Below are 112,859 nucleotides of genomic sequence, written 5' to 3'. Positions count from 1 at the left end.
GTAAAGCCGGCAGCGCGCATGCGCTGCAGCAGGGAGGGTGCCACACTGGCCGCCTGCGGCCGGCGATCATCGTCCAGCACCAGATCCCAGTAGATGCTGTGGTAATCCAGCGGGCGGGCGGCCATGCCGTCGCGGATGGCCAGAATTTCACGATAATGCTGCTGATAGACAGGGTCGCCAGTCACCACATAGGTGCGCACCATGCGGGTAAGGTCGTCGGAAGACTGGCGTAATTCACCTGCCAGCAAAATCGATTCATGCCGTGCATCATTGGCGTGGTCGATGGCTTTCTCTGCCCGTACATACAGCACAAAGCTGACGATAAAGGCGGTGAATACCAACAGGATCAACCAGTAGTAACGGGAGAGCAGCAGCAGCTTGCTCTTGACGGTCAGCATGGCTTCATAGCCCTTTTTATCGTAATGGCCCCGATTGCGATCGAAAACAGGTGTGGCTGCCTGATTATGGCGCAAAACCGCCACCATCGCAGTCAAAATGCCCTCAGCCAAGAGGCAAAAACAGCCCGGGACTGGCCAACGCTAGCGCTCGCTGAGCAGCAGGCCGCAAGCGTGAACACGCCCCGGCCGTACTCGCCGTGCCACTCAAGCAGCATGTTCAAGCCGGGCTGGCTGGCCTATGCTGCTGTTTCTACCCACCCCGACTAGGACAGAACATGACGCTGGCGCAATGGCTGGACATTCCTTTTTCCATCATCCAGGCCCCGATGGCTGGCGTGCAGGGTAGCCGGCTGGCCATGGCAGTCAGCCAGGCCGGTGGCGTGGGTTCGCTGCCGGCCGCCATGCTTTCCAGCAGCCAGTTGCGGCAAGAACTGGAAACACTGCAGCAACTGGGCCCGCAGCCGTACAACCTCAACTTTTTCTGCCATCAGCCCCCGGCAGACGACCCGGCCGCCCTGGCCGGCTGGCAGGCGCTGCTGGCGCCCTTCTATCAGGAACTGGGCATCCATCTGGCGGCGGCTGGTGGCGCAGGGCGCTTGCCCTTCAATCAGGAAATGGCGGATATGGTCAGCCACTACCGCCCTGCGCTGGTGAGTTTTCACTTTGGCCTGCCGGCCCCGGCCTTGCTGCAACAGGTCAAGGCCACTGGTGCCAAAGTATTGTCCAGCGCCACCACGGTGGCCGAAGCCCGCTGGCTGGAGGCCCATGGTGCCGATGCCGTGATTGCGCAGGGTCTGGAAGCCGGTGGCCATCGCGGCATGTTTCTGCATGAGGATCTGGACGACCAGCTGGGCAGCTTTGCCCTGCTGCCGCAGATTGTGCAGGCGGTGAACATTCCGGTGATCGCCGCAGGCGGGATTGCCGATGCCACCGGGGTGGCGGCTGCCATGCGGCTGGGGGCGGCGGGCGTGCAAGTGGGCACGGCCTATCTGCTGTGTCCGGAAGCCGACACCAGCGCCCTGCACCGTGCGGCACTGCGCAGCCCGGCGGCGGCGCACACCGCCCTGACCACGCTCTACAGCGGCCGGCCGGCACGCGGCATCGTCAACCGCCTGATGCGTGAACTGGGCCCGCGTCATCCGGCAGCACCGGCCTTTCCGCTGGCCTCCGCCGCGCTGGCTCCCTTGCGCGCCGCAGCAGAAGCACTGGGCCGCGACGACTTCAGCCCCTTGTGGTGCGGCCAGAATGCAAGCGGCTGCCAGGCGATTGCGGCGGGTGAACTGACCCGCCAGCTGGCTGCCGGTCTGGTTTGCTAAACCGCGTCGGCAAAGCCGGCGGCAATGCGCGCGCACTCCGCCAGCCAGTGCGCCTTGTCCGCTGGCGACAGCCAGCTGGCCTCGAAACCGTTCTGGCATAGCTGAACAATTTCAGCCTTGCTCAGGCCCAGTTCGCGTGCGCAGCCCAGATAGTTTTCCTGCACATAGCCGCCAAAATAGGCCGGATCGTCCGAATTCACCGTGGCGCACAGCCCGGCCTGCAGCAACTGGCGCAGATTGTGGTCCTTGAGCTGATCGAACACCCGCAGCTTGATATTGGAATACGGACACACCGTCAGCGGCATGCGCTCGGCCACCAGCCGTGCCACCAGTGCCGCGTCTTCCAGCGCCCGCACACCGTGGTCGATGCGGCAGACCTTGAGCAGGTCCAGCGCCTCCCACACATAAGACGGCGGGCCTTCTTCGCCGGCATGCGCCACGCAAGGCAGGCCCAGCGCATGGCAGGCAGCAAACAGCCGGGCAAACTTGGACGGCGGGTGGCCCACTTCACTGGAGTCCAGGCCAAAACCGTCAATTCCGGCGAGGAAGGGCCGCGCGTCCTCCAGCACGGCAAAACCGTCTTCTTCGCTCAGATGGCGCAAAAACGACATGATCAGCCGCGAACTGATGCCCAACTGCGTCCGGGCATCGTCCAGCGCACGCCGTATACCCTGATAAGCCGTGGCAAAGGCAATGCCGCGCGCGGTATGGGTTTGCGGATCGAAGAAAATTTCGGTGTGAACGACATGGTCGTCACGGCAGCGCAAGAGATAGGCCCAGGTCAGCTCGTAGAAATCCTGCTCGGTCTGCAATACCCCGGCACCGGCGTAGTAGAGGTCGAGAAAGGATTGCAGATTGTCAAAATCATAGGCCGCCCGCAGCGCCTCTACCGTGGGATAGGGCAGCTGTATGCCGTTGCGCGCGGCCAGGCGGAACATCAGTTCCGGTTCCAGGCTGCCCTCGATATGCAGGTGCAGTTCGGCCTTGGGCAGGGCGTGGATCAGTGCTTGGTGTGCAGTACTCATGGGGTGTCCTGGCAGTGGCTCGCAGCGCGACCAGGTGGGCCGGTCGTTTCAGGTCGAGCAAAAGCAGCATGATAGCGATTGCCGTGCCGACACAGAAGCCCGCTTTTTGCGTCTTTGCCACCATTTGCCCTGGCATGGCCGGCGGCAATGCCAATGGTTTGGGGTAAAATCAGCCACAGTGCCGCGCAGCAAGCCGGCACACGACAAGTTATTTGCTGTCAGCCGGGTGGCCATGACACCGGCTGCAGGACCACACCATGACCGCGCCCAATTTCCAGCAAGCCTTGCAACAAAGCTCGCAAGCCTTTGCCATCCTCGACCCCCAGGGCCACATTGATTATGCCAATCCGGCGTTTTGCCGGCTGTTCGGTCATGACAGTGCCGCCCTCAACGGGCAATCCATCAATATCATCATTCCTGCAGATGCACCGGACGGGCTGCACGATGGCGGCTTTGGCTGTGGACCGAATGTCGCGCTGCCGTTTCAGGGCGAGGTGCGGCGCATCGCCAGCGATGGCCGCAGCGTCATCGCCATGCTGCACTGCAATGCGCTGTACGACTCGGCCGGTGCCGTGCAGGGCTTTGTGGTGTCCTACACCGATATTGCCGATCGCAAGGCCATGGAACTGGCTTTGCAGCAGGCCAACGAACAGCTGTCGCTGGCGCTGGACGCCTCGCGGCTATCGCTGTGGGACATGGACATCCTGCAGGATCAGGTCAGTATCGATGCCCGCTGGGCACGCATGCTGGGCTATCCCGAACAGGCGCTACAGCGCAGGGCCACCACCATGTTCGCCAACGTGCATCCGGACGATTTGCCAAAGGTTTACCAGTCCTGCACGGCCGTGTTGCGTGGCAGCGAGGCGCGCTTCCAGCAGGAATTCCGCTATCGCAACGCCAGTGGCGGCTGGACCTGGATCCGCTGTACCGGCAAGGTGGTGGCGCGCAACGCAGAGGGCCAGGCCCTGCGCGCCATCGGCACCAATCAGGACATTACCGAGCGCAAGCACAATGAAGAGCTGATCATCAATGCCGCCCATCACGACTGGCTGACTGCATTGCCCAACCGCTTTGCCCTCACCCGCCACCTGGCCGCCGCGCTGGCGCGCGCCCAGCGCAGCGAGAAGCTGGTGGCGGTGTGCATGATCGATCTGGATGACTTCAAACCGGTCAACGATACCTGGGGGCATGAGGCGGGCGACCTTTTGCTCAAGGAACTGGCGCATCGCCTGCAGGCCCTGCTGCGCAAAACCGACTTTGTCGCCCGCCTGGGCGGCGATGAGTTCGTGGTCATCATGGAAGACCTGCAGGAAGAAGCCGCCCTGCAACAACTGGAAACCGCCTTGCAGCGGCTGCACCAGGCAGTGGAAGCGCCATTTGTGCTGGATGCCGGCATCGAGGCGGAAGTCGGCATGACGGTGGGCATCGCGCTCTATCCGCACGACGGCATCGAACCGGATGCCCTGATGCGCCAGGCCGATGCCGCCATGTATCAGGCCAAGCAGCACAAACCCACCCGCCAGCGCTGGTGGCGCATGGTGGCGGACGAGGCCGGCTATCACGCCGAGGAGAGCAGCCATTTCGAACTCTATGGCGCAGAGGCCAGCCAGCTGCTGCACAAGTCCGCCGGCCTGATCAGCCGCGCCACCGAGCTGTACATCAGCCGCTTTTACCAGCAGAACCGGCCGGCCCACGAAGCACTGGCCATCCTCGCCAGCCTGCAGGCGGCGGAGCTGGAACAGCTGCAGCGTGCCCATCGCGACTTTCTGCTACAGGTGCTGTCACCGGAGCGCCAAGCGGCACAGATCCGTCACGACAGCCGGCAACTGGGCCGCATCCACAGCCTGGTCGGCGTCACCCCGGCCTTGCTGGTACAAAGCGTGGAGCTGTTCCGCAGCCATTTCAGCGAGCAGCTGAACATCACCCTGCTGCCGATACGCCAGCGCTACCGGCTGCTGGAAATCATCGACAGCCGGCTGCAGGAACAACTGCACGCCCAGCTGGAAGCCGCCGCACAGGTACAAAGCGCGTATCTGGAAAGCCTGTCGCTGCCCATGCCGCACCAGGGCACGCTGTGGACCGATGCCGTCGGCAGCGAGCTGGAGCAACTGGGCAAACTGCCCGGCGTGCAGGCGGTATTGCTGATGCGCCTGATGTCCGATGGCGTTTTCGTGCCGGAAAACAGCCGTGGCCCGCTAGGCCAGTTCGTGGCCGATCTGTTGCAGCGGCCGGGTTCGGAAGCCGTGGTCGACCCCAATTCGCCACGCGGCCAGGGACTGAGCGCGGTCGCCTGGCGCAGCGGCCGCATCTGTAGCTCGGCCTCCTATGGCAATGACCCGCGCTACGCCAGCTGGCACCAGCAGGCCGGCGCGGTACAGATACGCTCCAGCATGAGCATTCCGGTGCGCAACCAGGACGGGCTGACCGTGGCCGTCATCAGCCTGTTCGGTGCCTACCCCAACCAGTTTGAATCAGCCACCATGCAGCAGTTTGCCCTGGGCCTGCAACACCGCTGGGAGCTGATCCTGGCCGCCTGCACCAAACCGGCGGCCGCCATCCAGCAAAACCTGGCCATCGCCCTGCGCGAACGGCTGTTTGCCGGCGGCCTCACCCTGTATCTGCAGCCGCTGGTCGACCTCAAGCTGGGCAAGGTCGTGAAAGTGGAAGCGCTGGCCAGGCTGATCAGGGAAGACGGGCAGATTGTCAGCCCCGGCGTCTTCCTGCCCCTGCTGGGCGATGCCGACCTCGACCATCTGTTCCGCCTGGGGCTGGACAAGGCGCTGACCCAGCTGGCCGAACTGGATGGCCACGGCCTGGACATCGACATCTCGCTGAACATCGCCCCCTGCACCCTGCAGGATGAGGACTGCCCGCGCTGGGTGGCCGAGGCCCTGGCCCGCCATGGCGTGGCCGCCGAGCGGCTGAGCCTGGAATTGCTGGAAACCGCCGACATCGCCCCGCACGAGCAGGACCGTGCCATCGAGCGGCTGCGCCAGACTGGCGTCAAGCTGGTGATGGATGATCTGGGTTCCGGCTATAGCAGTCTGCAAAGGCTGAGCGCCCTGCCCTTTGACACGGTCAAGATCGACCAGAGCCTGACGCTGAACCTGCGCAAGACCCCGCTGACCAGCCTGGCGCTGATACGCGCCATCCTGCAACTGGGGCAAGACCTGGAACGGCAGGTGGTGGTGGAAGGACTGGAGGACATCGGCATGCTGGAAGCAGCCTGCATCCTGGGGGCCACGCTGGGACAGGGCTACTGCCTGGCCCGGCCGATGGCGCAAGCCAGCTTCATCCACTGGCAAGCGCAGTTCCAGCTACCCACCGTAGCCGGCCATATCAGCAGCTATCTGGGCGCACTGGCCCAGCACTGGCTGTATGCCCAGCCCTCGCAAGCCGCCGCCCGGCCAGCACTGGCCGACTGTCCGCTACACCATTTCCTGCAGCGCCAGCGCGATGTGCCCGAGCAGGTGCGGCAATGGCATGCGGCCTGTCATGAGGCCTGTCATGATGCCCACCATGCCGGGCAGGCCAGCCAGCAACTCAGCCAGTGGTTGATCGAGCAAGTGCAGCGCGAACAACTGCCGACGGCTGCTTAAGACCCGCTAACCAAAACCCCGCTCCGGCCTTGCGGCTCCTTGCCGTACTCCTTGCACTGCCAGCGTCGGCAAACCTTGGGACGGGTCCTCGGCGCGGTGTTGTCAGTGGCTCTAAAAATCATGTCGTCGCTCTCACCAGAGCGACGATACTGACCCGGTCATTTGCACACTCATCATGACAATCGCAATTGAAAACCCTGTATTTTCAAAAATAAAATGAAACTGCTTGCCACGCCTGCTGCTTATTCGCGGCGGGCGCTTGCTTGATAATGGCGAACATCAACACACACCCTCACCTGCCAAGCAAGGAGTCATGATGAATATTGCCGACCTGGCCCAGACCCGCTACACCACCAAGGCCTTCGACCCCAGCCGCCAGCTGAGCGCACAACAGGTCGAACAGATCGAAACCCTGCTGCGCTTCAGCCCCTCGTCCACCAACTCGCAACCGTGGCACTTTTTCATTGCCGGCAGCCCGGAAGGCAAAGCCCGCGTGGCCAAGGCTACCAGCGGCGCCTACGCCTTCAATGAAGCCAAGGTACTAAACGCCTCGCACGTGGTGGTACTGTGCAGCCGCGCCAGCATCGATGATGCCTATCTGGAAACCCTGCTGCAGCAGGAAGAAGCCGACGGCCGTTTTGCCAATGCCGAAGCCCGCGCCGGCCAGCATCGTGGCCGTTCGCACTTCGTCAACATGCACCGCTTCGAATTGCGCGATGCCCACCACTGGATGGAAAAACAGGTTTATCTAGCGGCAGGCACCCTGCTGCTGGGCGCAGCCGCCCTGCAAATCGACGCCTGCCCGATCGAAGGCTTCGACCAGAAAGTGCTGGATGAAGAACTGGGCCTGCGTGCCATGGGCTATACCAGCGCCGTCATCGTGGCCCTGGGCTATCGCAGCGGCAGCGACTTCAATGCGCAGCTGCCGAAGTCACGCCTGCCGGCCGACCGCGTGATCAGCCGCATCTGAGCAGCCACCCGCTGGCAGCGCACACGGCAGGGACAAGCCACCCAGCCGGAACCAGCGGGCCAGATTATTGAAGTCGCGCTGTTCCAGCGGGCTCAGGTCGCGATAGGCGGCCGCCGCCCGCTGAGCCAGCGCGGCATCAACACTGCGACGGGGGTGCGAGCGCAACAGCACCAGGAACGGCGCGACGGCGGTCTGATGGCAGTCCAGCGCCTCGCCTAGCAGGGTAGCGCCCTGGCGTAACTCGTCCAGGCTGAAGGCTGCGCGCATGGAATTGAGAAAATCTGCAGTGAACTGCGCCGACTGCTGTGCTGCCCGGTCGTAAGCAAAGAAACGCTGGGTAGCCGCGCGCTTGAGACGGCCAAAATCGGCCAGGTAAACCCCGCCATCCGGGCGCAGGATGCGCCGCAGCTGCTGCATGGTCTGTGCCAATTGTCCGGTATCCGCCAGATGGTGCAGCGACATGGTGCACAGCACGCAATCCGCTGCTGCACTGTCAACACCATCCAGCTGGCTGATGTCCGCTTGTTGCAAGCGGATATTGTGCATGCCGGCCGCCGCGATATTCGCCGCGGCCTGCTGCAGCATCGGTAGCGAGGCATCGATGCCGACAAAGCTGGCGTCGGGATGCAGCGCCGCCATTTTCAGCAACTGATTGGCCGGTCCGCAGGCCAGATCAAACACCACATCACCCGGCCGGATCAGCGGCAGCGCCATCACCGCATGAAACAGATAAAGATAGTTCAGCATGCCGTCGGCCCGGCCGCTGTTCATGAAGGAAGCCACCTGGCCGGATTCCACCATCAGCGCCTGCGGTTCCGGCTGGCGCGGCAGCACTGCGGGCGTGAAGCGCTCCAGCAGCAGATGGGTAAGCATCAAGGGAAGGGACATGGCTCAGGATGATTGATCTGTCGGGAAACCCAGCCGCCGCTTGCCTGGCAAGACGAAGCCATGCACGACAGCCGGGCCAATGGCCGCAGCCCTGCCGGCCGAAGGACAGCCGCGCAGCATCAAGATGGCCGACGCAGGCGTTGTAACAGCAACACCGGCAAGCGCAGGGCAAAACCGAACATCAGCCGGATATGCATCCAGGTCAGCAAGCGGTTGTCACGCCAGTAATTGAAATGCGACACGCCGCCCTCCCCTGCCTGGAAATATTTCACCGGCGCCGGCAGATTCACCGGCGCGACGCCAGCCCAGCACAGCCGCACCACGGCTTCGGGATCGAAATCAAAACGCCGCATCCAGTGCTGGCGCTGCATGATGCGGCGCAAGGGAGCCACCGGATAGACCCGGAAGCCAAACAGCGAGTCGCCAATCCCCATCCACAGTGTTTCCAGATTGGCCCACCAGTTGGATATCTTGCGCCCCTTTACCCGCAAGCTGGGTGCGCTGGCGTCGAATACCGGCACGCCCAGCACCATGGCCCCGGGCTGCTGCTGCGACGCTGCCATGAAGGCGGGAATCTGCTCCACCGGGTGCTGGCCATCCGAGTCCATGCACAGCACATGGCTAAAACCCAGCCGACTGGCCTCTTCCAGGCCGTGCAGCACCGCAGCCCCCTTGCCGCTGTTCTGCGGCAGGACAAAGACCCGCAAGCCGTCATCCTGCGCGGCCATCGCCCGCAGCCCCTGCTCCGAGCCATCATCACTGCCATCGACGATCACCCACACCGGCGACCATTGCCGGCGCGCAGCGCGCACGGTGTCGAACACCTTGGGGCCGGGGTTATAACTGGGGATCAGCACCACATGGGTGGTCGAAGGTATGGGCATGGCGGGCTATTCGGGCTGCTCATCGCCCGGATAACAGCGATGATGTTTGAATTGGGCAGGACCATAGCCGATTGCCACCGGCCAGGTCAAGAATGCGCGGAGGGTGCTACAAACGCAGCGAGGCATCAATGGAGCCATTTTGCAAACAGGATTCGAAATACTGCTGCAGCCGCCGCGCCGTTTCATCACGGCGGCCATATGCCTCGAATTGCTGGCCGGGCACAGCGCGGTAAATCAGTGGAAAAGCGGGCGGCTTCCATATTTTCCAGCCCTTGCTCAAATAGGCTGAATTGGTAGTAAGCAGGATGGTCTGCAAAGGGGCGGCCGCTTTTTTGGCAATCAGGGCAACGGCACCGCCAATATCATTAACGGGCTGGCGTGTGGTGCGTGTTCCTTCCGGGAAAATCATCAACACACCGCCTTGCTGAATGGTTTGAATTGCCTGGCGAAACATCTGTTCTGGATAACGATTCGAAACATATCCGGCCAGATAAGCCCCACACCCCAGAAACAGATTGGAACTGATACTGGCTTTCATCAGGCAAACCGCATGCGGCACGCGCGACAGCACCAGAAAGGCATCGATCATGCTCGGATGATTGGGCACCAGCAGCATGCGCCCGCGGTGATTAAGCTGGTCCAGCGCGTGCAAATCCAGCTGCATCAGGCGACAGGCCTGCGCACCAGCCAGAAAGCAGCGGCAAATGCGGCTGATGACCCATTGCACCAGCGGCTGGCGCCAGCGCCCGGGTAACAGCAACAATGGCAGGGCAGCGATATTACCCAATAGCAGCATGGAGCCCAACCACGACAACATGAGATAAAAAAGTATTACCTGACCCAGGCGTAAACAGCGGGACGACATGATTAAACTTTACTTTCAATTTGCAGTAACACACCGCCCGGATTGGTCATGGTGATAATACGGATTCATACTCTTGCCAGGATAATAAAGGCGATGGTATTAACATCGCCACAGCCGCCATACAGCAGGGATTGACCGCGAATAAGAGCGCAGTAAAACCGCCGGATCAGCCGACCCGGATGCCATGATTTTACTATATAATCAGCCCCCTTTGGTGCACGCAACGCTCTGGACTGGATGCTTATGCTAGAAGAAATCATCAAGAACTATCTGATCAATACCAAGGCCAAGGATCCGGCTTTGTTCAGTGACCCCGCCTTGCAAGTATCTGCACTGGGGCTGGATTCGCTGGACATGGTGGAGATGTTGTTCGAAATCGAAGATCGCTGCGGTTTCCAGCTGCCCGACCCCAGCCGTTATCCGAAAATGGCTTTCCGCGAAATGCTGGACGATATCGAAAAAGCCATTCGCGAGCACAATAATGGCGAACTGCCTGAGTTCAGTCTTGAGGCGGGCAAGTAATTGAGCAAGGTCCTGATTACCGGCATGGGTGCCATCAGCCCACTGGGTGCCGACCTGCCCGGCAGCTTTGCCCGTGCGCTGGCTGGCGATTGCGCCATCGGCCCGGCGTCGGCCGACATCGCCAAGTGGCTGCCCAACGTGCTGCTGGCCCGCGCCGCCGCCGAGCCGCACACCTTGCTGGAGGCCAAACATGCCGCGCTGGACCGGGCCAGCCAGTTTGCCCTGGTGGCAGCGGGCGAGGCGATGAACACAGCAGGCATCACGCCACGGCCGAGCGATGCGCGCCGCTTCGGCGTGTTTGTCGGCATCGGCTTTGGTGGAGCCCATACGGTAGATGGCCTGTACGAGCGCTTTCAGTCGGCAGTCCAGAGCGAGGGCAAGCGCAATCCGACCGTGGTCCATCCGCTGTCGGTGCCACGCATGATGGCCAATGCCGCCGCCGCCGCCATTTCGATGACTTACGGCCTGAACGGCCCCAGCAATACCTATTCCGTTGCCTGTGCGTCCTCCGCCATCGCCATTGGCGAGGCTTTCCACGCCATCCGGGATGGCTATCTGGATGCCGCCATCGTGGTGGGATGCGAAGCCATGCTGACGCCTGGCTCACTGCTGGCCTGGAATGCCTTGCGCGTGATGGCCAAGCCGCATGCGACCAACCCGGCGCGTAGCTGCCGCCCCTTCTCACAGGACCGCAGTGGTTTCGTGCTGGGCGAAGGTGGCGCGGCCATCGTGCTGGAAAGTGCCGAACGCGCCCAAGCCCGGCAACAGCCGGCGCTGGCCGAGTTGTGCGGTTATGGCCGCAGCAGTGACGCCGCCCACCTGACTGCCCCCTCCAGTGCGGAACAGGTCTTTGCCATGCAACAGGCGCTGGCAGATGCGGGCTTGCAACCACAGCACATCCAGTACCTGAATGCCCACGGCACCGCCACCGAGGCTGGTGATGTGGTGGAAACAGAATCCATCCGCAGCGTGTTTGGTGATGCGCTGCAGCAGCTGGCCATCAGCTCGACCAAGTCCATGCATGGTCACCTGATCGGTGCCAGCGGCATTCTGGAATTCGCCCTGGCGGTGATGGCGATGAACAGCGGTTCGCTGCCGCCCACCGCCACGCTGGAAACGCCTGATCCACGCTGCGACCTTGACTTCATCCCGCTGACCGCACGGCATGGCTGCCAGGTGGAGGCCATCATGTCCAATTCCTTTGCCTTCGGCGGCAGCAATGCCTCGCTGGTGGCACGACGTCTCCCGGCATGACGCAGGATTACCACTACCCGATGTTGCTGCAACGCGACGATATCCAGCAGATATTGCCGCATCGCGGGGCCATTTTCGTGTGTGAGCAGCTGTGCATCGAAGGGCCGCACCAGTTTCATGGCACGGCCTGCTGGCCACGCGACAATGCAGTGATCCAGGGACATTTCCCCGGCCTGCCCATCGTGCCGGGTGTGATGCTGATCGAGTCGATGGCGCAATTTGCCGGAGCCGGCCTGCTGGCCGGCGACCCATACGTCAAGACGCTGCCGCAGGATTCAATCGGCGTACTGGCTGCCGTGCGCAATTGCTGGTTCAAGCAAGCAGTGCTGCCGGATTGCGCAGTGGAGTTTTTCATCCAGTGCCGCCAGGTGGCCCCCTTGCTGGTGCAGGTGAATGCCCAGGTCAAGGTGGCGGATAGCGAAGTAGCCAAGCTGGAGATCGCGCTGGCTTATACGCCGCGCACGCAATTGCAACTCAACGGCCAGCCATAGGGCGCAGTGCGCTTGCCGCTGGCTACAGCATGCCGCCATTGATGGAAATGACCTGGCCGCTGATATAGGCGGCCTGTTCCGATGCCAGAAACGCCACCAGGCTGGCCACTTCTTCCGGTTTTCCTACCCGTTTCATCGGCACCATCCGTGCCACCATGTCCTTGTCGAACACATCTTGGCTCATCGCCGACTCGATAATCCCCGGCGCCACCGCATTGACGGTAATGCCACGGCTGGCCAGCTCCAGTGCCAGCGACTTGGTCGCGCCGTGCAGCGCACTCTTGGCTGCCGCATAGTTGGTCTGACCGCGATTGCCGGCCAGCGCCGCCACCGAGGTGATATTGATGATGCGCCCCCAGCGGGTGCGGATCATCGGCATGGTCAGGGGCTGGGTGACATTAAAGAAACCATGCAGCGAGACATCGATTACCCGGTGCCATTGCGCCGCCTGCATGCCGGGGAACACGGCGTCGTCATGTATGCCGGCATTGTTCACCAGCACTTGCACCGGGCCTTGCTCAAGCAGCCCTTCCAGCGCGGCCAGACTGGCAGCGGCATCAGCCACATCAAATTGCACCGCCTCGGCACTGTAGCCCTCGGCCAGCAGCGACTGGCACAGGCTTTGTGCGGCAGCCAGATTGCTGTTGGCGTGGATGATGACATGGAAGCCATCGCAGGCCAGACGCTGGCAGATGGCTGCGCCGATGGCACCGCTACCGCCGGTAATAAGGGCTCGTTTCATGACAGGACTCAGGAAGAAGTAAGGCGGGGGGCCAGCGCTGCGGCATCCAGCACCACGCTGAGACGGCCGCTTGCCAGCACAGCGCCGGCAGCCGCCAGTTCGAATTGATACATGGCGGTGATTGCATTGCCGGACAGGCGCTGCACGTGGATGGACAAGGCCGCGTCCTGGGTGTCCAGCTGCTGGCAGTGCCAGCGCAACTCGCGCACACTCGCCAGGTAACCGGCACGGGCAGGTGCGGCATCGCCAGCCAGCAGCGCGCCATGCAAGGCCATGGCCTGGGCGGCATATTCGATGGCATTGGCAATACCAAGCCGGCCAGCCGCACGCAGGGGGTTGTCTGCCAGCCGATGACTGTGGCTGAAACAGACGATTTGCTCATCATCCCAGCGCTCTACCCCATCCAGCAGGCACATGCTGCCCTGGTGCGGAATACGGGCCGCAATGGCCGTGCGGTCCATCATGCCGCCACCTCGATGGCCAGGCGGCAGTCATCCAGATAATCGATCACCACCCGTCCGGGCTGCCCACTAGCCAGCAGCTGCAACAAGGGCAGGCTGCGGGCGGAGGGAATGCTCAGGCGTAATTGCTCCAGGCCGGCATCCGGCATGGTGGTCGCCGGCTCGTGGCTGAAAGACAGCTGCAGCCTGGCCTTGCTGCTGGCACTGCCTTGTGCGCTGAGCAGCATGCCCACGCCCATCGGATAGGGAATCGGCCGTTGCGCATACAGCGGCTCTGGATACGCCGTATCAAAAGACACCAGCAGACAGGGCTGAGGACTGCTCAGTGCCTGGGTGGCGCACTCCAGCAAACCGGCGGCAAAGGTGGCGTCATAGGCGCACAGGCTGGTGGACGCTGCAGTACAGCCGGTGGCAATGCCCCAGTAACCGGCCGGCGCATTGTGTACCGAATTATGAAAGCGGGTGGGCGAAATCAGCCGCTCGTCCGAAGCCAGCACGTCCAGCAGGGTGTGGCAATTTTCACAATCACCACCGGTGGAGCTGAAGATATTGGGCAATTGCGCGGCATCGGCCGCCGCATCCGCCACAGCCGCCAGGCCCACCGCCATCGACAATTTGACCGCCGCACCCACTCTTCTGCGTTCGGTCGCCGGCAGGGCCTGGGCCGGCGGCAAGACCACCTCGGCTGCCGCATAGGCTTGCTGCCCCTGCAGACAGGGCTGCGCCGCGCTCCAGTCAGGCATGCCCGGGCCAAGAACGCTCAGTCCATCCAGAAAAACCGTTACCGTACTCATGCACCCACCCGCGAAAATACCAGGCTGCAGTTGCTGCCGCCAAAGCCGAAAGAATTGCTCAAGACATGCTGCAAAGGCTGCTCCAGCGTCTGCAGCAGGTAGTTGCACGGCAACTGCGCATCCACCTGCCGGGTGCCGACACCGCCAGGCAGCAAGCCTTCGCGCAGCGCCAGTACGCTGAACACCGCCTCGATGCCACCAGCTGCGCCCAGGGTATGGCCGGTATGGCCCTTGGTGGAGCTGCAAGGCGTTTCCCGGCCGAACAGCGACAGCACCGCCGCTCCTTCAGCCGCGTCATTGCTGGGCGTGGCCGTGCCATGCAGATTGATATAGCCGATATCCGCGGCATGCAGGCCGGCCATGCTCAGGGCCTGCTCCATCGCCGCCCGTGCACCCAAACCTTGCGGATGGGGCGAGGACATATGATAGGCATCACTGCTTTCACCGATGCCGGTAAACAGGATGTCGCCAGGCTGCGCCAGCTCGGCACGCTCCAGCAAGGCGTAGGCCGCGCCCTCGCCCACTGAGATACCGTCACGCTCGCCGTCAAAAGGACGACAAGGGTTGGGCGACACCAGTTGCAGCGAGGAAAAGCCATAAATCGTCGTCAGGCACAGGGTGTCCACGCCGCCGACAATGGCCGCATCGATCAGCCCGGCAGCCAGCATGCGCTGGGCGGTACCGAATACCTTGGCGCTGGAGGAACAGGCAGTGGATACCACACAGGCCGGGCCGCTCAGGCCGAAAAAATGCCGGACAAAATCCGCCACGGAATAGGCATTATGGGTTTCGCGATAGCGATGCCCGGGCGGCAAGGCCCCCGTTTGCGCATCGCGCTGCCGGTAAGCCTGCTCCGAACTGAGAATGCCCGAGGTGCTGGAACCCAGGAAAACGCCGATACGACCAGCACCATGGCGCGCCACGGCTGCCTGCACGCTGGCGACAAAGCCATCCTGCTCCAGTGCCAGCTGGGCCAGGCGGTTGTTGCGGCAGTCGTAGTGCTGCAGCGCGGGCGGTAGCCGCACATCATCCAGACCGGCCACTTCGCCGATACAGACATCGAAATCCACCGTTTCCCAGCGTTTTTTCACGATGCCGCCACGTTGCTGACGCAGGGCGGCAAGATGGGCGTCCAACCCGCTGCCCAGGGCAGAGGTCAGGGTATAGGCACTAAGTCTGATTGCTTGCATAAACGACAGGACGAGTCAGCTTGGGTTAGCGAAAAGGCAGGCAGCAGCAACCGGTCAGTCGGGTTGGCATGCCTGTGGCAGTGTGACCGCCTGCAACTTGCGTCTGGCCAGCTCCTCCAGCACGCGCGGCAGTACGGCCAGAATCAGCGGCTGGCCATCCGCGGTGCGGGCGGCGTTGCCATCGTGCAGCAGCAGTATATCGCCTGCCGCCAGATTGCGAAGGAGCCTGGTGTATACCAGCTCGGGGTCCTGGACGCGCGTATCATAGCCACGCCGGGTCCAGCTCGCAAGAAACAAGCCCTCTCGCTGCAACACCGGGTCGAGCAAGGGATTGCGCAAGCCGGCAATCGGTCGGAAAAAACGGGGTGACTGGCCGGTAATGGCCTGCAAGGTGGCCCGGCCCTCTCCGACCTCGCGCCGCCATCCGGCCAGACCAAACAGCGATGTATGCTTGCGATGGCGCTGGCCGTGATTCTCCACCGCATGGCCATCCAGCGCGGCCTGACGGCATAGCGCAGGATACTGTGCTGCCCGTTCGCCAATACAGAAAAAAGTGGCCTTCACCCCGTACTGGCGCAGGATATCCAGCACCGCCGGCGTCACCGCCGGGTCCGGACCATCGTCGATGGTGATGGCCACCTCGCCACGGCGAATGGCCGCAGCTGGCAGCCGGCTCAGATTGGCCCCCAGCAGGCTGCAGCGCGGCAACAAGCCGGCCACGGCGATAACGCCATGCAGCAAGACCAGCAACAGCAATAACACCAGCCAGTGCTGTGGCATGACACACAGCGCCAGCAGCGCCACGCCATGCAAGGCCAGGCAACACTTCAGAAAGGGTGAAAGGCGCAGCGGCATCATCGGCACTCCATGGTGGCGGGTCGCTTGCCGGACAAAGGCCCGTGCAGCAGCCAGTGCTGCCACTGCTCGCGCCACACCGGCCAGCTGTGATCACCAGCGGTGCGCCGGACCTGTGCGGGCGGCAGCAGGCTGGCCAGCATGTCCTGTCCGGCGGCAAAGCGGTCCTCTGCGGCCAGGCTGAGCCATAGCGGGCAGCCAGCCCGCTCGCCCGACATGGCCAGCCAGTGCCACCAGCGGCGCTCATCCTGCATGGAACAATCCGGATCAGCCGCCCAGCGTTGCGGGCCACCTGCCGCGCGGATTTCCTGCAAGATATCCGCGGTGCCGGGATAGGGTGCCAGCAGCTTGATGCCTGCCAGCTGCGCGCCATGCACGGCAGCGTAATGCAGGGCATTGAAGGCACCCAGCGAAATACCGGCCAGCCAGATGGCAGCATAGCCCTGCTGCCGCGCCGGCAGGATGACTTCCTGCTGCAGCGTGCTGGCTACCGTGCCTGCCATCACCTGCTGATAACCCACATCGGCCAGCATGATGTCCAGCGGCAGGCCCAGCTCGCGCACTGCGGCTACCATGCCCTGTGCCAGCAGGTCTTCCAGGCTGGCTTTGGCTGGCGGCAACAGCACCAGCAGGGTGTCGGCGCGGCTATCCGCGCGGTAGGCATCAGCGAGGCAGCGCACGGGGACCTATCCTGGCCATCATGGCAGCAAACACCAGCGCCAGCAGCGCGCCAATCGCCACCGTGCTGCCAATGAAGGACAGCACCGGCACGCTGGAGCTGCCCAGCAAGCCGAAGCTGGTGACAGTGGCCAGATTGGCCACCACCAGCGATATCTCGACCTGCCGCTGCTCGGCATCGCTGCCCAGTTGCTGCTTGTTGGCAAAGAACAGCGCGTAGTTGGAGCCGATGGCCACCACCAGCAGCAGGCCCACCAGATGCAGTATGGTCAGCTGGATGCCGCAGGCGTCCAGAATGGCCACCGTGCACAGCACGGCGCAGCCCAGCGGAATGGTGACGCGCACCGCCTGCCGCCAGCCGCAGCTCACCCACAGCAACAGCAGGATGGCCAGGCTGCCCAGCGAGGAGAACAACAGCGCCTCGTGCGTGTAGCTATCAAAAATGGCGGTGGTTTCTTCCAGCAGATCAATCACCGTCACCTGGCCCAGCTGCTGGGCCGCCAGCGCCGCCCTGACCTTGTTCAGGGCAATCGTTTCCCCGCTGGCGGGCTTCAGCGGCAGCAGCACCAGATAGCTGTCAGCCCGGCGGATCAGCATGGAGTCCAGCAACACGCTGGCCGCACTGCCCTGCAGGCTTTGCCGCTGCAGCAGCGGCTGGGTGCGGGCACGCTCAAGGTCAGCCAGGAAACCCGATAACTGATCAGCGTCCAGCGGCATGCCCTGCAAGGCCAGGCGCAGACGTCGCTCGGCCTCGGCCGGCGTGGGCAGGCTGGCCTGACGAGCGTGCTGTGTGGCGATGCTGGGCAGCAGTTCGTCCGGGCTATGGAAGCCGCCAATGATGTTTTGCCGGCTCAGTTGCTGCAGTACCACGCGGCTACGCTCGGCCAGCTGCAGCGCAGTTTGCTGATCCGGCGCACTGAAACTGGCGACATAGCGCATGTCGTTGCCCCCCAGGTCGCCACGCAGTTCGGCATCCAGCTTGTTCTGTGCGGCCGAGGTAGAGCTAAGGGCATTGAGCTGGCGGTTCCAGATATCCTGCTGATGCAAGACCAGCACCGCCACCGCCGCCAGCAAGGCCACGGCCATCAGCCAGCGCAGCCGGGTCAGGCCATCCAGAATCTTTTGCAACAGCAGGCCCGGACGCTGCAAGTCGCGCAGATTCAGTTGCTGCGGCATCAAACCGGGCAGGATGTAACGGGTGACCAGCGCCGCCGTCAGCAGGCCGCTGATGGAGTACAGGCCCAGCTGCGACAAGCCGGGAAAGCTGGAGCACATCAAGGCGGCAAAACCGGTGGCCGAAGTCAGCACACCCAGCCGCATGGTGCGCCAGAAATGGGAAGGGTTCTTGCCGCCGGCACGCTGGATGAACAGGTAGATCGAATAGTCCACCGCCTCGCCGATCAGGGTGGTGCCAAAGCCCAGGGTCAGGCCATGCACATGACCAAAACCCAGGCTGACACTGGCAATGCCCACCAGCGCCCCGGATACCACCGGAATCAGCCCCAGCAGCAGCAGCGGCAGCGAGCGATACACCAGCAGCAACAAGACCACCACCAGCAGGCTGCCCATGATGGCCAGCCGCTCCACCTCGCTCTGGATGATGTTGCGCGAGGCCACCGAAATGACACTGGTGCCACTCATCACCAGCCGGCTGTCAGCATGGCGGCCGGGCAGGCTGGCAAAGGCCTGTTTCACGTCCTCCAGCGCGGCCGCCTGGGCATCGGTATTCAAGCCCGATTCGCTCAGTTGCAGCAGCAGCACCGCCCGCTTGCCATCACGCGACACCCAGATGTCGTCGCTGCTGGCAGGCTGGCTTTCGCCAATGAACTGGTCGAGGATTTGCAGGGTTTCGCCCGTGGGGTCGCGGGGCAGGATTTTCTTGACGATCAGCCCTGCATCGCCAGACATGGCATCCAGCGTGCCCTGAATGGCCTCGTGCAAACCGGGTGCGGTAAAGCGCTGCGGCGTGACTGCGGGGCTGAGCAGGTAGCGGTTGTCAAAGAAATAGCGTTGATCGCGCTGCTGGGTCTGGCGGTCGCCGTTCTGTACCGAGGTAAAGCGCGGATTGTGCGCCAGCTTGCCTACCAGCAAGCGGGACAGCCGGCCGCGCTCGGCCTCGTCCGCACCCTCGATGCCCACCAGCACGATGCGGGCGATGGCGCCGTCGCGCAGTTGGTCGATCAGCATCTGCTGGCGTGCGCTGGGCAGCTTGGGCATGAAGGCGGACAGGTCGGCGACAAAGCGGGTCTGGCTGATTACCAGCACCGAGCCAAGCATCACCGCCAGCCACAAGCACAGCGCCAGTTTATGGAGGCGAATCTTCATTATTTGCCGCTGGTGCTGGTAATGGTCATTTCCGAGCGGTCGCCATCGGCCTGCAGGAATTCAATGGTCCGCACCTGGGCATGGCCACCGGCGATGCGGATCTGGCTGATCACCTTCTGCATGCGTGGCTGCAGCGGCGTCAGGTTGAGCTGCCACTGCTCACTGCCACCAGACAGGGCGGCACTGTAATAGCGCTCCAGCGCACTGCGGTCGCCAGACAGGGTGGCGCGCACGCTTTCGACAAAGGCGGAGACTTCGGGACGATCCGCCAGATTAACGCTCATCTTACGGCCATCGCTGCGCTCCAGCGTCAGCTTGTTGCCTTCCAGCACCACCCCTTCCGGCTTGGGCTTGAGCGTGCGCTTTTCCAGCCGGTCGGGCGCGGTAAAGGCCAGCTCGCCCGAGGACTCCAGCGGCTGCTTCAGCATGGCGATGTATTTCTTTTCGACAAAGGTGGCCGTGCCGGCTTTTTTCTGGCCCAGTTGCTGCATCAGATCTGCCAGCGACCAATCCGCCGCCTGGCTGCAAGTAGCAGCCAACAGCAACAGCAGTCCGCCCAGGGTCTTGCTCATGATGGTTACACGCATGGTCTGTCTAGCTTTCATCCCAAAAATCGTAAAAATTGAACCAGTTGAACGGGTAGGCGCGGCAATGCCGCTCCAGCGCCGCAACATACTTGTCCAGCAATGCCTCGCTCGCCGCCGCGCGCTGTTGCCGCGTCACGCCGGAGAAATCCTCCAGCAACTCGAAATGCACACGGTAGCGGTTGCCACCCAGATAGATGCCGGCCATGAAATACACCGGATGGCGCAGCATCGCAGCCATGCGGAAAGGTCCGCTGGGAAAACGGGCCGGCGCACCCAGCAGCTGGCGACTGAGATAGTGGTCCGGGCCGGCTGCGCGGTCGGCCAGAATGCCCACCAGCGCACCTTCCTCCAGCCGCTGATGCACCTTGAGCATGGCGTCCATGGTGCCCAGCGCAATGATGTCGGGGGCGGCTGCCGGGTTGATGGCCTGCAGCGCCTGATTGATCTGCCGGGCGTTTTCCGGATACATCGCCATGCTCATCTGCAGTTCGGGCCGGCTGCGCGCCATGGCACGCAAGACTTCAAAGCTGCCCAGATGCGCGCCGAACAACAGCACACCCTGCCCGCCATCACAGTGATGATGCAGCGCATCCACGCCGGACAGGTCGATCTGGAAGTCATCAAAACGGTCACGCAGCAGATAAATCCGGTCGTGTATGGTGCTGGCGAAACTCAGCACATGTTGGTACATCTCGCGCCAGCGCGGTGGCCGCCCCAGGCTGCGGCTCAGGTAGCTGCGCGAGGCCTGGCGCGCCTTGCTGGCAAACAGCAGAAAATAAAGCGCAATGCCATACAGCACCAGCCGCGAACAGCGCCGCCCCAGCAAACAGGACAAGCTGGACATGACGCGCAGCCAGAAGCGGTTGCCACGCTCCTGCTGCCGCATCCACTGCGGCCTGTCCGGCGATGGCGTGGCGGCAGGCTCACTCACGCGGGGGACTCCGGCGTGATGATGAACTTGCCATCGGCCACTTTGCGTTCGCCATGCAGGATGGTGAACACCACCATGGCCGCATCCTGGCGGTATGCGATGCGCAGGCCCTCACCCGGCGTCACCGGGCTGTGGAACTTGGCCAGCGACAGCCCGCCCAGCAGCACGCCGCAGGCTTTTTCAATCACCAGTTGGGCCTGATCCAGCAGCACCACGCCGGGCAGGATGGGACGACCGGGGAAATGCCCGGCATAGGCAGGATGATCAGTTGGAATACTGAGCGTGGCGTATTGCATGACTAGCTTCGTCCAGGAAGATGTTGTGCAAGCAATGCCTGCAGCGTGCGTGCCAGTATCTTGCCATTACCATCACGCGGCAGTGCATCGACAAACACGATATGGCGCGGCAGGAAGACCGAATCCACATGCAGGCGCAAACCGGCCAGAATGGTGGCGCGATCCAGCGCAGGGGCCACCACAAAGGCTACTAGCCGTTCGACCTCTTCCCCTTCCAGGCGTTCGGGCAGGCAGAACACACCATCCACCACCCCGGGCAGGCCGGTGAGTGCGGCATTGAGAAAGGACAGCGAGCTGCGCTTGCCAGCCACGTTGATCATATTGGCCTTGCGGTCCAGCAAGCGGAAGGCGCAGGGGCCATACAGCTCGACCGTATCGTTAAGCATCTGCGGCGTTTCATAGACCTCCCCCACCGCCCACACCTCATCCTCACGCTGCTCCAGCGTAATGCCCTGCAAGGTCTGCCAGTCGCTCTCCAGATCGGGCTGGCGAGTGGCGACCTGGCCGGTCTCGGTCGAACCATAGATTTCCAGCACCGGACAGCCCAGCTGACGACGGGTTTGTGCCGCCAGTTCGGCCGACAGCGGGGCCGTGGCCGACAACACCACGGCGATGTCCGGCAGCGCGATGTCCGCTTCCAGCAATTTGCGCAGATGAAACGGGGTAATCACCAGCAGCCGTGGTGCCGGCAGCTCGGCCAGCGCGCTGGCGATATCGGCAGGGAAAAACGGAATTCGCGTCGACATCTGCCCGCCAGCCAGAATGGGCAGCAAGACACTGGATTCCAGCCCATACATATGCCGGATCGGCACCGTCCCCACCACCGAACAAGCCGCGCCGGCCACGCCCCACACCCGCTCAGCGCCAGCCAGGATCGCCAATTGCAGGCGGCCGAAGGTTTTGAAGTGCGGCATCGGCGCACCGGTAGAGCCCGAGGTGTACATGCAGGCCACACGCTGATCAAAAGGAATCTGCGGCATGGCGGCGGCATCCATGGCGGGGTCTGCCGGCACGCTATCCACCCGGAAATAAGACAGGGCCTCCAGCGGGTTCTGCGGCTGATCGACCAGCACCAACAGGCCCGGCTGCACCGCAGCGACCGCAGCAATATGCTCCGGCGCTGCAGAGTTGGGCAGCACAGTCAGCATGCCGCGGGCGATGGCCGCGAACAGCGTCACCGCAAACCAGTAGCGGTCGGTACACATATTCAGTACCCGCTCGCGCTCGGGCAGCGCTGCGGCCAGTGTCAGCACCTGGCGGTAAAAGGTAGCCCGGTCGATGCTGGCGCCATCGTGGAAGGCAAAAGGCGCGGTGCGATCGATAGCGGGAAGAAGCGGTATCAGGGTCATGGACAGATCAGTATGGACTGCAACAACGTGGTTTTATTCAGCGGCATTGCGGCACTGCGTGTATTTTCGGTAGGACTGGATGGTCTGGGCAATGCTGAAGGGCGGACTATCCGGCAGCACCAGCTGGCGCACCAGATACTCGCCACCAAACATCAGCCCCAGCGACAGCGGCGTCAGCACCGCGGCAAACAGCGCCCAGTAGGCCAGCGGGGCCAGCGCGAACAAAGACAGCGACAACAGCGCCGACACGGCGAAATAGATGGTCCAGGCCAGGGTCACTTTCCAGGTGTAATGGAAGTAAGCGGCATCCAGCGGCGCGGCGATGGCGATTTTGGCAATGCGCGAGCACAGGGCCGATTCATGCGAACCCAGCGTGCGCCCGAACATGATACCCAGCGCGCTCATGATTCCCGCATGCTGCAGCAGGTAGAACCAGGCAGCATGGGCCAGCAACTGCTGCAGATTGAGCGCAATCGCCAGCAGGCCACCCAGACACAGCAGCATGGCAGGCAGACGAAAGGAGGAATTCCAGCTGGCGCCCAGCAGGGCGATGGTCAGCGGCGCTGCGCCAATCACCACGGCGTAGGCCGGCGGATGCGGCGAAGAAGAAGCCAGATAATCCAGTACCACATACACCAGTCCGACGACAGCCAGCAAAGCCAGGCGCACATTGCGCCACAGCCCGGTCATTTGCTGCGATGCTCGCGAATATAGGCAGCCAGTTTGCGCAGCGATGCAAAAATGGTGGAATTATCTTCGTTATCCGCCTTCATCTGTACGCCATATTGCTTGGACATAACCAGCGCTATTTCCAGGATGTCGATTGAATCAATACCTAATTCATCGCCATACAAAGGCGCGTCAGGAACAATGTCAGCCGGTGCGATGTCAAGATTCAGCGCGGAAACAATCAATCCGGCGATTTCGCTTTCAAGCGCCAGATCCGGCTCGTTATGTGCGGAGGGTTGTTGTTCCATGATTTGCAATAATCGTGTCAGGTTTATAGGGAATTGCCGGTAATCGCCAATGTCACACAGTTTCGGTATCATCGCCGCTCAAATTAAGCAGCACACGCGAGATGTTGATGGCGCCACAGTTTAACCGGGGCGCAACACACATTACCGGCAGCAAAAATAATGAAGCGCGAGTATAACAATATGCCTGCCTGCTTGCCACACGGCAAAAGCAGGTAATTCCAGCGATATCAAGGAGGTGTTTTGAACGAGGCCGCGACAAACAGCCGCAGCAAAGCCGGCATTCTGCATACGGTATTGACCCGTTTCTGGTTCAAGATGTTCGGCACCATGGGTTTTACCCTGGTATTTTTTGTCGCCTACGTTTATCTGCTACGGCATCCGGCCGCGCCGGTGACCATTGTCCCGGCAAGCAGACTCGATGCACTCGTCGGTTTCCAGCCCTGGGCCTTGCCGGTCTATCTGTCGCTGTGGTGCTATGTTTCACTGCCACCGGTCTTGATGAACTCGCGGCGGGAAATCCTTGCCTATGGCTGGCGGGTGGCACTGCCCTGCCTGCTCGGCCTGACGATTTTTTACTGCTGGCCCAATGCCATTGCCCCGCCGGATATCGACTGGAAGCACTATCCCGCGGTGGCTTTCCTGAAAAACGTCGACACGGCCGGCAATGCCTTTCCCTCGCTGCATGTCGCCACCGCCGTGTTCTCTGCCGTGTGGCTGCACTGGCGGCTGCGCCTGTTGCAGTGGCCGCCCGCCTGGCAATGGCTCAATCTTGGCTGGTGCCTGGCCATTGCCTACTCCACCATGGCGGTCAAACAACATGTCGCGCTCGACGTGCTGGGCGGCACTCTGCTGGGCCTGATCTCGGCCTGGGCCTGCGGGCTGCGCGCGCATGCCAGCCGCCACTGGCCGGCCGACAAAACATAACACGGCAATGGCACCGCCCGATGCGCGGCCCGCTTGCCCTTCCACCATTCCGCCCTTACCGCGACAAGCTTGCACCATGAGCCCAGAAACCCGCCTGCAGTTTTACTCTTCCGACTCGTCCTCCCCGTCGCCAGCTGCCGCCCATGTGCTGGGCATCAGCCTGCTTGGCCAGCGCAGCAGCCACACCCAGCCCTGGCCGGCGCTGCAGGTATTGACGCCACTGCTGGCCAACCCGGCCCAACAGCTGCAGGAATACTGGCATAGCAGTCAAGCGGTGCGCCACGGGCAGTTTCACGATGTCCGCTTTGGCAGCGATGGTCACTTGCTGTATGGGGCGATCAGCCTGGATGAAGCACTATTTGCCGACAATCGCGGCAGTGCCCTGCAGCATGCGGCGGAACAGGCTTACCGGCAGTTGTTCTCCCTGCTGGAGGCAGAGGACTGTCGCCATCTGTGGCGGGTCTGGAACTATATTCCACGCATCAATGCCGTGGAGCATGGCATGGAACGCTACCGGCAATTCAATATCGGCCGCCACCAGGCCTTTGCCGACTTTGACCGCCCGGTAGACAGCAGCCCGGCCGCCTGCGCCCTTGGCGTGGCCGACGGCCCCTTGAGCATTGCCTTTCTGGCGGCACGGCAAGCGACGCAACGCATCGAAAACCCGCGCCAGGTCAGCGCCTTTGCCTACCCGCAGCAATACGGCCCGCGCAGCCCCACCTTCAGCCGCGCGGCACTGGCGGACAATGGCGACAACGTCATCCTGTTCATTTCCGGCACGGCCAGCATTGTCGGCCACCGCACCGTACACCCTGGGGATGCGGCAGCCCAAACCCGCGAGACCATTGCCAATATCGCAGTGCTGCTTGAGCAGGCCAATCGCCAGCATCAGGGGCAACCCTATACCCTGGCGACACTGGATTATCGCGTTTACATCCGCCACGCCACCGACTACCCGGTGGTGCAGCAGACACTGCAACAACTGATCGGCCCAGCCATGCGCGTGGTGTTCGTGCAGGCCGACATCTGCCGCGACGACCTGCTGGTGGAAATAGAAGCCCAGGCTTTCGCCGCCCGCTAGCACACCACCGGATCAGCGCAGCTGCACATGCGCTATCCACTTGTGCAGACCACCTGTACAGCACATTGCCACCCCCAGCCTTCATGCCGGCGGCCACATGGTCAGCCCGGCCACGCAGCAAGCATCCATGACAAGTGGCATGCATCTTGCTAAAATTTCATACATTTTAAAAAATATTCATACACAACAAACCGGCAGGGCGCTGTGGTCCGGCTGGTTTTTGGAAGGATAACTGCATGCATATTCCAGACGGCTATCTCAGCCCCGCGACCTGCGCGCTGGCCTATGTGGTGGCGCTACCGTTCTGGCTGCTGGCCTACCGCCATGCCAAGCGCCTGCTGCATACCCGCATGGTGCCGCTGTTTGCGGTGTTTTCTGCTTTCAGCTTCGTCATCATGATGTTCAACCTGCCGCTGCCCGGCGGCACCAGCGGCCACGCCGTGGGCATGGGCATCATCAGCATCGTCTTGGGGCCGTGGGCGTCCATTGTGGCCATTTCGGTGGCCCTGCTGATTCAGGCGCTGTTCTTTGGCGATGGCGGCATTACCAGCTTCGGGGCCAATAGCCTGAACATGGCCATCATCGGCTCGCTGGTGGCCTGGGCCAGCTATCAGCTGCTGGCGGCCGGTGCCGCGCTGCAATCCCGTCGCCGCGTGCTGGCGGCTGCCGTGGCCGGTTATCTGGCCATCAATGCCGCAGCCTTGCTGGCCGCCATCGAATTCGGCCTGCAACCGTTGTTGTTCCATGATGCCGCCGGCACCCCGCTATATGCGCCCTATCCGCTATCGGTGGCGGTTCCCGCCATGATGCTGGGGCATCTGAGCTTTGCCGGGCTGGCCGAGCTGCTGATCACCGGCGGGCTGGTGGCGTATCTGCAGCGCGCACATCCCGAGCTGCTGTCGCTGCAAGCAAGCCGGATCAGTGTACCGACCGCAGCGCTGCGTACCACGCGCAAGCTGTGGTACGGCCTGGCGGCGCTGATGATCCTGTCGCCGCTGGGTTTGCTAGCCGCCGGCACGGCCTGGGGTGAGTGGGGTGTGGAAGATTTTGCCAATGCCGACAGCCGCCAGCAGATGGCGCTGGCATCCGGCCAGATGGCACCGCCGGTGGCTGCGCCGGAGGGCCTGGCACGGCTGGCCAGCCTGTGGTCGGCCCCCTTCCCCGACTATGCGCCGGCCTTCGTGCATAGCCCCAACTTTGGCTATGTCTTGTCGGCGCTGTTTGGTGCCGGGCTGATTCTGCTGGCCCTGCTGCTGTTGTCGTGGCTGGGCGGCAAGCCAGGCCAGCCGGAATGAGGCGGCCACCGCAGCGGCCGGGTGCGACATGAGCGAGCAATCCTTCATCGCCGGCGGCCATCGCCATGGCGGCCATTTTGCCGAGCGGCTAGTCCATGGCTTGCAGCAGGCGCTGGAGCACTCGCTGGATGCCGAAGCCATCAGCAAGCAGCGCGGCCTGCTGCAGGGGCTGGACCCGCGCATCAAGCTGCTGGCGCTGCTCAGCCTGATGATCAGCGGCATCCTGGCCGGCCAGCTCAGCACCCTGCTGTTGCTGTTCTGCCTCGCGGTGGTGCTGGCCCTGCTGTCGCAAGTGTCCTTGCGGCGACTGTACCGCCAGGCCTGGCTCAGCGTCTTGCTGTTCAGCGGGGCGATTGCCCTGCCCGCGCTGTTTCTGGTACCGGGCGACATCCTGTTTCGCCTGCCGCTGCTGCACTGGGGCATCAGCCTGCAAGGCTTGCGCAGCGCGGCTTTTTTGCTGGGGCGGGCGGAAACCTCGGCCAGCTTCGCCTTGCTGCTGATGCTGACCACGCCGTGGATGCATGTGCTCAAGGCCATGCGCAGCCTGGGGGTGCCGGTGCTGCTGGTGGCCCTGCTGGGCATGACCCATCGTTATATCTTCGTGCTACTGCAAACCGCCAGCCAGATGTTCGAAGCCCGCCGCAGCCGCATGCTGGCACCGCCCAGCGGCCGGCTGGCGCGCCAGGTGGTGGCGGCCAGTAGCGGCGTGCTGCTCAGCAAGGCCTTCCAGCTGAGTAGCGAAGTACACCTGGCCATGGTGTCGCGCGGCTACCGTGGCGACATCTACCTGCTGCACAGCTTTCATACCCGCCGGCGCGACTGGTGCGCCCTGCTGCCGGCGCTGTGCGTGCCGCTGCTGATCTTATGGAAACACGCATGACACCGCCGGTATTCGAGCTGCACAACCTCAGCTATCACTATCAGCAGCAACAGGCGCTGGACAGCCTGTCGCTGCGTATCGAAGCCGGCTGCCGGGTGGCCTTGCTCGGGGCCAATGGCTCGGGCAAATCCACCTTGCTGCGCTTGCTGAACGGCCTGTACTTTGCCCAGCAGGGCAGGCTGCTGGCCTTTGGCGAGGAACTGAGCGAGGCGGCACTGGCCGAGGATGAGCGCCACTATGCCTTTCGCCGCCGCGTCGGACTGGTGTTCCAGAATCCCGATGTGCAGCTGTTCAACCCCACGGTGTTCGACGAACTGGCTTTCGGTCCGCTGCAACTGGGCTGGCCACCGGCCACCATCCGCAGCGCCATTGCCGACATGCTGCAACGCTTCGGCATCAGCCAGCTGCAGGACCGCGCCCCGCATCGCCTGTCCGGTGGCGAGCGCAAACGGGTGGCGCTGGCCTCGGTACTGATCATGCAGCCGGAAGTATTGCTGCTGGACGAACCCACCGCCGCACTGGACCCGCACAGCCAGGGCGAGGTCATCCGCTTTTTGCTGGACAGCAAGGACAGTGGCCGCACCATCATCACCGCCACGCATGATCTGGACAGCGTGGCCGATATTGCCGACCACGTATTCGTGCTGGCGGCAGGGCAGCTGGTGGCCAGCGGCAGCCCGGCAGAAATCCTGGCCGATCACGCGCTGCTGGAGCGCACCCATCTGCTACACGCCCATCCACACCGCCATGCCGACGGCGTGGTGCACAGCCACCCGCACCAGCATGGCCACGGCCATCAGCATGCCGGCCCGGTCAATGGCTATCGCTATTACCCGGTGCGGCGCAAGCCATCTGGCTGATGCTTCAGCGCTTGGCCGGCCGGCGGTAGGCCAAGCCAGCCCCGCTGGCTGCCGCCGTGGGAATCAGCTGCACCTGACCGTGGCGCACGCCGGTTTCGGCAATGACCGAGCGGGCAAAACTTTCCACCTCGGCGCTGTCGCCACGCAGAATCACCGTTTCGATGCAGTCATCGTGGTTGATATGGGCATGCATGGTGGCGATGGCCATGTCGTGGTGATCGTGCTGCAGGCCGGTGAGGCGCGAGGACAGCTGGCGCTCGTGGTGATCGAACACATAGCTGAGCACCGCCACACAGGGGCCGCCCGCACCGCGCCCCAGATCTTCCTCGCCCAGTTCGCGCCGCAACATGTCGCGCACCGCCTCCGAACGGCTGCTGTAGCCACGCCGCGCCATCAGTTCGTCAAAAGCCTGTGCCAGCTCGTCGCTGAGCGAAATCGTCACTCTTTGCATGTCTGCCTCCTGAAAACAGAGGCCGAGCATAGCAGAGCGCCGCCGCCGCTGGCGCATTTGCCCCGGTGCATTTGCCCCGGCTCAGCCCGGCATGCGGCGGGCAAAGCACCGCGGGCATGACTGATGTCATATTGTGGTGCAGGGAAAAATGCGATATTGCGCCAGCAACGGCACAATGCAGCATTCTGCTGCCCGTACGGCGCGCCGATTAACTAAGATGACAAGGTTCACCTGCCAGTTTCATGGCGGTAACCACCAGGGACACCACTCATGCGCATCCGCCAGCTCTGCCTGCCTGACAGCCGCCCCGATGCAGAAGGCTTGCAGCCGCTGCGCGCCATCGATCCCCAGTTGCTGCTGGTATTTGCCACGCTGGATTTTTTTGCCGACGGGCAGGCGCTGGCCACGCTGCAGGCGGCGTTTCCCGACAGCCTGCTGCTGGGCTGCTCCACCGCAGGCGAAATTTCCAGTCATGGTGTGGATGACCACTCCACGGTGCTGACCGCCATCCATTTTTCCCATACCCGCGTCCAGCCTGCCGTCACGCCCCTGCATGACATGGCCGACTCTGCTGCGGCCGGTGCCCGGCTGGCACGGCAGCTGGCAGCGGACGATCTGCAAATGGTGCTGGTGCTGGGCCAGGGCGTGGCCATCAATGGCAGTGCCCTGTTGCAAGGCATCAGCAGCGTGCTGGGAACACGGCTGCCGGTGGTGGGCGGTCTGGCTGGCGACAACGCAGCCTTCAGCCGCACCTTTACCCTGAACGAACACGGCAGCTCGGATCACCAGCTGGTGGCGGTCGGCCTGTATGGCCGGCAGTTGCGCCTGGGCCATGGCAGCTATGGCGGTTGGACCACCTTCGGCCCGGCACGCCAGGTGACACGCTGTCAGCAAAACGTGCTGTACGAGCTGGATGGTGCACCGGCGCTGGAAGTGTACAAGCGCTATCTGGGCGAATATGCGGCCGACCTGCCCGGCTCCGGCCTGCTGTTTCCCTTCTCCATGCTGGGAGAGAACCAGCAGGATGCCGGGGTGATCCGCACCATTCTGGCCGTGGATGAAGCCACAGGCAGCCTGACCCTGGCCGGCGAAGTGCACACCGGCTGTTATCTCAAGCTGATGCACGCCAGCACCGACAATCTGGTGCATGGTGCGGAACAGGCCGCCAGCGCGGCCCGCCTGGCGCAGCCGGTGGACGGCGACAGCCTGGCCCTGCTGGTGTCCTGCGTTGGCCGCAAGCTGGTGATGGGCGACCGGGTCGATGAAGAAATCGAAGCGGTAGCCGACGAACTGGGCAGCCATACCGTGCTGGCCGGCTTCTATTCCAATGGCGAAATCAGCCCCTTCGCCCCAGGCCAGCCCTGCCGCCTGCACAACCAGACCATGACCATTACCACGCTTGCCGAAACGGCAAGCACCCACGACTGATGCGAGCGCAGCAGACGCCAGCGGGGACTTCATGCAAAACATTCTGATGCGCCAGTTGCGGCGCATGATGGGCATCGCCGATGACGAGCAGCTGCAACAGGTGCTGGCCGAGCTGGCCGGCCTGGCAGACAGCGCCGCCGTCTCGCCACAGGCCGCCAGTGCGCTGCAGGGGCTGGGCGGACTGCTGGAGCGGGTCAATGGCACGTATGCCCAGCAAGAGCGTGACATCAGCCTGCGCACCCGCAGCCTGGAGCTGAGTTCCGACGAGTTGAGCAGCGCCAACCAGCGCCTGCAACAGGAACTGGCCGGCCGCGAACACGCCATCAGCCGCCTGCGCGAAACCGTGCGCCTGTTGCAGAACGAAGCCGGCATGGCCGACAACGCCGCCCAGGCTGGCGACCTGGAAGCCCTGATCAGCGTGGTGGCCGAGCTGGTGCAATACCGCCAGCGCGGGCAGCAGGCCATTCGCCAGGCACAGCTGGCGCTGGAAAACCAGAAATTCGCCCTCGACCAGCATGCCATCGTCAGCATTACCGACCGGCACGGCATCATTACCTATGCCAACGACAAATTCTGCCAGATCAGCGGCTACACCTTCGACGAGTTGCAAGGGCAGCGCCACAACCTGGTCAATTCCGGCCTGCATCCCGCCGGCTTTTTTGCCGAGATGTGGCACTGCATCAGTTCCGGCAAGGTGTGGACCGGCGAAATCCGCAACCGCGCCAAGGACGGCAGCCTGTACTGGGTGGCCGCCACCATCGTGCCGTTTCTGGATGACGACGGCCGCCCCTACCAGTACGTGGCCATCCGCACCGACATCACCGCGCGCCACCAGGCCAGCGACCGCCTGCAGGAACAATTGCACTTCGTCGAAGAGCTGGTCGAAGCCATGCCGCTGCCGGTGTATGTGAAGGACCCCGAACGCAAATACCGGCTGATGAACCGGGCATTCGAAGAATACTTCGCCATTTCGCGGCAGGAATTCATCGGCAAGACCTCGTTCGAGCTGATGAACAGCGAACTGGCCAGCTACCACCAGCAGCGCGACAACGAACTGCTGCAGGAAGTATCGCGCCACAGCTACGAATCCCGCGTGCAGCGACCCGACGGCGAAGTACGCGACGGCATTTTCCACAAGGCCACGCTGACGCGGCCGGATGGCTCCATCGCCGGCCTGATCGGCACCATTTCCGACATTACCGAACTGAAAATCCTCGAACGCGAATCGCGCCACGCCCGCGAAGTAGCCGAAGCGGCCAACCGCGCCAAGAGCGAATTCCTGGCCAATATGAGCCACGAAATCCGCACGCCGATGAACGGCATCCTCGGCATGACCGAACTGACGCTGGACACCGCACTGAACCGCGAACAGCGCGAATACATGACGGTGGTGAAATCCTCCACCGAAGCCCTGCTCACCGTCATCAACGACATCCTCGACTTCTCCAAGCTGGAAGCCGGCAAGATGACCATAGAAGAAACCGCCTTCGAACTGGAGGCGGTGCTGGGCAGCACCATGAAGAACATGGCGATGCGGGCGGAGGGCAAGGGGCTGGAACTGGCCTGCCGCATCGCCCCGGACATCCCGCCGGTGCTGCTGGGCGACCCCGGCCGCCTGCGGCAAATCCTGCTCAACCTGCTGTCCAATGCCATCAAGTTCACCAGCATGGGCGAGGTGCTGATCCGCGCCTCGCTGCTGGAGCAGGATGGCCGCGAAGTGCTGGTGAAATTCTCGGTTTGCGATACCGGCATCGGCATTGCCCGCGACAAGCAGGAAAGCATTTTCGAAGCCTTCGTGCAGGAAGACAGCTCCACCACGCGCAAATACGGCGGCACCGGGCTGGGACTGTCCATCTGCAAGCGCCTGGTATCGATGATGCATGGCCAGATGTGGCTGGAAAGCCGGCCAAGCCAGGGCAGCACCTTCCACTTCACCGTGCGTTTCGCCAGTGTCGACCCGGCCAGCCTGCCACGCCCGCTCAGCCCGGACGGCCTGCATGGCCGCCGTGCGCTGATCATCGACGACAACCGCATCAACCGCGACATCCTGCAGGAAACCCTGGGCAACTGGGGCGTGCAGGCCGAACAGGCCGACAGCGGTGCCGCCGGCCTGGCCATGCTGGCCAGCGCCTCGCCCGCCTACTCCTTCGTGCTGCTGGACGGCATGATGCCGGAGATGGACGGCTTCGAAACCGCCAGCCGCATCCACGCGCTGCAACTGCCCGCGCCACCGGTGCTGATCATGCTGTCTTCCGCCGGCAGCCAGTCCGCCGAGCTGTATCGCGCCAGCGGCATCACCTGCCACGTAGCCAAGCCGGTGTTGCAATCGGAATTGCACCAGGCCATTTTGCAGGCGCTGGGTAGCGCACCGCATCAGCCACAACCCAGCGGCAGTCAGCCCGGCTTGCCGGCAGCGCACGGCAGCCTGCGCATACTGGTGGTGGAAGACAATCAGGTGAACCAGCAACTGGCCATCAGCCTGCTCAGCCGCTGGGGCCACCAGGCGACGCTGGCAGAAGATGGACAACAGGCACTGGACGCGCTGGCGCGCCAGCCCTACGACGTGGTGTTGATGGACGTGCAGATGCCGGTGATGGGCGGGCTGGAAGCCACCCGCCACTACCGCCGGCAGGAGGCCGCCGGCCAGCATCTGCCCATCATTGCCATGACCGCCAATGCCCTGCCGGGCGACCGCGAACACTGCCTGGCCGCCGGCATGGACGACTATCTGTGCAAACCGGTACGGGCTGCCGACCTGCAGCAGCTATTGCAACGCTACGCGCCAGCCGGCAGCCTGGCTTTCGACTACCACGCCAGCCTGCGCCAGCAAGACCCTGAAGTCATCGACATCGTCACCGCCAGTTTTCTTGCGTCCTTCCCGCAGGAATTGGCCCAGCTGCAGCAGGCACTGCAGCAGCCCGACCCGGTGGCAGTGAAGCGGCTGGCGCATACCATCAAGGGTAATGCCGCGCTGTTTGGTGCCACGCCGATGGTGACAGCCGCCGCACAACTGGAGAAAATCGCCAGCCAGGCCGAGCTGCCCGCCCAGCAGCAACTGCTCAGCACGCTGGAGCAGCAATTCGGCCTGCTGCGCGCCGCACTGCTCGCCTGGCCACCCGCGCAGGACTGATCATTAACAGGAATGAACACCATGCTGATCCAGCTGATTTACTCCAGTACCGCCAGCGCCGATTTCAGCCCGGCGGAGCTGACCACCATCCTGGAGCAATCCGTCGCCAACAACCAGGCGAATGAGGTCACCGGCCTGCTGCTGTACACCAAGGGCAGCTTTCTGCAGTTACTGGAAGGCAGCCCGGCCGCCGTGGATGCCACCTATGCGCGCATCGCACGTGACCCGCGTCATCACTCTATCGAACCGCATCTGCGTACCCCAATCCACCAGCGCGAATTCAGCCAGTGGCATATGGGCATGCGCCAGCTGGATGCGGCCACGGCCAGCGCCCTGCCCCAGTTCGCACCGGTGTTCGAACAGGGTTTCGACCCACAGCGGCTGACCGCCTCCCCGGACGAGGGTCTGGCCATCCTGCGCGCCATCGCCGGACTGGATAGCTGAATGGGCCAACGCTGTTACCACTCCGCCATCCCCGCACCGCGCCAGTATTCAGCACTGCTGGCGATGCCGGCGTAATCCGCCAGATCCAGCGGGCTGAAACCGTCAATGGCCGCCTCCCGGAAGAAAGCCTGTAGTTCCGGCGCATGCAGGCTGTCGCTAATGGCCTGACGTAGCCGCGCCACCGTCGCCACAGGCGTGGACGCTGCGGTAATCAGCGGCAGGCCGGGCTGCAGCCGGGTATGGCCGATGCAGGCCAGCTGCCCGAACAGTTGCGGCTGTTGCCGTGCCAGCAGCGCATGGCTGACACAATCGAGGGCGGCAATATCCGCCCCGCCCGCCGCCAGCATGCCGGCCGAGGCCCGATGCGAACCGGAAAACCTGACCTCGGCAAAAAAGGGCTGCACCCCGGCCAGCGCCGCCACCTCGGCGCGCAAGGCGTGGTAGCCCGACTGCGAATGCCGCTCGTTGCACACGGCGCGCCGCCCCCGAAAGTCAGCCAGCGTGCTGCCGGCATCGCGCTTGCGCACCAGCAGCGCACTGCTGTAACGCCAGTCGGCGCAGCCCGGCAGTTGATAATGAAAGGCCCCCAGCACTTGCACCTGTGCCTGCAATAGCGTGGAGACCGGATAGCCGCAGGATTGGCTGAGCAGCATGCCTGGCTCACGCCAGTGCGCCAGATAATCCTCTGGCCAGCTCAGGCTGGCAGGCAGCCGCGGCTCGCCCAGCTGTTGCAGATGCTGGCGCAGCCACTGCCAGTAGTGTTCGGTCAGTGGCTGCGGCCACGGGTACATGGGCAGGCTGGCCCAGGCCATGGCCTCAGTGCTCCACGCAGACATGCGGCGACAGACGATGGGCCAGCCAGTCGAAGCACTGGTCGGCCACGATGGCCAGCAAGGCCACCAGCAACGCCCCTTGCAGCACATAGGCGGTATTGAAGCCGCTCAGGCCGACGATGATGGGCAGGCCCAAGGTGCGCGCCCCCACGGTAGAGGCAATGGCCGCCGTGCCGATATTGATCACCACCGAAGTACGCACCCCGGCCAGCAACACCGGGGCGGCCAGCGGCAGCTCCACCTGCCACAGAATGCGCCAGCGTCCCATGCCCAGGCCACGCGCCACTTCCAGCACGCTGTCCGGCACCGAGGCCAGCCCGGCCAGCGTGCCTTGCGTCACCGGCAACAGGCCGTACAGCACCAGTGCAATCAGCGCCGGCCATTCGCCAAAGCCGATCAGTGGCGCGGCAATCGCCAACACTGCCACCGGCGGCAGCGCCTGGCTGATGGCCAGCACGCTGTCAAGCAAGGGGCGGAATTCACGCCCGGCCGGCCGGCTGGCCAACAGGCCGGCAGCCACCCCGCCCAGCACGGCAATCAGGCTGGAAGCCAGCACCAGCAGCAGATGCGCCAGCACCAGGCTGGCAAAGCTGTCCTGGGTGTAGAGCGAGCGTTCCACTTCGGGAAACAGCCAGCCAAACAGGCTGGCGCTGTGCGGCAACAGGTAGAGCAAGGCCAGCAGCAGGCCAGTGCTGAGCCACAAGGCGGCGGCAGGCAGGCGGGCCGGCTTCATGCGGCCACCGGCAGCAGGTCGGCAAAATGCAGCACGCCAGCCGGCTGGCCCTGTGCATCGATCACCGGCAGGCTACTGACCCGGCGTGCCACAAAGGCCGACAGCGCCTCACGCAGCGTGGCCGAGGCGGCAATCGGCTCGCCGCCGACTTGCTGCAGCGGCCGCATGCGGCTGGCCACGGTGTCCAGCCCCAGCAGGCGCACGCCGACATCGCTCTGGCCGACAAAGTCGCGCACGAAATCACTGGCCGGATGCAGCAGGAAATCCTGGGCACTACCCTGCTGCACCACCCGTCCCTTGTCCATCAGCACGATACGCTGCCCCAGCAGCAAGGCTTCGTCGATATCATGCGTCACCAGCACGATGGTCTTGCCGGACAGCGCCTGGATGCGCAGCAGCTCCTGCTGCAGCGTGCCACGGGTGACCGGGTCCAGCGCGCCGAAAGGCTCGTCCATCAGCAACACTTCCGGGTCGGCCGCCAAGGCGCGCGCCACACCGACCCGCTGCTGCTGGCCACCCGACAACTGGTGCGGGTAGCGCGCCAAAAACTGGGCAGCCGGCAGGTGCAACAGCTCCAGCAGCTCGACCACCCGCTCGCGGATACGGGCTTTTGGCCATTTGAGCAGAGACGGTACGGCGGCGATGTTCTGTTCCACCGTCCAGTGTGGAAACAGACCCACCGACTGGATGGCATAGCCGATGCGGCGGCGCAGCACCTCGGGCGACTGGCTGCGGATATCCTCGCCGGCCAGCCGTATGCTGCCGCCATCCGGCTCGATCAGCCGGTTGATCATCTTCAGCGTGGTGGACTTGCCCGAGCCGGAAGTACCGATCAGCACCGCCAGCTCGCCGGCGGCCACCTGCAGGTCGACATCGGCCACCGCCTGCCAGCCATTGAAAAACTTGTTTACTGCCTTGAGTTCAAGCATGGTCATCAGCCCCTTTCAGCCGGGAAATCAGCAGGCGAAACGCCACGTCCACCAGCAAGGCCAGCAGCAGCACCGGCAACACCCCCAGCAATACCTGGTCGAGCGCACTGGCCGACAGCCCCTGGAACATGATGGCGCCAAAGCCACCCGCCCCGATCAGCGCCGCCACCGCCGCCAGCCCCACCGCCTGCACAGCGGTAATGCGCAGGCCGCTGAGAAACACCGGCAGCGCCAGCGGGGTTTCCACCTGCAGCATGATCTGCCACGGCGTCATGCCCATGCCGCGAGCCGCCTCGCGCACGGCGGGCGGCACCTGTTGCAGCCCGGCCAGCGTGCCACGCACCACCGGCAACAGCGCGTACAGGCTGAGCGCCAGCAGCGCCGGTGCCAGCCCCACGCCGGCAATGCCCAGCCCCGGCAACTGCCGGCCCAGCCAGGCCAGCGGGCCGATCAGCAAGCCGAACAGCGCAATCGACGGAATGGTCTGCAATACATTGAGCACGGGAAACAGCAGCCGGGCAAAGCGGGCCGAGCGATAGGCCGCCACCCCCAGCGCGCCGCCCAGCAGCAATGCCGGCAGCACGGAAAACAGCACCAGCTGCACGTGACGCAGCAGGGCATCATCAAACGCATCCTGGTTATTGTGGTATTCGCGCAGCAGGGACAGGCTGTCCAGCCTGCCGCTCAGCAACAGCAATAACAGCGGCAGCTGGGCCAGCGCCAGCAGCAACACGCGGCGCGGCAGACCGGCAGCCAATACTTGCAGCGCCTCGGCCAGCTGCAGCAACAACAACAGCTGCAACAGCCAGAAGCCGCCGCCAAACGACACCCGCGCCAGCGCATCCTCGTCACCAGCGCGCAGCATGGCCTCGCTGCCGGCCAGCCACCACAGGGCAGCCCCCAGCCACAGCGCCGCCAGATACACCGCCCGCTCCCGCAACACACCCGGCCGCCACCACGGGGCCAGCAACAAGGGCAAGGCCGGCAGCAGCACCAACCAGCGCAGGCCGGAGCCCGCTTGCAGCCAGGCGAGCAGAGCGATGCCCTGCCCGGTCAACAGGCGGTTGGGCGCATAGGTGAGCAGCGGCAGGCCCAGCGCCGCCGCCAGCGACAGCAACACCAGCAGCAGGCGCACCCGGCTATACAGACGCATGCGTCACCCCGGCAGGCAGCAGCAACCTGATCACTTGATAAAGCCCTTTTTCTTCAGGTAATCCTGCGCCACCTTGCGCGCATCGCGGCCTTCGATGGCGATGCTGGCGTTGAGTTTTTGCAGCGTGGGGCCAGTGAGCGACAGGAACACCGGCTTCAGCACGGCGGCGATTTTGGGCTGTTTGGCCAGCACCTCGCTGCGGATAATCGGTGCTGGCGCGTATATCGGCTGCACGCCCTTCACATCATCCAGCGTCACCAGCCCCAGCGCCGCCACCGGGCCATCGGTGCCATAGGCCATGGCGGCATTGACGCCGGAAGTCTGCTCGGCTGCCGCCTTGATGGTGACCGAGGTATCGCCGCCAGCCAGGGTCAGCAGCTGGTCCTGCTTCAGCTTGAACCCATAGGCGTTCTGGAAGGCCGGTAGTGCGTCGGCGCGTTCGATGAACTCGGCCGATGCCGCCAGCTTGAAGCGCCCGCCCTTGTTGATCCAGTTGCCCAGGTCAGTCAGCGTTTTCAGCTTGTTGGCCGCCGCCACATCCTTGCGGATGGCAATGGCCCAGGTATTGTTGGCCGGCGATGGCGTCAGCCAGCTGATGCGGTTTTTTTCCTGGTCCAGTTTTTTCACCAGCTGATAGCCCGCCTCGGCATTCTTCCAGGCCGGATTGCTTTCATCGGCAAAGAAAAACGCACCATTGCCGGTGTATTCCGGGTAGATGTCGATTTCGCCGGCGGTAATGGCACCACGCACCACCTTGGTATTGCCCAGCGACACCTTGCTGACGGTCTTGATGCCATTGGCTTCCAGTACCTGCTGGATGATATTGCCCAGCAAGGCGCCTTCGGTATCGATCTTGGAGCCCACCCGTACCGCATCAGCCGCCACGGCCTGCCAGGACAAGGTGCTCAACGCCAGTGCCGCCAACAGCCGACGACGGGAAAATTTTGCTTGGGTCATGGTATTCCTCTTGATGGATGAACAGCGTGCCTTCAGGCAAAGGGGTGCAGCGTATCGATCACCGGCCGGCGACGATGCCGCCACAGCAGCGGCAGATAACCCTGCTCGACAAAACCGCCGCTGAGTTGCTGGTAATGCTGGCGTTCGGCCAGATAGGCCTGACGCAGACGATACCAGGGCAGGCCCGGATGCAGGTGATGCACCAGATGGTAATTCAGGTTGAGAAACAACAGCCGCCACGGCCAGGCGGCTTCGTTCAGCACCGAGCGGGCTGCCGCATCCGGCACCGCCCGGTGCTCGTAAAAGGAACGTACCATGGCCAGCGCCAGTGCGGGATAGGCAATGCACAACAGGTAATACCCCGGCGCGATACCGTGCTGGCGCAGCCACAGCAGCAACAGGCCCAGCAAGAGCAGATGGCTGCTCCACACCAGCAGCTGTTGCCGCTGGCCGCTACGTACCGCAGCGCGCAGCGTGGCCAGCCAGCCCAGGGCCGGCCCCAGCAGCAAGCGCCCCGCCGCAGTGTTGCGCCAGCGCAGCAGGCTGCGGGCCAGCGCCCCCGCCGGCAAGGTGGCGTGGTAGTAGGTTTCCGGGTCCACCCCCGGCAGAGTCAGGCTTTCATCATGGTGATGGGCCAGATGGCTGTCACGATAGACCGCATAGGGATACCACACTGCCAGCGGCAGCAGGCCGAACCAGGCATTGAGCCAGCCATGGCGGGTGGGATGACCGTGAATCAGCTCGTGCTGCAGCGACATATACCAACTGGTAAAGACAATCAGCAGCGGCGTGGCCAGCCACGGCCCCAGCTGTCGCCACAGCGCCGCCGTGCCGAACCAGCCGCCATAGATGACGGCGATGAGCAGCCAGGTGGGCAGCTCCAGCCGCGCCAGCCAGGCCCGCGCCCCGGACTGCCCGGCAGGTACAGACGGCGCAGTGTCCCCATCCCGCAGGTCGGGAATGGCAGAACCTTCGCGATAGAGGCGGCCGGAATGCAAACCGGCATGTTGCAATGAGCAATACATGAGGCGGCTCCTTGAATGAGCCGACCACTATAGTGTTGCGCCCGCCGCCGCCAAACCAAGAAAAAATGACAAGCATTGCAGAAAAACGCCAGCAGTCAGCGGGGCGGGGATGGCGGGCTGACCCGCCCACGCGACTGCTGCGCGGAAGGGGCAGCCGCCTACCGCCGCCGCAGAGCTTGTTCACGATTTAGCGAACGAAGGGTCAGACAAGGCGAAAGGGCGTGAAAAAGCACAATGGACAGGGAGTCCATGCGCATCTTGAACGACATTTCAATGCAGGATCACCCGAGTATCGCAGATCGTGAACCCGCTCTCAGCTCTTGGGCAGGCCGGGCGGATTGGTGCGCGAGGTACTGATGGCCTCGGCCCCCAGGCCCCAGCGGTTGAGCACCTTGGCGTAATTGCCGTTGGCGATCTGGGCATTGATGATCTGGGTAATCACCGGTGCCAGCCCGGAGCCCTTGCGGGTGGTGACGGCGATATCGGCAGTCAGCGGCCAGCCGCCGGAAAAGGTGCCGGACAGCTTGACCTTGCCATCGCGGGCAGCCTCAAAGGCATAGAAGGCATTCGGCCCCAGATAGGCATCGGCCCGTCCGGACTGGATGGCCAGCCGCTCCACCGCGTCATCGTCGTAATACTGCACATCCACCGGCTTGAGGCCGGCCGCCACGTTCTGCTTGTTCCATTGCAGCAGGATCTGTTCCTGGTTGGTGCTGGCACCGACCACCACTCTCAGCCCGGCCACGTCCTTGGGTTCACGGATTTTCAAGGGGCTGCCGGCCTTGACGTAGATGCCGAGCAAATCCTTGCGATAGGTGGAGAAATCAAATTTCTCCTTGCGCGCCTCGGTGACCGTGACATTGGAAATCACCGCATCGTATTTGCCGGACTGCAAACCCAGCGGCCAGTCGGCCCAGGCGACATTGACGATTTCCAGCTTGCGCCCCAGGCCGTCGGCCACCAGCTGGGCGATATCCGGGTCGGCACCGATCAGGGTTTTGGTGTCGTTGGCAAAGCCGCCCAGCGGCAGGCGGGCGCTGGCCAGCGCCACCACGAAGGTTTTCTCCTTGGCAAAGCGGGCATCCTTGGGCAGTTGCTGGATGGCCGCCGGCAGCGGTTTGGCACGCGGCCGCGCCTTTTGCTCGGCGCTCAGGTCAACCTGCACGGCGGCTTGGGCCAGCCACGGGGCCAGCAAGACCAGGCCCAGGCCGGTCAACAGGGTGCGGCGTGTCCAGTAAGGGGAATGGCTCATGATGATTTCCTCAGGGTGGTGATGGTGTGTGGGTATAAGGGTTTGCGTTGGCCGGGCTACAGCACCCGGGCCAGAAATTCACGGGTGCGCTGCTGGCGCGGCTGGCGCAGCAGCTGCTCGGGATGGCCGCTCTCCACGATGCGACCCTGCTCCATGAACACCACGGTGTCGGCCACTTCGCGGGCAAAGCCGATTTCATGGGTGACGATGATCAGCGTGGTGCCGGAACGGGCCAGCTCCTTGATCACGTCCAGCACTTCCTGCACCAGCTCCGGGTCCAGGGCCGAGGTCGGCTCGTCAAACAACAGCACCTTGGGCCGCAGCGCCAGCGCACGGGCAATGGCCACCCGCTGCTGCTGGCCACCGGACAGCTGGCGCGGCCAGGCATCGGCCTTGTCGGCCAGACCGACACGCTGCAACAGCTGGCGCGCCTGCTGTTCGGCCTGCGCCCGGCTCAGGCCGCGCACGGCCAGCGGTGCTTCGATCAGGTTTTGCAAGACGGTGAGATGGGGAAACAGATTGAAGTTCTGGAACACCATGCCCACCTCGATGCGGCGTTGCAGGATGTCCTTTTCCTTCAGTTCATGCAGGGTGCTGCCCTGCTGGCGATAGCCAATCAGCTCGCCGTCGATGGCGATGAAACCGCTGTCCACGCGCTCCAGATGGTTGATGCTGCGCAGCAGGGTGGACTTGCCGGAGCCGGAAGGCCCGATGATGACCGTGACGCTGCCGGCGGCAACATCCAGCGATACCTCGTCCAGCACGGTCAGGCTGCCAAAGCGCTTGCTCACGCCATGGATGGCCACCGCACCACCGGCTGCCGCGGCCAGACTGGCACCATCTGCACTCGCCGCGACGGCAGCAGGGACGGTGGCCGCAGCCGGCGGCTGGCCACGCCAGCGCTGCCACAGCGACTGCGGCTGCTGACGCAGCGCACCACGGGCATAGCGTCGCTCCACCTGCACCTGCACCACCGACAGCACGGTGAGGATGATCAGGTACCACACGGTAGCCACCATCAACAGCGGAATCACTTCCAGATTGCGGTGGTAGATTACCTGGATGGTGTAGAACAATTCCGGCAGCGCCAGGATGTAGACATTGGCCGTGCCCTTGGCCAGACCGATGATGTCGTTGAAAGCGGTAGGCAGGATGGTACGCATGGCTTGCGGCAGCACGATGCCGAAAATCTGCCGCCGGCGCGGCAGGCCCAGTGCGGCGGCCGCCTCCAGCTGCCCCTGGTCCACCGACAGGATGCCGCCGCGAATGATTTCCGCCGAAAACGCCGCCTGGTTCAGGCTCAGGCCCAGCACGGCCGCCGTGAAGGGGCTGATCAGTTCGGTGGTGGCATAGCTGAACCAGTTGATGCCGGTGTAGGGCACACCGATATTGATGGTTTCGTACAGATAACCCAGGTTGTTGAGGATCAGCAGCAGCACGATCAGCGGTATCGAGCGGAACAGCCAGATATAGCTCCACGACAGGCTGGACAGCAGCGGCGAGCGCGATACCCGCGCCAGCGCCAGCACCGTGCCCAGCAGCGAACCCAGCACGGTGCCAACCGCCGTCAGCCACAAGGTGCGTCCCAGCCCTTCCAGTACCGGCGCAGCCAGAAACCATTCGGCGAACACGCCCCAGCCCCAGCGCGGATTGCTTGCCACCGAGCCGATGATGGCAGCCAGCAGCAGCAAGGCGACGATGCTGCCGGCCATGCGGGCCGGATAGCGGGCCGGCACGATGCGCAGCCCGGCATAGCGGTTGCTGCCGCTCGCCTCCGCTGCGGCATGGTCGCTGGCCTGCCGTGGCAGCGGGTGGGGGTGACTGAAGGCGATGTCGCCGACTTCGGTGATTTCACTCATGATGTCTTATCCTGTGCAATAGCCGTGGTGGGTGGTCGGCAAGCCAGTTAAACGGGGTTCAGACGGCGATGCCGGCCAGTTGCGTCCAATGCGCGGCGGGTACTGCCGCACTGGCCAGCCGTGGCAAAGCCTTGGTAAACGGCAAGGTGCGCAGGGCTTCCAGATCGCCATCCTGGTCAAACTGCGCCTGATAGCCATGGCGCAGATACAGCCCCACCGCCTCCGGCTGACGGCAGCCGGTGGTGAGGTAGATGTGGCGATAGCCCTGACGCTGGCTTTGCGCTTCCAGCTCCTGCAACACCAGCCCGGCCAGCCCCTGCCGGCGGTACTGGCTGTGGGTCCAGATGCGCTTGAACTCGGCGGTATCGGCATCCAGCCGCTTGAAAGCGCCGCCGGCTATCGCCTGGCCCTGGCGCAGCAGCAGCAAGAAGTTGCCATGCGGCGGGGCAAAGGTTGCCGGCGGGTAGCGCCGCATTTCCGCCGCCGCGCCTCCCGGATCAAACAGGTCGCCGTAGCGCGCGTCGTATTCCTGCGTCAGCTCGGCCAGCATCACGCTGGCACGTGGATCGGTGGTGGTGGTGTAAACAAAGTAGTCACGCATGCTGTGCATCCCGGTCATGCGGTGCGGCAAGGGCAGGCGCGTAGCCTGGTGCGGACAACACCGGCAGGTAGTGCTCGGCCAGCCCGGCCCAGTAGGCGGCTGCCACGGGCAGGATTTCGTCATTGAAGTCGTAACGCGGGCTGTGCAGCGAGGCCGTATCGCCATTGCCGAAAAACAGGAAGCTGCCCGGCCGTGCCTGCAACATGAAGGCAAAATCCTCGCTGGCGGTGCGCGGGCGGAAGTCTGCCGCCACGCGCTGGCTGCCCAGCGTGGCATGGGCCACCGCACTGGCAAAGGCGGTTTCGCGGGCGTGGTTGCATACCGGCGGGAAACCCAGCCGGTAATCCACCTCGGCCACGGCACCAAAGCTGGCGGCCTGCGCCTGCACCAGTGCCGGCACCCGCTGCTGCAGCAGGCTGCGCACTTCCGGGCGGAAGGTGCGGGCGGTCAGCTTCAGCTCCACGCTGTCCGGTATCACATTGGAGGCATGGCCGCCGTGGATGCTGCCCACGGTGAGCACACCCATGTCCAGCGGGTCGACATTGCGCGCCACGATGCTTTGCAAGGCGGTGATGACATGGGCGCTCACCAGCACCGGGTCTACCGTGGTATGCGGCTCGGCCCCATGCCCACCCTTGCCATGCACCGTGATATGCGCCTGATCCACCGAGGCCATGGCCGGGCCTTCGATGCAGCCGATATGGCCGCAACTGACACCAGGCCAGTTGTGCAGGCCGAACACCGCATCGCAGGGAAAGCGCTCGAACAGCCCCTCCTCTATCATGCGGCGCGCACCGGAACCGGTTTCTTCCGCCGGCTGGAAAATCAGCTGCAAAGTGCCGTCAAACTGCCCTTCCAGCGCCAGAAAGCGGGCGGCGGCCAGCAGGATGGCGGTGTGGCCATCGTGCCCGCAGGCATGCATTACCCCGGCGTTCTGGCTGGCATAGGGCAAGCCGGTAGCCTCCTGGATGGGCAGCGCATCCATGTCGGCACGCAGCCCCAGCGACTTGCCCCCGGTGCCGCGCCGCAGCGTGCCCACCACCCCGGTGCCGGCAATGCCGGTGCTCACCTGATAGCCCCATTCGCGCAGCAGGTCCGCCACCTTGCCGGCGGTGCGGAATTCGGCAAAAGCCAGCTCCGGGTGCTGGTGCAGCTCGTGACGCAGCGCCACGAACTGCGGGTTGGCCAGGGCAATGGCGGCGTGAATCTGTTCGCTGCGCGCCGTCAGCTGCGATGACAAGGAACTGGACATCAGGCGACCTGCTGTTCGGTCTGGCCTGCCACCGGCTGGTAGCGGCTGGGCTTGCGCGGCAAGCCCAGGTGATCGCGCAGGGTGTGGCCCTGCAGCTCGCGCTGGAAGCGCCCGCTCTTTTCCAGCACCGGCAGTACATGGGTGATGAAGTCGTCCAGCCCCTCGGCCACCACCGGGAAGCCCAGGATGAAACCGTCGGCCGCGCCTTCGTCCACCCAGCGGATGATTTCCGCTGCCACTTTTTCGCCACTGCCGACAAAATTGCTGCGCGGCGTGGCCACTTCCAGCGCCACCTGGCGCAGGGTCAGGCCGTACTCACGGGCGCGCGCCTTGATCTGGTCGGTGGTGGAACGGAAGCTGTTGCGGCCAATGTCGCCCAATTCGGGGAAAGCCTCGTCCAGCGGGTACTGGCTAAAGTCGTGGTGGTCGAAGAAGCGGCCCAGATAAGCCAGCGCATCGTCGATGGTGAGCAGCTGCTGGATGAGGCGGAACTTGGCTTCAGCCTCGGCATCGGTGGCGGCCACTACCGGCGCGATGCCGGGGAAGATCTTCACCGCCTCGGCCGGACGGGCATGCAACACGGCGCTGGTTTTCACCTTGCGCAGGAAATCGCGGGTTTCTTCGATGGACGGCGCATGGGTGAACACCGCGTCGGCATACTTGCCGGCCAGGCCAATGCCGGCATCAGACGAGCCGGCCTGGAAAATCACCGGCTGACCCTGCGGCGAGCGGCTGATATTCAGCGGCCCGGCCACCTGGAAGAAACGGCCCTTGTGGTTCAGCGTGTGCAGCTTGTCCTTGGCGAAGAACTGGCCGGTTGCACGGTTACGCGGCAGTGCGTCGTCGTCCCAGCTATCCCACAAGCCCTGGGTCACTTGCAGGTATTCGTCGGCGATTTCATAGCGCAGCGCATGTTCCGGATGCGGGCGGCTGTAATTGAGCGCCGTGCCCTCCAGCGGCGTGGTCACCACATTCCAGCCGGCGCGGCCGCCGCTGATCAGGTCGAGCGAGGCAAACTGGCGCGCCACGGTGAAGGGGTCGCTGTACGAGGTGGACACGGTGCCGGCCAGGCCGATCTTGCGGGTCACGCTGGCCAGCGCCGACAGAATGGAGATCGGCTCGAAACGGTTGAGAAAATGCGGAATCGACTGCTCGTTGATGTAGAGGCCGTCGGCGACAAAGGCAAAGGCGATGCCGTTATGTTCGGCCTTCTGCACGGTATCGATATAGAACTGCAGGTTGACGCTGGCATCTGCCGGGCCACTGGGGTGTTTCCAGGCGTGCATGTGGCCGCCCGCACCGTGCAGCATGATGCCAAATGTAATGGGTTTGCTCATGTTCAACTCCAACAATGTCGGTAAGGGAGATCAGGCCGCCAGCGGCTCGCGTGCCTCGGCCAGCAGGGAGATCGAAGCGCGGCGCAGGGCAAACTGCGCCACCGGGATGTCGATGATGAATTCGCGGATGCCGTAGCTTTGGTGCAGCGAGTCCAGCTCGGCGCGCACATCGCCGGCGGTACCGGCAATCACGTGCGGCTGTTTTTCTTCCAGCCGGTACTGGCTGACGCCAGCCTGCCGGGCATATTCCTCGGCGGCTTCGCGACTGGGCACATTGACGCTGCGGCCATCTTCCAGCGTCAGCTTGAACAGCTTCAGCTCGCCCACCAGGGCCTGCGCCTGTTCGCGGGTTTCCGCCACAAAGGCATACAGCGCCAGGGCCGGCACCTTGCCGGTCCACTGCCGGTACACGGCAATGGATTGCTGGATATTGAGCGGGTCGCCATTGAAATGACCGGCATAGGCAAACTCCCAGCCCAGCCGGGCTGCCAGCCGGGCACTGTCCGGGCTGCCGCCCAGCAGGAAGCGGCCGGGGGCGACGGGTGCCTGCGGCGTGGCCTGTGCGCCGGCCAAGGGGTGGCCGGCAGGCTGGCCACCGCTCAGGAAGGCGTCCAGCTCGGCCAGCTGCACGGAGAAATCCGGCTTGCGGGCGGCATCGTGATAGTGCTGCAGGGCGAGCGTGCTGTAAGGCAGGCCACCCGGGGCCTTGCCCACGCCCAGATCCACCCGGCCCGGTGCCAGCGCCGCCAGCAGATTAAAGGTTTCCGCCACCTTATAGGGGCTGTAGTGCTGCAGCATCACGCCGCCACTGCCCACGCGGATGCGGCTGGTATGCGCCAGGATGTGGGAGATCAGCACTTCCGGTGCCGAGCTGGCCAGCAGCGGCGTGCTGTGGTGTTCGGCCACCCAGAAACGGTGATAGCCCAGTTGTTCGGCCAGTTTGGCCAGCGCCACGGTATTGGCCAGCGCATCGGCCGCGCTAGCGCCGGGGGGAATGGGGCTTTTATCCAGAATCGACAGTGAATAAGACATTTGTGTGCACCACTTGATTGACGCCACAAAATTTATTCCCGCCGCCATTTAATATCAATAGCAAAGCCATAAGTTAAAAAGATAAGCTTATTAATCGACCCCGTATATTTATCTTAATAAAAAAACCAGCTACTGCATGCTGAAAAAATGCTTATACCGATAATAGCAAGAACCAGCATAAATATTGCTAAGCCCTGAAACACAAAGCCGCACCATCACCACCAACCCGTCGCATTTATTACCCAGACAATATCCTTCACTCGCTGGCAATTACACAGCAGCTGATTAACTAATAATATTTTCTTGATTAATAAAACGGGAACATTGCGGAACAATAGCCATCAGCCACCGACAACGCATCCTGCACCGGCGGCCTGTGATGTTCTCTTTTCCAACTTAATCGCGACTTGATCATGAAAATAAAACTGCTCGCCCTGACCATGGCCGCACTGCCGCTGCTGGCCCATGCCGATGATGGCGTCACCGTATACGGCAAAATCGCTGGCAACCTGTCCAATGTGAAAAGCTATTCAGCCACCACCAATAACGGCCAGCCCTTCAGCAGCTGGCGGGTAGATGACAACACCTCGCGCATCGGTTTCAAGGGCAGCGAGAATCTGGGCAATGGCGTCACCGCCATCTGGCAAGTGGAAAACCGCATTCACGTCGATGGCAGCGGTACGGATACCTTCGCCAGCCGCGACTCCTTCGTCGGCCTGCAAAGCGAGCTGGGCAAGATTCGCCTGGGTCGCCTGTCCGACTACGCCAACCTGGACATGGAGTACATCGATCCGGGCTCCTACAGCAGCGTGGCCGGCCAGATTTACTCCACCCGGCTGGACGGACGCATCAATAACGCCATCCGCTACGACAGCCCCAATCTGGCCGGTTTCAGCTTTACCACCACCTGGGGTGCCGATGAAAAACGCGCCAGCGACAGCAGCGGCAACCCGACCAACAACCAGGTATTCAACCTGGGCCTGAGCTACGAGCAGGCCGGTTACTTCGCCAAGTTCAGCTATGAGAACAAGGGTGATGCCAAGCAGGTGAACAGCGCGGCGCAGACCGGTGCCGTGAAAAACTGGTGGCGGGTGGAAGCTGGCTATATCAGCGACCCCATTTATCTGGCGCTGGGCTTCCAGACCGTGAATGGCTACCTGGGGGTGAGCAGCGGCAAGTTCGTCGACAGCCCGGGGGTGGTTTACAACGTCAATGTGCTGAATGCCCGTCTGGCGGCCAGCGGCCTGAGCGCCAGCGCGGCGGCCTCCAGCCAGCAAGTGAAGGCGCGTGAAGCGGTGCTCACCTTCGGCTACAACATCGGCCCGTGGCTGCCCTATGTCTCGCTGACCAAGGGCTATGACCTGAGCGTGGGCGGCAGTGACATCGACAAGACCGGCTACACCCAGTATGTGGTCGGCACCACCTATGCCCTGTCCAAGCAGACCAAGGCCTATGCCTCGTATGGCCGTGCCAACTGGGGCGGCAACGGTGTGGCCAGTGAAAGCGCCATCAGCCTGAGCCTAGCCAAGTTCTTCTAAGCAGCACGGCCCCGCCGCCTGGCGGGGCTATCCAACCGCCACCGAAAGCCATTGCATGAGCCGCGACCTGTTATTGCTGCTGGAACCCGGTTTTACCCGCCCGGACCACCCTGCCGAACAACGCTTTGTCTGCCCGCACAGCACGCTGCTGGAAGGCCTGCTGGCCACCCAGCCGGCGCTGGCCAGCCGCATCGAGGTGCGCCGTCTGCCCTTTCCCCGTCCACGCCAGGCGGTGATCGAGCTGGTGGGCGAAGACAATCAGGGCCTGCCACTGCTGCTACTGGCCGCCGACAGCCCGGTTCCGCCGCAGGCGGCACAGCATCAGGGCCGCTATTTCCTGCAGGACGCCCGGCAGATCGCCGCCTATCTGGCCGAGCAGCATGCGGCCTATCATCTCTGAACCGTTCACCCTTAGCGAAAGCGCATCATGGGAATCAAACGCCTGAACCACGCCGTGCTCTATGTCAGTGATGTGCCGCGCAGCACACGCTTTTACCAGGATGTTCTGGGTTTCCGTCCCAAGCCGGGCAGCCAGCCGGACCGGGCGGTGTTTACCCAGGCCGCCGATTCTGACAACGATCATGATCTGGCACTGTTTGCCCGCAATCTGGGGCAGCAGCGCGCCGGGGTATTCAGCCCGCGCGGCGAGGTGCCGGCCGCCAGCGAGCCGCCAGCCGGGCTGTATCACCTGGCCTGGGAAGTCGACAGCCTGGCCGAGCTCAAGCGCATCCGCGACCAGTTGCAGGCACTGGGCCGCCTGGGGCTGGAAGAGGATCACGGCGTGCACAAGAGCGTGTACGGCCATGACCCGGATGGCCTGCTGTTTGAAGTCACCTGGTTTGTCCCGCAGGAGGCCTTGCAGGATGCAGACCGCCAGAGCCGCAGCGACCCCTTGCTGTGGGAGCGCGAACTGGCGCGTTTCGCCAAGCTGTAAAACACCACGGGGGTGGTCGAGCCATGCTCGCCACCCCCTTAGTCTATCCATCCCGGCCTGTGGTTAATGCTGATACCAGCCCACCGGCCCTGGCTGCAGATTGATGTTCACCTGCTTCACCTGCTGGTATTCCAGCAGACCGTTCACCCCCAGGTCACGGCCATAGCCGCTCATCTTGTAGCCGCCCCACGGCGCTTCATTGAAGGTGGGGTTGTAACAGTTGATCCAGGTGACGCCAGCGCGGATTTCCTTCACCACCCGCAGCGCACGCGCGCCATCGGTGGTGAACACGCCACCAGCCAGCCCATAAGGGGTGTCATTGGCCATGGCGATGGCCTCGGCTTCACTGGTGAAGGTCTGGATCGCCACCACCGGGCCGAATACCTCTTCACGTACGATGTCCATGTCGCGGGTGCAATTGTCGAAGATGGTGGGCTGCACAAAATAGCCCTTGGCACATTCGCCCTCGGTATGGCGCACACCGCCGCACACCAGCGTGGCACCCTGCTGTTTGGCGCGTTCGATATGGCCCAGCACCTTTTCCAGCTGGGCGGCCGACACGATGGCACCCATGTCCGGGTCTTTCATGCCGGGGCCAATGCTCATGGCGCGGGCGCGTTCGGCCAGGCGGGCGACAAAGCGGTCCTTGATGCTCGCTTCAATCAGGATGCGCGAACCGGCCGAACAGACTTCGCCCTGGTTGAAGAACACGCCGATCATCGCCCACTCCACCGCACCTTCCAGATCGGCATCGGCAAAAATCACATTGGGCGACTTGCCACCCAGCTCCAGCCCCACTTTTTTCAGGTTGCCCACCGCAGCGGTGGCAATGGTCTGACCAGTACGGGTGCTGCCGGTAAAAGTGATCATGTCCACATCATGGCTGGCGGCCAGCTCCTGACCAGCGGCCGGGCCGGTTCCCAACACCAGGTTGGCGGTGCCGGCCGGCAGGCCCACCTGATGGAAAATCTCAAACAGCGCCACGGCCGACAGCGGGGTGACCTCGCTGGGCTTGAACACCACGCAATTACCCGCCGCCAGTGCCGGGGCCAGCTTCCACGCCGCCATCAGCAGCGGGTAGTTCCACGGCGTGATCAGCGCACACACGCCGATCGGTTCGTGCATGGAATAGGCATGCATGGGGCCGAAGCCATCGCTCACCTCGTACACCCCGCCCTGCGGCTTGGTGATCAGGCCGGCGTAGTAACGGAAACAGGCGGCGGCATCATCCACATCACAGCGCGCTTCGCGTAGCGGCTTGCCATTGTCCAGCGTGTCCATCACCGCCAGTTCGTCGGCCCGGGCGGCGATGGCATCGGCAATGCGCAGCAGCAGGTCGGCGCGCTTGGGGCCGGCCATGCGCCGCCATGCGCCGCTCTGGTAAAACGCGGCCTTGGCGGCGGCAATGGCCTGCTTGCTGTCTTCAGCCACGCTGTCGGTGACCAGGGCAATCACTTCGCCATTGCCCGGATTGATGATCTCGCGCGTGCCGCCGCTGACCGAAGCCTGCCATTGACCATTGATATAGTTGTTGCGGATATCCATGTTTACCTCCTCCTGCTTGTTATGGTCGCTCTGTCTCCTTGGCGGAGTGCTCAGGCGATATAGATCTTGCGCAGCGTTTCGCTCACCGTCCAGGTGGTGGCCGTACCCGCTGCCAGGTGGCCGACGCTACCGGCCTGCAGCTGCAAGGCCGGGCTGCCATCGGCAAAGCTCACTGTGGCGCTGCCAGCCAGCACCACGAAGAATTCGTCTACCTCAACGTCGGTGGTGACGCTGGGCGACATTTCCCACACGCCTATGCTGCAGCCATGCAGGCTGCCCAGCTCGGCCGTGCCGACACGGGCCGGGCCGGAAATCAGCTGATCGGCCGCTACATCGCGATATTCCAGTGCAACGCGCGTAGCGTCCACGCAGTGATTGGCCAGCAGGGCAAAGGGATTGGACATGGTCGCTTCCTTGGATTCTCAAAAAAAGTGGCAAACAGATTCAGGAGTCGAAGCCCAGACCCAGTGCATCCATAGTGCGCAGCATCAGGTTGCGCTTGCCGTGGTTGTGGTCGGCCCGGTTCAGCGACCAGCGCGTGGCCTGTACCGCCACATAAGCCAGTGGCTCTGGCGGGAAAGGCGGCGGCATCTCGCGCACCATGCGCAGCCGGGTGCGTTCGGTATCCAGCCCGTCCAGCTTGTCCAGCAGCACATTGCCGGCAAAGCGGGTGGCCCCTACGCCCAGGCCGGTAAAGCCGGCGGCATAAGCCACCTTGCCACCGCGTGCCAGCGCGAAAAAGGCGCAAAAACGGGTGGAGGTGTCGATGGCACCGCCCCAGCGATGGCTGAAACGCAGCCCGGCCAGTTGCGGGAAAGTGGTGAAGAAATGGCTGGCCAGCCGTTCGAATGATTCCGGCCGGTCGTCATGCTGGTCGCTCACCTTGCCGCCAAAGTTGTATACCGCGTCGTAGCCGCCAAACAGGATGCGGTTGTCGCGGGTAATGCGGTAGTAGTGAAACTGGTTGGCCATGTCGGCAATGCCCTGGCGGTGCTGCCAGCCGATGGACGCCAGCTGCTCCGGTGTCAGCGGCTCGGTCATCAGCACGTAGTCGTACACCGGAATGGTGTGCCAGCGGTAGCGCTTGAGCAGCGAGGGAAAGGCATTGGTGGCCAGCACCACCCGTGCGGCGCTCAACTGGCCCTGCTCCGTATGCAAGGTTACTCTGGCCCCGGCGGATTGCAGCTTGAGCACTGCGGACTGTTCGTAAATCTGCACCCCCAGTTCGCTGGCCACCCGAGCCAGCTCCAGCGCCAGCTTGCCGGGGTGGATCATCGCCGTGCTGTCCTTTTCCCAGAAGCCGGACAGGAAGGTGGGCGAATTCAGCTCAGCGCGGATTTCCGCCGCGCTCATATAGCCTTCGCCGCGCAGTTGCTCGTCCTGATAGGGCTCCACTGCCACCACCAGCACGCCGGTGCGCTCGAAATCACAGTCGATGCCATAGCGCTGGATGGTGGCTTCGATCTCGTCCAGATTGCGCAGGCCCTGCGCCTCCAGCTCGGCCATTTCCTCTGGCCAGCGCTTGTGGCCGTTTTCTTCGCCATGCGTGAGGCTGGCTTCGCAAAAGCCGCCATTGCGGCCGGATGCCGCCCAGCCTACACGCTGCGCTTCCAGCAGTACCACGCTGCGCGCCGGATCACGCTCCTTGGCCAGAATGGCAGTCCACAGTCCGAGAAAACCACCGCCGACAATGGCCAGCGCGCTGTCGGCGCTGCCCTGAAACTGGGGAAAGGCGCGGCGGCGAGCGGCCACGTCGTCGCCCCAGAACGGGCGGTTGACGCTGTCGGCCAGTGCGCTGTGGATCAGCGCGGTTGCGGGAGCCTGACGTTCGAAAACGATTTGCGGCATAAACCTGTCATTCCTTGTGCGAATTGCACGCTGTTTGAGATTGGGCACGACGACCGGCGGCGGACACGCGACAGCTTGCCAGCGCTGGCGAAGGTTTGCTGGCCTTGCCGGCGCGGTGCCAGACCAGACCAGACCAGACCAGTGTAGCCTGCATGCTGCGCCGCTGCCGTGCGACTGGCGTGGCCAGCCCGGATGATGGCCCGGACTGTGGCCAGTTTGCGGCTTGGCATAGCTTGTATCAGGTGATATGTTGAGATAAATCCATAATTTCTTAACTTCAGTTTTAGTTTTACTCACCTGATGAGCAAAAAAACCTCCCTAAGCCAGGTCAGCGATTTTGATATCCGCCTGCTGCGCCTGTTCAAGACCGTAGTGGAATGCGGCAGTTTTTCCGCTGCCGAGAGCGTGCTGGGCATCAGCCGCTCGGCCATCAGCCTGCATATGGGGGACCTGGAAAAGCGGCTGGGCGTCTGCCTGTGCCAACGCGGCCGCGCCGGTTTCGCACTCACCGACGAAGGGCGCGCAGTGCTGCACGCCAGCCAGACCATGCTGGCAGCCATCGAGGAATTCCGCACCGAGGTCAACCAGCTGCATCATCAGCTACGCGGCGAGCTGAACATCGGCATCATCAATAATCTGGTCACCCAGTCGCACATGCACCTGACGCGGGCGCTGAAATCGCTGAGCGCACGCGGGCCGGGAGTGCGCATCAATATCTCCATGACCACCCCCAGCGAAATCGAACTCGGGGTGCAGGACGGCCATCTGCATGTTGGCGTGGTGCCGCTGATCAACCCGCTGTCCGGGCTGGATTACATCCAGCTGTATGAAGAACATTCGCTGCTGTACTGCAGCCGCGAACACCCCTTCTTTACCCGTGCCGACGCCGACATCAGCGAAGACGAACTATGCCGTGCCGAGGCGGTGGCACCCAACTACCGCCTGACCGCCGAGGCCATGGAGCGCCATCACGCGCTCAATTGCAGCGCCACCGCGTCCGACCGCGAAGGCATTGCCTTCCTCATCCTCACCGGTGGCTATATCGGCTTTCTGCCCGACCACTTTGCCGCCGGCTGGGTCGCGCAAGGGGTGATGCGGCCCTTGCATCCGGCCCGCTTCTGCTACGACATCCCGCTCAATGTGGCCATGCGCAAGGGGCGACGCCCCAACCGGGTACTGGAATGTTTTCTGCAGGCACTGGAAGACAGCCGCAAGGCCTGAATCCCCCTACCCGAAACGTAAAAAAGCACCCTTGCGGGTGCTTTTGGCTGGCGTGGGCAACAAGCCAGGTGGCTTATTTGCCGGCCTCACCGACAAAGATTTCCACGCGGCGGTTGGTGGCACGGCCAGCCACCGTGCTGTTGTCAGCCACCGGCTGGCGCGAACCCATGCCGTCGATGGCGATGCGGCTGCCTGATACACCACGGTTGACCAGGTAGTCACGGGTGGCCTTGGCACGGTTGACCGACAGCGGATTATTGATGGCATCGCTGCCGGTGTTGTCGGTATGGCCAACGATGCGGACAGTCGTCACCGGATTCTGCTGCAAGGTGGTGGCAAAGCGATCCAGTACCGGGCGCAGATTGGGCTTGATGTCGTAGCGGCCGGAATCAAAAGACACGTCGCTGGGGATATTCAGCTTGAGCTGGTTGTCGGCAGTCTGGCTCACGCTGACGCCAGTACCTTGCGAGGCCTGCTCCATCGCCTCTTTCTGTTTCTGCATGTGCTGCGACCACAGGTAACCACCACCCGCGCCCAGCGCCGCGCCCACCGCCGCACCAGTAGCGGCGCTGCGACCGGTATGGCCGCCGGCAGTCAGTGCGCCCAGCACGGCACCCACGCCAGCGCCAACAGCAGCCCCGGTACCGGTGGTGCGCTGGGTATCATTCATGTTGGCGCAGCCGCTCAGGCTGGCCACTGCCATGGTAAGGACCAACAGCGAAGTGACTTGTTTTTTCATCGTAGACTCCTCGTTACGGGATGCATGCTGCATGCCCGATACAGATACCGTCCGTGCCAACCGCAAGCGGTGCACGAGGGCGGCCTTCATGGTTAGGCAGCGCCGCAGGCCGGACTGGCCCTCAGAATAAGGCGCTACAAGCACTGCATATGGCAGGGGCAAGCGGCTCAAGTTCACTCGCCAGGCTTGCGCGGCAGCCATTATTTTAAATAACAACAAGCAACTGTTTACATTCTAGTCTGCCTGTCAGCCACCGTGTGTAAGCAATCGTGTGTCTTGTGTAAGGAAAAGTACAGCCCGCCCCGGCCCGCCGCAGACAAAAAAAAAGCCCCCTTGCGGGGGGCTCAAGTGATGCTAAGGGTCGTCAGGAAAAGAAAAACCGGGCCAGCAAGCGCTCAGGACTGCGTGGCCACCTTGGCTGGGCGTGACTCCATCCACGGCGTGCCGTACAGGCGGGAGCGAATCCAGCCTACCGCCAGCAATACCACGGCCAGCGCGCCGGTGCTGATCACTTCGATCTGGTGCTCGGGACGGATGGCCATCAGCACCACCACGGCGCAGATGAACACGATGACGATCCAGGTCAGTGTCGGGAACATCCACATGCGGAAGGCCGGGGTTTCGCCATTGGCTTCCATCCGCTGACGCATGCGCAGCTGGGAAATGGCAATCACCAGGTACACCAGCAGGGCGATGGTGCCGGAAGTGGCCAGCAGGATGTCGAACACTTCCTTGGGCATCAGGTAGTTGGCAATCACGGTGATGAAACCCACCACCATGGAACCCAGTACCGCCTTTTGCGGCGTGCCATTGGGGGCGATATCGCCAAACATCTTGATGGCGTCGCCACGGCTGGACAGCGAGTACAGCATGCGCGAGGCGGTATACAGCGCCGAGTTCAGACAGCTGGCTACCGATACCAGTACCACCACGTCAACGATGGCCTTGGCATTGGGGATGCCGATCAACTGCAGGGTACGCTGGTAGGAACCCAGGGCAGCCAGTTGCGGATCGTTCCAGGCCACCAGCGCGGTCACCACGAAAATGGAACCCAGGTAGAACAGGCTGATCCGCCATACCACCGAATTGGTGGCCTTGGTGATCTGCTGCTGCGGGTTGTCCGATTCGGCAGCCGCGATGGTGACGATCTCGGTGCCCAGGAAGGTGAACATGGTGGTCAGCATGGCACCCAGCACCGCGCCGAAGCCATTGGGCATGAAGCCGCCATGGTCGAACAGGCGGGCAGTGCCACTGACCTGGCTGCCCGGAATCAGGCCCAGCATGGCCGCACCGGCCACGGCCAGGAAGGCGACAATGGCCACCACCTTGACCAGGGCGAACCAGAATTCGAACTCACCATAGTTTTTGACGCTGAACAGATTGGTCATGGTCAGCAGCATGGTGATGCCCAGGGCAAAGGCCCACATCGGCACACCGGCAAACCAGGCATGCAGGATGGTGGCGGCGGCATTGGCCTCCAGCGGAATCACCAATACCCAGAACCACCAGTACAGCCAGCCGATGATATAGCCGGCCCAGTGGCCAATGGCACGGTCGGCGTAGGTGGAAAACGAACCGGTATCCGGCGCGGCCACCGCCATTTCGCCCAGCATGCGCATGACCAGCACCACCAGCAGGCCGGCCATGGCATAGGCGATCAGCACGGCAGGGCCGGCTTCGGCAATGGCGTGACCAGAGCCAACGAACAGGCCGGCACCGATGACACCGGCAATGGACAGCATGGTGACGTGACGCTGCTTGAGCCCGTGGCTCAAACCTTGAGATGAAGCACTCATGAAAGAATCTCCCAAACCGGTGGCCCGCGTGGGCAGGTCCTCCGGCTAATTACATTTTTTGTTTTTGTAGCGGTGAAAGTGACCCACATTACTGCTTGCCTGCTGCCTGCCAGAGCATGGCCAGCCTTGGCATCGGGCGCAGCCCATGCGGGCCGGTGCCGGATGCTGCGGCAGGTCTCTGCATGACAGCTGTTTATGCTGCCACTTCGTAAAAAAATGGCATTTTTTTAAACAGCAAGCCATTGACTACAATATTCAAAGTAGTCAAATCCTTGTATAGAATGAACTTTCCAAGACTTGCAGGCGCAACAATTCTAATCACGCGTTTAAAAAAACACCACAATGAATAATATTTTAAACAGCAAATTACCCCGCCAAATGGCTGGAAAGCTGCAGACAAGTCTTTGAAAGAAATGGCTTTGCCAGGAAAAATGCACAGCGGGTGAAAAACAGGAAAAAACGCCATATCAGGCAGAAAAATGCACTGGATGCCACACTTTCCAACTTATTCAAGTGCCAGCTGGCAGCCACGGCAGGTGGCGGCAAACACCGCCATGCCGCGCTAGCGCAAAGACGGCCTGCTGGCCGCCGTCGCGATGGGCAAGTGCAGCAGGGCGTCAGTCATGCCCTGTGCCAGATAAAACAGCGAGGCCGCACCACCATAGCTCCAGGCTGGGGCCACCGCGGCAAAGCGCTGCTGCCGCACAAAGGGCAGGCCCTGCCACAAGGGGCTGGCAAACAGCTGCGGCGCGGCAGCAAAGGGCTGCTGATACAGCACGATATCCTGCTGCAATGCCACCAGCTGGCCCACCCGCTGCTGACTGACACCCCATACCGAGGGCGCTGGCTGTGCCGTGGTGCGCAGGCCCAGCCGGCGCAATGCCAGTACCGGCATGGCATTGCTGCCGTAGACATAAGCCATGGACGGATTGGCAAAGCGAATGACCTGCACCGTGGGCCAAGTAGCGGCACCACGCGCCTGCAATTGACGGCGCAGGCCGGCAAAGCCCTGCTCCAGCTGCTGCAAGCGCTGCTGCGCCTGCCGCTCCCGCCCCAACACCCGCCCCAGCTGCAGCAAGATGCGCTCGGCCGCCAGCGCATGGTCCTGCCCTGGCTGGTAGGCGTCGATATTCAATACCGGGGCAATGCGCTGCAAGCTGCTGCGCATGGGCAGCAAGCTGGGGCTGATGATGATCAGCTGCGGCCTGAGGCTGGCCAGCAGCTCCAGATTGGGCTCCAGCCGGCTACCGGCCGATGGCACCTGCGCCGGTAGACGTGGGCGCACCACCCATTGCCGGTAGTCATCAGCATCCGCCACTGCCAACGGGGTCATGCCCAGTTCCAGCAGGTTCTCTGCGGCCTCCCAGCTCAGGGCGACAATGCGCTGTGGCGGCGGCCGCGATGGCTGGCGGCTGGCCTGTTCCAGTTCATCCATGCCGCCCGCCATGGCCGGCAGCACCCAGCCGGCCAGCCAGACAGCAACACAACAAAGCAGTTTGCGCACGCTCATCGCCCACCCCCACGGCGCAGCCGTTGCCAGCACAGCAACAAGATGAAATAGGCCCCGCACAACACCGAGGCCAGCATGCCCAGCGGCAGCTGCCGTGGATAGATCAGCACCCGCCCCAGCCAGTCGGCCAGCAAGAGCAGCGCCGCGCCCAGCAAGGCCGCCAACAGCAATTGCGCCAGCGGCCGGCGCGCCCCCAGCAGCGCAGCAATATGCGGAGCCAGCAAGCCCAGAAAGGCCACCGGCCCCAGCACCGCTGTCACCACCGCCGTCAGCAAGGCGACCAGCAGCAGCAAGCCCAGCCGTACCCGTTCCAGCACCAGCCCGCGTCCCTGTGCCACGCCATCGCCAGTGGACAGCAAGGCCAGCACCCGTTGCGCCGCCAGCGCCAGCATGCCCAGCACCAGCACAGCCAGGCTCAGCCACAGCGCCTGTGTGCCACTGACCCGGTAACTGGACCCGGCCAACCAACCCAGCACGGCAAAGCTGTCCGCCGTCCCCTTGGCCAGCACTGCCTGCACCAGTGCATCCAGCAAGGCCGCCAGTGCAATGCCGCTCAGCGCCATCATGCCGGGGGCGTAACCCTGTTTGCGCCCCAGCCACAACAGCAGCCCCAGTACCAGCAAGGTGCCGGTCAGCGCCAGCAGCGGCCCACCCTGCAACAAGGGCTGCCCCAGCCAGCTGGCCGCCAGCAACAGCGCCAGGCTGCCACCGGCCGACAAGCCAAGCAGATCGGGACTGGCCAATGGGTTGCGCAATAGCCGTTGCAGCAGTACCCCGGCCATGGCCAGCCCGGCCCCGGCGCTCAGCGCCACCAGGCTGCGCGGCCAGCGCAAGGACCAGAGCAACGGTTCCGGCCAGCCCAGCACCCAGCGCAGTTGCCCGCCAGCGGGCATCGGGGCCAGACAAACACTCAGCAGGGTCAACAGCAGTAACAGCGCCACCGCCAGCAGCCAGCCTCCCCTGCCCCAGCGCCGCTGGCCCGCCACCACACTGGGCGGTGCAGCCGCCTGCTGCGCCGGACGCAGATTGCGCCGGGCCAGCCACAACAAGGCCGGCGCGCCCAGCAAGGCGGTCACCGCACCGCTGGGCAGGCTGTCGCCCGCCCACTGGCTGAAGGCCAGCGCCAGACAATCGCTGCCCAGCAGGCACAGCGCCCCCAGCAAGGCGCTGGCAGCCAGCTGCGCCCGTGGCTGACGGGCACCCAGCAGGCTGGCCAGATTGGGTGCGACCAGGCCGATGAAGCCGATCAGCCCCACCGCCGCCACCGACACCGCACTCAGCCACAATGCCGCCAGCAGCAAGAGCAAAATGGTGCTGACGGCCACCCCACGGCCACGCGCAGCAGCCAGTCCCAGCACCAGCAGGGACAGCGGGCGCGGAGCCAGCCACAGCAACAGCAGGGCCGGGCTCAGCCGTGGCAGCAGCCACAGCGTCCACTGCCAGTCGATCTGTGCCAGATCGCCAGCCCCCCAGACAAACAGATTGCGCGCGTACTGGTCGTGCAACAGCACCAGCGCCGTCGCCAACGCGCCCAGCAGCAGGTTGACCGCCATGCCGCCCAGCACCAGTGGCAAGCCATTCAGCCCTTGCGGTCCGGCCAGCAGCAAGACCAGCCCCAGTGCCAGCATGGCTCCGCCCAGCGCCGGCCAGGCCGGATGCAGTGCCAGCACGCCGGGCAGACAGATGCTGGCCAGCACCACGCCCAGCCATGCCCCGGCCGACAGGCCCAGCGTCATCGGCGACACCAGCCGGTTGCCGGTCAGCTGCTGCAGCACGCTGCCGGACAAGCCCAGCGCCGCCCCCACCAGCAAGGCCATTGCCGCACGCGGCAAGGCCGCATAGTGAAATTGCAGGCCGCTGAAATCGACAGGTGCCTGCCACAACTGCGCCCACTGCGCAGCCGGGTGCAACCCGCCATCCAGCCACAGATGTAAGGACAACAAGGCCAGCAGGCCGCACAGCAGCAGTGGATAGCGCCAGCCACGCCCGGCGGCAGGTAATAACAAAGTCATGACTGCTTGCATCTCAGGCCACCACCGCTACCGGACAGGGCTGGCCGGCTTGCGGCAGCAACTGGATATCCACCCCGTACAGCCCCGAAAGACGCGGCGAGTGCAGCAGTTCCAGCGGTGAGCCATCGAAATACAGCCGTCCTTGTTGCAGGGCCACGATGCGGTCGGCATGGCGTGCCGCCAGATTAATGTCGTGCAGCACCACCACCACGCCACGACCGCTGTCGCGGTTAAGCTGCCGCAGCAGGCCCATCAGCTGATATTGGTGCGCCAGGTCCAGCGCCGAAGTCGGCTCGTCCAGCAGCAACAGCGGTGACTGCTGCGCCAGCAGCATGGCGATCCAGGCGCGCTGGCGTTCGCCGCCAGACAGCAGCTCGGCCTCATGTGCAGCATGCTGCGTCACGTCGGCAGCGCGCATGGCCTCGGCCACGATGGCACTGTCTGCTGCGCTCCAGCGGCCAAAAGCGCCCTGCCAGGGATAGCGCCCCAGCCCCACCAGCTCGGCCACGGTCAGGCCAGCCACCTCGGGCAGGCGCTGCGGCAAATAAGCCACGGCACGGGCAAACTGCCGCGCCGACAGCCGGTTCAGCGGCTGGCCGTCCAGTTGCAACAGTCCCTGGTCCGGCTGCAACTGGCGCGCCAGCAGATTCATCAAGGTGGATTTGCCCGAGCCGTTATGCCCCAGGATGACGGTGAAAGCCCGGCCATCCAGCTGCAAGGCCGGCAGTTGCAATACGGTACGGCCTTGCCGCTCCACACGGATATCACGCAGGGTCAGCATGCTGCGCCCACTCCTTTCTCAGCAGCGCCACACGCGCTGCAGCTTGCAATTTCGGGCAGCTGCTGCACAGCGCACCATCGCAGCGGCGGAAATGCTGGCAGCAGGCACGCCGCGCCAGTGCCAGCCGCTCGCCGCCGTTTTCCAGTGTTACCGGCCACACACCGCTGGCCTGTGGCAAATCCAGTGCGGTCAGCCATTGCCCGGTCAATTGTTCGATGGCCGCGTTGTCGCGCGCCGGCTGCAGCCGCTGCACCAGCAGCAAGGCCGCCACCACGCAATCGGCCAGCAAGCGGCCAGCCAGCTTGGCATGCAAGGGCTGTTGCGCGGCTAGCTGTGACAGCACGCTAGCGGCGATGGCGCTCAGCTGCGCGGCCGCCGGCTGGCGCAAACTGGCGGCCGAGCCATGGCGCAGCGGCTGCGCCGGCAAGGAAAAACCGGCCACCATGCCGGGCAGCAGGCCTTGCTGCATGGCCGTCCAGTCCGGCAGGGCTGCCGCCAGTTCCACCCCCAGCACCGTGGCATAGGTGGGCTGCCACAACAGCAGGCTCCAGCTACGGCAACCCCAGTAATGCGGGCCGGCTTCCGGATGACGGCTGCGCAAATGCTGCAGCAGCTGGCCAATCGCCGGGCCGGCCGCCGCTAGGGCAAACTCGTCGGCAGCGGCCTCGGCGATGCGGCCATCCAGACCGGGCAGCGCCTGGGCCAACTGCTGTAGCAACTGGCCCAGCGCACTGCCCTCGCCTGCGGCGGTAGCGTCAAACGGCATGGCCGGCCAGTGGGTTGCGCAGGGTGCCGGCAAACTTCAGATTGCCGGCCGGATTGGCCAGATCCAGCATCTGCTGGTTATTACCCAGCTGCAGGCGATTCAGGCATGAGCGGGCAAACTCCGGCACGAACAGGTCGTAGCGGGCAAAGCGCTCGGCCAATTGCGGGAATTGCTGTTGATAGCCCTGTATGCACCCGGCCACCTCCTGCCAGAACGCCTGCTCCGGCAGGCCGCAGTGCTCGTCCAGAATGGCCGCCAGATAGCGGAAGAAGCCATCGAACACATCGGTAAACAGCGCCAGCAGCTTCATCTCTTCCGGCACCTTCACCGCCAGCCGCGCCACGGCGGGTGGCAGCGCGGCATCCGGGTTCAGGATGGCAGCTTCCTCGGCGATGTCCTTCATGATGGCGCGCTGCGGGATATTGTTTTCCAGCTGCAGGATGAGGTTTTCCCCGTGTGGCATGAACACCAGTTCGTGAGCGTAAAAGCAATGCAGCAACGGGGCCAGATAGGCTTGCAGATAGCGGGCCACCCAGCTGCGCGCATCCAGGCCGGAGCTGTGGATCAGCGCCGCCAGCAAGGATTCTCCGGCGGCATCGATGTGTAGCAGCGAGGCCATGGTCATCAGCCGCTTGCCCGGCCCCAGCAGCGAGGCCGGGCTTTCGCGCCACAGCGCCGACAACATCTTCTTGTACGGTGAATCCTTGCTGATGCCGCCATCGAAATAGGGATTGCGAAAACCGATGGAGGCCACTTCGCGCAGGATGGCAAAGCCCCGCTGTTGCAGGTAGGCATCGCTGTCCACCAGCTGACGGATCCAGTCGTTGATCGCCGGGGTGGCCAGCATGTAATAAGGCGACAGCCCGCGCATGAAACCCATATTGAGAATGGACAGCGCGGTTTTCACATAGCGGCGCTCCGGCCGGCTGATGTTGTAGAAAGTACGGATGGACTGCTGCGCCAGATAGGCATCCTCGCCATAACCCAGGCACACGATGTGGCGCTCTGCCACTTCCGGCGCAAAAGACATGGCCAGCTTGTTAAACCACTGCCAGGGGTGGGCCGGCATCAGCAGGTAGTCATCCATATCCAGTTGCTGCACGGCCAGCTGCCGGGCAAAGCCGGCCAGTGCTTCGCTGCCCAGCTCTTCTTGCAACAGGCGCTGGTAGTCCAGGTCGGCCGCGCACGAGAAGGTGGCGCGCGACTTGTGCACCGCCAGCCAGATCAGCCGCTGTGGCGCAGCGGCTTCCGGCGCATGGCGCGGATAGTCGACGGCATCAAAACCGATGCGGCCATTATTGGCGACAAAGCCCGGGTGGCCCTCCATCATGCTGGTTTCCACCGACTGGAAATCGGCGCGGGTCAGCTCGTCGGCCGTCAGCCCGCCAGCGGCATGTTTGTAGGCACTGCCATACAGGGTGCTGCTGATTTCTTCCAGATACACCGGCATCATGTCGTCGCCAATGCCCAGCGGCGCTTTGAATTCGATGATGAAGGCCAGCGCATCCAGCGCGGCCGGCGCACCGTGCAGGCTGCGATTGAGCGAGTCGGCATCGATCAGCCAGTGCTCCAGTGCCAGCAGCCGGGCGCGGAAGCGGTACTCGCCGCTGCCATCCGGGATGGGCAGGCGGTATTCGCCCCAGTCGCCCTGCTGCTGTTGCAACTGTGGTGCCAGCAACAGCTCGTGGGAGAACTCGGCAATGGCCTTGCGCAGCAGCAGGCGGTTGACCTTGGCCCAGATGGCCGGCTGCAGATGTTGAACCAGTTGTTGCGGGTGTTGATGGCTAGACGTTTGCATGGTGTTCCTTGCGTGACGGCCGCGCAGCCCGCAGGCGCGGCGGCCAGAAAAATCGGAGATCAGACGGCACAAGCGGGCTGGGCGGCCGCGCAGGCCGCCGCAAACTGCGCCCGGCTACAAAAAGCCAGCGCAGCGCGCTTGTGCGGCAGCTGGATCTCGCCCTGATAGACGAAGCCGGCATGGCGGTTGAGGCGGTGGATCTTGTCATTGCGTACATCCGGCTCCACCACCACCCGCGCCACGGCCGGATCGGCAAACAGCGCAGCCAGCACGGTCAGCATCACCGCCCGGCTGAAACCACTGCGCGGCTGCAAAGGTGGCGCCAGCAGCAGATGCATGCCGATATCGCCCGGCTGCACCGGGTAGTGCTGGCCCAGCACGTCGTGCGCCGGGTCGTAACGCTCCATCAGGAAGGCCGGCACACCATCCAGATAGCCCAGCAGCGCCTGGGCATGGCCGCTGTCCTGCAACTGGGCATAGGCGGCACTCACCGCAGCCAGATCGCACTGCTGCATGCCCCAGTAACGGGCGTAATCACGGCGCACCCAGTCGTGCAGCAGCGGCATGTCCTGCGGCACCCGCAGCGGATAAAGGCTGAACTCACCCATGCCGGCAAGCTGATGGGAAAACAGCGGAGCAAGGTCAAGCGTGCTCATGAGCAAACTCCTTGGGAAAGTGGTGGCCGCACGCCGGGCAATAACAGCGGATAGGCCAGCAGGCAGAGCAGCAGCCCCAGCGCCGCCGCCACAAAGGGCGCGGCCAGGCCATAGCTGGCCACCAGCGCACCAGCGGCACTGGACGACAGCAGCACGCCCAGGTTCTGGCACAGGTTGATGCGGCTGTAGTCACGGGCGTAATGCGCCGGGGCGCTCAGGCGGAACAGCTGCAAATCCAGCCGCACGGTAAGCTGGAACAAGGCCCAGCCGAACAGGCAGCGCCCCAGCAACAGCAGAGGCAGCTGCGGCAGTGCCTGCAGCAGCAAGCCGCCCACCCCCAACAGCAGCAGGCTGCTGGTACTGCCAGCCGGTGGCTGGGCGCGCCGCTGCCGGCGCTGGTTGTGCCACAGGCCCAGCAAGGCCAGCAGCGCCGGCAAGGCAAACACCGCCGCCGCCAGCGTGCTGTTGTCCAGTCCGCTTTGCTGCTGCCAGTACAGGGCAAAGAAGCCGCGCACCAGATAGGCGCTGCAGTAAAACAGCAGCATCAGCAAACCCAGCCGCCACAAACCGCCAACCGCCACGGGCTGGTGCTCGCCCGCGCTGCTGGCTGGCGCGGCAGCCGGTGGCAAGACGGGTAGCGGTGCGCGCAACAGCCACAGGCACAAGCCCATCTGGGCCAGATCAGCCAGCGCCATCAGCAAGAAGGCATGGCGGGCCGGCAACAGGCTGAGCAAGACGCCGCCCAGCAAGGCACCGGCGATGCCGCCAAAATGCACGATCACCGACAGCAGGCCGATCAGCCCGGCATGCTCCTGCGGCGCGGCCTGGCTCATCAGCCGCGGGTAGATCAGCAGATAGCTGGATTTGCAGCCCACCATGGCCAGCGAAGCCAGCCAGAACAGCAGCATGCTGTCCGCGGCATAGCAGGCTACACACAGCAGCGCCGCCGCCAGCTGGGTAAACGGCAGCAGCCGCAGCAACTCCACCCGCCGCGCCAGCCGCGCCCACAGCGGCAGCGCCAGCATCACCACCAGGCACAGCGCCGCCAGATAGTTGCCCACCAGCCGCGCATCCTCCACGCCGAAGCGGCTGGCGAAGTACTGCGGGTAGAACGGCAGCAATACCGCATCGCCCACCACCGCCAGCGTGCTGAGCGTCAGCAAGGCCCGCCTCATGCGCTGAGTCTTGCCGGATCAGGCAGGCTGTCCGGCGCGGTGAATTGCTGGAAGGCGATGCGCTGCTCCACCGGGTAATGCTCCACCCCGCTGATGCTGCGGATCAGCCGCGCATTGCGATAGCAAGCCATGCCCAGATCCGGTGACGACAGGCCGTGGGTGTGCAGCTCGGCGTTTTGCACGAACAGGCGATGCTCGGCATCGATGCTGTAATCGCGCGCTACCGCAAAGCGGCCACGTTCGTCACGGCGGATGCGCCCGGCAATGGGCGCGAGGAAAGACGGCTGGCGGTAGCCATAGCCGGTCGCCAACACCAGCCCGGCCGTTTGCAGACTGAAGCTCTTTTGCTGCTCCAGCTGCTGTAGCTCCAGCTGGAAAAGCCCTTGCGCCTTGTCGTAGCGGCAGTCGGTGAGTGCGGTATTGGCCAGCAGCAGGGTGGACGGCGTACCGTTCAGGTGCTTGCGGTACAGCAATTCGTGAATGTCGTTGATCAGGCTGGCATTGATGCCCTTGAACAGGCCTTTTTGCTGCTGCAACAAGGTATCGCGCTGCGCCACCGGCAACTGGTAGAAATAGTCCACGTACTCGGGCGAAGTCAGCTCCAGCGTCAGCCGGGTGTACTCCAGCGGGAAGAAACGCGGCGAGCGGGTCAGCCAGTTCAGCTGGTAGCCGTAGCGGTCGATGTCCTGCAGCAGGTCGTAGTAAATCTCTGCCGCGCTCTGGCCGCTGCCGATGATGGTGATGGACGACTGGCGCTGCAGTGCCGCCTTGTCGGCCAGATAGCTAGCCGAGTGGCTGGCTTGCCGCGCCACCGACTGGCAGCACTCCGGCCACAAGGGCAGGCTGCCGGTACCCAGCACCAGGTGGCGGGCGCGATACAGCTCCAGCTCGCCACTGGCCAGGTTCTGGCAATACACCTGGTAGAGGCTGTTGATCTCGTCGTACTCCACCCGCTCTACCTGGCGCTGCCAGCGCAGGCTGTCCAGCTGGGCGCACACCCACTGGCAGTACTGGTTGTATTCCTGACGCAGCATGAAGAAATCTTCGCGAATGTAAAAAGCGTAAATCCGCCCGCTGCTTTTCAGGTAGTTGAGAAAACTGAAACGGCTGGTAGGGTCGGCCAGCGTGACCAGATCTGCCAGAAACGGCGTTTGCAGGGTGGCGTTTTCCAGCAACATGCCCGGATGCCAGTCAAAACCGGTCGCCTGGTCAAGAAACACACCGTCCAGTCCGTCCAGCGGCTGGGTCAGGCAGGCCAGGCCCAGATTGAAGGGGCCGATGCCGATGGCCACGAAATCATGAATCTTGCCGTTCATCGGTCCATCCTCCGCCGCGTGGCGTTACTTGCTGCTTGCAGGACAAAAGTCAGGTTCATTCGGGTCGCTCTCCGTGTGCTGGTCATGCCAGCGGGTGGGAGGCCGGCCACAGCCGCACTGCATGGAGGCCGTTTGCCGGTCAAGGCTGGCGCAGCGGGCAACACAGGCCCGTGACGCCGCTACAGGACAGACCACGCCCGTCACGGCTGACGACTCGCTGCTGCTTGCTCATGAATCCCACTCCCGAATCAGAATTTTCACAATCATATTGCGAATGATAACGATTATCAATAGCATTATTGCATCAGCCTGCCATCCTGCCCAAGCACGAGGCATGGCCGATGCCGCCATGACACAAGTCCGGCAGGGGCCGGGCGCGGCAAGCAAGAAAATCAAGGACGATGCGTGATGACAAGCAGCAACAGACGCCAGCAAGCAGGCCGCCAACTGGGGAGAACCCTGTGTATGGCCACACTGGCACTGGCCGTACAGCAGGCTTATGCCGCCGACAGCAGCACACTGGAAACGGTAACGGTCAGCGCAGAACAGCGCCCCGATGCACAGGCCCCCACCCAGGGCTACCAGGTGGGCAGCAGCAAGAGCGCCAGCAAGACCGACACCCCGCTGGCGCAGATTCCGCAAGCTGTATCGGTCGTCACCCGCCAGCAGATCGAAGACCAGAAACCGCGCACCATCAGCGAGGCGCTCAACTACACGCCGGGGGTGTTCAGCGGCGCAGTGGGCTCCACCACCCGCTACGACTACATCGTGCTGCGCGGCTTCAGCGACCACCCCACGGCCAATGAATTCCTCGACGGCTTGCGGCTGTTTGGCGACCCGGACGGCTACAACACCCTGCAGATCGACCCCTATGCCGTGGAAAGGCTGGATGCGGTACGCGGGCCGGCCTCGGCCAGCTATGGCCAGGCCTCGCCCGGCGGCGTGGTGGCCATCACCAGCAAGCGACCCTTGCAAGAGGACTACCACGAGCTGTCGCTAACAGTGGGCAACCGTCAGCAACGCAGTCTGGGGCTGGATTTTGGCGGGGCCGTGGCCGGCCGTGACGACCTGTCCTACCGCCTGGTGGCCAAGGGCAGCGCCGCCGACCAGCAACAAAACGGTGCCAGTACCGAGCGCTATGTGCTGGCGCCCTCGCTCAACTGGAAAATCAGCGACAGCACCAATCTGCTGCTGCAGGCCTATCTGCAGAAAGACCCCAGCACCGGCTACCACGGCACCCTGCCCTATTACGGCACCGTGGTACCGCATAACGGCAAGACCATCTCCCCCAGCTTCAACGAAGGCTCCAGTGGCAACGGCATGAGCCGCGAGCAACAATACTATGGCTATCAGCTGGAACACCGCTTCAACGACGCGCTGACCTTCCGCCAGCAATACCGCCTGCAACTGAGCAAGACCGACCTGAGCCAGTATTCCGATGTCGGCTGGGTATCCGACAGTTCCGACCTGCTCAACCGCACTTATGCCCGCTCCAACGAGCGCTCCACCGCCCACATCATCGACAACAGCCTGGAAGCCCGCTTCAATGCACTGGGGATGAAGCACACCGTGCTGGCCGGGCTGGACTACCAGACCAGCCGCAACAAGGGCGACAACTCCTATACCTATACCGGCACCACCATCAACCCCTTCAACACCGTATACGACGACAGCAGCCACCCGCTGTCCTACAAAAACTTCGACCGCAAGCGCGATCAGACCGGTGTCTACCTGCAGGAGCAGATGGCACTGGGCGGCTGGAAACTGACTGCCGGCCTGCGCCACGATCAGGCCAAGGTATCGGAAACCAATACCGGCACCGGCAGCCGCACCAGTTGGGAAGGCGGCAAAACCACCGGCCGGCTGGGTCTGGTGTATGAAGCAGAAAACGGCCTGGCCCCCTACCTGAGCTATAGCGAAGGCTTCGATCCCAGCCAGGCTTACGCCACCGATAGCAGCGGCAATGTGCTCAAGCCGATGCAGAGCAAGCAGAGCGAAGCCGGCCTGCGCTACCAGCCCAATAGCGACATCCAACTGTCCGCCGCGGTGTATGAGCTGCAGCAAAGCAATGTCGCCCAGTACAACGCCACCACCTTCAGCTACGACCCCATCGGCAAGGTGCGTTCACGCGGTGTGGAACTGGAAGCCAATGCCAAACTGAGCAAGCAGCTGTCCTTGCTGGCTGGCTACACCTATACCGACATGCAGGTCACCGAGGGCAGCAACCAGGGCAAGACACCCTACCTGGCCCCGGCACACAAGGCCACCGCCTGGCTGGATTACGCCTTTGATGGCGGCATCAATCTGGGCGGCGGGGTACGCCGTACCTCGTGGATGTGGGCCGACAGCGCCAACACCCTGACCATTCCGGGAGTCACCCTGTATGACCTGCGCCTGCGGCTGCAACTGGGACAGTTCAGCCCGTCGCTGAAAGGCAGCACGCTGCAGATCAACGCCAACAACCTCAGCAACAAGACTTACATTGCCTCGTGCTACAGCAGCTATGCCTGCTACTACGGCGAGAAGCGCAATATCAGCGCCACCCTCAGCTACAAGTGGTAAACCGCTGTCAGCCAATGCAAAACGCCTGCGCAATGCAGGCGTTTTTTACTGACAACAGGACAAGCAGCGCAGAGCTTCACTCCCGCGCCAGCTGCGTCACGGCAAAGCCGGCCACCCACGGCATAAAGCTAGCCGCCGGCATCGGCCGGGCGATGTAGTAGCCTTGGGCCACATCACAACCCAGAGCAAGCAGTTGCTCCCAGTCGGCGCGGGTCTCCACCCCTTCGGCCACGGTCTTGCGGCCCAGATCGTGCACCAGGTCAATGGTGGAACGCACGATGGCGGCCGAGTCCTTGCTGCTGGACAGATTGCAGATGAAAGACTGGTCTATCTTGATGTACTCCACCGGCAGGCGCTGCAGGTAGCTGAGCGAGGAATAGCCGGTGCCAAAGTCATCGATATACAAAGGAATGCCGTCATCGCGCCATTGTTGCAGGGTATGCAGGCAGCTGGCGGCATCGTCCATCAAGGTACTTTCGGTGATTTCCAGTTCCAGCAACCCGGCTTGCAGCTGGCGTTGCTGCTGCCAGCAGCGAATCTTGTCACCCAGCGCTTCGTCACGCAGATTATGTGCCGACAGATTGACGGCAACCGGCAGCGCACAGCCCTGCTGTTGCCAGCCCTGCAACAGGTCGAGCACGCTGTTGATCATCCACTCGGTCAGCGGTTTGATCAGCCCGGTGCGTTCGGCCAAACCAATAAACAAGGCCGGAGACAGCAGCCCCTGCCCGGTATGCTGCCAGCGCACCAGCGCTTCCGCGCCACACACCCGGCCGCTGGCCATTTCCACCTTGGGTTGCAGATAGACCCGCAGCTCGCCCTCCTCGATAGCCCGGCGCAGCTCGCCCGCCATGTTCAGATGCGGCGACTGGTCGCTGTATTCCTGTGGATTGAACAGCCAGTGGCTAACCCCCTTGCGGCGGGCTGCATGCACGGCGATATCGGTCTGGCGCAATAGCTCGTGCACCGTGCCGGCGTAGTCGGGAAACAAGGAGATACCGGTCTTGGCACTAACATCCAGCCGGATGTCAGCCACCAGGAAAGGCTGGGCCAGACACTGCTCCAGCTGCTGGGCCACGGTCTGGGCGGCGGCGGCGGCATGCTCCGGCAGCAGCACGGCGAATTCGTCGCCGCGCAAACGCGCCACGACGGCGCTGGCAGGGGCACACAGCACCAGCCGCCTGCCGAATTCACGCAGGATATGGTCGCCATGGCTGAAGCCCAGGGCATCGTTGATTTCACTCAGCCTTTCGATATTCAGCTGCAACAGCGCCAGTGGCGTTTGCTGGCCAGCCGCCATCATGACGGCCAGTGTCTCCACCAGCTGGGTTTCGTTGGCCAGGCCGGTGAGCGCGTCATGGTGGGTGAGGTAGTGCATGGCGGCCTGCGCGCGCGTCTGCTCGGCCCGCCCGCGCAACATGCCGATGCCGAAAGCCAGATCGTCGGCAAACTCGCTGAGCAAGGCGATTTCGTCGCTGTCAAAACAAGCGGTGCCCCCCGTGTGGATGAGCAGCGCGCCGATGATGCGGCCATCAACCCACAATGGACAGGACAAGCCCTGTACCGCGTCAGCACTGGCAATAGCCAGGTCGAGTGGTACTTGCAGCAAGCTGGGCCGCTCGCTGAAAGTGATGGCCGACAGCATGCTGCCCGCCATGTCGGCCAGGCGCTCCAGCCCGCCCGGAAAACCGTGCTGCGCCGCCGGGAACAGGCGCTCGCCATCAGCAGCATTCAACCACACCACGGCACTGGCATAGCCGGCCACGCTGACGATAAGCTGGCACATCGCCTGCAGCAGGCCGGGCTCATCGCTGGCGCGCAGCATGGCGTGATTACCGGCACTGAGCGTGCGCAAGGCGCGGCTGACGCCCTCCAGCTCGGCCACGCGTCCGGCCAGTTCCAGATTGAGCGCCTGTATTCTTTCTTCGTCGTGCTTGCGCCCGGTAATGTCATTGCCCAGCACGTAATAGCCCTCTATCACACCGCTGCTATCGCGCTTGGGCACATAACGGATGGCCTGCCAGACTCCGGCAAATGGCTGCCAGTCGTATTCCTGCAGCTCGCCCTGCAACACCTTGTCTATCATCGGTGCGACCCGCTGATAGCGTTCCGGGCCAAGGATTTCGCTCACCAGGCAAGCCGTGATGTCAGCATGGTCAGGGGCAAAGCGCTGACGGTATTGTTCGTTGACATAGACATAGCGCTGCTCGCTGCTGACAAAGGCGATATAGGCCGGCAGCGCGCTGATGATGCCTTGCAGATGGGCCATGCTGTCCGCCCACTGCCGGGTTCGCTCGTCCACCCGCAGCTCCAGCTGGGCATTCTGCTGCAGGATGGCGCGCTCGATACTGCGTTCGTGGCTGACATCGCGAAACACCAGCACCACGCCACGGATCTGCCCGCTGCCATCGGTAATGGGGGCGGCACTGTCGGCAATCGGGTATTCGCGGCCATCGCGGGCCAGCAGGCAGGTGTGATTGGCCAGCGCCTGCACCTTGCCGGTAGCCAGTACGCTGTCCACCGGTATCAGCGCTGGCGCGCGGCTCTGCTCGTGAATGATGTGAAATACCTCGGCCACCGGCTTACCGGCTGCCTCGGCCAGCGTCCAGCCGGTAAGTTGTTCGGCCAGTGGGTTCATGCGGGTAATGTGGCCGGCCGCATCGGTAGCCAGTACCGCGTCCCCGATGGAGTGCAGGGTAATGGACAGACTTTCCTCGCTGTCGGCCAGTTGCTGCCGGCTGGCTTCCACTACACGCAGCTGGCTGCGGATCAGCCGATAGGTAGCCGCCAGCAAGAGCAGCAACAATAAGGCCGTGACGCTACCCAGCTGCAGCAAGCGCTGCCTGGTTGCCTGATACTCCGCCTGATGCAGTTCAAGACTACCGCGCTCCAGGGCATCCATTTCATCTAGCAGCCGGTACACCTCCACCCGGCTCTGCAGCAAGGGCGACTGATTGGCAAAGCGGGTGGCCGCGGCTGCACCCTGGGTCTTGCGTACCTGCTCCACCTGGCGGGCGATACGCAGCCGCTGGTCGAGTACCCGGCGCAGACTGTTCCAGCGCCGCTGCAGATCGTCGCTGGCTGCGGTCAAGCGGCGAATCTGCGCCATCAGCACTTCGCGGCTGGCAATACCCTGATCCCGCTCCTGCAGCTTGCTCACATCGCCGCTCAGGCGGAAATTCTGGCTGCTCAACTCGATTTGCAGGGTATCGCCACGTATCCGCGCCAGGCCATTGAGCACCTCATGCGAATGGGCCACGCTTTCGCCGGCACGACTTGCCTCATCAGCGACCGACCAGGTCATCGCTGTCAGCACCACCACCGCCAGCGCCGCGCTGACAAAAGCAGTAATGACCCGTGAATCAAAGCTGAAGCGCATGGCAACATCGTCCCCGGCGGTGCAGGCAGGTGGAGTGCAGATTTGCACAAAACAACAGATCACCATGGCGCCTACCAATCATGACTTTAGCATTAGCCACGCCCCGCTGCCCCCCAATCCGCCACAAATCGCCGCCCCGGCCATGGCATGGCACTAAAGTCGAATGGGACAACATCACCACAGACCTTAGGCTGTTGCCATGACGCTTGGTCATGCAGGCAGTACCGCAACAGCATGCTGTCCAGGCCGGCCTTCCAGGCAGACCGGCCACCCACATAAGGAGATAACACCGTGACTACAACGACTTTCTTTATTCCGCCAGTCAATGTAATGGGCGCTGGTTGCCTCAAGGAGGCCGTCAATGCCATCCAGGCCTATGGCTTCAGACATGCCCTGATCGTGACCGACAAGGTACTGGCAGAAATTGGCGTGGCCGCCAATGTGCAGGCCTTGCTGGCCGAGCGCGACATCCAGGCCAGCATTTTCGCCGGCGCCAAGCCCAACCCCACCATAGGCAATGTGGAAGCCGGCTTGCAGGTGCTGCGGGAGAAAAAGTGTGATTTCGTGATTTCGCTGGGTGGCGGTTCGCCGCATGACTGTGCCAAGGGCATTGCGCTGGTGGCGACCAATGGCGGGCAAATCGCCGACTATGAAGGGGTGGACCGCTCGAAAAAACCGCAGCTGCCGCTGGTGGCCATCAATACCACCGCTGGCACCGCCAGCGAGATGACCCGTTTTTGCATCATTACCGATGAAGCACGCCATATCAAAATGGCCATCGTCGACCGCAATGTCACGCCCATCCTGTCGGTCAACGACCCCGACCTGATGCTGGCCAAACCCAAGGGCCTGACCGCAGCCACCGGCATGGATGCACTGACCCACGCCATTGAAGCCTATGTGTCGACGGCAGCCACGCCGATTACCGATGCCTGCGCGCTCAAGGCGGTGGAGCTGATTTCCCGCCATCTGCGCACGGCGGTGGAGAACGGCAAGAATCTGGAAGCACGCGAACAGATGGCCTATGCCGAATTCCTGGCTGGCATGGCCTTCAACAATGCCTCGCTCGGCTATGTGCACGCCATGGCACACCAGCTGGGCGGGGTCTACGACCTGCCACACGGGGTATGCAATGCCTTGCTGCTGCCGCATGTGGAAGCCTTCAATGCCCAGACCTCGGCCGCACGCTTGTCCGATGTAGCCGCCGCCATGGGGGTAGACACCAAAGGGCTGACCGCCGAGGCCGGTGCCAAGGCCTGCCTGGTCGCCATCCGCAAGCTGGCGGCCGATATCGGCATCCCCGCCAGCCTGGCCGAGCTGGGCGTCAAGCATGAGGACATTCCCCTGCTGGCCAGCAACGCGCTGAAAGACGCCTGCGGCCTGACCAACCCGCGCCAGGCCACACAGCAGGAGATCGAGCAGATCTTCGCCGGCGCCATGTAAACAACCAGGGGCCGGTGCCACAGGCCGGCCCTATTCAAACCCGCTCATCCTCTCCCCACACCTGCTCCACGCCTCCTTGCCGTATTACATATACAGTCAGCGTCGGTTCCGCCAATTCAGGCAGTCAGCAAAGTTTTGTCAGCGGCTTTCTTGGCCTAGTGGCGATGCCGGGTAGCGACAATCATCAACGCTGACCGGGAAACACGGGGCCAGCCAGGGCCGGGCAGCCCTGTCAGTTATTGTCGGTGCTGCCGGTACCGGCCATGCCATCGAAAACCATGGCCAGCATATGCGCCACGATCTGCTCCGTACTGTAGCGCCCATACAGCTGCATGTAGTCTACCGCCGGGTCACAGGTGCGCGAGTAATAGGCATACAGCAGCACATCCGTCGGCAGATCAGCCCGCAGCTCCCCGGCCAGCTTGGCGGCATCGACAATGCCGGCCAGCAGCTTGTGCAATTTGTACACCCGGCTGACGTAGCGCAGGCTTTTGGTCAGCATTTCCCTCACCTGCGGACTGGACGAAGGCAGGAAGGGCAGCCCGCCCTCCAGCCTCACCCGCAAGGCCCATTCCAGTAATCCCGCCAGTCTTGACCTGGCGCTCAGCGCGCCATCCTGCTCTTCCAGAAATGCCAGCGCACCATCCAGCAGCCGGATCATCACCTCGGTGGCCAACTCTTCCTTGGACTTGAAATGCTTGTACAGGCTGGGCTTGGAGATGCCCGCCTCGCCGGCGACATCGTCCATGGTCATCAGGTCGAAACCCTTGCTGGCCAGCAACTTGGTGGTTGCATCCAGCACCGCCTGTTCGCGCAGCTTGAAGGCTTGATCCTTGAAGCTGAGCTTGCTGAAAATACTCATGAGTACGACCTTTTACTAATTGGTAGCTTTTTTTCCAAAGCAGTTATATTCTTAATATAAGCACTACGGCACGGTGTGCCAAGCAGTTTTCTTTATTCCGAATTGTCGACGGGAGACCCGGTGAACCAACCCAGCCCCAAGCGCCAGCGCATCGCCATCATCGGTGCCGGCATCTCCGGCCTTGCCAGCGCATGGCTGACCGCAGGCCACCATGAGGTGACGCTGTTCGAAGCGGGTGATTACGCCGGCGGTCACACCAATACCGTGGACATCGAGCTGGAAGGCCAGCGCTGCGCAGTGGATACCGGCTTCCTGGTATTCAACGAGGCCACCTATCCCAATCTGATCGCCCTGTTCCAGCAGCTGGAGCTACCTTGCAGCAGCAGCGACATGTCGTTCAGTGTCTCGGTAGACCAGGGGCGGGATGAGTGGGCCGGCAGCAGCCTGTCCAGTGTATTTGCCCAGCGCAGCAAGCTGCTGTCCCCGTCGTTTTACGGCATGTTGAGCGACATCCTGCGCTTCAACGCGGCGGCCCAGTCCAATCTGCAGCTGGCGGCCGAATTGGGGCTGACACTGGGCGACTTGCTGGAACAGGGCAGCTACGGCAGCCGCTTTCGCGATCACTACCTGGTGCCAATGGCTGCGGCCATCTGGTCCAGCCCGGCCAGCCAGATTCTGGCCTTCCCGGCCGAAACCTTTCTGCGCTTTTGCATGAATCACGGCTTGCTACAGATTCGCCATCGGCCGCGCTGGTTTACCGTGCCGGGTGGCGCACGCCAGTATGTACAGAAAATGCTGGCCAGCCTGGAAGATGTGCGCCTGTCCAGCCCGGTCAGCCGGGTTGAACGTCGCGAGCGCGGTGTGATGGTCAGCAGCCGCCACGGCGAGGAGCACTTTGACAGTGTGATTTTCGCCACCCATGCGCCGCAAACCCTGCGCCTGCTGGCGGATGCCACGGCAGAAGAGCGTGCCGTGCTGGGCGCGGTGCAGTACCAGAGCAATATCGCCGTACTGCATACCGATACCAGCTTGCTGCCACGGCGGCGCAAGGTCTGGTCGGCCTGGAATTTCCTGTCGGAAAGCAACAGCGGCGGCCAGCGCGCAGTCTGTGTCAGCTATCTGCTGAACAAATTGCAGCCGCTGCCCATCAGCACGCCGCTGATGGTGACGCTCAATCCGCTGCAACAACCAGAACCATCGCTGGAACTGGCGCGCTTCCTGTACGAGCACCCGCTGCTGGATGCGGCGGCCATCGAGGCCCAGCGCCGGCTGCCCGCCATCCAGGGCCGCCGTCATTGCTGGTTTGCCGGTGCCTGGACTGGTTACGGCTTTCATGAAGACGGGCTGAAATCCGCACTGCGCGTGGCTGCCGATTTCGCCCCGCTACCCCACTGGGCCAAGCTGTGAGCGGGCCAGCTGGCTATCTGCTGAGCGGCAGCGTCATCCACCAGCGGCTGCGCCCGGTCCACCACCGCTTCCGCTACCCGGTATTCGCCCTGCGGCTAAGGCTGTCCGCGCTGGAGCACATCGGCAAGGGCTGGCTGGGCGTCTGGCTGGGAGTGGATCGCTGGCGGCCGCTCACGCTATACCGCCGCGACCACGGCCCCGGCGATGGCAGCCCGCTGCTGCCGTGGATACGCCAGCACCTGGCGGCAGCCGGCCTGCCCTGCGATGGCGAGGTATGGCTGCAATGCTTCCCGCGCCTGTTCGGCTATGCCTTCAACCCGGTCAGCTTCTGGTATTGCCATAACAGCGCAGGCGAACTGATCGCCGTGCTGGCCGAGGTGAACAACACCTTTGGCGAGCGCCATTGCTATCTGCTGGCCAAGCGGGATGGCAGCCCCATCCGCAACGGCAGCACCCTGCTCTGCCGCAAGCACTTGCATGTGTCGCCGTTCTGCCAGGTGGCCGGACATTACCGCTTCCGGCTGGCGGAACTGCCCGAACGCATGCTGATGCGCATCGACTACCACGATGATGCCGGCGAACTGATCAACACCAGTATTTCCGGCCAACTGCAGGTGCTGACACCGCTGGTGGTGGCCAAATCCCTGCTGCGCCAGCCCTTGCTGACCTTCGGCGTCATCTGGCGCATTCACTGGCAGGCTCTGCAGCTGTGGCGGAAAAAACTGCCCCTCTACCGCAAACCGCTCGCCCCCGCGCAAGCACTCAGCCATGGACAGGAGCCGCAAGCATGAGCCTCAGCCATACCCTGGACAAACTGCCGCCCTCCCTGCCACTCAGCGCCCGCCTGCTGTTGTCGCGACTGCAACAGTTGCAGAGCGGGGGCTTGCACCTGCGGACCCCGACAGGCCACGCGCTGTGGTTCGGCCAGCCGCAGCACAATGCCAATGCCGAACTGCATATCCACGACTGGGCCGGCTGCCGCAAGCTGCTGACAGCCGGCGACATCGGCTTTGCCGAAGCCTATCGCGATGGTCTGCTGGACAGCCCGGAGCTGACCGCGCTGCTGCGGCTGGCCCTGCGCAACGAACACGCCGTCCCGCCGGCGCTGTCCGGCAGTCTGCCAGCCCGCTGGTGGTATCGGCTGAAACACCTGCTGCGGCGCAATAGCCGGCGCGGCAGCCGGCGCAACATCCACGCCCACTATGATTTGGGCAACGATTTTTACCGCCTGTGGCTGGACCCGTCCTGGACCTACTCCAGCGCCTGGTTCAACGGCGACTACACACAGTCGCTGCAACAGGCACAACACGCCAAGTACCAGCGCATCTGCGACACGCTGGGTTTGCAGCCGGGCATGCGGGTACTGGAGATAGGCTGCGGCTGGGGTGGTTTTGCCGAACACGCCAGCCGCGTCGGCATCGCGGTGCATGGCGTCACCATTTCACCAGCCCAACTGGAACTGGCACACCAGCGCCTGGCCGGCCAGCCGCTGGCCCAGCTGGAGTTGCGCGACTACCGCGACCTGGACGGCCAGTACGACGCCGTGGTGTCCATCGAGATGTTCGAGGCGGTAGGCGAAGCCTACTGGCCGGAATATTTCCGTACGGTGCGCCGGCTGCTGCGCCCGGGCGGGCAGGCGCTGATCCAGAGCATCACCATCGCCGATACATATTTCGAACGCTACCGCGCCAAGAGCGACTTCATCCAGCAGTTCATTTTTCCTGGCGGCATGCTGCCCAGCCCCGCCCGCTTCAGCCAGAGCGCCAGTGCCGCCGGCCTGCACACCAGCCAGCGGCTAGACTTTGGCCCGGACTATGCCGAAACCCTGCGCCGCTGGCGTCACGCCTTCGAGGCTGCGCTGGACAGCGTGCGCCAGCAAGGCTTTGACGAAGCCTTCATCCGCCTGTGGCGCTTGTACCTGTGTTATTGCGAGGCTGGTTTCGACGAGGGACGCATCGGGGTCAGCCAGTTTCTGCTGCAAGACAAGCCGGCATGAACCAACAGGCCAGCACCGACCAGCACGCCACCCTGCCACCGGCAGCCGGTGCGACGCGCTGTCATCAGGAGTAAGCCATGATGCTGCTACCTCCACCCAACCCTCCCATCGCCAGCTGGCAGCAGCAGCGGGTGTGGATTATTGGCGCGTCCAGCGGCATTGGCGCGGCGGTAGCCAGCCAGCTGCTGCAGCAGGGCGCACAGGTCATCCTGTCGGCACGCAACCTGGCGGCCCTGCAGGAAGTTGCCGCCGCCCATGCTTCAGCCATCGTTCTGCCGCTGGATGTCAGCCAGCCGGCAGCCTGGCAACAGGCCTGGGCCGAGCTGGAAGCCCGCCAGGCTCTGCCTGATCTGGTGGTGTTCTGCGCGGCGGACTATCGCCCGGAGCACAGCTGGGACATCCATGCCGCTACGGTCAGCCATACCCTGGCTACCAATCTGGCTGGGGTTTACTTTGGGCTGGAAACCATCCTGCCAGCGCTGATGGCCCGCCATGGTGGCGGTATCGCGCTGGTGGCCAGCGTGGCTGGCTATGTGGGTTTGCCCGGTGCCTGTGTCTATGGGCCGGGCAAGGCGGCGCTGATCAATCTGGCCGAACTGTTGCACGCAGAATTGCGCCAGCATGGCATCGCCGTTTACCTGATCAACCCCGGCTTTGTCGCCACCCGGCTGACGGCCCGCAACGACTTCGCCATGCCGGCCTTGCTGAACACCAGCCAAGCGGCCGCGCATATCGTGCGCGGGCTGGAACGCGGCTGCTTTGAAATCCACTTTCCTTTCAGGTTCACCACATGGATAAAACTGCTCAGACTGCTGCCTTACCGCCTGAGGCTGCCGCTGCTGCGCCGGCTGGCGCGGCGCTGAGAGCGCGCCTGTCCGCACTGGTGGTGTGGTACAGCCAGCTCACCCCGCACAGCCTGGAACAGCTGCCGCTGTATTACGCCGCCACGGTCAGCTTCAAGGACCCTTTCAATACGGTACACAGCCGCGAAGGGGTCAGGCTGATCTTCGCCCATATGTTCCGCAAGCTGGAGCAGCCGCGCTTCGTGGTGCTGGAACAATTGCTGGATGGCCAGCAGGCTTTTCTCAGCTGGGACTTTCATTTCCGCCTGCGCGGCAAGGATTACTGCCTGCACGGCGGCAGCCATCTGCGTTTCAATGAAGATGGCCTGCTGATCCTGCACCGCGACTACTGGGATTCGGCCGAAGAACTGCTGCACAAGCTGCCCTTGATCGGCGCACCGCTGCGGCTGCTGCGCCGGCTGCTGTCGGTACGCGACGAGGACCGTACAACATGAACACCGGCTTCAAGGGCAACAAGCAGGCACTGCCCTCCAAGCCCTGCCGTGGCTGTGGCAGGGCGATGAGCTGGCGGCGCAAATGGGCGCACTGCTGGGAACAGGTGCAATTCTGCTCCGAACGCTGCCGCCGGCAGCATTGAACAAGTGCCAGCCACACCCTGCCGCCATGTCACTCACTCTTGCTTGCATTCCCCGACACCCTGTGCAGCCAGCCCGGCGGAGCCGCCGATGACTGAGCTGCGACTGATTCTGGGCGACCAGCTCAACCTCCGGCACAGCTGGTTTTCCCGCGTGGATGACCATGTGGTCTACCTGCTGCTGGAGCTGCGCCAGGAAACCGACTACGTGCGCCATCATGCGCAAAAGCTGCTGGCGGTGCTGGCCGCCATGCGCGACTTCGCCGCCCGCCTGAAAGCCGCCGGCCACCGCGTGCGCTATGTCACGCTCGACCACCCGTCCAATCGCGGCACGCTGGAAGCCAATCTGGATGCCCTGGTACAGCACTACGCCGCCAGCCATTTCAGCTGGCAGTTGCCCGATGAATGGCGGCTGGACCAGCAACTGCAAGCCTGGGCAGCCCGTCAGTCCCTGGTCTGTCAGGCGGTGGACAGCGAGCACTTTCTGGCCACGCGCCTGGCCGCCAGCCAGCTGTTTGCCGGCAAGGCCAGCTGGCGTATGGAAACCTTCTACCGCCACATGCGCAAGCAATATGGCGTGCTGCTGGATGAGCGTGGCGGCCCGGCCGGCGGCAAATGGAATTTCGACCAGGACAACCGCAAACCATGGCGCGGCACACCCGCACCGCTGGCCGATGCACGCCTCAGCCACGATCACAGCGCGCTGTGGCAGATGCTGCAGGACGCCGGCGTGGCCGCACTGGGCCAGCCCAGTGCCGCGCAGCTGCGCTGGCCGCTGCACCGCGAAGAAGCATTGGCCTTGCTGCAGCATTTTATCCAGCATGGCCTGCCCTGCTTCGGCGACTACCAGGACGCCATGCACAGCGCGCAGCCCCGGCTGTTTCATTCGCTGCTGTCCTTTGCTCTCAACACCAAGATGCTGTCGCCGCTGGAAGTGGTCCACGCCGCCGCTGCCGCCTGGCAGGACGGCAAGGTGCCACTGGCCGCTGCGGAAGGCTTCATCCGCCAGATTTTGGGCTGGCGCGAATATGTGCGGGGCGTGTACTGGGCGCGCATGCCGGGCTATGCCCACAGCAATCACTTCGACCACCAGCAGCCGCTGCCGCACTGGTTCTGGAGCGGCGACACCGGCATGCACTGTCTGGCCCAGGCGATCGGCCAGTCGCTGCGCGATGCCTACGCCCACCACATCCAGCGGTTGATGGTGATCGGCAATTTCTCCCTGCTGGCCGGGCTGTCACCACAGGCCCTGCATGAATGGTATCTGGGCATTTACATCGATGCCTTCGAGTGGGTGGAGCTGCCCAATACCCTGGGCATGAGCCAGTTTGCCGATGGCGGCCTGCTGGCCAGCAAGCCTTATGTCTCCGGCAGTGCCTATATACAGCGCATGAGCAATTATTGCGGCGACTGCCGCTACCGGCGCGAACAGCGCCACGGCGATGACGCCTGCCCCTTCAATGCCCTGTACTGGGATTTTTTCCAGCGCAATGCCGCCACGCTGGGTAGCAATCCCAGACTGGCGCTGGTCTACCGCCAGTTGCAGCAGATGGACGCAGCCGAAAGCACCGCCATTGCCAGCACCGCCCACGCCATCCGCCAGCGGCTGGAAACCCTGTAAACCTGATAGCAAAAGGAAGCCACACCATGAAGCGATACGCCATCTCCCTGCTCTTGCTGCTGGCCAGCACCCTGCTACTGAGCGCCTGCTCCACCCTGCCGCCGCCAGGCATCCAGCCGGTAAGCGGCTTCGAGCTGGCCCGCTACAGCGGCCAGTGGCATGAAATCGCCCGGCTGGACAACCGCTTCGAGCGCGGCTTGAGCGAGGTCAGCGCCAGTTACGCCCTCAATGACGATGGCAGCATCAAGGTCATCAATCGTGGCTACGACCCGGCCGCCGCCAGCTGGAAGCAGGCACAGGGACGGGCACTGTTCAATGGCGACCAGCATGTGGCGTCCTTGAAAGTGTCTTTCTTCGGCCCCTTCTACGGTGGCTACCATGTGGTGGCGATGGACCCGGACTATCAATGGGCCATGGTGGCAGGTAACGACCGCGACTATCTGTGGATACTGGCGCGCGACAAGCAGCTGCCACAAACCGTCACCCAGCCCCTGCTGCGTCAGGCTGCCAGCCTGGGCTTCGATACCGGCAAGCTGATCTGGGTGAAGCAAAGCGCAGCCGGCCAGTAAGACCCGATAACAAAGCCCCCGCTCCAGCCTTGCGCCGCCTTGGCCCGGGCTCTCTGCGAGGTTTTGTTAGCGGCTCCAAGGATGATCAAGGTAAACAGCTCATGACGGTACGACTGAACCCGCGCAAGCTGCTGCTGAGCAAGTGGACGGCACTGCAGCCGCGCAACAAGGAAAAACACTTCATCGTGGTGCGGCTGATCGAGCCGGAAGACCCGGCCCAAGGCATCAGCGAGGTGGAGCTGGAGGCGGTATACAGCCGGCACAGCCGCATCATCCACTGGAAAACGCTGACCGATGTCACCGTCTGGCGGCAGGGCTGGCATTGAGCCGACCGGTTCTGTCTGCCGTGATCCGGAGCACCCAGCCATGAGTTACGGTCTGGTCTGGTTCAAGCGCGACCTGCGCCTGCACGACCATGCCGCCCTGTGTGCTGCCAGCGCACAGGGGCCACTGCTGTGCCTGTACATCATCGAGCCACAGCTGTGGCAGCAGGCCGACCTGTCCAGCCAGCATTACCGCTTTTTGCTGGAGTGCCTGCACGACCTGCGCCAATCCTTGCAGCAGCGCGGCATGACACTGCTGGTGAAAGCGGGCGAGGCCTGCGCCGTGCTGGAGCAGCTGTATCAGGCCAGCCCCTTCCGGGCGCTGTATGCGCATGAGGAAACCGGCAACCACTTCACCTTTCAGCGCGATCTGGCCGTCGCCAGCTGGTGCCGGACACACGGCCTGCCCTGGCAGGAATACCGGCAAAGCGGTGTCATCCGTCGTCTCGCCTCACGCGACGGCTGGGCGGCACGCTGGGAGCAGTTGGTCAGCGCCCCCTGCCTGCCGGTGCCGCCGATGCAAGCCTGGCCTGCTCCGCTAGCCAGCGATACCACGCCATCACCCGAGCAACTGGGCATCTACCCTTTCGACCCGCCACAACGCCAGCGGGGCGGTCGCCGCCGCGCCATAGCCGTGCTGCAGGATTTTCTCGCCACGCGCAGCGCCCATTACCGAGGCGGCATCTCCTCGCCGCTGTCTGCGCCCAGCGCCTGCTCGCGGCTGTCGCCCTATCTGGCCATGGGCTGCCTCAGCCTGCGTGAAATCGTGCAAAGCACACGCCGTCGGCTAACGCAATTACCGGCAGAAAACACGCGCCAGCGCAAAGGGCTGCAAGCCTTCATCAGCCGCCTGCACTGGCACTGCCATTTCATGCAGAAGCTGGAATCGGAACCCGCCATCGAATGGCGCAATATGCACAGCGGCTACGACGGACTGCGCGAGGAGGAAGTCGACGCCGCACGCCTGCAAGCGCTGATGGACGGCCGCACCGGCTGGCCGCTGGTGGATGCCTGCGTGGCCATGCTCCAGCACACCGGCTGGCTGAATTTCCGCATGCGCGCCATGCTGGTTTCGGTGGCGGCCTATCCGCTCTGGCTGCACTGGCGGCCAGTGGGGCTATGGCTGGCACGCTGTTTTCTCGATTACGAGCCGGGCATTCACTGGAGCCAGCTGCAAATGCAGGCCGGCACCACCGGCATCAATACCACCCGCGTCTACAACCCGGTAAAGCAGGCCATGGACCACGACCCGCAAGGGCGCTTCGTGCGGCAATGGCTGCCCGCCATGCGCCGGGTGCCGGACAGCTGGCTATTCCAGCCGTGGAAAATGCCGGACGATCTGTGCCGGCAGCACCGGCTGGAAGGCGAATACGCGCTGGTGCAACCGCTGGTGGAGCTGGAAAGCGCGACCCGGCTGGCCCGCCAGCGCCTGCATGCCCGCCGCAATGAACACGCGGTACGGGCCGGCAAGCAGGCCATCCTGCACAAGCATGGCTCGCGCAAGCAACTAGCACGTGCCGGCGGCACGGCCAAGATAGTGACTACGGTACAGCTGGCGCTGCCGCTGGAGGCGGAGCCCGCGCCGGACTGAGCGGCGTTCTAGGCTCAACCCTCCTGACACAAACCGCGCAAGGCTGCACAGAACAGCGCCACGGTATGCCGCGCACCGCCGGCACGGGTGAACATGGCAATCGGCGGCAGCGTCCAGTCAAATGAGTAGGGCACGATAGACAGGCCGGCCGTGCGCACCAGCTCTTCGGCAATATCCGCCGGCACGATGGACACTGCCCGTTCGCTGGCGACAATCATCTCGCCAATCAGCTTGGACGAATAACTCTCCACGATGGGCACTGGCGGGGCGACGCCGGCTGCCAGAAAGATATCCGTCACCTGCTCGCGCATCGGCGTATGCGGTGCCCCCAGAATCCAGTCCAGTTCCACCAGCCGGCTCCAGTCCAGCCGCACCCTCCCCAGCTGCGCCGCCAGCCGGCGACTGGCAATCAGCCGTGGCTGTTGCCGGTACAGCACCTCGAACTCTACTTGTTGCAGATCCACCGCCGACGAGGCACGACCGATGACGATGTCCAGGCTGTGATCCTGCAGGCGCGGCAACAGCTGGTCGCTGGTGCCTTCGTGCAAGGTCACCGTCATGCCGCCCTGGCCTTCCGGCAGAGTGCGGGCGATGGCGGCCGACAGCAGCCGCCCGGGAATGAAGGGAATGACGCCAACGTGCAGATGGGCGCTATAACCGGCAGCCGCGGTGGCCATGTCGCGCACCAGGTGGTCCAGGTCGTGCAGCATGGCCTGGGCGCGGGCCAGCACCAGCTTGCCCAGCGCGGTGGGGGCCATGCCGCGTGTCGAGCGGTCAAACAGTGCACCGCCAAACATGCCCTCCAGCTCGGACAGGGCATTGGTGATGGCCGGCTGGCTGCTGGCCATCTGCTCGGCCACCCGGGTCAGCGAGCCGTGCTGCTGGATGTTCAGCAACAGGATCAGATGACGCATTTTCAGCCGGGCAGACAGGCGGCGCAGGATCTCGTCGGCATTGATTTCGGCCATGGCGGCTCAGATCATCAGGTAAATAGTATGGCTTGATAGTAAATCAAAATATTTACCTTATGTTATTTCGCTAGACTTGCCGCTAATCCAGTCCTCAGCCCCCTTGCAGGTGGCCTGGCTGGAGACAAAGCGGCTGCCCTGCCCGGCAGCCGAACGGCATAGCGATGGCCTTGGCACTGCGACCAAGCCCACATCAGGAGCGACACCATGGATACGACCGACCGTCAGGCAGCACTGGACTACCACGAATTTCCCACCCCGGGCAAAATCGCCGTCAATGCCAGCAAGCCGCTGGTGACCCAGCGCGATCTGGCGCTGGCCTACACGCCCGGCGTGGCCGCTGCCTGTGAAGAAATCGTGGCCGACCCGCTCAATGCCAGCCGCTTTACCGCCCGCTCCAATCTGGTGGGCGTCATCACCAACGGCACCGCCGTGCTGGGCCTGGGCAATATCGGCGCACTGGCCTCCAAGCCGGTGATGGAAGGCAAGGCCGTACTGTTCAAGAAATTTGCCGGTGTCGATGTGTTCGACATCGAGATCAACGAAACCGACCCGGACAAGCTGGTGGACATCATCGCCAGCCTGGAAGCCACTTTTGGCGGCATCAATCTGGAAGACATCAAGGCCCCGGAATGCTTCGAGGTGGAGCGCAAGCTGCGCGAACGGATGAAGATTCCGGTCTTCCATGACGACCAGCACGGCACCGCCATTACCGTGGCCGCAGCCTTCATCAACGGCCTCAAGGTCGTGGGCAAGGACATCCGCCAGGTCAAGGTAGTCACCTCCGGTGCCGGCGCTGCCGCCCTCACCTGCCTGGACCTGATGGTGCACCTGGGCCTGCCGCTGGAAAACATCTGGGTGACCGATATCGAAGGCGTGGTCTACCAGGGCCGCACCACACTGATGGACCCGGCCAAGGCGCGCTTTGCCCAGCCTACCGACGCCCGCACCCTGCGCGAAGTGATTGACGGTGCCGATGTGTTCCTCGGCCTGTCCGCCGGCGGCGTGCTCAAGGGCGAAATGGTGGCACAGATGGCCGCCCGCCCGCTGATTCTGGCGCTGGCCAACCCGGCCCCGGAAATCCTGCCGGAAGTGGCCCACGCGGTGCGCGACGACGTGGTCATGGCCACCGGCCGCTCCGACTACCCCAACCAGGTCAACAACGTGCTGTGCTTCCCCTACATCTTCCGCGGCGCGCTGGATGTGGGTGCCACCACCATCACCCGTGAAATGGAAGTAGCCGCGGTCTACGCCATTGCCGGCCTGGCCGAAGAAGAACAGAACGAAGTGGTGGCCGCCGCCTATGGCAGCTACGACCTGTCCTTCGGCCCGCAATACCTGATTCCCAAGCCCTTCGACCCGCGCCTGATCGTGCGCATCGCCCCGGCCGTGGCCAAGGCGGCGATGGACAGCGGCGTGGCCACCCGGCCGATTGCCAACCTCGACGCCTATACCGAGCAGCTGCAGCAGTTTGTCTACCACTCCGGCAGCTTCATGAAGCCCTTGTTTGCCGCCGCCAAAAAGCAGGTGCGTGAAGGCGGCAAGACCCGCATCGTGTTTACCGAAGGTGAAGACGAGCGCGTACTGCGTGCCGTGCAGGTGATCGTGGATGAAAAACTGGCCCGTCCCATCCTGGTGGGCCGCCCGGAAGTGCTGCTGGCCCGCATCGAAAAATTCGGCCTGCGCCTGCGCCTGGGCGAGGACGTGGAAGTCACCAATCCGGAATACGACGAACGCTTCCACCAGTACTGGACCAGCTACTGGGAGCTGATGTGCCGTGATGGCGTGACCAAGGAAATGGCGCGGGTGGAAATGCGCCGCCGCCTGACCTTGATCGGCGCGATGATGGTGCGCTTGGGCGACGCCGACGGCATGATCTGCGGCACGGTGGGCAGCTATCACGACCACCTGCGCTATATCGACCAGGTGATCGGCAAGAAAGCCGGCTCGGATACCTACGCCGCCATGAACATCCTGCTGCTGGAAAAACAGACGGTGGCGCTGGTGGATACCCACGTCAACGACGACCCCACCGCCGAGCAGATTGCCGAATTCACCATCGCCGCCGCCGAGGAAATGGCGCTGCTGCACATGAAGCCCAAGGCCGCGCTGCTGTCGCGCTCCAACTTCGGCTCGGGCAGCTCGGCCTCCGGCAGCAAGATGCGTCAGGCTTTGGAGTTGATCCGTAAACGCGCCCCGGAACTGGAAGTGGACGGCGAAATGCACGGCGACTGCGCGCTGGACGAAGCCCTGCGCATGGACATCCTGCCGATGTCGCAGCTGAAGGGCGCGGCCAATCTGCTGGTCTGCCCCAATGTTGACGCCGGCAATATCGCCTACAACCTGCTGAAGACCGCTGCTGGCAGCAATGTCGCCGTCGGCCCCTTCCTGCTGGGCGTCAATGCACCGGTCAACATCCTGACATCCAGCTCCACGGTACGCCGCATCATCAATATGGCGGCGCTGACGGTGATGGAAGCGAACCGCCAGCAGCACTAAGACCCGATAACAAAACTCCCGCTCCAGCGTTGCGCCGCCTTGCCGTACTCTATGTACTGTCTGCGGCGGCACGCCTTGGCCCGGGTTCTCTACGAGGTTTTGTTAGCGGTTCCAAACAGTACCCGCTCCAGGCTACAGACACGCCCCGCACACCGGGGCGTTTTGCTGTGTGGCGGGCAGCGGCAGATTTGCATCATTCAATACTATTGATCAAATTTTCAGGACGTTATGCGACAAAAAGTACCAAAACAAGGCGCGATTGCCAGCGGTTTGAGCATCGAAGTCGAACTGCAGATCAGCCTGCCCGGACTGCCGCGTGAACAGGCGCAAGCACTGGTGGAGCAAGCCCACATCGTCTGCCCCTATTCCAATGCCACCCGCAACAATATCGACGTGACGCTGACCCTGATCTGAAGCAGCAGCAAGCGCCGCCGCCCGGTAAACGGCTGCGGCACAGCATGCTCAGCCTGTGGCAGACAGGCAGACCATGATCAGCAGCGGGCTGAGCAAGGTCAGCACAAACCCGCTGATCAGCGCCAGCGACACATGCTGGCTGCCGCACTGCTGGCGAATCAGCGGCAAGGTGGCATCCAGTGCGGTGGCACCACAGATGCCGATGGCCTCGCGGCTGAAGCGCGCCCCCACCAGGTACAGCATGGCAATGGCAATCAGCTCGCGAAACAGGTCAACCAGCAAGGCGATGGCTCCATAGACACTGCCCAGCTTGCTGCCCACCAGAATGCTGGACAGGGTGACCCAGCCAAAACCGCTGGACAGGGCCAGCCCGGTCCATAGCGTCTGCCCGGTAAACAGGGCTGCCAGCAAACCACCAGCCAGCGAACCTGCCACCACCAGCAAGGGCAGCGCCATCACCGCCGGGGCACGCCAGGCGCCACCGAGTTTTACCCCCACCAGATCGATACCAACCAGCACGATCAGCACATAAAGCAATTGCGTGGTGGTGACACCCGCCAGCCAGGGCAGCGGGTAGCGACTTGCCAGCACACCGGCCGCCACCATGCCCAGGGCCAGCAGGCAATCCCGCAGTGCCTGCCATAGCTGCAGTATGGACGCGCCGCTGCCCTGCACCGCCACCTTGCTCCGGCGCGGCTGTGGCAGACAGTACAGAATCAGCCCCCACGGCAGCAGCGTCGTCAGCAGGGCAAACACCAGCGCCGTGCCCAGGGTCTGGCCCAGCCCGGCAGCCGCAGTCAGCACATGGCCGAATTCCTTGCCGCAAAAGAACAGCAGCAGCCAGATCAGCGGGGTCAGCAGCCGGCTGGCGTGGCGGGTATGCTGGCGCGGCAAGGCACGCCCCACGCCATAGCCGGCCAGCAAGGCCAGCAGGATGGGAATGATGGCCGCCAGAATCAGCTGCATGACCGACCTGCCCTGCTGCTGCCACCGGCGGCATCCCGCCGCGCCAACGGCCTTGTTGTGTGGTACTGCATGAAATTCTCCTGTGGCAGCGACGGCAGCCGCTGTTCAAGCCGCCAGTATTCAGCAGGCGGGCAATCACAGGAATGAACAAGATTTGCTTTCAGAATTCCACAATACGGAATAATCTGCCGACAGACCGACACAGGAGCCCATGATGCTGAACCGTCTGGAAATGCTGCGCATCTTCTGTTGCGCCGCCGAAGCGCGCAATTTCAAGGAAGCGGCCCAGCAGTTGGGCATCTCGCCGCAGGCGGTTACCCGCGCCATCCAGCAACTGGAAAGCCAGCTGGGCGAATTGCTGTTTCACCGCAATACCCGGCAGTGCCGGGTCACCCGCAGCGGCGAGCGTCTGGCTGCGCAGGCCAGGCTGGGCGTGGAGGGCATAGACAGCCTGTTCCGCCAGGCCGAAGACAGCGCAAGCCAGCCGGTGGAAGGCCATGTACGGCTGACTGCGCCAGAAGCCATCGGTCAGGCCAGCCTGGTAGACAGCCTGGCGCGCTTGCGCCAACAGCACCCTGGCCTGCGCTTCGAACTGCATCTGGAAGACGATGAAACCAATGTGGTGGACGAGCAGATCGACATCGGCATCCGCCACGGCCTGATCCGCGACAGCCGCTTTGTCGCCCGGCAGGTGGCAGAAGTGCGCTTCTTCATGGTGGCCTCCCCCGCCCTGCTGCAACAGACGGGCAGCCCACAGACACTGGCCGAGCTGCAAGCCCTGCCGGTGGTCAGCACCATAGACCAGCGCACCGGCCGTCCCTGGCCCTGGCTGTTCCGGCAGGACGCGCAATGGATCCCGCGTGAACCGGCCTTGCTCAGCAACAGCACCCAAGCCGAATGCGCCGCCGCCCTGGCTGGCCTGGGTTTTGCCCAGCTACCCGGTTTCATTGCCATCCCGCATCTGCGCCAGGGCACGCTGCGCGAGGTGCTGCCAGCCCTCGCCCCCATGCCGTGGGCGCTGAGTGTGTACCGGCCGCAGCGCAGCCCGGTGCCGCCACGCATCCGCGCTGTGTACGACTGGCTGGTCAACGATTTTTCCAATCCCGACTTCTTCCCGGCCAGCCCCTGAGCCCGTGGGCTAGCGATACGCCGGCAGCCCATCCGGCAGGGCCGAATCCACCATTTTGATAAAATATCTTGCAAACTAGACGACTGGTCTAGTACTATTCAGCCCATGTCACGTCCCAGCCAGTTTTCCGATACCCGCGAACACCTGCTTGCCACCGGAGAGTCCATCATCCTCGGCAAGGGGTTTTCTGCTGTTGGCCTGGCCGAAATTCTCGGCTGCGCCGGCGTGCCCAAGGGCTCGTTCTACCATTACTTCCGCTCCAAGGAAGGCTTTGGCGTGGAGATGCTGCAGCGTTACTTCGAACATTACGATGCGCGCCTGCTGGAAGCACTGGATGAGAGTCAGGGCAATGCCCGCGACTGTCTGCTGGGCTATTTTTCCGGCTGGCTGGACCGTCACCAGCAATGCGAAGAAGGCAATCAGAGCTGTCTGGCCATCAAGCTGGCGGCCGAGGTGTCCGATCTGTCCGAGCCGATGCGCGAAGCGCTGGCCGAAGGCATGGGCCGGGTGATCGTCCGCCTGGCAGACTGCATCCGCCGTGGCCAGCAGGAAGGCAGCCTGTGTACCCGGCTGTCGGCCACCGACACCGCTGGCAGCCTGTATAGCTTGTGGGTGGGTTCCGCCCTGCTGTTCAAGGTGCAGCACACCCAGCAGCCCATGCTGCAGGCGCTGGCGCTGACCACTACCCTGCTGAAGCAGGACGACTGTACGCTGCCAGCCAGTTCCTGAAGCCTGGCATGGCTTGAAGTCCCCGCCCGTGTGGCGGGTATTTTTGACACAACGACTAGACGACCGGTCTATTTACAGCTTTAAAGGAAAACGCCTTGAACAGCACGCTGGAATTGATGCAACAACATCGCAGTGTCCGCAGCTATCAGGACAAGCCCATCCCTGCTGCAGTGCTGGATGCGGTACTGGATGCCGCCTGGAAAGGCCCCACCTCCATCAACGGCCAGCAGGTGTCGCTGGTGGTGGTGCAGGACGCCACACGCCGCCAGCAGATTGCCGAGATTGCCGGTGGCCAGCCGTGGATTGCCCAGGCCCCGGTATTTGTCACCCTGGTGGTGGATTTCCACAAAACCCGGCTGGGCGTGGAAGCCGCCGGTGCCGAGCAGGTGATTCAGGACAGTGTGGAAGGCTTTGCCGTGGGTGCGGTGGATGCCGGCATTGCCCTGGGCAACCTGATGACCGCCGCCCACGCCGCCGGCCTTGGCGTGGTACCGATTGGCGGCATCCGCCGCAATCCGCAAGCCATGATCGATCTGCTGCAATTGCCGGAATACACCTTCCCCATTGCCGGCGTGGTCATCGGCTATACCGATCAGGACAGCAGCATCAAGCCGCGCCTGCCGCGTGCCAGCTTTGTCCATCACGAGCACTACCAGGCTGCGCAGCTGCCGGAACAGATCCGCCAGTACGACCAGACGCTGGCCAGCTACTGGCAGCAAATCGGCCGTGCCGACGGCCTGCCGTGGAGCGCCAATACCGCCCAGTACTACCAGAATGTCTATTTCCCTGAAGTCGCCCCGGTTGCCCGCAAGCAGGGCTTTGGTTTTGATCGTTAATCATTTCATCTGCACAGGAAAGGTCTGATTCATGAGCCTGGATAAACTGTTTACCCCGCTGCAAGTTGGCACCGTTACCCTGAACAACCGCGTGGCCATGGCCCCGCTCACCCGCCTGCGCAATACCGAGCCGGGCGACGTCCCCACCGAGCTGTCGGTGCAGTACTACACCCAGCGCGCCAGCGCCGGCCTGATCATTGCCGAAGGCACCCATATCTCGCGCACCGCCAAGGGCTATGCCGGTGCACCGGGCATCTATAGCGAAGAACAGGTGGCCGCCTGGGGCAAGGTGAATGCCTCGGTACACGCCGCTGGCGGCAAGACCGCGCTGCAGCTGTGGCATACCGGCCGTATCTCGCACCGCTCCTTGCAGCCGGATGGCGAGGCCCCGGTAGCCCCGTCGGCCATTCGCGCCGACAGCAATACTAATATCCGCCAGCCGGATGGCAGCCTGGCCCGCGTACCGTGCGACGAGCCGCGTGCACTGGAAGTGTCCGAGCTGGCCGACATTCTGGAAGACTACCGCCGCGCCACCGACAACGCCCGCCGCGCCGGCTTTGACCTGGTGGAAATCCACGGCGCGCATGGCTATCTGCTGGACCAGTTCCTGTCACCCGAGGCCAATGTGCGTACCGATGCCTACGGCGGCAGCGTGGAAAACCGCGCCCGCTTCCTGCTGGAAGTGGTAGATGCCGTGGTCGCCGAATGGGATGCCGCCCACGTGGGCATCCGCATTTCGCCGCTGGGCATTTTCAATGGCGTATCCAATGTCGAGCAGCAAGACATCGCCCTCTACGTGATCGAAGAGCTGGCCAAGCGCAAACTGGCTTTCCTGCATATTTCCGAACCGGACTGGGCCGGCGGCCCGGCGCTGAGCGAAGCCTTCCGTCAGGAAATCCGCAAGCGCTACCCAGGGGTGATCATCGCCGCCGGTGGCTATAGCGCGGAAAAAGCCGAAAAGCTGATTGGCGAAGGCTATATCGATGCCGTGGCCTTTGGCCGCAGCTATATCGCCAACCCGGATCTGGTGGAACGCCTGCAAGCCGGTGCCGCGCTGAATACACCGGATGGCGCTACCTTCTACGGTGGCGGCGCAGCCGGCTATACCGACTACCCGACGCTGCAGCACTAAGCCAAGCAATAAACGCTAAAGTCCGGGCCGGCAACACGGCCCGGCACACACCACACGAGAGCACACCATGAAAAAAGTCCTGTTTGTCCTGACCAGCCATGATGAGTTGGGCAACACCGGCCACAAAACCGGTTTCTGGATCGAAGAATTCGCCGCGCCCTACTACGCGCTGGCCGACAAGGGCGTCGCCATCACCCTGGCCTCGCCCAAGGGCGGCCAGCCGCCCATCGACCCCAAGAGTGCCGACCCGTCCTTCAGCACCCCGGCCACCGAACGCTTCAACCAGGACACCGCCCTGCAAGCCGTGCTGGCCAATACCGTGGCGCTGGACAGCGTACAGGCCGGTGATTTCGACGCGGTGTTCTACCCCGGCGGCCACGGCCCGCTGTGGGATCTGGTCGACAACGCGGCCTCCATTGCACTGATTGAAGCTTTTATTGCCGCCAGCAAGCCGGTAGCGGCCGTGTGCCATGCCTCTGCCGTACTGGTGAATGCACGTGATACCGCAGGCCAGCCGCTGGTAGCCGGGCGCAAGGTCACCGGTTTTTCCAACACCGAAGAAGATGCGGTGCAGCTGACTGACATCGTGCCGCTGCTGGTAGAAGATGCCCTGCAAGCCAAGGGTGGCCTCTACGAAAAAGGCCCGGATTGGGGCGTATTTGCCGTGGAAGACGGCCTGCTGATTACCGGCCAGAACCCGGCCTCGTCCGAACGGGTGGCAGAAAAACTGCTGGCACGGCTGTAATACCCCGCCTGTGCAGCGTGCAAGGCCCCGCTTGCTGCGGGGCCTTGTCGTTTCCGCAAAGCCTTGGAGCGGCTAACAAAACAGCAGCGCGTCCCTGATACAAGGCACGCCGACGCAAACAGTACAAGATGGCGACGCAGCAGCAGGTTTTTTGTTAGCTGCTGTTAATGCTCCACACTCTGTGGCCCCAGGGCGGACAGACAGCGCAGGGCCTGCGGCACCACTTCGATACGGGCTGGCGCATGGCCGGCCAGTTCGCCATCCACCTCCAGCGGACAAGCCTGGCCCTCTATGCTCAGGCTGCGCACGCTCAGATAGCGCACCCGCTCATCCAGCACCGGTTGCGCCTTGCGCAAGGTCGGCAGGAAACGGACAAAATCCCAGCTACCGGCATTGGCGATCATCACCACCTCCAGCAAGCCGTCATCCAGCCGCGCCATCGGCGCAATGCCCAGGCCGCTGCCGAAATAGCGGCCGTTGGCCACGCACAGGCTGATGAAATCACCACTGATCACCTCGCCGTTTTCCAGCAGCAGCCGCATGCGGCGTGGCCGGTAGCGCAACAGGGTCAGCACGATGGACCAGTAAAAAGCCACACTGGCCGGCAGCCAGCGCGGCAGACGCTTCACCTGCTCCACGATGGCGGAACTGATGCCCAGCGAAGCGATATTGCCAAACCACACCACCCGCTCCCCCTCCTGCCCGGCTGCCAGCGTCAGCCGGCCCAGATCGATACGGCGCACCTGGCCGGCGCGGATCAGCCCGTCCAGCTGCTCTACCGAATCACTCACCCCCAGCGAACGGACAAAATCATTGCCCGTGCCAAACGGCAGCGCGCCCACCGCCACCCGCTCACGCGCGGCTGCAGGGGCGCGCATCACGCCATTGATCACTTCGTGGATGGTGCCATCGCCACCCACGGCTATCAGGAAATCACAGCCCTGGCTCACCGCCGCCAGAGCCATTTCCTCGGCACTGACGGCCGAGGTGGTAATGTGAATGTCCACCTGGAAGCATTGGCCAAACTTTTCCAGCAGACGGTTGGGCAGCGAGCGCGGGCAACGCTGGCCGTGCAGGATGAAAACCAGTCGGGTCTGATCCATAACATAAAGAGACTTAAGCTGAAGCGCTGGATTATCAGACAGATGTCATGCTTTTGAAACATCCACCGGGCTGCCGCCGCCAAGGCCGACAGGATAGGGACAAAACAGCAAAATCAAGGGCATAAACCCGGCGCAAACTGGCCGGGCAAGCAGTTTTCTGGTAGATTTGGCGGTTTTGCTGCGCCGTTTAAAGGCTGCCGCCGCCTGCCGGGTGAGACCGATCCCGTGTGTGCGACGCGACAGCACCGGCCACAGCCAGCAAGGCCACCTCGACTGTTTATCGATGGATCACACTATGAACCCCCATTCCACACCGACTGCGGAAAAAGCCCTGGTGGTGCTTTCCGGCGGTCAGGACTCCACCACCTGCCTGTATTGGGCGCTGCAAAAATTCGGCGCCGGCAATGTGGAAGCCGTCACCTTTGATTATGGCCAGCGCCACCGCGTGGAGCTGGACTGCGCCCGCAAGATCGCCGCCATGGCTGGCGTACGCCAGACCGTGCTGCCCATCGACACCTTTGCCGCCATCGGTGGCAATGCACTGACCGACGACAGCATCCAGCCGGAAGAAGGCAGCCGCGACGACGACGCCCTGCCCAATACCTTCGTGCCGGGCCGCAACCTGATTTTCCTGACCTTTGCCGCCGCTTTTGGCTACACCCGTGGCGCACGGCATATCGTTACCGGCGTGGCACAGACTGACTACTCCGGCTACCCTGACTGCCGCGAAAACACCCTGCAGGCGCTACAACTGGCGGTGCGGCTGGGCATGGACAGCCGGGTGGAACTGCACACCCCGCTGATGTATTTGAGCAAGGCCGAAACCGTCACCCTGGCGCAGCAAGTGGGCGCGATGGAAGCGCTGGCCTGGAGCCACACCTGCTATAACGGCGCGGTGCCGCCCTGCGGCCATTGCGCCTCGTGCGAGCTGCGCGCCAAGGGCTTTGCCGAAGCCGGCGTGGCCGACCCGCTGGTCGAACGCTGCGCCAAGGAGGCCTGACATGCATGCATCCTGCCTGCTGGCCGGTGGCCGTTTCGAAGCGGCCCGCCGCGTCCCCGGAGATGAAGATCGCCTGAACGGCCTGCACGGCCACAGTTTTCGCGCCCTGGCCCGTGCCGATCTCACCCACATCGAACAAAACGAACTCCACGCCGCACTGGACCGGGTACTGGCACCGCTCGACTATGCCGATCTCAACCAGCAGCTGGCACAGTGCGACGACCTGAGCCTGGCACAGCACATCAAGGACGCCCTGCCCTGCCCGGCAGCGCTGCTGCTGCAAAGCACGCCGCAGCGCGGGGTGATGCTGGAAAACGGCACCGCCCTGTACTGGATTGCTGCCCGTTTCGAAGCAGCCCACCATCTGCCGCATGTTCCGGCCGGCCACAAATGCGGCCGCCTGCATGGCCATGGCTTTGGCGTACGCATCGTGGCCAATGCGCAGCACTGCAGCCAGCGCCAGCTGGAAGCCGCCTGGGCACCGCTGTTTTTGCGGCTGCACCAACGCTATCTGAACGATATTCCGGGGCTGGAAAACCCCACCAGCGAGGTGATTGCCGCCTGGCTGTATGGCGAACTGCAAGCCGCCGGCCTGCAGGGGCTGGCCTGGGTGGAAGTGCGCGAAACCCATACCGCCGGCAGCCAGTTCGACGGCAAGCGTTTCCGCATCTGGAAAGAGCAGCGCTTTGAAAGCGCCGTGCCGTTCGACGCGGCGGGCAACTACAGCGGCCACAGCTATCTGGTGCGGCTGATGCTCACCGGCAGCCTGGACCGCACCATGGGCTGGCTGCTGGACTTTGGCGACGTCAAGGACCGCTTCAAACCGCTGTATCGCCAGCTGGACCACAATCCGCTGGACAAGCTGGCCGGCGTACGCGACGGCCACAGCCAGTCGGTAGCCGAGTGGATTCACGCCCATCTGTCGCCCCTGGTGCCGGAGCTGGCGCGCATCGACCTGATGGACGACGAGCACAGCGGTGTGTCGCTGCTGTTCCATGACGATATGCGCTGGCCACTGCTGCAGGGAGAATGAGCATGTATACGGTAAAGGAAATCTTCTACACCCTGCAGGGCGAAGGCCGTCAGGCCGGCCGTGCTGCGGTGTTCTGCCGTTTTGCCGGCTGCAATCTGTGGTCGGGCCGCGAGGAAGACCGCAGCAAGGCAGTCTGCCAGTTCTGCGATACCGATTTTGTCGGCACCGGCCCGGACGGCGGCAAATTCGCCACGGCCGCCGCGCTGGCTGCGCGCATTGCCAGCCAGTGGCCGGCAGGCAGCGGCGGCACGCCCTATGTGGTGTGCACCGGCGGCGAGCCGCTATTGCAGCTGGATACAGAGCTGATCGCCGCGCTGCATGCCGAGGGCTTTGAAATCGCGGTGGAAACCAATGGCACCATCGCCGCCCCTGCCGGCATCGACTGGATCTGTGTCAGCCCCAAGGCCGGCGCTCCCCTGCTGCAAACCAGCGGCAACGAACTGAAGCTGGTCTACCCGCAAGCCACCCAGCTGCCGGAAACCGTGGCCCATTTACAGTTCGATACCTTCTATCTGCAGCCGATGGATGGCCCGGAACTGGCCGCCAATACCCGCGCCGCCATTGCCTACTGCATGGCACACCCGCGCTGGCGCTTGTCAGTACAAACCCACAAGGTGGTGAATATCCGCTAAGAGCCGCTCTGAACAATCGGGTGCACAGTCGCCCGATTTTTTTTGCCTGTCTTTGTAAGAAGCCATCCATGTTGCCGACTCATGCTGCAGAGACAGTCACGCAGCAAGTCAGTGAAAAGTATTGAAATATTTACAAAAGCAGCCAATGGCAGCCAAATGCAAATAATTTCAAAATATTTTCCACTGCGCTGTAAGAAAGCCCCGGCCCACGCGACTGACTCCTGAAACCCGGCACTTGCCGCTTACCCCCGACAGGAGATTGACATGAATGCTTCCAAGACTTTGCTTGCTTCCGCCCTCGGCGCTGTAGTTAGCCTGGCTGCCCTCACCGCCGCGCCCGCCCAGGCCGCAGAACAGGAAAAATGCTATGGCGTGGCCATGGCCGGCATGAACGACTGCGCCTCCGCCACCGGTGCCCATGGCTGTAAAGGCCAGGCCGCCATGGACAAGGACCCGGGCGACTGGAAGCTGGTGGCCAAGGGTAGCTGCCAACAGATGGGTGGCAATACCATGGCACCAATGAAACAATAAACGGTCTATCGTTAACATCACGCCGGCCGGGTAGCCCGATCCGGCGCAGATTGCTCACCATCACACCTGCTTGAACCTGCCCCCACAAGGAGAATCACCATGAATGCATCCAAAGCCCTGCTCGCCTCCGCCCTCGGTGCCGTTGTTGCCATGGGCGCACTCAGCGCCACCCCGGCCGCTGCGGCAGAAAAGGAAAAATGCTTCGGCATCGCCCAGGCCGGCAAGAACGACTGCGCCGCCGCCAATGGCAGCCACTCCTGCGCCGGTCAGGCCACCAAGGACAAGGACCCGGGCGACTGGAAATACGTCGCCAAGGGCAGCTGTGAAAAAATGGGCGGCATGCTGGCCAAGTAATCCGCTCCGGCAGGGTTGCCGGCCACCGCCGGCAGCCACCTCCCCACGTCCCTTCCGGTATCCCTGCTCATGACTCCATCCACCCTTCCCGCTGTCGCCGGCATCGGCCTGCGCGCGCCGCACTATCGTCAGGTACTGGACACCCTGCCGCCGCTAGGCTGGGTGGAAATCCACAGCGAAAACTTTTTCGATGGCGGCATGCCACTGGCCATGCTGCAGCGGGTGGCCAGCCACTATCCGCTGTCGCTGCACGGCGTGGGACTGGGGCTGGGCTCGCTGGTGCGCCCGGACGGAGAACATCTGGCTGCTCTCAAGCGACTGGTGGATGCCATCAACCCGCCAGCGGTATCGGAGCACCTGTCGTTCAACCACAGCGCCCAGCGCTATGTGAACGACCTGCTGCCCATCCCCTATACCATGGCCGCGCTGGCCGTCATCGCCAGCCATGTGGAGGAAACCCAGCAGGCGCTGGGCCGGCGCATCCTGCTGGAAAACCTGTCCAGCTATGTGGAGTTTCCCGGCAACGAGATGAACGAAGGCGAGTTTCTGGCCGAACTGGTGGCGCGCACCGGCTGCGGCCTGCTGCTGGACGTCAACAATCTCTACGTCAACGGCATCAATCTGGGCACGGACGTGCAGGCCGTGCTGGCGGCATTGCCCGCCGCTGCGATTGGCGAAATCCATCTGGCCGGCTATAGCGAGGGCGAAGGCATGCTGGTGGATACCCACAGCCAGCCGGTCCATCCCGGCGTGTGGCAGCTATACGCCCAGGTCATCGCCAGCATTGGCCCACGCCCGACGCTGATCGAATGGGATCTGGACATTCCGCCACTGGACACGCTGCAGGCCGAAGCAGCCAAGGCCGATGCCATCCTGCAAGGAGCACGCCATGACGCCTGAAGCACGCTGGCAGGCAGAGCTGCTGGAGCTGATTGCCGATACCGAGCAGCAGCCGCATGCCGCACTGGGCCTGAGCCCGGCCGGACTGGCGGTCTACCGCAACAACTACCGCGTCGGCCTGATCGAAACCCTGAATCTGATCTACCCGGTAACCCGGCAGATCGTCGGGGAAGAATTCATGACCGGACTGGCGCGTGAATACAGCAAGCGCTATGCCTCGCACTCGGGCAATCTGCACCGCTATGGCGGCAGCTTTGGTGATTTCCTGCAAGACTTCCCACCGGCGCAGGCGCTGCCTTACCTGGCCGATGTCGCCCGGCTGGAATGGGCGGTACACCGCAGCTATTACGCTATCGACCAGACCCCGCTGGTGGCATCGGCACTGAGCGGCATCAACCCGGAACAATTCGGCCAGCTGCGCTTTGGCGTGAGCGACAGCAGCCGGGCGCTGTCGTCCCCCTGGCCGGTGGTCTCCATCTGGCAGGGACACCAGACTGGCCAGCAACTGAATGTTGACATGGCATCCGGCGGCGAGCAGGCACTGGTCAGCCGCCACGCCGGCAAGGTCAGCGTACAGGCGCAAACAGCCGGCATGGCGGCCTTGCTACTGGCCCTGCAGGATGGACAGTCACTGGGCGAGGCTGCCGGGCAGGCCTTGTCGGCACAGGATGATTTCGACCTGCAAGCCGGCTTGGCGCAGTTATTCGCCGACGGCCTGCTCAGCCACTACCAACTCTAAGACCAGGCTTGTCCACCATCCGCCACCACGGCGGAGGGGCGCGGCTTGCCCACTTCACGGGAGACCGACCATGCAAGTTCTCAGACAAAAACTGCTGCCGCTGCAGCGGCTGTTCGACCAGGCCAGTCACTCTGCCCGCCCGCTGGTGCTGCTGCTGTTCCGGCTGTGGGTGGCAAATGTATTTTTCAAGTCCGGCCTCACCAAGCTGGACGACTGGGACACCACGGTCTTGCTGTTTACCGAGGAATACCACGTCCCGCTACTGCCGCCGGTACTGGCGGCGCTGATGGGCACTTTTGGCGAAACGGTGTTCTCCAGCCTGCTGGTCGCCGGCCTGTTTGGCCGCTTTGCCGCCGCCGGGCTATTCGTGGTCAACCTGATGGCCGTCATCAGCTACCCCGGTCTCACCGACATCACCCGCCAGTTCCACTACTACTGGGGCATGTTGCTGCTGGCACTGTTCGCCTTCGGCCCCGGCTGCCTGTCGCTGGATGCGGCCTGGCGAAGCTGGCGCGGCAAGGGTCGCCAATTGGGCTGAAAACTGACGGCCTGAAAACTGACGACATTGGCGACGCTGTGCAGACAGCGCCCCGGCCGGCTCGGGCGCACGGACATTCCGACAGACTGCCCGGCAGTGGCATAATGGCGTATTGCCCAACTCCACATCCGCCCGCCCATGTCTCTTACCCTCGTCATCCAGTCCCCCCGTCTCGACAGCAAGGAACTGCAGGAACTGGCCGCACTGGCCGGTGCCAGCAGCGTCAGCCAGCCCACGCTGGAATCTGCCCGGATGGAACAGGCCGACCCGGCCAGCCGTGACGCCATCAGCGCCTGCTGCCAGGCACTGGGCTACGACTTCGCCTTTGTCGACGGCAAGCTGCAACTGGCTGACTTTGGCCTGTTGGTGTCCGATATGGACTCCACCCTGATCACCATCGAGTGCATCGACGAAATCGCCGACATGCAGGGCATCAAGCCACAGGTGGCAGCCATTACCGAGCGCTCGATGCGCGGCGAGCTGGACTTCTCCGCCTCGCTGCGCGAACGGGTGAGCCTGCTGGCAGGCCTGCCGGAAAGCGCGCTGGAAAAGGTCTATCAAGAACGCCTGCAACTGAGCCCCGGCGCCGAGCAGCTGCTGGCCAGCTGCAAGCAGCATGGCATCCGCTTCATGCTGGTTTCCGGCGGTTTCACCTTCTTTACCGAAAGACTCAAGCAGCAACTGGGGCTGGACTATGCCTATGCCAACCAGCTGGAAGTGGTGGATGGCAAGCTGACCGGCCGCGTGGTGGGCGAGATTGTCGATGCCGCCGCCAAGCAGCGCCTGCTGATCGAAAAACGCGAACAACTGGGCTTGCGCCCGGACCAGGTCATCGCCATGGGCGATGGTGCCAACGACCTGCTGATGCTGGGTGAAGCCGGCGTCGGCATTGCCTACCGTGCCAAACCGGTGGTACAGGCCCAGGCCGATGTCGCCATCAATGTCATGGGGCTGGACGGCGTCAGCAGACTGTTCGCCTGATTGCCCATTCCGAGGAGAGCGTCATGAGCCCGCTGCCACAGCTGGACAGTGCCAGTTTCGATGCCATGTTGCCGCTGAGCGTGCACTTGCTCAGCGAAGAGCAGTGCTCGCCGGCGCGCCAGCGCGAAACCCGGCTGGCGCTGCGGGTGCTGGCCGCCCCCAGCGAAACACCGGAAGAACCCGATCCGATGCTGGTACGGCTGGAAGCCAAGCTGGATCTGGCGCTGGAAATCTCGCTGCTTGGGCATCACCCGGACCGCCCGCCGCTGACCCGCTGCCGGCTGGGGCTGGACAGCATTGCCTGGCTATCCGACCACCCGTGGCGGGTGGGCGACACGGTGCAGATTGCGCTGTCGCCCAATGCGGATTCGGCGCTGATGCTGTTCATGGCCGCGCGTATCGAAGCCCAGTGCCCGACGCCGGACGAGGCCTATGCCATTACCGCCCGCCTGCAACCACCGCCGGACGAGCAAACCGGCCCGCTGTGGGAGCGCTGGGTTTTCCGCCGCCACCGCCGCGCCATCCTGGAGCGCTGATACCCGGCCGGCCCCGGCTGCCGTCTTCAGGTGAAATCCTCCGCCCGCTGGCTTAGACTGAAAACATCAGGCATTCAACTGCCTTTCAGCCCAGGTATGCCCCATGGCCAGCTTCCCCTCTTTCCAGTCGCTGATCGACACCGTGCAAGGTGCCCTGCTGTTGGCACAGCCTGCCAGCGGCCGCATCATCAGCGCCAATCAGCTGGCGGCCATCCTGCTGGCCACCCCGCATGACGAGTTACTGGGCCGCGATTTCGTCCAGTATCTGCAACACCCGGCCGATGCCGCCGAGCTCAAGTCCCTGCTGGCCAGCAACAGCATGGTCTATAACCGGCGACTGCAAATGAAAACCGCCACCGGCCGGCATTTCGAGGTGCAGCTATCGCTGCGTGAAGTGATGCTGGATGACAGCTCCACGCTGGTGATCAGCTTCAGTGACCGTACCGAAAGTCAGCTGATGAGCCAATTGCTCAATTTCGAACACCAACTGGTGGAACGCTCGCTCAATCTGGTGAAAAGCATGAAGCACGAACAGCAAACCAGCCACGATGACGACCAGCTCACCGGCGTGGTGGGCATGCCGCAACTGCTTAGCGGAGCGCATGCCGAAACCGGGCGCATCCGCCGCTATGGCGGCGACCTGTCAGGTATGGCCGTGCAGCTGATCAATATCCCGCAGCTGATTCCGCAGCAGGACAATGGCTCGGCCAGACGCCATCTGCTACGGCTGGCCGGCAGCCTGTGCGTGCAGAGCACGCGCGACAGCGATCTGGTGGCACGCCAGGAAGATGATGTTTTTCTGGTACTGATGCCCAATACCAGTCTGGAAGGCGCCCACGAACTGGGCCGCCGGCTGCTGCACTCGCTGGGGCAGCTCACCTATATTCATCTGGGACAGGAAGAAAAGGCCCAGGCCTGCATCGGCATCAGTGCGCTGCGGCTGGAAGAAAACTCACCCAATGCCATGCTGGATCGCTTGCAGGGCGCACTGAGCCTGGCGCGGATCGCCGGAGCCAACCAGATCCACCGCCAGGCCTGAACAGGCTCAGCTACGGCCCTGGCGAGCCAGATGCACGGCCATCACCGCCAGCACGCCGCCCATCAGCCAGCGCTGCAAGCGCAAAAACAGCGGACGGCCGCCAAGAAAGCGCGCCATGCTGCCGGCCAGCAACACCAGCACCGCATTGACCAGCAGGCTGATGGCAATCTGGGTAAAGCCCAGCCACAGCGACTGCCCCAGCACGCTACCCTGAGCAGTATCGATGAACTGCGGCAGCAGCGACAGATACATCACCGCTACCTTGGGGTTCAGCAGATTGGTCAGCATGCCCATGGCAAACAGCTTGCGCGGGCTGTCTGCAGCCAGCTGGCGTACTTCGAAAGGCGAGCGGCCACCCGGCCTGAGCGCCTGCCAGGCCAGGTACATGAGATAGCCCGCCCCGGCCAGCCGCAGCGCATCGTAAGCCAGCGGTACAGCCAGCAACAGCGCGCTGATGCCCAAAGCGGCGCACAGCATGTAGCAGAGAAAACCCGCAGCGACACCCGCCAGCGAAATCAGGCCGGCGCGCCGCCCCTGACAGATGGAGCGCGACAACAGATAGGCCATATTAGGGCCTGGTGTCAGCACCATGCCCAGCGCCAGCAGGGCAAAGGTCAACCAGTGTAGGGACTGTGGCATGGCGGACTTTCCTGAGTGAACGGACTTTCAGTTTGCCTGAGCAGCAGCCAACCCATCCAGCAGTTTCTGATGGATGCCACCGAAACCGCCATTGCTCATCACCAGAATATGGTCACCCGCGCGGGCTTCCTGCAGGATGGCAGCAATCAGCGCATCCATTTGATCGAAAGTAACGGCCTTGTCGCCCATGCCCTGTAGCGCCTCGGCCGGGCTCCAGTTCAGGCCGGCCGCCGAGCAGAACACCCGATCAGCCAGTGCCAGCGAGCCGGGCAAGGCGTCTTTCATCGTGCCCAGCTTCATGGTGTTGGAACGTGGTTCCAGTACCGCCAGAATGCGCGCGCTGCCCACATGGCGGCGCAAGCCCTCCAGCGTGGTGGCGATGGCGGTGGGATGGTGGGCAAAGTCGTCATACACGGTGACGCCTGCTACCTTGCCGCGCACTTCCATGCGGCGTTTTACGTTGTCAAAGCGTGCCAGGGCAGCGATGGCATCACGCACCGCCACGCCGGCATGGCGAGCGGCGGCAATGGCAGCCACGGCATTGAGCCGGTTGTGCTCGCCCATCAGCGCCCACTCCACCCGACCTTGCGACTGGCCATTCAGCAGCACATCGAAATGACCGGCCGCATCCGGTTCGCCAGCCTGCCAGCCACTGGCGACGCCAAACGGCTCTACCGGGGTCCAGCAGCCACGCTCCAGCACCCGCGTGAGGCTCGCTTCGCGGCCATTGCTGACAATCAGCCCCTGCGCCGGAATGGTGCGCACCAGGTGGTGGAACTGGGTTTCGATGGCCGCCAGATCAGGGAAAATATCGGCGTGGTCGTATTCCAGATTGTTCAGGATGGCGGTACGCGGGCGGTAATGGACGAACTTGGAACGCTTGTCGAAGAATGCCGTGTCGTATTCATCGGCCTCGATCACGAAGAAGGGACTGATGCTGGCGGCGTCCTGCACCGGCCGGCCAGGCAGGCGGGCAGATACGCCAAAGTTCTGCGGAATGCCGCCAATCAGGAAACCCGGCGCCAGGCCGGCGTCTTCCAGAATCCACGCCAGCATGGAGCTGGTGGTGGTCTTGCCATGGGTGCCAGCCACTGCCAGCACCCACTTGTCCTGCAATACATTCTCGGCCAGCCACTGCGGCCCGGAAATATAGGGCAGGCCGCGATTGAGGATGGCCTCCATCAATTCTTTGCCACGGGTCACCACATTGCCTATCACATACACATCGGCCCCCAGCTCCAGCTGCTCGGCACCAAAACCCTGGGTCAGGGTAATGCCCATGGCCTCCAGCTGGGTACTCATCGGGGGATAGACGTTGGCATCACAACCGGTAACGGTGTGACCGGCCTGCTTGGCAATGGCAGCAATGCCGCCCATGAAGGTGCCGCAAATGCCCAGGATATGAATGTGCATGACAGTAAATGCTGTGTTGACCGCGAGGGGGCTATTATAACGCCGCCTTGGCCGCATAATTCACTTGTTCGCACGCGGCAGACACCGCGGCACACTGCACTCAATCACCGTGAGCAGCTAGCGCTGCCCCATCAGGAGAATCACCATGACCCACGATATCGTCATCCAGCGCCCCGACCAGCCACAGCAACTGATGCTGTTGTTTCATGGCGTAGGCGCTAGCCCGGACAGCATGCAGCAAGTGGGCCAGTATCTGGCCAAGGGCTTTCCGCAGGCGCTGATTGTCAGCGTGGCCGGCAGCCACGCCAGTGATCTGGGCCAGGGTTTTCAATGGTTTTCGGTACAGGGCATCACCGAAGAAAATCGCCTGGAACGGGTAGCCGCAGCCCTGCCCGACTTTTTCGCTGCGGTAACACGCTGGCAACAGGACAGCGGCCTGGGCCATGCGGCCACCGCACTGGTGGGTTTCAGCCAGGGTGCCATCATGGCGCTGGAAGCCGCAGCAGCCAAGCCGGAACTGGCCGGCCGCGTGCTGGCTTTCAGCGGGCGCTTTGCCAGCCTGCCATCAGCACCACTGGCACAAACCACGGTGCACCTGTTCCACGGCAAGGCCGATCCGGTGATTCCCTACCAGCACAGCATTCAGGCGGCCGAGCATCTGATCGCGCTGGGCAGCGATGTCACCGCCGAGATCGAACCCTTTGTCAGCCACCACATCCATGAAGACTTGCTGGAGAAGGCGCTGGAATATCTGCAATCACATATTCCCCGCCATGTATGGGACGAGGCCATGAGCGCCAGCCCGGAGCAGGCGGCCATCAAGCCCAAGTAAGCAAGCAAACCCACGCAACATGACAGCAGCGGCGCGCCCGGAATGGAGGCGCGCCGTTTTTGCATCAGAAGAACACCCAGGTCAGCAAAGCAAACAGGGGCAGCAGCACACTGATGGACCACAGCATATAGGCAAAGAAACTGGGCATGGCCACGCCACGCTGCTCGGCAATGGCCTTCACCATGAAGTTGGGTGCATTACCGATATAGGTATTGGCCCCCATGAATACCGCACCCATGGAAATGGCCAGCAGTGTCTGCGCCAACGGCCCCATCAGCGTGCTGGCATCGCCATCGGCCAGATTAAAAAACACCAGATAGGTTGGCGCATTGTCCAGAAAACTGGACAGCAGGCCGGTCATCCAGAAATACATGGCATTCACCGGCTGGCCATCGGCACCCGATACCGTATGCACCAGTGCAGCCAGTTGGCCGGCGGGGCCCGCGCGCAAGATGGCAATGGCCGGCGCGATGGTGACAAAGATGCCGGCAAACAGCTTGCCCACTTCCAGAATCGGCCCCCAGTTGAATTCATTGCCTGCCCGCACCTGCTTGGGCGTGATCCACAGGGAGACGATGGTCAGTAGCAGCAACAGGCCGTCGCGCACCAGATTCTGCAATTCGGCGTGTACGCCAGCCAGCTCGAAATGCACAGCGGGCTGCCAGAAACCGGACAACAATACCGCACCCACCACACCGGCCAGCAGCAGGAAATTGACCTTGCCGAACAAGCGCAGGGGCTGATCGCGATGCGGTTTCAATTCCTCGTCCTCGCGGCGGTAGAAATAGCTGTCCACCACATAGAACACCAGCAGCAGCAAGGCTGCCAGCAGCGCCACCGGCAGCAGCATGTGCTGGAAGGTCCAGCCGAAGGTCACCCCTTTGAGAAAGCCCAGAAACAGCGGCGGGTCACCCAGCGGCGTCAGGCCACCGCCGACATTGGCCACCAGGAAGATGAAGAACACCACCACATGCACCCGGTGCTGGCGGTTGTCGTTGGCCTTGAGCAAGGGCCGGATCAGCAGCATGGCCGCCCCGGTGGTGCCCATGATGGAGGCCAGTGCCGTGCCGATGGCCAGGATGCTGGTATTGACCTTGGGCGAGCCATGCAGGCTGCCCCCCACCAGAATGCCGCCGGACACGGTATACAGCGCCAGCAGCAGCATGATGAAGGGGATGTATTCGGTAATCAGCGCGTGCACGATCAGGCTGAGCGTGCTGCCAGCCCCGAAGCTGAAGGTAAACGGCAGCAGGAACAGCACCGTCCACAGCGCGGTGATCTTGCCGAAATGATGATGCCAGAATGCCGGCGCAAAAATCGGAAACAGGGCAATGGACAGCAGGATGCCGGCAAAGGGAATGATCCAGGCCAGGCTCAGGCTTGCTCCGTCCAGGTCGGCCGCCTGTGCCAGCGCAGGCAGGAACAGACAGCCGAGCATGGCCGCCAGCTTGCACAGTGTGGTGCGCATTGATTCTCCTGGTAAGGCGTCAGCCTGATGGCGACGCCGGCATGAAAAAAGGCTGGCAGTCTGGCTGCCAGCCTCTGCAGTGTTGCACCGCCGCTTGCTGCGGGCCGGTGCGCGGGCTCGCTTACAGGCTGCCCTTCTGAATGAACTCGATCTTATAGCCGTCCGGGTCCTCCACGAAAGCGATCACGGTAGTGCCATGTTTCATCGGACCAGCCTCGCGTACCACCTTGCCACCCTTGGCACGTACGGCATCACAAGCCTGATAGGCATCGGCCACACCAATGGCGATATGGCCATAGGCATTGCCCAGTTCGTAACTTTCGGTATCCCAGTTGTGCGTCAGCTCCAGCACGGTATGGTCGGCCTCGTCGCCGTAGCCGACAAAAGCCAGGGTAAAACGGCCTTCCGGATAATCCTGGCGGCGCAGCAGGCGCATGCCCAGAACTTCCTGATAAAAGGCCAGCGAACGTTCCAGATTGCCGACGCGCAGCATGGTGTGCAGAAATTGCATGGTATGACTCCTGTATCGGGTAAACCGCCTGCGCTCAAAAGCGGGCAGGCGACTAGCCGAAACGAAACAGGCTACTCCCCTGTTGTTTCAACCAGTGTCGGGCATTTTTCCAGTCGGGAAACAGCCGGGCGGTTTCCGCCCAGAAGGCGGAAGAATGGTTCATGTGCAGCAAATGGGCCAGCTCGTGGGCCAGCACATAATCGATGATGGGCAGCGGCGCCTGCATCAGCCGCCAGTTGAGGCGGATATCGCCCCGGGCGGTACAGCTGCCCCAGCGGGTGCGGGCCGATGACAGCGCCAGCTTGCCCGGCTGACGCGGGCAATGTGCGGCAAACCGGCCCAGCCGCTGGGCAAAGCATAACTGGGCCTGACGCTTGAGCCAGGCAGTCACCACAGCCTGCAGGCCGGCCGTGTCGCCCGCGGCGATACCGCACACCTGCAGCACATCGCCCTCCAGCCGCGCCGTGCGGCGCAGGCCACCCGCCAGCTGGATGGGCAGCTCGCGTCCCAGATAGGACAAAACCGTCAGATCGGCCAGTTGCTGCTTTTGTTCCCGCTGCGACACCACATGACGGGCAATCCAGTCCTGCCGCGCCAGCAACACCTCGCGCAAACGGGCCTGGCTGATGCGTGGATGGGCAATCAGCTCCACCCTGCCATCGGCAATGCGGATGCCTATGCTTTTGCGCACCCGCCGTACCAGGTGCACCTCTACCGCGCCCTCAGGCAGCGGCAGGATGGTCCAGGCGGCGGCGCTTGTCATCAGGGTGGGCAAAGGGGCCAACGCCGCCGATCTCGCGCTGGCGCGCCTCGATCCACTGCTGTGCCTGCTGGGTCATGGCCTCCGGGCCAACCCCGTCCTGCGGCCGGATGGCCGGGCCGATCACCACGGTGATCTCACCCGGATATTTCAGAAAGGCATTGCGCGGCCAGAATTCGCCGGCATTGTGGGCCACCGGCACCAGCGGCATGTCCAGCTGCCGCGCCATGCGCGCCGCGCCATGCTTGTACTTGCCGGCCACGCCCGGCTTGGTGCGGGTGCCTTCGGGAAACACGGTAATCCAGAAGCCGTGTTTCTTGCGCTCCAGCCCCTGCTGCAACATGCGGTCATTGGCACGGGAGCGGTCGGAACGGTTGATGGCAATAGGGTTCATCAAGGCCAGGCCCCAGCCAAAGAAGGGCAGCCACAGCAGTTCGCGCTTGGCGACATAAATCTGTGAAGGAAAGATTTTCTGCAAGGCCAGGGTTTCCCAGCCGGACTGGTGCTTGGAACAGATGATGGAAGGTTCGTCCGGGATGTTTTCCGCCCCGATCACCCGGTATTTCAGCCCGACCACATGCACCAGCAGCCACAGCATGATCTTGGCCCAGCTCTCGCCAAACACATGGCGGGTACGGCGTGGCAGCGGTGCGGCGATGAACAGGCCCAGAAAGCACAGCGGCGTGACGATCAGCAGCAACAGCCAGTAAATCAGATTACGAATCCAGATCATGGGTTATATCAGCCTTGGGCTTAGCCAGTTCACAGATTGATCAAGTGCTCGGCGGCGTCGAACAGGTCGTCGAACACCAGCGTGCCTTCGGGCAGGCCGCCCTTTTCCAGGGTTTTCAGCCCCTTGCCAGTACGCACCAGAATGGGCTGGCCACCCACGGCGGCCACCGATTCCAGATCGCGCAGGCTGTCGCCGATCAAGGGCAGGCCCTGCAGCTTGACATTGAAGCGCTCGGCCAGCTCCAGCACCATGCCCGGCAGCGGCTTGCGGCATTCGCAGCCATGATCCGGCCCATGCGGACAGTAAGCGATGGCATCAATGCGCCCACCAGCCTGCCCTGCCAGCCGGTGCATCTTTTCATGCATGGCATTGAGCGCGTGCACATCAAACAGGCCGCGCGCCAGGCCGGACTGATTGGTAGCCACCACCACATGCCAGCCGGCCTGGGTCAGGTTGGCGATGGCCTCCAGACTGTGCGGCAGCGGCACCCACTCCATGGTGTTCTTGACGAAATCATCGCGGTCTTCGTTGATGACGCCGTCGCGATCCAGGATGACGAGTTTCATGTTGAGAGAGCACTTCCTGAGTAGGGGACGGGGAGTGGTGAGTGGTGAGTAGTGGAGCCCGGCTTGTTGCCTACTCCCGACTCCCCTCTCTCCCCTCCCCTCCCGGGTTAATCTGCCAGCAGCGAGATATCCGCCACACGGTTGAACAGGGCAGCCAGACGGGCCAGCAGGGCAATGCGGTTGGCACGCACGGCCAGATCATCGGCCATCACCATCACGCCATCAAAGAAGGCATCCACCGGTGCCTTCAGGCTGGACAGCTGCGCCAGTGCGCCGGCAAAGTCGTGCGCGGCAAACTTGGCATCCACCTGCGGGGCCAGTTCGGTCACGGCGGCGTACAGCGCCTGCTCGGCGGCTTCGCTCAGCAGGGCCGGATTGACCTCGCCCACTTCGCCTTCGGTTTTCTTCAGGATGTTCTTCACCCGCTTGTTGGCGGCGGCCAGGGTGGTGGCTTCCGGCAGCGCCTTGAAGGCAGCCACGGCAGCCAGCACCGCCGGCACTTCGTTCAGGACCGAAGGTGCCAGTGCCAGCACGGCATCGACTTCGTCGCCCTGATAGTCTGCTGCCAGATAGTTTTTCAGGCGGTCCATCATGAAGGCAAACACTTCGTCTGCGGTAGTGGCGGACAGCTTGCCGGCCGGGAAGGCGGCAGCCACCAGCGCCAGCAGGGCCTTCAGGTCCAGCTTGGCTTCCAGCACCATGCGCAGCACGCCGAGGGCGGCGCGGCGCAGTGCGTACGGGTCTTTGTCGCCGGTGGGGATCAGGCCGATGCCCCAGATACCGACAATGGCTTCCAGCTTGTCGGCCAGCGCCACGGCGGTGGCGATGTCACCCTGCGGCAGGCTGTCACCGGCAAAGCGCGGGTGGTAGTGGCCTTCGATGGCGGCGGCAACCACGTCGCTCTCGCCGTCGTGCTGGGCGTAGTACATGCCCATCACGCCTTGCAGCTCGGGGAATTCACCCACCATGTCGGTGACCAGGTCAGCCTTGGCCAGGAAGGCTGCGCGCTCGGCCACGGCCTGCTCGGCCCCCAGCTGCGCGGCGATCTGGCCGGCGATGGACTGCAGGCGCTCTACCCGCTCCAGCTGGCTGCCGATCTTGTTGTGGTAAACCACCTCGGCCAGCTTGGCCAGACGGGTATCCAGCCGGGCTTTCTGGTCTTGCTCGAAGAAGAACTTGGCATCGGACAGACGGGCGCGCAGCACGCGCTCATTACCCTGGATGATGTGGCTGGGGTCGGCGGTTTCCAGGTTGGAGACCAGCAGGAAGCGGTTCATCAGCTTGCCCTTGCCATCCAGCAGCGGGAAGTATTTCTGGTTCTGCTGCATGGTGAGAATCAGGCATTCCTGCGGCACCTTGAGGAATTCGGCCTCAAAGCCGGCTTCCAGCACCACCGGCCATTCCACCAGCGCGCTCACTTCGTCCAGCAGGGCCTCGTCGGCAGCGATGGTCGCGCCATGCACGGCGGCGGCATCAGCCAGGCGCTTGCGGATCAGCTCGCGGCGGGCATTGAAGCTGGCCAGCACCTTGCCTTGCTCGAACAGCACGCGAGCGTAGTCATCGGCCTTTTCCACCATGATATCGCCCGAGGACAGGAAGCGGTGACCACGGGTGGCATTGCGGCTGGTCAGACCCAGCACGCCACCTTCGATCACGGTTTCGCCCCACAGCATGATCAGGCCATGCACCGGACGCACAAACTGGTAGTCCAGATCGCCCCAATGCATCAGCTTGGGAATGGGCAATTTTTTCAGCGCCAGCGCCACGATATCGGTGAGCACGGCGGCCAGCGCTTCGCCAGTCTTGGTGCTCTCGTAGGCAAACACGTCCTGCTTGCCATCGCTCATGGTGCTGAGGGCGGAGACTTCCACGCCGCAGGAACGGGCAAAACCAGCCAGCGCCGGAGTGGGCTGGCCATCTTTCATGCCGGCAGCGACGGCCGGGCCCTTGCGCACGATTTTCTGATCGGGCTGCACGGCCAGCACGGCCGGCACCTGCACCGCCAGACGGCGCGGCGAAGCGAAGGCAATGGCCTCGACATCGGCAGCGACGAATTGCAGTTTCTTCAGTTCTTCGGAAATGGTCTGGGCAAAGCTGAGCGACAGCTTTTCCAGCGCCTTGGGCGGCAGCTCTTCGGTGAGCAACTCGATAAGCAGGGTGGCGTTCATGGTTTATTCAGATTTCTTGTGCGGAGCGGTTTTGGCGAGATAGCACACGACTTGCAGCATGGTGTCGGCCACCGAGTTCTGGTACACCGGCTGCCAGTTCCAGGCAAAGCGCTGCACCGGGAACATACTGGAATACAGATGGCGATTGTTCTTGCCAGCGTATTCCAGCCCGATCAGCGCGTATTGCTGTTTGGCGCAATTGGCATAGCCCGTGGTGCGCCGAATGTAATACTGGATGTCGGTGGCCTTGTCGTACTGACGCTCGCTGAACCGTTCCTGATTCACAAAATGGACCAGCCCGTCTTTCTCCACCCAGATGGAATTGCGGTCCATGGCCAGTTCCAGGGCAGAGCCCTGCTGGTAGACGCCCCAATCGGCGGTTTCGGCCAGCGCCGGCACGGCGGCCAGGGCAAGCAACAGACTGATCCAGAGTTTCATTGGCAATCAGGCCTTGGGACACATGGGAAAGCCCAGCGCCTCACGCGAGGCGTAATAGGCTTGCGCCACGCCACGCGACAGGGTGCGTACCCGGCCGATATAGGTGGCACGTTCAGTCACCGAGATGGCACCGCGCGCATCCAGCAGGTTGAAGCTGTGGCCAGCCTTGAGCACCATTTCGTAGGCCGGCAGCGCCAGCGGAATCTCCAGCAGGCGCTTGGCTTCGGATTCGTAGTAGCTGAACAGTTCGAACAGCTTGGGCACATTGGCGTGTTCGAAGTTGTAGGTGGACTGTTCCACTTCGTTCTGGTGGTACACATCGCCGTAGGTGACGCGCTGACCGTTGGGGTAGACGGTCCACAGCAGGTCGTAGACGTTTTCCACACCTTGCAGATACATGGCCAGACGCTCGATGCCGTAGGTGATTTCACCCAGCACCGGCTTGCAGTCCAGGCCGCCCACTTGCTGGAAGTAAGTGAACTGGGTCACTTCCATGCCGTTCAGCCACACTTCCCAGCCCAGACCCCAGGCACCCAGTGTCGGGTTTTCCCAGTCATCTTCCACAAAACGGATGTCGTGCACGGTGGGGTCGATGCCCAGCACCTTGAGCGAACCCAGGTACAGTTCCTGAATATTGGCCGGCGACGGCTTCAGGGCTACCTGAAACTGGTAGTAATGCTGCAGACGGTTCGGGTTTTCACCGTAGCGGCCGTCCTTGGGACGACGCGAGGGCTGCACATAGGCTGCATTCCACGGCTCCGGGCCGATGGCACGCAGACAGGTGGCCGGATGCGAGGTACCGGCGCCCACCTCCATGTCGAAGGGTTGCATGATGACGCACCCTTGCTC

General features: G+C 63.3%; 108 protein-coding genes and 2 pseudogenes (2 of these 110 cut by a window edge). 50 read left to right on the top strand and 60 right to left on the bottom strand.

What is annotated here, in order from left to right; all coding sequences use genetic code 11:
* Positions 1–398, bottom strand: the 5' portion of a protein-coding gene (locus DBR44_RS15300) for a bifunctional diguanylate cyclase/phosphodiesterase (protein WP_124644882.1). The gene continues 2,749 nt to the left of window position 1, outside the view; 398 of the gene's 3,147 nt are visible here — the first part of the coding sequence; its start codon is at positions 396–398; the stop codon falls past the left edge of the window.
* A gap of 275 nt (positions 399–673) precedes the next feature.
* On the opposite strand from DBR44_RS15300, the gene DBR44_RS15295 reads away from it, so the two are divergent.
* Positions 674–1,714, top strand: coding sequence for a nitronate monooxygenase family protein (locus tag DBR44_RS15295; RefSeq protein WP_124644881.1), 1,041 nt, complete (start codon positions 674–676; stop codon positions 1,712–1,714).
* Here the strand turns inward: DBR44_RS15295 and DBR44_RS15290 are convergent.
* On the bottom strand, positions 1,711–2,739 hold the full coding sequence (locus DBR44_RS15290; protein ID WP_124644880.1) for an adenosine deaminase: 1,029 nt from the start codon (positions 2,737–2,739) through the stop codon (positions 1,711–1,713). The genes DBR44_RS15295 and DBR44_RS15290 overlap by 4 nt on opposite strands.
* 257 nt (positions 2,740–2,996) lie before the next feature.
* Here DBR44_RS15290 and DBR44_RS15285 point away from each other — a divergent pair, with 257 nt between their 5' ends.
* Together DBR44_RS15285 and nfsB are read left to right on the top strand one after the other, a co-directional pair.
* Positions 2,997–6,338 carry an EAL domain-containing protein gene (locus DBR44_RS15285; RefSeq protein WP_124644879.1) on the top strand — a complete coding sequence of 1,114 codons (3,342 nt, stop codon included), beginning with the start codon at positions 2,997–2,999 and terminating at the stop codon, positions 6,336–6,338.
* 316 nt (positions 6,339–6,654) lie between these two features.
* Positions 6,655–7,308: an oxygen-insensitive NAD(P)H nitroreductase gene (nfsB, locus tag DBR44_RS15280; RefSeq protein WP_124644941.1), complete on the top strand. Its 654-nt coding sequence runs from the start codon at positions 6,655–6,657 to the stop codon at positions 7,306–7,308.
* Here nfsB and DBR44_RS15275 read toward each other — a convergent pair.
* The 3 genes from DBR44_RS15275 to DBR44_RS15265 all read right to left on the bottom strand — a co-directional run bounded on the left by DBR44_RS15275 (position 7,270) and on the right by DBR44_RS15265 (position 9,732).
* Complete coding sequence (locus DBR44_RS15275) at positions 7,270–8,196, bottom strand: class I SAM-dependent methyltransferase (RefSeq protein ID WP_124644878.1); 927 nt, start codon at positions 8,194–8,196, stop codon at positions 7,270–7,272. The two genes, nfsB and DBR44_RS15275, sit on opposite strands and share 39 nt — an antisense overlap.
* 119 nt (positions 8,197–8,315) lie before the next feature.
* The gene (locus DBR44_RS15270) at positions 8,316–9,080 is read right to left on the bottom strand and encodes a glycosyltransferase family 2 protein (RefSeq protein ID WP_124644877.1); all 765 of its coding nucleotides are present in this window, start codon (positions 9,078–9,080) and stop codon (positions 8,316–8,318) included.
* Positions 9,081–9,186: 106 nt separating this feature from the next.
* Positions 9,187–9,732, bottom strand: a complete 546-nt coding sequence (locus DBR44_RS15265; RefSeq protein ID WP_233578600.1) for a lysophospholipid acyltransferase family protein — start codon at positions 9,730–9,732, stop codon at positions 9,187–9,189.
* Between the two features lie 456 nt (positions 9,733–10,188).
* Here DBR44_RS15265 and DBR44_RS15260 point away from each other — a divergent pair, with 456 nt between their 5' ends.
* The 3 genes from DBR44_RS15260 to DBR44_RS15250 are packed head-to-tail and all read left to right on the top strand — an operon-like array spanning position 10,189 to position 12,212.
* Positions 10,189–10,467: an acyl carrier protein gene (locus tag DBR44_RS15260; protein ID WP_124644875.1), complete on the top strand. Its 279-nt coding sequence runs from the start codon at positions 10,189–10,191 to the stop codon at positions 10,465–10,467.
* Positions 10,468–11,721 (top strand): beta-ketoacyl synthase, encoded by a 1,254-nt coding sequence (locus DBR44_RS15255; RefSeq protein WP_124644874.1) that lies wholly within the window; start codon positions 10,468–10,470, stop codon positions 11,719–11,721. It begins immediately after the preceding gene.
* Complete coding sequence (locus DBR44_RS15250) at positions 11,718–12,212, top strand: 3-hydroxyacyl-ACP dehydratase FabZ family protein (protein ID WP_124644873.1); 495 nt, start codon at positions 11,718–11,720, stop codon at positions 12,210–12,212. The genes DBR44_RS15255 and DBR44_RS15250 overlap by 4 nt, the downstream gene beginning before the upstream one ends.
* Before the next feature lie 22 nt (positions 12,213–12,234).
* Here the strand turns inward: DBR44_RS15250 and fabG are convergent, their stop codons facing one another.
* The 13 genes from fabG to DBR44_RS15185 are packed head-to-tail and all read right to left on the bottom strand — an operon-like array spanning position 12,235 to position 23,397.
* Positions 12,235–12,954, bottom strand: coding sequence for a 3-oxoacyl-ACP reductase FabG (gene fabG / locus DBR44_RS15245; RefSeq protein ID WP_124644872.1), 720 nt, complete (start codon positions 12,952–12,954; stop codon positions 12,235–12,237).
* 8 nt (positions 12,955–12,962) lie between these two features.
* Positions 12,963–13,418, bottom strand: a complete 456-nt coding sequence (locus DBR44_RS15240) for a 3-hydroxylacyl-ACP dehydratase (RefSeq protein WP_124644871.1) — start codon at positions 13,416–13,418, stop codon at positions 12,963–12,965.
* Positions 13,415–14,209 carry a beta-ketoacyl synthase chain length factor gene (locus DBR44_RS15235; RefSeq protein ID WP_124644870.1) on the bottom strand — a complete coding sequence of 265 codons (795 nt, stop codon included), beginning with the start codon at positions 14,207–14,209 and terminating at the stop codon, positions 13,415–13,417. Before DBR44_RS15235 ends, DBR44_RS15240 begins: the two co-directional genes overlap by 4 nt.
* Positions 14,206–15,399: a beta-ketoacyl-[acyl-carrier-protein] synthase family protein gene (locus DBR44_RS15230; protein WP_124644869.1), complete on the bottom strand. Its 1,194-nt coding sequence runs from the start codon at positions 15,397–15,399 to the stop codon at positions 14,206–14,208. The genes DBR44_RS15235 and DBR44_RS15230 overlap by 4 nt, the downstream gene beginning before the upstream one ends.
* 54 nt (positions 15,400–15,453) lie before the next feature.
* Positions 15,454–16,257: a polysaccharide deacetylase family protein gene (locus tag DBR44_RS15225; protein ID WP_124644868.1), complete on the bottom strand. Its 804-nt coding sequence runs from the start codon at positions 16,255–16,257 to the stop codon at positions 15,454–15,456.
* The gene (locus DBR44_RS15220; RefSeq protein ID WP_124644867.1) at positions 16,254–16,934 is read right to left on the bottom strand and encodes an alpha/beta hydrolase; all 681 of its coding nucleotides are present in this window, start codon (positions 16,932–16,934) and stop codon (positions 16,254–16,256) included. The genes DBR44_RS15225 and DBR44_RS15220 overlap by 4 nt, the downstream gene beginning before the upstream one ends.
* Positions 16,918–19,257, bottom strand: a complete 2,340-nt coding sequence (locus DBR44_RS15215; protein ID WP_124644866.1) for an MMPL family transporter — start codon at positions 19,255–19,257, stop codon at positions 16,918–16,920. Before DBR44_RS15215 ends, DBR44_RS15220 begins: the two co-directional genes overlap by 17 nt.
* The gene (locus DBR44_RS15210) at positions 19,257–19,844 is read right to left on the bottom strand and encodes a LolA-related protein (protein WP_124644865.1); all 588 of its coding nucleotides are present in this window, start codon (positions 19,842–19,844) and stop codon (positions 19,257–19,259) included. Before DBR44_RS15210 ends, DBR44_RS15215 begins: the two co-directional genes overlap by 1 nt.
* Before the next feature lie 7 nt (positions 19,845–19,851).
* Entirely contained in the window at positions 19,852–20,775 is a 924-nt protein-coding gene (locus tag DBR44_RS15205; RefSeq protein WP_124644864.1) for an acyl-CoA synthetase, read from the bottom strand.
* On the bottom strand, positions 20,772–21,071 hold the full coding sequence (locus DBR44_RS15200; protein ID WP_124644863.1) for a beta-hydroxyacyl-ACP dehydratase: 300 nt from the start codon (positions 21,069–21,071) through the stop codon (positions 20,772–20,774). Before DBR44_RS15200 ends, DBR44_RS15205 begins: the two co-directional genes overlap by 4 nt.
* A gap of 2 nt (positions 21,072–21,073) precedes the next feature.
* On the bottom strand, positions 21,074–22,420 hold the full coding sequence (locus tag DBR44_RS15195) for an AMP-binding protein (protein WP_124644862.1): 1,347 nt from the start codon (positions 22,418–22,420) through the stop codon (positions 21,074–21,076).
* Between the two features lie 33 nt (positions 22,421–22,453).
* Positions 22,454–23,110 carry a hypothetical protein gene (locus DBR44_RS15190; protein WP_124644861.1) on the bottom strand — a complete coding sequence of 219 codons (657 nt, stop codon included), beginning with the start codon at positions 23,108–23,110 and terminating at the stop codon, positions 22,454–22,456.
* Positions 23,107–23,397 (bottom strand): phosphopantetheine-binding protein, encoded by a 291-nt coding sequence (locus tag DBR44_RS15185; RefSeq protein ID WP_103525389.1) that lies wholly within the window; start codon positions 23,395–23,397, stop codon positions 23,107–23,109. The genes DBR44_RS15190 and DBR44_RS15185 overlap by 4 nt, the downstream gene beginning before the upstream one ends.
* 240 nt (positions 23,398–23,637) lie before the next feature.
* On the opposite strand from DBR44_RS15185, the gene DBR44_RS15180 reads away from it, so the two are divergent.
* The 5 genes from DBR44_RS15180 to DBR44_RS15160 all read left to right on the top strand — a co-directional run bounded on the left by DBR44_RS15180 (position 23,638) and on the right by DBR44_RS15160 (position 28,437).
* Positions 23,638–24,321, top strand: coding sequence for a phosphatase PAP2 family protein (locus tag DBR44_RS15180; RefSeq protein ID WP_233578597.1), 684 nt, complete (start codon positions 23,638–23,640; stop codon positions 24,319–24,321).
* A gap of 76 nt (positions 24,322–24,397) precedes the next feature.
* On the top strand, positions 24,398–25,402 hold the full coding sequence (locus DBR44_RS15175) for a hypothetical protein (RefSeq protein WP_233578594.1): 1,005 nt from the start codon (positions 24,398–24,400) through the stop codon (positions 25,400–25,402).
* Positions 25,403–25,638: 236 nt separating this feature from the next.
* A complete protein-coding gene (cbiM, locus tag DBR44_RS15170) occupies positions 25,639–26,697 on the top strand; it encodes a cobalt transporter CbiM (protein ID WP_124644860.1) in 1,059 nt (352 codons plus the stop codon).
* 28 nt (positions 26,698–26,725) lie between these two features.
* Complete coding sequence (gene cbiQ, locus DBR44_RS15165) at positions 26,726–27,577, top strand: cobalt ECF transporter T component CbiQ (protein WP_124644859.1); 852 nt, start codon at positions 26,726–26,728, stop codon at positions 27,575–27,577.
* Complete coding sequence (locus DBR44_RS15160; RefSeq protein WP_124644858.1) at positions 27,574–28,437, top strand: energy-coupling factor ABC transporter ATP-binding protein; 864 nt, start codon at positions 27,574–27,576, stop codon at positions 28,435–28,437. Before cbiQ ends, DBR44_RS15160 begins: the two co-directional genes overlap by 4 nt.
* 4 nt (positions 28,438–28,441) lie before the next feature.
* Here DBR44_RS15160 and nikR read toward each other — a convergent pair whose 3' ends face one another.
* Positions 28,442–28,888, bottom strand: a complete 447-nt coding sequence (gene nikR / locus DBR44_RS15155) for a nickel-responsive transcriptional regulator NikR (protein ID WP_124644857.1) — start codon at positions 28,886–28,888, stop codon at positions 28,442–28,444.
* 270 nt (positions 28,889–29,158) lie between these two features.
* Between nikR and DBR44_RS15150 the strand changes: the two genes are divergently transcribed.
* From DBR44_RS15150 to DBR44_RS15140, 3 genes are read left to right on the top strand one after another with little or no spacing between them, the layout of a single operon-like run.
* A complete protein-coding gene (locus tag DBR44_RS15150) occupies positions 29,159–30,316 on the top strand; it encodes an FIST signal transduction protein (RefSeq protein ID WP_124644856.1) in 1,158 nt (385 codons plus the stop codon).
* A 31-nt stretch (positions 30,317–30,347) separates the two neighbouring features.
* Positions 30,348–33,446 carry a response regulator gene (locus DBR44_RS15145; RefSeq protein WP_124644855.1) on the top strand — a complete coding sequence of 1,033 codons (3,099 nt, stop codon included), beginning with the start codon at positions 30,348–30,350 and terminating at the stop codon, positions 33,444–33,446.
* Between the two features lie 21 nt (positions 33,447–33,467).
* Positions 33,468–33,890, top strand: a complete 423-nt coding sequence (locus DBR44_RS15140; RefSeq protein ID WP_158613630.1) for a BLUF domain-containing protein — start codon at positions 33,468–33,470, stop codon at positions 33,888–33,890.
* A gap of 14 nt (positions 33,891–33,904) precedes the next feature.
* Here DBR44_RS15140 and DBR44_RS15135 read toward each other — a convergent pair whose 3' ends face one another.
* The 13 genes and pseudogenes from DBR44_RS15135 to DBR44_RS15080 all read right to left on the bottom strand — a co-directional run bounded on the left by DBR44_RS15135 (position 33,905) and on the right by DBR44_RS15080 (position 46,853).
* Positions 33,905–34,702: a phosphate/phosphite/phosphonate ABC transporter substrate-binding protein gene (locus DBR44_RS15135; protein ID WP_158613629.1), complete on the bottom strand. Its 798-nt coding sequence runs from the start codon at positions 34,700–34,702 to the stop codon at positions 33,905–33,907.
* Positions 34,703–34,706: 4 nt separating this feature from the next.
* Positions 34,707–35,456 carry an ABC transporter permease gene (locus DBR44_RS15130; RefSeq protein ID WP_124644852.1) on the bottom strand — a complete coding sequence of 250 codons (750 nt, stop codon included), beginning with the start codon at positions 35,454–35,456 and terminating at the stop codon, positions 34,707–34,709.
* Entirely contained in the window at positions 35,453–36,385 is a 933-nt protein-coding gene (locus DBR44_RS15125; RefSeq protein WP_124644851.1) for an ABC transporter ATP-binding protein, read from the bottom strand. Before DBR44_RS15125 ends, DBR44_RS15130 begins: the two co-directional genes overlap by 4 nt.
* On the bottom strand, positions 36,378–37,538 hold the full coding sequence (locus tag DBR44_RS15120; RefSeq protein WP_124644850.1) for an ABC transporter permease: 1,161 nt from the start codon (positions 37,536–37,538) through the stop codon (positions 36,378–36,380). The genes DBR44_RS15125 and DBR44_RS15120 overlap by 8 nt, the downstream gene beginning before the upstream one ends.
* Before the next feature lie 30 nt (positions 37,539–37,568).
* The gene (locus tag DBR44_RS15115) at positions 37,569–38,495 is read right to left on the bottom strand and encodes an ABC transporter substrate-binding protein (RefSeq protein WP_124644849.1); all 927 of its coding nucleotides are present in this window, start codon (positions 38,493–38,495) and stop codon (positions 37,569–37,571) included.
* A 32-nt stretch (positions 38,496–38,527) separates the two neighbouring features.
* A complete protein-coding gene (locus DBR44_RS15110; protein WP_124644848.1) occupies positions 38,528–39,520 on the bottom strand; it encodes a fatty acid desaturase in 993 nt (330 codons plus the stop codon).
* A gap of 313 nt (positions 39,521–39,833) precedes the next feature.
* Entirely contained in the window at positions 39,834–40,772 is a 939-nt protein-coding gene (locus tag DBR44_RS15105) for an ABC transporter substrate-binding protein (protein ID WP_124644847.1), read from the bottom strand.
* 56 nt (positions 40,773–40,828) lie between these two features.
* Positions 40,829–41,578, bottom strand: a complete 750-nt coding sequence (locus DBR44_RS19640; RefSeq protein WP_233578609.1) for an amino acid ABC transporter ATP-binding protein — start codon at positions 41,576–41,578, stop codon at positions 40,829–40,831.
* 150 nt (positions 41,579–41,728) lie between these two features.
* Positions 41,729–42,484: pseudogene (locus DBR44_RS19850) on the bottom strand (amino acid ABC transporter permease); the annotation flags it as partial.
* 205 nt (positions 42,485–42,689) lie between these two features.
* Entirely contained in the window at positions 42,690–43,232 is a 543-nt protein-coding gene (locus tag DBR44_RS15095; protein WP_124644845.1) for a GNAT family N-acetyltransferase, read from the bottom strand.
* Complete coding sequence (locus DBR44_RS15090; protein WP_124644844.1) at positions 43,225–44,484, bottom strand: M20 aminoacylase family protein; 1,260 nt, start codon at positions 44,482–44,484, stop codon at positions 43,225–43,227. The genes DBR44_RS15095 and DBR44_RS15090 overlap by 8 nt, the downstream gene beginning before the upstream one ends.
* The gene (locus DBR44_RS15085; protein ID WP_124644843.1) at positions 44,484–45,821 is read right to left on the bottom strand and encodes an LLM class flavin-dependent oxidoreductase; all 1,338 of its coding nucleotides are present in this window, start codon (positions 45,819–45,821) and stop codon (positions 44,484–44,486) included. The genes DBR44_RS15090 and DBR44_RS15085 overlap by 1 nt, the downstream gene beginning before the upstream one ends.
* 30 nt (positions 45,822–45,851) lie before the next feature.
* On the bottom strand, positions 45,852–46,853 hold the full coding sequence (locus DBR44_RS15080; RefSeq protein ID WP_124644842.1) for an LLM class flavin-dependent oxidoreductase: 1,002 nt from the start codon (positions 46,851–46,853) through the stop codon (positions 45,852–45,854).
* A 413-nt stretch (positions 46,854–47,266) separates the two neighbouring features.
* Between DBR44_RS15080 and DBR44_RS15075 the strand changes: the two genes are divergently transcribed.
* The 3 genes from DBR44_RS15075 to DBR44_RS15065 are packed head-to-tail and all read left to right on the top strand — an operon-like array spanning position 47,267 to position 49,325.
* Positions 47,267–48,391: a porin gene (locus tag DBR44_RS15075; RefSeq protein ID WP_124644841.1), complete on the top strand. Its 1,125-nt coding sequence runs from the start codon at positions 47,267–47,269 to the stop codon at positions 48,389–48,391.
* 55 nt (positions 48,392–48,446) lie between these two features.
* Positions 48,447–48,791, top strand: a complete 345-nt coding sequence (locus DBR44_RS15070) for a DUF3088 domain-containing protein (RefSeq protein WP_124644840.1) — start codon at positions 48,447–48,449, stop codon at positions 48,789–48,791.
* Positions 48,792–48,818: 27 nt separating this feature from the next.
* A complete protein-coding gene (locus DBR44_RS15065) occupies positions 48,819–49,325 on the top strand; it encodes a VOC family protein (protein WP_124644839.1) in 507 nt (168 codons plus the stop codon).
* Positions 49,326–49,388: 63 nt separating this feature from the next.
* Here the strand turns inward: DBR44_RS15065 and DBR44_RS15060 are convergent, their stop codons facing one another.
* The 3 genes from DBR44_RS15060 to DBR44_RS15050 are packed head-to-tail and all read right to left on the bottom strand — an operon-like array spanning position 49,389 to position 52,718.
* A complete protein-coding gene (locus tag DBR44_RS15060) occupies positions 49,389–50,870 on the bottom strand; it encodes an aldehyde dehydrogenase family protein (RefSeq protein WP_124644838.1) in 1,482 nt (493 codons plus the stop codon).
* 50 nt (positions 50,871–50,920) lie between these two features.
* Positions 50,921–51,274 (bottom strand): cupin domain-containing protein, encoded by a 354-nt coding sequence (locus DBR44_RS15055; RefSeq protein WP_124644837.1) that lies wholly within the window; start codon positions 51,272–51,274, stop codon positions 50,921–50,923.
* Positions 51,275–51,314: 40 nt separating this feature from the next.
* Positions 51,315–52,718, bottom strand: a complete 1,404-nt coding sequence (locus tag DBR44_RS15050; protein WP_124644836.1) for an FAD-binding oxidoreductase — start codon at positions 52,716–52,718, stop codon at positions 51,315–51,317.
* Positions 52,719–53,018: 300 nt separating this feature from the next.
* Between DBR44_RS15050 and DBR44_RS15045 the strand changes: the two genes are divergently transcribed.
* Positions 53,019–53,939 carry a LysR family transcriptional regulator gene (locus DBR44_RS15045; protein ID WP_124644835.1) on the top strand — a complete coding sequence of 307 codons (921 nt, stop codon included), beginning with the start codon at positions 53,019–53,021 and terminating at the stop codon, positions 53,937–53,939.
* A gap of 73 nt (positions 53,940–54,012) precedes the next feature.
* On the opposite strand, the gene DBR44_RS15040 is transcribed toward DBR44_RS15045, so the two are convergent.
* From DBR44_RS15040 to DBR44_RS14995, 10 genes are all read right to left on the bottom strand, one after another.
* Complete coding sequence (locus tag DBR44_RS15040) at positions 54,013–54,678, bottom strand: OmpA family protein (protein ID WP_124644834.1); 666 nt, start codon at positions 54,676–54,678, stop codon at positions 54,013–54,015.
* Positions 54,679–55,073: 395 nt separating this feature from the next.
* Entirely contained in the window at positions 55,074–56,474 is a 1,401-nt protein-coding gene (gene gabP, locus DBR44_RS15035; RefSeq protein ID WP_124644833.1) for a GABA permease, read from the bottom strand.
* Between the two features lie 562 nt (positions 56,475–57,036).
* A complete protein-coding gene (locus tag DBR44_RS15030; RefSeq protein WP_124644832.1) occupies positions 57,037–57,984 on the bottom strand; it encodes an ABC transporter substrate-binding protein in 948 nt (315 codons plus the stop codon).
* Positions 57,981–59,996 (bottom strand): Fe(3+)-hydroxamate ABC transporter permease FhuB, encoded by a 2,016-nt coding sequence (gene fhuB / locus DBR44_RS15025; protein WP_124644831.1) that lies wholly within the window; start codon positions 59,994–59,996, stop codon positions 57,981–57,983. Before fhuB ends, DBR44_RS15030 begins: the two co-directional genes overlap by 4 nt.
* A 13-nt stretch (positions 59,997–60,009) precedes the next feature.
* Complete coding sequence (locus DBR44_RS15020; protein ID WP_124644830.1) at positions 60,010–60,777, bottom strand: ABC transporter ATP-binding protein; 768 nt, start codon at positions 60,775–60,777, stop codon at positions 60,010–60,012.
* Complete coding sequence (locus tag DBR44_RS15015; RefSeq protein ID WP_124644829.1) at positions 60,761–61,543, bottom strand: siderophore ferric iron reductase; 783 nt, start codon at positions 61,541–61,543, stop codon at positions 60,761–60,763. The genes DBR44_RS15020 and DBR44_RS15015 overlap by 17 nt, the downstream gene beginning before the upstream one ends.
* Positions 61,533–63,341, bottom strand: coding sequence for an IucA/IucC family siderophore biosynthesis protein (locus DBR44_RS15010; protein ID WP_124644828.1), 1,809 nt, complete (start codon positions 63,339–63,341; stop codon positions 61,533–61,535). Before DBR44_RS15010 ends, DBR44_RS15015 begins: the two co-directional genes overlap by 11 nt.
* A gap of 59 nt (positions 63,342–63,400) precedes the next feature.
* A complete protein-coding gene (locus tag DBR44_RS15005) occupies positions 63,401–63,997 on the bottom strand; it encodes a GNAT family N-acetyltransferase (RefSeq protein WP_124644827.1) in 597 nt (198 codons plus the stop codon).
* Positions 63,994–65,172, bottom strand: a complete 1,179-nt coding sequence (locus DBR44_RS15000; RefSeq protein WP_124644826.1) for an MFS transporter — start codon at positions 65,170–65,172, stop codon at positions 63,994–63,996. Before DBR44_RS15000 ends, DBR44_RS15005 begins: the two co-directional genes overlap by 4 nt.
* Entirely contained in the window at positions 65,169–66,488 is a 1,320-nt protein-coding gene (locus DBR44_RS14995) for a lysine N(6)-hydroxylase/L-ornithine N(5)-oxygenase family protein (protein WP_124644825.1), read from the bottom strand. Before DBR44_RS14995 ends, DBR44_RS15000 begins: the two co-directional genes overlap by 4 nt.
* 408 nt (positions 66,489–66,896) lie before the next feature.
* Between DBR44_RS14995 and DBR44_RS14990 the strand changes: the two genes are divergently transcribed.
* On the top strand, positions 66,897–69,050 hold the full coding sequence (locus DBR44_RS14990) for a TonB-dependent siderophore receptor (protein WP_124644824.1): 2,154 nt from the start codon (positions 66,897–66,899) through the stop codon (positions 69,048–69,050).
* A 76-nt stretch (positions 69,051–69,126) separates the two neighbouring features.
* Here DBR44_RS14990 and DBR44_RS14985 read toward each other — a convergent pair whose 3' ends face one another.
* Entirely contained in the window at positions 69,127–72,429 is a 3,303-nt protein-coding gene (locus tag DBR44_RS14985; protein WP_233578592.1) for an EAL domain-containing protein, read from the bottom strand.
* A gap of 291 nt (positions 72,430–72,720) precedes the next feature.
* Between DBR44_RS14985 and yiaY the strand changes: the two genes are divergently transcribed.
* The gene (yiaY, locus tag DBR44_RS14980; RefSeq protein WP_124644822.1) at positions 72,721–73,872 is read left to right on the top strand and encodes an L-threonine dehydrogenase; all 1,152 of its coding nucleotides are present in this window, start codon (positions 72,721–72,723) and stop codon (positions 73,870–73,872) included.
* A 232-nt stretch (positions 73,873–74,104) separates the two neighbouring features.
* Here yiaY and DBR44_RS14975 read toward each other — a convergent pair whose 3' ends face one another.
* Positions 74,105–74,734, bottom strand: coding sequence for a TetR/AcrR family transcriptional regulator (locus DBR44_RS14975; RefSeq protein ID WP_124644821.1), 630 nt, complete (start codon positions 74,732–74,734; stop codon positions 74,105–74,107).
* A gap of 120 nt (positions 74,735–74,854) precedes the next feature.
* Between DBR44_RS14975 and DBR44_RS14970 the strand changes: the two genes are divergently transcribed.
* From DBR44_RS14970 to DBR44_RS14925, 10 genes are all read left to right on the top strand, one after another.
* Positions 74,855–76,141: an NAD(P)/FAD-dependent oxidoreductase gene (locus DBR44_RS14970; protein WP_124644820.1), complete on the top strand. Its 1,287-nt coding sequence runs from the start codon at positions 74,855–74,857 to the stop codon at positions 76,139–76,141.
* Positions 76,138–76,932, top strand: coding sequence for a DUF1365 domain-containing protein (locus tag DBR44_RS14965; RefSeq protein WP_124644819.1), 795 nt, complete (start codon positions 76,138–76,140; stop codon positions 76,930–76,932). Before DBR44_RS14970 ends, DBR44_RS14965 begins: the two co-directional genes overlap by 4 nt.
* A complete protein-coding gene (locus DBR44_RS14960) occupies positions 76,929–78,137 on the top strand; it encodes a cyclopropane-fatty-acyl-phospholipid synthase family protein (protein ID WP_124644818.1) in 1,209 nt (402 codons plus the stop codon). The genes DBR44_RS14965 and DBR44_RS14960 overlap by 4 nt, the downstream gene beginning before the upstream one ends.
* A 77-nt stretch (positions 78,138–78,214) precedes the next feature.
* Positions 78,215–79,000: an SDR family NAD(P)-dependent oxidoreductase gene (locus DBR44_RS14955; RefSeq protein WP_233578591.1), complete on the top strand. Its 786-nt coding sequence runs from the start codon at positions 78,215–78,217 to the stop codon at positions 78,998–79,000.
* Positions 78,928–79,434, top strand: a complete 507-nt coding sequence (locus DBR44_RS14950; protein WP_124644817.1) for a nuclear transport factor 2 family protein — start codon at positions 78,928–78,930, stop codon at positions 79,432–79,434. Before DBR44_RS14955 ends, DBR44_RS14950 begins: the two co-directional genes overlap by 73 nt.
* A complete protein-coding gene (locus DBR44_RS14945; RefSeq protein WP_124644816.1) occupies positions 79,431–79,577 on the top strand; it encodes a DUF2256 domain-containing protein in 147 nt (48 codons plus the stop codon). Before DBR44_RS14950 ends, DBR44_RS14945 begins: the two co-directional genes overlap by 4 nt.
* An 88-nt stretch (positions 79,578–79,665) precedes the next feature.
* Positions 79,666–81,195 carry a cryptochrome/photolyase family protein gene (locus DBR44_RS14940; protein WP_124644815.1) on the top strand — a complete coding sequence of 510 codons (1,530 nt, stop codon included), beginning with the start codon at positions 79,666–79,668 and terminating at the stop codon, positions 81,193–81,195.
* Positions 81,196–81,221: 26 nt separating this feature from the next.
* Positions 81,222–81,764, top strand: coding sequence for a lipocalin family protein (locus DBR44_RS14935; RefSeq protein ID WP_124644814.1), 543 nt, complete (start codon positions 81,222–81,224; stop codon positions 81,762–81,764).
* A gap of 101 nt (positions 81,765–81,865) precedes the next feature.
* Positions 81,866–82,090, top strand: coding sequence for a TIGR02450 family Trp-rich protein (locus DBR44_RS14930; RefSeq protein ID WP_124644813.1), 225 nt, complete (start codon positions 81,866–81,868; stop codon positions 82,088–82,090).
* Between the two features lie 40 nt (positions 82,091–82,130).
* On the top strand, positions 82,131–83,678 hold the full coding sequence (locus DBR44_RS14925; RefSeq protein WP_124644812.1) for an FAD-binding domain-containing protein: 1,548 nt from the start codon (positions 82,131–82,133) through the stop codon (positions 83,676–83,678).
* A 14-nt stretch (positions 83,679–83,692) separates the two neighbouring features.
* On the opposite strand, the gene DBR44_RS14920 is transcribed toward DBR44_RS14925, so the two are convergent.
* Complete coding sequence (locus tag DBR44_RS14920; RefSeq protein ID WP_124644811.1) at positions 83,693–84,646, bottom strand: LysR substrate-binding domain-containing protein; 954 nt, start codon at positions 84,644–84,646, stop codon at positions 83,693–83,695.
* A gap of 207 nt (positions 84,647–84,853) precedes the next feature.
* Here DBR44_RS14920 and DBR44_RS14915 point away from each other — a divergent pair, with 207 nt between their 5' ends.
* Positions 84,854–87,145, top strand: coding sequence for an NADP-dependent malic enzyme (locus tag DBR44_RS14915; protein ID WP_124644810.1), 2,292 nt, complete (start codon positions 84,854–84,856; stop codon positions 87,143–87,145).
* A 228-nt stretch (positions 87,146–87,373) separates the two neighbouring features.
* A complete protein-coding gene (locus DBR44_RS14910) occupies positions 87,374–87,559 on the top strand; it encodes an OsmC family protein (RefSeq protein WP_124644809.1) in 186 nt (61 codons plus the stop codon).
* Between the two features lie 48 nt (positions 87,560–87,607).
* Here DBR44_RS14910 and DBR44_RS14905 read toward each other — a convergent pair whose 3' ends face one another.
* Positions 87,608–88,525, bottom strand: a complete 918-nt coding sequence (locus DBR44_RS14905) for a lysine exporter LysO family protein (protein ID WP_124644808.1) — start codon at positions 88,523–88,525, stop codon at positions 87,608–87,610.
* Positions 88,526–88,736: 211 nt separating this feature from the next.
* Between DBR44_RS14905 and DBR44_RS14900 the strand changes: the two genes are divergently transcribed.
* The 5 genes from DBR44_RS14900 to DBR44_RS14880 all read left to right on the top strand — a co-directional run bounded on the left by DBR44_RS14900 (position 88,737) and on the right by DBR44_RS14880 (position 93,096).
* Complete coding sequence (locus DBR44_RS14900) at positions 88,737–89,654, top strand: LysR family transcriptional regulator (RefSeq protein ID WP_233578589.1); 918 nt, start codon at positions 88,737–88,739, stop codon at positions 89,652–89,654.
* 105 nt (positions 89,655–89,759) lie between these two features.
* Positions 89,760–90,383, top strand: a complete 624-nt coding sequence (locus DBR44_RS14895; RefSeq protein WP_124644807.1) for a TetR/AcrR family transcriptional regulator — start codon at positions 89,760–89,762, stop codon at positions 90,381–90,383.
* 95 nt (positions 90,384–90,478) lie between these two features.
* A complete protein-coding gene (locus DBR44_RS14890; protein WP_124644806.1) occupies positions 90,479–91,219 on the top strand; it encodes an NADPH-dependent oxidoreductase in 741 nt (246 codons plus the stop codon).
* 31 nt (positions 91,220–91,250) lie between these two features.
* A complete protein-coding gene (nemA, locus tag DBR44_RS14885) occupies positions 91,251–92,351 on the top strand; it encodes an N-ethylmaleimide reductase (RefSeq protein WP_124644805.1) in 1,101 nt (366 codons plus the stop codon).
* Positions 92,352–92,418: 67 nt separating this feature from the next.
* Positions 92,419–93,096: a type 1 glutamine amidotransferase domain-containing protein gene (locus tag DBR44_RS14880; protein ID WP_124644804.1), complete on the top strand. Its 678-nt coding sequence runs from the start codon at positions 92,419–92,421 to the stop codon at positions 93,094–93,096.
* 164 nt (positions 93,097–93,260) lie between these two features.
* Here DBR44_RS14880 and DBR44_RS14875 read toward each other — a convergent pair whose 3' ends face one another.
* Positions 93,261–94,199: a diacylglycerol kinase family protein gene (locus DBR44_RS14875; RefSeq protein WP_124644803.1), complete on the bottom strand. Its 939-nt coding sequence runs from the start codon at positions 94,197–94,199 to the stop codon at positions 93,261–93,263.
* Positions 94,200–94,494: 295 nt separating this feature from the next.
* Between DBR44_RS14875 and queC the strand changes: the two genes are divergently transcribed.
* The 12 genes and pseudogenes from queC to DBR44_RS14820 all read left to right on the top strand — a co-directional run bounded on the left by queC (position 94,495) and on the right by DBR44_RS14820 (position 102,482).
* Positions 94,495–95,199, top strand: coding sequence for a 7-cyano-7-deazaguanine synthase QueC (gene queC, locus DBR44_RS14870; protein WP_124644802.1), 705 nt, complete (start codon positions 94,495–94,497; stop codon positions 95,197–95,199).
* Between the two features lie 304 nt (positions 95,200–95,503).
* A pseudogene (locus DBR44_RS20030) lies at positions 95,504–95,857 on the top strand (6-pyruvoyl tetrahydropterin synthase family protein); the annotation flags it as partial.
* A 39-nt stretch (positions 95,858–95,896) separates the two neighbouring features.
* Entirely contained in the window at positions 95,897–96,232 is a 336-nt protein-coding gene (locus DBR44_RS20025) for a 6-carboxytetrahydropterin synthase (protein ID WP_305000453.1), read from the top strand.
* 2 nt (positions 96,233–96,234) lie between these two features.
* The gene (queE, locus tag DBR44_RS14860; RefSeq protein WP_124644800.1) at positions 96,235–96,864 is read left to right on the top strand and encodes a 7-carboxy-7-deazaguanine synthase; all 630 of its coding nucleotides are present in this window, start codon (positions 96,235–96,237) and stop codon (positions 96,862–96,864) included.
* 264 nt (positions 96,865–97,128) lie between these two features.
* Entirely contained in the window at positions 97,129–97,395 is a 267-nt protein-coding gene (locus DBR44_RS14855; protein ID WP_124644799.1) for a DUF2282 domain-containing protein, read from the top strand.
* 99 nt (positions 97,396–97,494) lie between these two features.
* Positions 97,495–97,749 (top strand): DUF2282 domain-containing protein, encoded by a 255-nt coding sequence (locus DBR44_RS14850; protein WP_124644798.1) that lies wholly within the window; start codon positions 97,495–97,497, stop codon positions 97,747–97,749.
* Between the two features lie 69 nt (positions 97,750–97,818).
* Positions 97,819–98,649, top strand: coding sequence for a DUF692 domain-containing protein (locus tag DBR44_RS14845; protein WP_124644797.1), 831 nt, complete (start codon positions 97,819–97,821; stop codon positions 98,647–98,649).
* On the top strand, positions 98,639–99,388 hold the full coding sequence (locus DBR44_RS14840; RefSeq protein WP_158613627.1) for a DUF2063 domain-containing protein: 750 nt from the start codon (positions 98,639–98,641) through the stop codon (positions 99,386–99,388). Before DBR44_RS14845 ends, DBR44_RS14840 begins: the two co-directional genes overlap by 11 nt.
* A 70-nt stretch (positions 99,389–99,458) precedes the next feature.
* Positions 99,459–99,926 carry a DoxX family protein gene (locus tag DBR44_RS14835; RefSeq protein ID WP_124644795.1) on the top strand — a complete coding sequence of 156 codons (468 nt, stop codon included), beginning with the start codon at positions 99,459–99,461 and terminating at the stop codon, positions 99,924–99,926.
* A 138-nt stretch (positions 99,927–100,064) separates the two neighbouring features.
* Complete coding sequence (gene serB, locus DBR44_RS14830; protein ID WP_124644794.1) at positions 100,065–100,907, top strand: phosphoserine phosphatase SerB; 843 nt, start codon at positions 100,065–100,067, stop codon at positions 100,905–100,907.
* Positions 100,908–100,930: 23 nt separating this feature from the next.
* Entirely contained in the window at positions 100,931–101,443 is a 513-nt protein-coding gene (locus tag DBR44_RS14825) for a hypothetical protein (protein WP_124644793.1), read from the top strand.
* A 103-nt stretch (positions 101,444–101,546) separates the two neighbouring features.
* Positions 101,547–102,482 (top strand): PAS domain-containing protein, encoded by a 936-nt coding sequence (locus DBR44_RS14820; protein WP_124644792.1) that lies wholly within the window; start codon positions 101,547–101,549, stop codon positions 102,480–102,482.
* 6 nt (positions 102,483–102,488) lie between these two features.
* On the opposite strand, the gene DBR44_RS14815 is transcribed toward DBR44_RS14820, so the two are convergent.
* Positions 102,489–103,121 (bottom strand): LysE family translocator, encoded by a 633-nt coding sequence (locus DBR44_RS14815; RefSeq protein ID WP_124644791.1) that lies wholly within the window; start codon positions 103,119–103,121, stop codon positions 102,489–102,491.
* Positions 103,122–103,148: 27 nt separating this feature from the next.
* Positions 103,149–104,534, bottom strand: a complete 1,386-nt coding sequence (mpl, locus tag DBR44_RS14810) for a UDP-N-acetylmuramate:L-alanyl-gamma-D-glutamyl-meso-diaminopimelate ligase (protein WP_124644790.1) — start codon at positions 104,532–104,534, stop codon at positions 103,149–103,151.
* A 145-nt stretch (positions 104,535–104,679) separates the two neighbouring features.
* On the opposite strand from mpl, the gene ypfH reads away from it, so the two are divergent.
* Complete coding sequence (ypfH, locus tag DBR44_RS14805; protein WP_124644789.1) at positions 104,680–105,366, top strand: esterase; 687 nt, start codon at positions 104,680–104,682, stop codon at positions 105,364–105,366.
* Positions 105,367–105,430: 64 nt separating this feature from the next.
* Here ypfH and DBR44_RS14800 read toward each other — a convergent pair whose 3' ends face one another.
* The 8 genes from DBR44_RS14800 to glyQ all read right to left on the bottom strand — a co-directional run.
* Complete coding sequence (locus tag DBR44_RS14800) at positions 105,431–106,834, bottom strand: sodium:proton antiporter (RefSeq protein ID WP_233578586.1); 1,404 nt, start codon at positions 106,832–106,834, stop codon at positions 105,431–105,433.
* Positions 106,835–106,955: 121 nt separating this feature from the next.
* Positions 106,956–107,345, bottom strand: coding sequence for a lactoylglutathione lyase (gloA, locus tag DBR44_RS14795; protein WP_124644788.1), 390 nt, complete (start codon positions 107,343–107,345; stop codon positions 106,956–106,958).
* 52 nt (positions 107,346–107,397) lie between these two features.
* The gene (locus DBR44_RS14790; RefSeq protein WP_124644787.1) at positions 107,398–108,108 is read right to left on the bottom strand and encodes a M48 family metallopeptidase; all 711 of its coding nucleotides are present in this window, start codon (positions 108,106–108,108) and stop codon (positions 107,398–107,400) included.
* Positions 108,068–108,838, bottom strand: a complete 771-nt coding sequence (locus DBR44_RS14785) for a 1-acyl-sn-glycerol-3-phosphate acyltransferase (RefSeq protein ID WP_124644786.1) — start codon at positions 108,836–108,838, stop codon at positions 108,068–108,070. The genes DBR44_RS14790 and DBR44_RS14785 overlap by 41 nt, the downstream gene beginning before the upstream one ends.
* Before the next feature lie 29 nt (positions 108,839–108,867).
* Complete coding sequence (gene gmhB / locus DBR44_RS14780) at positions 108,868–109,404, bottom strand: D-glycero-beta-D-manno-heptose 1,7-bisphosphate 7-phosphatase (protein ID WP_124644785.1); 537 nt, start codon at positions 109,402–109,404, stop codon at positions 108,868–108,870.
* A gap of 107 nt (positions 109,405–109,511) precedes the next feature.
* Positions 109,512–111,572: a glycine--tRNA ligase subunit beta gene (gene glyS, locus DBR44_RS14775; RefSeq protein WP_124644784.1), complete on the bottom strand. Its 2,061-nt coding sequence runs from the start codon at positions 111,570–111,572 to the stop codon at positions 109,512–109,514.
* Positions 111,573–111,575: 3 nt separating this feature from the next.
* The gene (locus DBR44_RS14770) at positions 111,576–112,010 is read right to left on the bottom strand and encodes a surface-adhesin E family protein (RefSeq protein WP_124644783.1); all 435 of its coding nucleotides are present in this window, start codon (positions 112,008–112,010) and stop codon (positions 111,576–111,578) included.
* 6 nt (positions 112,011–112,016) lie between these two features.
* On the bottom strand, positions 112,017–112,859 hold the 3' portion of the coding sequence (glyQ, locus tag DBR44_RS14765) for a glycine--tRNA ligase subunit alpha (protein WP_124644782.1). Its footprint extends 48 nt past the window's final position; only the last 843 of its 891 coding nucleotides appear in the window; its start codon lies off the right edge, out of view; the stop codon is at positions 112,017–112,019.

This window comes from Aquitalea sp. FJL05 (assembly GCF_003852595.1).
GTDB classification, from domain to species: domain Bacteria; phylum Pseudomonadota; class Gammaproteobacteria; order Burkholderiales; family Chromobacteriaceae; genus Aquitalea; species Aquitalea aquatilis.
Note: the sequence above shows the minus strand (reverse complement) of the source record. Positions and strands in the feature narration are given on the sequence as shown.

What these genes read in the sequence shown, in the direction of transcription:
- DBR44_RS15295 (WP_124644881.1), top strand. Translation starts at nt 674, where the DNA reads ATGACGCTGGCGCAATGGCTGGACATTCCTTTTTCCATCATCCAGGCC.
- DBR44_RS15290 (WP_124644880.1), bottom strand. Translation starts at nt 2,739, where the DNA reads ATGAGTACTGCACACCAAGCACTGATCCACGCCCTGCCCAAGGCCGAA.
- DBR44_RS15285 (WP_124644879.1), top strand. Translation starts at nt 2,997, where the DNA reads ATGACCGCGCCCAATTTCCAGCAAGCCTTGCAACAAAGCTCGCAAGCC.
- nfsB (WP_124644941.1), top strand. Translation starts at nt 6,655, where the DNA reads ATGAATATTGCCGACCTGGCCCAGACCCGCTACACCACCAAGGCCTTC.
- DBR44_RS15275 (WP_124644878.1), bottom strand. Translation starts at nt 8,196, where the DNA reads ATGTCCCTTCCCTTGATGCTTACCCATCTGCTGCTGGAGCGCTTCACG.
- DBR44_RS15270 (WP_124644877.1), bottom strand. Translation starts at nt 9,080, where the DNA reads ATGCCCATACCTTCGACCACCCATGTGGTGCTGATCCCCAGTTATAAC.
- DBR44_RS15260 (WP_124644875.1), top strand. Translation starts at nt 10,189, where the DNA reads ATGCTAGAAGAAATCATCAAGAACTATCTGATCAATACCAAGGCCAAG.
- DBR44_RS15250 (WP_124644873.1), top strand. Translation starts at nt 11,718, where the DNA reads ATGACGCAGGATTACCACTACCCGATGTTGCTGCAACGCGACGATATC.
- fabG (WP_124644872.1), bottom strand. Translation starts at nt 12,954, where the DNA reads ATGAAACGAGCCCTTATTACCGGCGGTAGCGGTGCCATCGGCGCAGCC.
- DBR44_RS15240 (WP_124644871.1), bottom strand. Translation starts at nt 13,418, where the DNA reads ATGATGGACCGCACGGCCATTGCGGCCCGTATTCCGCACCAGGGCAGC.
- DBR44_RS15235 (WP_124644870.1), bottom strand. Translation starts at nt 14,209, where the DNA reads ATGAGTACGGTAACGGTTTTTCTGGATGGACTGAGCGTTCTTGGCCCG.
- DBR44_RS15230 (WP_124644869.1), bottom strand. Translation starts at nt 15,399, where the DNA reads ATGCAAGCAATCAGACTTAGTGCCTATACCCTGACCTCTGCCCTGGGC.
- DBR44_RS15225 (WP_124644868.1), bottom strand. Translation starts at nt 16,257, where the DNA reads ATGATGCCGCTGCGCCTTTCACCCTTTCTGAAGTGTTGCCTGGCCTTG.
- DBR44_RS15215 (WP_124644866.1), bottom strand. Translation starts at nt 19,257, where the DNA reads ATGAAGATTCGCCTCCATAAACTGGCGCTGTGCTTGTGGCTGGCGGTG.
- DBR44_RS15210 (WP_124644865.1), bottom strand. Translation starts at nt 19,844, where the DNA reads ATGCGTGTAACCATCATGAGCAAGACCCTGGGCGGACTGCTGTTGCTG.
- DBR44_RS15200 (WP_124644863.1), bottom strand. Translation starts at nt 21,071, where the DNA reads ATGCAATACGCCACGCTCAGTATTCCAACTGATCATCCTGCCTATGCC.
- DBR44_RS15195 (WP_124644862.1), bottom strand. Translation starts at nt 22,420, where the DNA reads ATGACCCTGATACCGCTTCTTCCCGCTATCGATCGCACCGCGCCTTTT.
- DBR44_RS15190 (WP_124644861.1), bottom strand. Translation starts at nt 23,110, where the DNA reads ATGACCGGGCTGTGGCGCAATGTGCGCCTGGCTTTGCTGGCTGTCGTC.
- DBR44_RS15185 (WP_103525389.1), bottom strand. Translation starts at nt 23,397, where the DNA reads ATGGAACAACAACCCTCCGCACATAACGAGCCGGATCTGGCGCTTGAA.
- DBR44_RS15175 (WP_233578594.1), top strand. Translation starts at nt 24,398, where the DNA reads ATGAGCCCAGAAACCCGCCTGCAGTTTTACTCTTCCGACTCGTCCTCC.
- cbiM (WP_124644860.1), top strand. Translation starts at nt 25,639, where the DNA reads ATGCATATTCCAGACGGCTATCTCAGCCCCGCGACCTGCGCGCTGGCC.
- cbiQ (WP_124644859.1), top strand. Translation starts at nt 26,726, where the DNA reads ATGAGCGAGCAATCCTTCATCGCCGGCGGCCATCGCCATGGCGGCCAT.
- DBR44_RS15160 (WP_124644858.1), top strand. Translation starts at nt 27,574, where the DNA reads ATGACACCGCCGGTATTCGAGCTGCACAACCTCAGCTATCACTATCAG.
- nikR (WP_124644857.1), bottom strand. Translation starts at nt 28,888, where the DNA reads ATGCAAAGAGTGACGATTTCGCTCAGCGACGAGCTGGCACAGGCTTTT.
- DBR44_RS15150 (WP_124644856.1), top strand. Translation starts at nt 29,159, where the DNA reads ATGCGCATCCGCCAGCTCTGCCTGCCTGACAGCCGCCCCGATGCAGAA.
- DBR44_RS15145 (WP_124644855.1), top strand. Translation starts at nt 30,348, where the DNA reads ATGCAAAACATTCTGATGCGCCAGTTGCGGCGCATGATGGGCATCGCC.
- DBR44_RS15140 (WP_158613630.1), top strand. Translation starts at nt 33,468, where the DNA reads ATGCTGATCCAGCTGATTTACTCCAGTACCGCCAGCGCCGATTTCAGC.
- DBR44_RS15135 (WP_158613629.1), bottom strand. Translation starts at nt 34,702, where the DNA reads ATGGCCTGGGCCAGCCTGCCCATGTACCCGTGGCCGCAGCCACTGACC.
- DBR44_RS15130 (WP_124644852.1), bottom strand. Translation starts at nt 35,456, where the DNA reads ATGAAGCCGGCCCGCCTGCCTGCCGCCGCCTTGTGGCTCAGCACTGGC.
- DBR44_RS15125 (WP_124644851.1), bottom strand. Translation starts at nt 36,385, where the DNA reads ATGCTTGAACTCAAGGCAGTAAACAAGTTTTTCAATGGCTGGCAGGCG.
- DBR44_RS15120 (WP_124644850.1), bottom strand. Translation starts at nt 37,538, where the DNA reads ATGCGTCTGTATAGCCGGGTGCGCCTGCTGCTGGTGTTGCTGTCGCTG.
- DBR44_RS15115 (WP_124644849.1), bottom strand. Translation starts at nt 38,495, where the DNA reads ATGACCCAAGCAAAATTTTCCCGTCGTCGGCTGTTGGCGGCACTGGCG.
- DBR44_RS15110 (WP_124644848.1), bottom strand. Translation starts at nt 39,520, where the DNA reads ATGTATTGCTCATTGCAACATGCCGGTTTGCATTCCGGCCGCCTCTAT.
- DBR44_RS15105 (WP_124644847.1), bottom strand. Translation starts at nt 40,772, where the DNA reads ATGAGCCATTCCCCTTACTGGACACGCCGCACCCTGTTGACCGGCCTG.
- DBR44_RS15095 (WP_124644845.1), bottom strand. Translation starts at nt 43,232, where the DNA reads ATGCGTGACTACTTTGTTTACACCACCACCACCGATCCACGTGCCAGC.
- DBR44_RS15090 (WP_124644844.1), bottom strand. Translation starts at nt 44,484, where the DNA reads ATGTCCAGTTCCTTGTCATCGCAGCTGACGGCGCGCAGCGAACAGATT.
- DBR44_RS15085 (WP_124644843.1), bottom strand. Translation starts at nt 45,821, where the DNA reads ATGAGCAAACCCATTACATTTGGCATCATGCTGCACGGTGCGGGCGGC.
- DBR44_RS15080 (WP_124644842.1), bottom strand. Translation starts at nt 46,853, where the DNA reads ATGTCTTATTCACTGTCGATTCTGGATAAAAGCCCCATTCCCCCCGGC.
- DBR44_RS15075 (WP_124644841.1), top strand. Translation starts at nt 47,267, where the DNA reads ATGAAAATAAAACTGCTCGCCCTGACCATGGCCGCACTGCCGCTGCTG.
- DBR44_RS15070 (WP_124644840.1), top strand. Translation starts at nt 48,447, where the DNA reads ATGAGCCGCGACCTGTTATTGCTGCTGGAACCCGGTTTTACCCGCCCG.
- DBR44_RS15065 (WP_124644839.1), top strand. Translation starts at nt 48,819, where the DNA reads ATGGGAATCAAACGCCTGAACCACGCCGTGCTCTATGTCAGTGATGTG.
- DBR44_RS15060 (WP_124644838.1), bottom strand. Translation starts at nt 50,870, where the DNA reads ATGGATATCCGCAACAACTATATCAATGGTCAATGGCAGGCTTCGGTC.
- DBR44_RS15055 (WP_124644837.1), bottom strand. Translation starts at nt 51,274, where the DNA reads ATGTCCAATCCCTTTGCCCTGCTGGCCAATCACTGCGTGGACGCTACG.
- DBR44_RS15050 (WP_124644836.1), bottom strand. Translation starts at nt 52,718, where the DNA reads ATGCCGCAAATCGTTTTCGAACGTCAGGCTCCCGCAACCGCGCTGATC.
- DBR44_RS15045 (WP_124644835.1), top strand. Translation starts at nt 53,019, where the DNA reads ATGAGCAAAAAAACCTCCCTAAGCCAGGTCAGCGATTTTGATATCCGC.
- DBR44_RS15040 (WP_124644834.1), bottom strand. Translation starts at nt 54,678, where the DNA reads ATGAAAAAACAAGTCACTTCGCTGTTGGTCCTTACCATGGCAGTGGCC.
- gabP (WP_124644833.1), bottom strand. Translation starts at nt 56,474, where the DNA reads ATGAGTGCTTCATCTCAAGGTTTGAGCCACGGGCTCAAGCAGCGTCAC.
- DBR44_RS15030 (WP_124644832.1), bottom strand. Translation starts at nt 57,984, where the DNA reads ATGAGCGTGCGCAAACTGCTTTGTTGTGTTGCTGTCTGGCTGGCCGGC.
- fhuB (WP_124644831.1), bottom strand. Translation starts at nt 59,996, where the DNA reads ATGACTTTGTTATTACCTGCCGCCGGGCGTGGCTGGCGCTATCCACTG.
- DBR44_RS15020 (WP_124644830.1), bottom strand. Translation starts at nt 60,777, where the DNA reads ATGCTGACCCTGCGTGATATCCGTGTGGAGCGGCAAGGCCGTACCGTA.
- DBR44_RS15015 (WP_124644829.1), bottom strand. Translation starts at nt 61,543, where the DNA reads ATGCCGTTTGACGCTACCGCCGCAGGCGAGGGCAGTGCGCTGGGCCAG.
- DBR44_RS15010 (WP_124644828.1), bottom strand. Translation starts at nt 63,341, where the DNA reads ATGCAAACGTCTAGCCATCAACACCCGCAACAACTGGTTCAACATCTG.
- DBR44_RS15005 (WP_124644827.1), bottom strand. Translation starts at nt 63,997, where the DNA reads ATGAGCACGCTTGACCTTGCTCCGCTGTTTTCCCATCAGCTTGCCGGC.
- DBR44_RS15000 (WP_124644826.1), bottom strand. Translation starts at nt 65,172, where the DNA reads ATGAGGCGGGCCTTGCTGACGCTCAGCACGCTGGCGGTGGTGGGCGAT.
- DBR44_RS14995 (WP_124644825.1), bottom strand. Translation starts at nt 66,488, where the DNA reads ATGAACGGCAAGATTCATGATTTCGTGGCCATCGGCATCGGCCCCTTC.
- DBR44_RS14990 (WP_124644824.1), top strand. Translation starts at nt 66,897, where the DNA reads ATGACAAGCAGCAACAGACGCCAGCAAGCAGGCCGCCAACTGGGGAGA.
- DBR44_RS14985 (WP_233578592.1), bottom strand. Translation starts at nt 72,429, where the DNA reads ATGCGCTTCAGCTTTGATTCACGGGTCATTACTGCTTTTGTCAGCGCG.
- DBR44_RS14975 (WP_124644821.1), bottom strand. Translation starts at nt 74,734, where the DNA reads ATGAGTATTTTCAGCAAGCTCAGCTTCAAGGATCAAGCCTTCAAGCTG.
- DBR44_RS14960 (WP_124644818.1), top strand. Translation starts at nt 76,929, where the DNA reads ATGAGCCTCAGCCATACCCTGGACAAACTGCCGCCCTCCCTGCCACTC.
- DBR44_RS14955 (WP_233578591.1), top strand. Translation starts at nt 78,215, where the DNA reads ATGATGCTGCTACCTCCACCCAACCCTCCCATCGCCAGCTGGCAGCAG.
- DBR44_RS14950 (WP_124644817.1), top strand. Translation starts at nt 78,928, where the DNA reads ATGGATAAAACTGCTCAGACTGCTGCCTTACCGCCTGAGGCTGCCGCT.
- DBR44_RS14945 (WP_124644816.1), top strand. Translation starts at nt 79,431, where the DNA reads ATGAACACCGGCTTCAAGGGCAACAAGCAGGCACTGCCCTCCAAGCCC.
- DBR44_RS14940 (WP_124644815.1), top strand. Translation starts at nt 79,666, where the DNA reads ATGACTGAGCTGCGACTGATTCTGGGCGACCAGCTCAACCTCCGGCAC.
- DBR44_RS14935 (WP_124644814.1), top strand. Translation starts at nt 81,222, where the DNA reads ATGAAGCGATACGCCATCTCCCTGCTCTTGCTGCTGGCCAGCACCCTG.
- DBR44_RS14930 (WP_124644813.1), top strand. Translation starts at nt 81,866, where the DNA reads ATGACGGTACGACTGAACCCGCGCAAGCTGCTGCTGAGCAAGTGGACG.
- DBR44_RS14925 (WP_124644812.1), top strand. Translation starts at nt 82,131, where the DNA reads ATGAGTTACGGTCTGGTCTGGTTCAAGCGCGACCTGCGCCTGCACGAC.
- DBR44_RS14920 (WP_124644811.1), bottom strand. Translation starts at nt 84,646, where the DNA reads ATGGCCGAAATCAATGCCGACGAGATCCTGCGCCGCCTGTCTGCCCGG.
- DBR44_RS14915 (WP_124644810.1), top strand. Translation starts at nt 84,854, where the DNA reads ATGGATACGACCGACCGTCAGGCAGCACTGGACTACCACGAATTTCCC.
- DBR44_RS14910 (WP_124644809.1), top strand. Translation starts at nt 87,374, where the DNA reads ATGCGACAAAAAGTACCAAAACAAGGCGCGATTGCCAGCGGTTTGAGC.
- DBR44_RS14905 (WP_124644808.1), bottom strand. Translation starts at nt 88,525, where the DNA reads ATGCAGCTGATTCTGGCGGCCATCATTCCCATCCTGCTGGCCTTGCTG.
- DBR44_RS14900 (WP_233578589.1), top strand. Translation starts at nt 88,737, where the DNA reads ATGATGCTGAACCGTCTGGAAATGCTGCGCATCTTCTGTTGCGCCGCC.
- DBR44_RS14895 (WP_124644807.1), top strand. Translation starts at nt 89,760, where the DNA reads ATGTCACGTCCCAGCCAGTTTTCCGATACCCGCGAACACCTGCTTGCC.
- nemA (WP_124644805.1), top strand. Translation starts at nt 91,251, where the DNA reads ATGAGCCTGGATAAACTGTTTACCCCGCTGCAAGTTGGCACCGTTACC.
- DBR44_RS14880 (WP_124644804.1), top strand. Translation starts at nt 92,419, where the DNA reads ATGAAAAAAGTCCTGTTTGTCCTGACCAGCCATGATGAGTTGGGCAAC.
- DBR44_RS14875 (WP_124644803.1), bottom strand. Translation starts at nt 94,199, where the DNA reads ATGGATCAGACCCGACTGGTTTTCATCCTGCACGGCCAGCGTTGCCCG.
- queC (WP_124644802.1), top strand. Translation starts at nt 94,495, where the DNA reads ATGAACCCCCATTCCACACCGACTGCGGAAAAAGCCCTGGTGGTGCTT.
- queE (WP_124644800.1), top strand. Translation starts at nt 96,235, where the DNA reads ATGTATACGGTAAAGGAAATCTTCTACACCCTGCAGGGCGAAGGCCGT.
- DBR44_RS14855 (WP_124644799.1), top strand. Translation starts at nt 97,129, where the DNA reads ATGAATGCTTCCAAGACTTTGCTTGCTTCCGCCCTCGGCGCTGTAGTT.
- DBR44_RS14850 (WP_124644798.1), top strand. Translation starts at nt 97,495, where the DNA reads ATGAATGCATCCAAAGCCCTGCTCGCCTCCGCCCTCGGTGCCGTTGTT.
- DBR44_RS14845 (WP_124644797.1), top strand. Translation starts at nt 97,819, where the DNA reads ATGACTCCATCCACCCTTCCCGCTGTCGCCGGCATCGGCCTGCGCGCG.
- DBR44_RS14840 (WP_158613627.1), top strand. Translation starts at nt 98,639, where the DNA reads ATGACGCCTGAAGCACGCTGGCAGGCAGAGCTGCTGGAGCTGATTGCC.
- DBR44_RS14835 (WP_124644795.1), top strand. Translation starts at nt 99,459, where the DNA reads ATGCAAGTTCTCAGACAAAAACTGCTGCCGCTGCAGCGGCTGTTCGAC.
- serB (WP_124644794.1), top strand. Translation starts at nt 100,065, where the DNA reads ATGTCTCTTACCCTCGTCATCCAGTCCCCCCGTCTCGACAGCAAGGAA.
- DBR44_RS14825 (WP_124644793.1), top strand. Translation starts at nt 100,931, where the DNA reads ATGAGCCCGCTGCCACAGCTGGACAGTGCCAGTTTCGATGCCATGTTG.
- DBR44_RS14820 (WP_124644792.1), top strand. Translation starts at nt 101,547, where the DNA reads ATGGCCAGCTTCCCCTCTTTCCAGTCGCTGATCGACACCGTGCAAGGT.
- DBR44_RS14815 (WP_124644791.1), bottom strand. Translation starts at nt 103,121, where the DNA reads ATGCCACAGTCCCTACACTGGTTGACCTTTGCCCTGCTGGCGCTGGGC.
- mpl (WP_124644790.1), bottom strand. Translation starts at nt 104,534, where the DNA reads ATGCACATTCATATCCTGGGCATTTGCGGCACCTTCATGGGCGGCATT.
- ypfH (WP_124644789.1), top strand. Translation starts at nt 104,680, where the DNA reads ATGACCCACGATATCGTCATCCAGCGCCCCGACCAGCCACAGCAACTG.
- DBR44_RS14800 (WP_233578586.1), bottom strand. Translation starts at nt 106,834, where the DNA reads ATGCGCACCACACTGTGCAAGCTGGCGGCCATGCTCGGCTGTCTGTTC.
- gloA (WP_124644788.1), bottom strand. Translation starts at nt 107,345, where the DNA reads ATGCAATTTCTGCACACCATGCTGCGCGTCGGCAATCTGGAACGTTCG.
- DBR44_RS14790 (WP_124644787.1), bottom strand. Translation starts at nt 108,108, where the DNA reads ATGACAAGCGCCGCCGCCTGGACCATCCTGCCGCTGCCTGAGGGCGCG.
- DBR44_RS14785 (WP_124644786.1), bottom strand. Translation starts at nt 108,838, where the DNA reads ATGATCTGGATTCGTAATCTGATTTACTGGCTGTTGCTGCTGATCGTC.
- gmhB (WP_124644785.1), bottom strand. Translation starts at nt 109,404, where the DNA reads ATGAAACTCGTCATCCTGGATCGCGACGGCGTCATCAACGAAGACCGC.
- glyS (WP_124644784.1), bottom strand. Translation starts at nt 111,572, where the DNA reads ATGAACGCCACCCTGCTTATCGAGTTGCTCACCGAAGAGCTGCCGCCC.
- DBR44_RS14770 (WP_124644783.1), bottom strand. Translation starts at nt 112,010, where the DNA reads ATGAAACTCTGGATCAGTCTGTTGCTTGCCCTGGCCGCCGTGCCGGCG.